This window comes from Stutzerimonas chloritidismutans (genome assembly GCF_038562055.1).
Lineage (GTDB): Bacteria > Pseudomonadota > Gammaproteobacteria > Pseudomonadales > Pseudomonadaceae > Stutzerimonas > Stutzerimonas chloritidismutans_A.
Genome location: NZ_JBCFXD010000001.1, coordinates 57,672 through 170,729, shown reverse-complemented (window position 1 = coordinate 170,729; position 113,058 = coordinate 57,672). Strand labels below are relative to the sequence as shown.

Sequence of the window (113,058 nt, the reverse complement as noted above, 5' to 3'; positions counted from 1 at the left end):
GTGACCCATCGAACGCAGAACAGCTGGCGTTGTACCGGCGGATGTGTGTTGCTGGTCGGGGGGGGGCGCGATTCAACGCCTCCCGAGATGGGCGATGACACCCAGCCGCGGCGCTTTTCAGGGCTCACCTTTCATAATGGAAAACTGTTTACGCTCGAACCGGTGACTCACCGGGTCTGTCGGCGGAACGTGGAGAATGGGCACCGAGAGGCATGCTGGTCCTATGCCGACACGGCAATGGCTGAGTCGCGCCGTTACGACACGCCATTCGGAAATGCCGAAGCCCTCTGGGTCGATGAGGACGGCGCCTGGGTCGGGCTCGACAACAATGAGCTTACGCGTGCCGACGGCGAGAAGCGTCCTGTCGTCTGGCGCTTTGCTGCGCCCAAGGGCGGCTGGGGTGCCAAGCAGTGAGTCAGCCTGCCGGGCGTCGTGCCGGGCGCGTCATGCTGGTCCTCGCCTGGGGGGCAGGGTTGCTGTTGGCCACGCGTTTTTTTTCGGGCTGGGAACAGAGCCGCTTCAATCCCAATCGTGAACCGGTGTCGGTCATCCAGGGCGAGCAGATAGAGGTGCACCTGGACAGCAACCCGCAGGGGCATTTCGTGGCCGATGGCCAAATCAATGGCGAGACAGTGACCTTTCTGCTGGACACCGGTGCTACCGATGTCGCGATTCCCGCCGACCTTGGTGATCGCCTCGGCCTGCCCCGCGGCGCTCCGGTGATGCTGCACACCGCCAACGGGCAGACCACCGGTTACCGAACCGTGCTGGACAGCCTAGCCCTTGGCGACATTTTGCTGCACGACGTACGTGCCATCGTGGCGCCTGGCTTTGGCGGTGAGCAGATCCTGCTTGGTATGAGCGCCCTGAAACAACTCGAATTCACCCAGCGCGCCGGCACTCTGGTGCTGCGCCAACACGCCACGGATCGACCATGAGCGAAACTATCGACCTGAGCCTGGACGGCGTGGAGCGTCGCTCCCTTGCCGACTTCACCGAGCAGGCCTACCTGAATTATTCGATGTACGTGATCATGGATCGCGCACTGCCGCATATCGGCGACGGGCTCAAGCCCGTGCAGCGGCGCATCATCTATGCGATGAGCGAACTGGGATTGAACGCCGACTCGAAGCACAAGAAGTCGGCGCGGACGGTGGGTGACGTGCTCGGCAAGTTTCATCCCCACGGGGACTCGGCTTGTTATGAAGCCATGGTGCTGATGGCTCAGCCGTTCAGCTACCGCTACACGCTGGTCGACGGCCAGGGTAACTGGGGCGCACCGGACGATCCAAAGTCTTTCGCGGCCATGCGTTACACCGAAGCACGGCTGTCGCGCTATTCCGAAGTGTTGCTGTCCGAGCTGGGGCAGGGGACCGTGGAGTGGGTGCCCAACTTCGACGGTACGCTGGACGAGCCAGCGACCCTGCCCGCGCGCCTGCCTAACCTGCTGCTCAACGGCACTACGGGGATTGCGGTCGGCATGGCGACCGACGTGCCGCCGCACAATCTGCGCGAAGTCGCCGCCGCGTGCGTGCGTTTGCTGGACGACCCGAAAACCACCGTCGAACAGCTCTGCGAGCATGTGCAGGGGCCGGACTACCCAACCGAGGCGGAAATCGTCACCCCGCGCGCCGATCTGCTGAAGATTTACGAAACCGGCCGAGGCTCGGTGCGTATGCGTGCGGTATATCGCGTCGAGGACGGCGATATCGTGGTCACCTCGCTGCCGCATCAGGTCTCCGGCTCCAAGGTGCTGGAGCAGATCGCCGCGCAAATGCAGGCGAAGAAGCTGCCGATGGTGGCCGATCTTCGTGATGAATCCGATCACGAGAACCCGTGCCGGATCGTCATCATCCCTCGATCCAACCGGGTAGACGCCGACGAGCTGATGCAGCACCTGTTCGCCACCACCGAGCTGGAGTCGAGCTACCGGGTCAACACCAACGTTATCGGCCTTGATGGTCGACCGCAGGTGAAGAACCTCCAGGTGCTGCTCAGCGAGTGGCTGACCTACCGCATCGGCACCGTCCGGCGACGCCTGCAGTTCCGCCTGGACAAGGTCGAGCGGCGCCTGCACCTGTTGGAAGGTTTGCTGGTCGCCTTTCTCAACCTCGACGAGGTGATCCATATCATCCGGACCGAGGATCAGCCCAAGCCTGTGTTGATGGCGCGCTTCGAACTGTCCGAGCTACAGGCCGATTACATCCTCGACACCCGCTTGCGTCAGTTGGCGCGGCTGGAGGAAATGAAGATTCGTGGCGAGCAGGACGAGCTTGCTAAGGAACGGGAAAAGTTGCTGGCGTTGCTCGGCAGCGAAGCCAAGCTGAAGAGGCTGGTACGCAAGGAGCTGATCGCCGACGCCGAGACCTACGGCGATGACCGCCGTTCGCCGATCGTTGCGCGCGCCGAAGCCCGCGCGCTATCGGAAAACGAATTGCTGCCGTCCGAGCCGGTCACCGTGGTGATTTCCGAGAAAGGCTGGGCGCGCTGCGCCAAGGGCCATGACATCGACGCCACCGGGCTGTCCTACAAGGCCGGCGACGGCTTCAGAGCGGCCGCCGCAGGTCGTTCCAATCAGTACGCCGTGTTTATCGATTCGACCGGGCGCAGCTATTCGCTGGCGGCCCACTCGCTGCCCTCGGCGCGCGGCCAGGGCGAGCCGCTCACTGGCCGTCTGACGCCACCTCCTGGCGCCGGTTTCGAGTGCGTCTTGCTGCCTGAAGACGAGTCGCTGTATGTAATCGCTTCGGATGCCGGTTATGGCTTTGTGGTTAAAGGCGAGGATCTGCAGGCCAAGAACAAGGCCGGCAAGGCATTGCTGTCGTTGCCGGCCGGTGCGCGAGTCGTCGCGCCGCGGCCGCTGAAAAGCCGTGATCAGGACTGGTTGGCGGCGGTGACGACCGAGGGGCGTCTGCTGGTATTCCCGGTTCGTGATCTACCGCAGCTGGGCAAGGGCAAAGGCAACAAGATTATCGGCATTCCAGGAGATCGGGTCGCCAGTCGTGAAGAGTATCTGACGGATCTCGCCGTGCTGCCGGAAGGATCGACGCTGGTCTTGCAGGCCGGCAAGCGTACCTTGTCGCTGAAGAGCGAGGATCTGGAGCATTACAAGGGCGAACGCGGGCGGCGCGGCAACAAGCTGCCGCGCGGCTTCCAGCGAGTGGATGCGCTCTTGGTCGAATAAGTTGTCGGGTCGAAGAAGTCCGGAAGGCTGGCTTCTGATAGGCGTTTCGCGGAAGATAGCCGCCTTCCGATTTAGCCGGTTTGCGATGCGGTGGCTGCACTTGCCGACTGCGTCGCTGGCCAAAGACAATCAGCGCGATGGCTGAGGGTAAACGATGCAGTGGCGCGGAAAGGTACGCGTTGCGATGTTGCCCAAGCCCGGTGCAAAGGTAGAGATGAACGTGCAACGCTTCACAACTGTTTTGCTACTTGCCTGTGCCAGTCTGGCCGGGTGTGTCACTCAACCCGTGCCGATGTATCGACTCGACAACGGCGCTGTGGAGATGCCTGGGCAAGCGGCGGATGGCACAGCGGTTCTGTTGGGGCCGGTAAAATTGGCAGACTATCTGCAGCACGACGCCTTACTGCAGCGGCTGCCGGATGGGAGCCTCGCCGCTGATGGCCAGCGGGCGCGCTGGGCAGGAAGCCTGCAGGGCGACATCAGTCAGTTGCTGTTGCGCCAGTTGGCCTCGCGCTTGAAGACCCAGAGCCTGGAGCTGAGTCCCGGCAGTAAGGGCTTCAGCCCGGAGGTACAGATCGAACTCGAGATTACCCGCCTGGATTCCGGTCCTCAGCATCCTGCTGTGCTGGAAGCCCAATGGCGCGTGCTCGACGGGCAGGGCGAGCGCCAGAGCAGTCGTCTGGTTCGATTGCAAGAGCAGCATAAAGGCAGCGCAACCGATCAGGTGCGCGCGCAAAGTCTGCTCCTGCAGCGGCTTGGCGAGATGATGGCGAGCGCGGTGGAGCCAGTGATGGTGGCCAAGGCACGGACCAAAAACAGCGTCAGCAAAGCGCCGAACAAGCCACAGGCTGCTCCGGCAATCCCTGCTGTGGAGCCCATCAGGACTGACCTGGAAGTGTTTCGCTTCTGAGCAAGTGGCCCTTGTTTGAAGCGCCTATGCGCACCGTTGCGCTCAGCGGGGGCAATCCCCTGTAGGAGGGGCGTAGTACGCGCTACGCCGTGGACAGTTCCGCTGGCGTATCAGGCATCAGCCCCTTAGTCGCTGCTTGCTAATCGCTCCGCAGCGATGCGGGCGCGCTGATCACGCTCCGCTCTTCCACCGATGCCACGGCCGCGAGGGCCGGCTCGCATGTTCCGACCGAATGCTGGTGTCAGCTGATGCGGTTGCGCAGCTCGTGCATGCGCGCGAGCTGACGCTCCAGTAGCGAGGGGTAGGGTTCGAGCAGCCGTTCGACGCAGCAGGCGCCCTCGGGGCTTGCAATGGGGCGGATGCGAGCTCGCTGGCGAATCAGGCTGTCTTCGCCAATTTCGCGTTCGACCAGCAGCAGGTTACGGCTGTGTTGCGACATGGCAAGTGCGGCTTGTGCAGGCTCACTGAGCAGAAGATCACCCTGGCTCAGGTCGTAAAGCCCTTCGCCTTGAGTAAGTCCCAATTGCAGCTGCAACGTGATGCCGCTATCGGCGACCTCGATCTGCAGGGCGTGGCCCAGCGCGCGCATCAGCTCGCCGCAGCAAAGCGCATGGGTCAGGTAGTTCTGCTCGTCGTCCTGGCTGTGGAAGAGCATCAGGCTGCTGCCGTCGTTGAGCGTATGCAGTTCGGCCTGATACAGAGTCGAGGCCTGTTGCAGGCAGTCGCTGTAGCGCTGCAGCAGTTCGGTCAGCCGTGTGCGGGGTAGGCGGCGCAGTTGCTCCTGGGCGCCGAGCTGAATCGCCAACACACCGCTTTTGCCAGCGCTGGCTGGAGCTGCGGGGCTGGCCACTGCCACTGTGGGGGCAGGCGTTGGCTGCGACTTGGGCTCATCGAAGGGCGGATCGTCATCGAAATCATCGTCGAATGAGTCATCGGTGGCAGCATCCTCCGTCGGCAGGCTCCCAGCCGCATCGTCGAGATGGCTCCGAAGATCCGTGTCAGAACGTTGGTAGTCGTTGACGGGAACTGCCACAGGCACCTCGAAATGCGCCGAATAGAGATCCTCCATGCTGTCGTCTAGCTCGATCTCCGGCTCCGGTTTCTCGGGTACCAGGCGTGCCTGCAGCTGCCGCGCCAGTTCGCCGATCTCATCTTGCCGACCTGCGCCCGGGGCCGGGTCATCGGGGTCGCGCAACCACAGGCGCAACTGCATCAGGGGAAGCGAGAGCTGTCGGCCCAGGCGCATGCTTAGCGTAAGAGTCAGCGCCAGCAGGATAAGGCTGAGCAATCCCATGCTTTGCAGGCTGATGGTCATTGGTTGCTGGAACTGTTGCATGTCGAGGCTGATGCGCAGGTGCCCGGCGATCACCTCCTGAAAACTGATCGGGGTGGAGTAGAGGCCTTCCTCGTCGCCTAGCAGACTTCGCTGCGGGCGGGCGCCCGACTCCGCTAGCACGCGGTTGTCGACACTGTAGATCGCCGCGTGCGCCACCAGCGGGTTTTTCACCAGATTGCTCAGCAGCACATTGAGGCTAAGAATGTCGTTGGCCACCAGCAGATCCGTCGCCGAGGCGGCCGTCTGGGTGGTCAGGCTTTGGCCGAGGGCATCGGCCTGCTGCTCCATCGCATGCTTGAACTGCATGCCCATGACCCAGGCGTAGATGATCAGGGCCAGCGCAACCAGCAGCAGCGTGTGGCTGGCTACGCGTAGAACCAGCGGAACACGACGCTGGCGCAGTGCGCGATAGATCAGCAGGAAGAAATTGTCGGACTTGACGGATGCGGGCCGGTTCACAGAGCGCGGCTCTACTCTTGAGGAAAGTGGCGCGCAGTATACGGAAAGCGCCGTGGGGGCTAAAGGTCACTCGGTCATAGCAGACGAATTGCAGACGCATCAGATGCAGATGCAGGTTGAAAACTGGTGGTGTGCTGAAGCGTTAGCGCAGTCCTGCTGTTATAGAATGCCCGTCTTCTTTGCATAGGAGCTGCGCCTTGCGCGAAATCGTCCTGATTAACATCACTGGGGAAGACCGTCCCGGGCTGACCGCGGCAATCACCGGCGTACTCGCTCAAGGTGGTGTGAATATCCTGGATATCGGCCAGGCCGTGATCCATGACACCCTGTCGTTTGGCATTCTGGTGGAGATACCCGATACCGAGCGTGCCTCTTCTGTCCTCAAGGACGTACTCTTCATGGGGTACAAACATGACCAGCAGGTGCGCTTCACGCCCGTTGCGGAGGCAGACTACCAGCAGTGGGTGGCCGGGCAGGGCAAGCCTCGGCACATCGTCACCCTGTTGACCCGCAAGGTGACCGCCGAGCAGTTGCAGCGCGTCAGTTCGATCACCGCCAAGTATGGTTTGAACATCGACCACATAGACCGGCTATCCGGGCGCCAACCGCTGGACATGCCGGAAGAGCTGGGCAAAGGTTGCGTCGAGTTTTCGGTTCGTGGCGAGCCTGCTGATACCGCCGCGTTGCGCGCCGAGTTTCTCAGCGTGGCGCAGGAGCTCAACGTCGATATCGCTTTTCAACGCGACTCGGTTTTCCGTCGCAATCGCCGACTGGCCGTGTTCGACATGGATTCGACACTGATCGAGGCGGAAGTCATTGACGAGTTGGCTAAGGTGGCCGGCGTTGGCGACCAGGTTTCGGAAATCACCGAACGTGCCATGCGCGGCGAGTTGGACTTTCGCGCGAGCTTCCGGGAGCGCTTGGCATTACTCGAAGGCCTTGAGGAGCGAGCGCTGGCGGAAGTAGGTGCCCGGCTCAGGCTCACCGAGGGCGCTGAGCTGCTTTTCGCCGAGCTGAAGCGCCTCGGCTACAAAACCGCCATTCTGTCGGGGGGCTTCACTTACTTTGCCAAACAGCTGCAAGCCAGACTGGGTATCGATTATGTCTATGCCAACGAGTTGCAGATAGTCGATGGCAAGCTCACCGGTTTAGCGCAGGAGCCCATAGTCGACGCACAGCGCAAGGCGGATCTGCTTCGCGAGCTGGCTGAGCGGGAAGGCTTGAGGCTGGAGCAGACCATTGCTGTTGGCGACGGTGCCAATGATCTGCCGATGCTTGGGTTAGCGGGGTTGGGTGTCGCCTTCCGAGCCAAACCTCTGGTCAAACAGTCGGCCAAGCAAGCTATCTCGACCTTGGGTTTGGACGGGATTCTTTACCTACTTGGCTTCCGGGATCGTGAAGGAACGGAATAGCTGAGCTGGAAGCTAAGCGGTTGAGGCTTTAGCTTCCAGCTGAGGCTCGCCTTATGGCTTTATTGCCACCTTGAGCACCCCGTCGCGCTGATTGGCGAAGAGCTCATAAGCGTTGGTGATGTCGTCGAGGGGGTAATGATGGGTCACCAAAGCGGCGAGGTCTACGCGCCCTGAAGCCACCACGTTCAGCAGCCGCCGCATCCGCTCCTTCCCTCCCGGGCACAGCGAGGTCACGATCTTGTGGTCGCCAAGCCCGGCATGGAAGGCGCCAAGCGGAATGGTGAGGTCGGCTGAATATACGCCCAGGCTAGAAAGCGTGCCGCCAGGCTTGAGCACGCGCAAGGCGCTCTCGAACGTCGACTGTTGGCCAAGTGCTTCGATGGAGGCGTCGACGCCGCGGCCACCGGTGAGCCGGAGGATTTCCTCGACTACATCCGTTTGTTTGAAATTCAGTGTCACGTCAGCGCCCATCTGTCGCGCAATGTTCAGGCGTGCATCGACACCGTCCACGACGATAATCATCCCGGCGCCCCGCAGGCGTGCCCCGGCGGTCGCGCAGAGACCGATCGGCCCTTGAGCGAAGATGGCCACTATGTCGCCGATCTTGATCTTGGCGGCTTCGGCGCCGGCGAAGCCGGTGGACATGATGTCGGGACACATCAGCACCTGTTCGTCGGCGAGGCCGTCGGGGACCGGCGCGAGATTGCCCTGAGCATCGGGGACCAATACGTACTCTGCCTGGGTGCCGTCGATGGTGTTACCGAATCGCCAGCCGCCCATCGGCTTGTAGCCGTGGCAGGCGCAGCCGCCGTCCTGCGAGGAAAGACCGTCCTGGCTGGCATAGGAGGAGAAGTTGGGACAAATCGCGCCGGCGATGACCCGCTGGCCCTCCCGGTAGCCCTGTACATTGCTGCCGAGCTTCTCGATTACCCCCACGGGTTCGTGACCGATGGTCAGGCCTGCGGTGACGGGGTACTCACCCTTGAGAATGTGTACATCGGTGCCGCAGATGGTCGTGGTTGTGATGCGGACCAGGGCATCGTTGGGACCGACGTCGGGGATGGGTTTGTCAACAAGCTCGATTCGACCGGGTTCGACGAACGCGGCGGCTCTCATCATGGTCATGATGTTGTCCTCGCAGGCTGGATCAGAACACTCTAGTCCAACCCTGGCAATGGAGCCTGACGGAGGTCAATTACTGCTGTATATCGGTGGGTCGACCGGTCCGTGGGTCGGGAGTGATATGAGTGGTCGCTGGGAGGCCGTTCCGCTGACGATCAATCTTCGTCAGAGGAAAAGTTGTAGTCCATCGACTGGCTCGGGCCCTGCAGGTATTGCCCCTGGATATAGCCGACGCCCGCCTGCCAGAGCGTGGCCAGTACGGTGGCGCTGTCTACGAAGGGAACAATGGTCTGCTTGGCCTGTTCATGCAGCTGTGCCAAGAGCTGTTTGAGTGCTTCCTGATTCTCCTGACGGCTCAGGTCCTGGGTATAGGAGCCATCGATCTTCACAAAATCGGCGTCAAGGTGCTTCAGTGTATTGAGTGGGTTCAGCACGCAGCCGAACTGGTTCAGCGCTACGCGGCAGCCGAGTCCTGCAAGCCCCTGGGTGAGCGCTTTGGCCTGTCTCAAGTAAGCGACGGCGTCGTTTTCGTCCAGTTGGAAAACCAGTGAATCGGGTGGCAGCCTTGAAGCTTTGAGTGCCGCTCCCAGCCAGCTAAGCAGCGAGGGATCTTGCAGGCTGGCGCCGGACAGGTGAACCATCAGTCGCGTGCTGTGGCCCTTATTGCGGTGTTCGGCGAGCAGTTTGATCGAGTTGAGCAGCACCCAGCGGTCGATCTTGCAGGCCAATCCTGCCTCTTTCGCCGCCTCGAGGAACTCGCCCGGTGGCACTTCAGCGCCTTCGGGATCAAGCAGGCGAAGTAGCACCTCATAGTGTTCGTGGCTATCACCGCGCAGACTGATGATCGGTTGAAACAGCAGGCGGAAGCTATTCTTCTCCAGCGCCTGCTGCAGCATCGCGAGGATATTGCCGCGGCTAGCGGCAGCCGCCAGCTCGCGAGCCGGGTCATAGATTCTCAGGGCATTGCCATCGGTCAGCTCTTCGGCGCAGCGGTGCGCGCGGTCAATCACGTCCCGAGCCTTCGCGGTCTGTTCGTCGAGGGCGGCGACACCAATGCTCAGACTGGTCTGAACGGTACGGCCGCCGACATCGAAAAGATGTCCTTCGACCTTTTGCAGCAATTCGGTCAGGGGAAGTTCGAGCTGCTTTGGCGTAGCCTCATCCATCAGGACTGCGAAGGCATCATCCCCGAAGCGCGACAGCTCTGCATTTTGCGGAAACTGCCCACGCAGCAGTTGCGCCAGTTCGGCCAGCAATCGATCCGAATCGCCAAGGCCGATCTCGGCCTGCAAGCTGGCGAAGCGATCAATGCGGATGTAGGCGAGGCTGGAGTTCTTTCCGGCGTTCACGGCGCGCTCAACTGCGCCATCCAGCGACTCAAGGAAATGGTTGCGGTTGTAAAGGCCCGTGACCAGATCCTGGCTGCTGATCTCGCGTAACTTTTCCAGTTCGGCATTATCGCTTTCTGCGCGAATGACGACCTGAATGCAGGGCTCGCCGTCGTAGCTGGCAGGCGAAAAATGCATGCTTGCCTTGAAGCTGCTGCCATCGGCGCGAACGCCTCCGCAAACCAGTTCGGCGCTACCCTGCAAGCTTTGATAATTCTTCAGAAAACCTTTGAACTCGACCTGATCGCAGGATGCAATCAGGTCAATCATCGGCATACCTTCGAGCTCTTCCACATCCTCGTAGCCAAACAGCTCGAGATAAGCGCGGTTGGCGTAGATATGCATGCCGTCATGGACATAGGCAATTGCATCCACCGAGCTCTCGAGCAGCAGCTGGCAACGCTTTTCGGCTTCGCGTAGCGCCAGTTCAGCAGAGCGTCGAGCGCGGCGCTCTTCGAGGTTCGCCAGTTCCCTGCTGGCAACCAGAATCAGCCATTCGTCCTCGCCTTGCGGCAGCGCACCCTGAGCGCCCAGCGCGAGGGCTTCGGTAATCGCGTCGCTGTCGTTGCCGTCGATCAGTTGGATGACCGGGATGTCCTTGGCTTGCTTGCGGATCGCACCTATAGCTTCGCCAGGATCGAGGTTGGTGCTGGTCGGGGCATTAATCAGCAAATCCCAGGTCTGCTGCAGCACATCGGCCAGGTCTTCGCTGGACGTCAGTCGATGAACGCGCGTCGCCTGGCCTGCGTTACGAAACAGGCTGACCAGTCGCTCAGCTTCATTCTGTGAATCCTCGAGGATCAGCAGGCGGATGGTTTTCTTTTGCGGGGCCATGGCTGCAGCTTTAGAACGCGCCGTAGAAGGGGCGTGGAGGCTAAAAAACGGTGATCGGCAATCTACAGCGTGTTCCAGAGTGAGTCAAAATCTTCGCCCCGTGAAGCCGCGTGGGTGCCCCGCGCTGTGATCGGCGTCTCCTGAGCGGAGGGGGTGAGGCCCACCAATTGATACTCGAACTGGCTATAGCTGCTGGTGCCCGCCTGCCGGCAACACAGCATTGCGCGGTGCTCATCACCGTTCTGGTTGAGCTGCACCTTCTGCCCCTCCTGAAAGGGCAGCCGCGGAACGATCAACGTAGCTGGGCGCGAGATCACGCTGATTTCCGGTAGCAGCAGAGCGCGCAGGTATTCGCTGCCCTGATCGGTCTTGCGTAGCAGGCGAAGCCCGCAGGGCTGTGCCTGAGGCGCGATGAGCTCAACCCCCATCTGCGGTCCGCTGCCGCGGACTTGGCGGACCCAACGCACCACTGCGACGCTCCAGGTCTTGCTGGCGGCGTCCTGCAGGCCGAGCAGCTCGCCTGCCTGAAGTTGCGCGGGGACCTCGCCCGGCCAGGACAGGCAGTAGCCACCGGGGCTCTGGTCGACCCTTTGCACTTCGAAAGTGGGAAACAGGTTTTCGGCTGCGGGTTCTGCGGTTTGTTTCTCTGTGGCGGCCTTGGTGGATGCGGTTACAGGGCGAACGAACTCAATGTGGTCCTCGTCTGGAAGCCTGTCTTGCTCTGGAGCAACCTGAGCATCGAACGCCACGGACCATACGTCAGGCGCGGCATTGTTCAGTTTGAATACTGCGGAGCGAGTCGCGTCAGGACGTTTCAGCAGTTCGCCGAAAGGGCGTTTGTCTGCCAGATAGTAGTGCAATGCGCTCATGCCAATGCACAGGGTCATCGAGCCTTGTGTCGGGGCGCGTTGAAAGCTGCGCTCGGAAATGTCACCCCAGGCGGCAGCCAGATGTTGCAACAGGTCCGGGTTCAGCCCTTCTGGGATAGCGAGTGCCTTGTGCTCAGTGTCCTCTACGGGCGACTGCAGGTGTGACTGGATAGCTTTGACCAGGCCATGCGGATCGATGCCGAGCAGATCTGGGCGGGCACTGGCGGGATACATTGATCTGTAGCGCGGTGGACCATCGATGCGCGGAGACACACCGAACAGGCTGGTCGGGCCCAGGCCGGCCTGCAGATGGACCAGCGCACTCCAGGGTTCGAGCAGTTGCGCGAGTTGGCCGATACCCTGCTGGCGCATCTGGTTGCAGCGCGCGCTGCCCAGCATCAGCGCAACGATATAGCTTTGTTCCGCGCTAAGGCCTGGGACCCTGTAACACAAGTCGTCGTTTACGGTGGTGCGGTGTACGCCGTGGGTAACGGCCATCGCGTACAGCTGATGCAGCTCTAGCCACAGGCCTTCGGGAGTCGGGCTGTAGAGCTGTGTAGAGCGCACGAGCATGGTGCTGAGACTGCGGATAGCTCGCTGCAGGGCAATGGTGAGTAGCTGCAGTCGGTCACGCCCAGTCTGTGGGGCCAGCTCGGCGGAGATCAGCTTGTAACCAATGGCGAGGTGGTTGTGCAGTGCCTGGCAGAGACTAGCCACCTTTCGCGGACGCTCGCCGAGCACGATGGGCTGATTGATGAAATAGCGTTCCAGTTCCCGGCAGACGAAATGGATTTCTGGCCGCAGCAACTCGAGCAGTTGCAGTCTGTTCGTCGCCGGCGTGCGAAGCTGATTGATTTCGCGCATGGCCTGATACAGCTGTCGCGCAGTCTCTCCAAGGTTCGCCTTGGGCAGACCCGAAAGCCAGCGTCTGACGCCGCGCGCGCTGGGCTCGCAGAAGGATAACTCCTGGCAATCCGGCGTCGGCACGCGCAACAATAATGGCTGGCTCTGATTATCCAAGCGATAAACTCCGTGGCATGCCTGCACGCGTACCACCAACGGCGACGGTGGGCCTCGCGGGCTTGCCACGCCGTAATGTCAATATGCAATCGTTATGGTCAATCATAGCGAACCAGCTGCAATTGGCCAGCGCTAGCCGACCATTGGCGGGTGTCAGGGCTGCGGAGAATCCGATGGCGTTAGCGCTATGTCGCTTGCCGGTTTGGCTTGGCCAAGCCCTTCTCCCATGCGGACCGGCGTCAGTGCCGACAGCTGCTCGGACCAGGCGACCCGATCCGCTCCAAACAGCAGAATCACGGTGGAGCCGAGCTTGAAACGGCCCATTTCGGCACCCTTCTCCAGGTGTATGGGGGCGCGCGCTGCTTCGTCGTAGTGAAAGGTCTTGAGCGTGCGTTTGGGCGGCGTAACCAGTCCGGCCCAGACGGTCTCAATGCTGGCGACGATCATTGCGCCCACCAGCACCATGGCCATCGGTCCGTGTTCGGTATCGAACAGGCAAACCACCCGTTCGTTGCGAGCGAACAACTCGGGGACCCCTTCAGCAGTGACGGTGTTCACCGAGAAGATGCGGCCCGGTACGTAAACCATTTCCCTCAGGGTGCCCGCCAGCGGCATATGCACCCGATGGTAGTCCTTTGGAGACAGGTAGACGGTCGCGAAATCTCCTCCCATGAAGGGCGCGGCACGTTGGTGGTCGCCGCCGAGCAGTTCCATCACGCTGTAGCTGTGACCCTTGGCCTGGAAAATACGCCCTTGCTCGATCTTTCCCAGCTGACTGATGGCGCCGTCGCAGGGGTTGAGTATCGCGCCGGGGGTCGGGTCGAGCGGGCGAGCGTTGTCCTTTAACGCGCGGGTAAAGAAGGCATTGAAATGTTCGAAAGCAGTCGGCTCTTCGATCTGTGCTTCATGCATCGGCACGCCGAAATGACGAATGAAGGCCTTGATGAACGTGTTTTTCACCCACGGCAGGCGACACTCGGCGAGGCAGCCGGCGAGGCGCGAAATCAGGTGATGCGGCAGCAGATACTGGATTAAGACAAACAAGCGATCTTTCATGGATGACCTTTTCATTGCTGGATCGGGGTATCGGGTAGGTTGCCCCATTCGCCCCAGGAGCCCGGGTATCCCTTGACCCGCGGATAGCCCAAGGCCTTGGCCAGCAGGTAGGTGAAGCCGGAGCGGTGATGCGTCTGGCAGTGGGTGACAATTTCCTTGTCGGCGGTAATGCCGAGCGCTTTCAGCCGTTCAGCGACGTCTTCGCGGATGCGCATGGCGCGTGCCGGATCCATGGCTGCAGTCCACTCGAAGTTGACGGCGCCGGGGATGTGCCCCGCGCGTGCTGCGAGTGCTTTCTCGCCGCGATATTCCTCAGGCGAGCGGGCATCCCAGATGACTAGGTCGGACGCACCGAGCCGGCTTTCGAGATATTCGCGGGTCGCGCTAGGGGCTTCGTCGAGCTGCAGCGGAACCGGTCCGCCTGCAGCCGCAGGGCTGTCCTGCGAGAGCGCGCGCTGCTCGGCCAGCCAAGCGTGCAGGCCGCCATTCAGATAGTGGTAGTGGGGATGGCCGATAACGTCGAGCAGCCAGATGAAGCGGCCGGCCCAGCCACCCCCTTCGTCGTCGTAGACCACGTAGACGGCGTCGGCATGATGCCCCAGTGCTCCAAACAGCGCTTCCAGCTGAGGTTTTCCGGGCAGTCTCCCCGGCGCCGGCGGTTGGCCGAGCTGAGTCTGCTTGGGGTCGACGAAGCGTGCGCCAGGCAGGTGTCCTTCGGCGTAGCGGGCCGCGCTGGTCAGGTCGACCAGAATCAGCTCGGGTGCATTCAGGCGCTCGGCCAGATCGGCCGGTTCGATTACCAGCGGCAGGGTGGAAAAGGCGGACACGGCAGGCCTCAAGCGAACGGAAAGGCGCAGTCTAGCGAAAAAATCAGCGGACGCGTTTGCTGAACGTCGCCAGGGCGCGTTCGATGCACTGGACCGTCTTGGCGAAGGCCTGCAAACCCATTTCGCTGAATGCCGTATTGTTCTGATCGACCACCAGCAGCATCACCACGCGATCGTCCAAGCCGACGGAACGCAACAGAACATGCTCGCTGGGAAACAGTGCTTTCAGTGCGCCGGGTAACAGCGCGGTAAATTGGGCGAGGTTATCCGGCTTGAGCCGCAGTAACGCTGGTTTTTCCAGCAGTCTGCGCAACAACTGACTTTGCTCAGGTTCGAGCGTCAGTCGGGTTGCCTCGTTCGGCAGTCCGCTGGCTTGCTGGCCGATCAGGCGCTGTTGCTTGCGATCTACCAGGAGCAATAGGACGCGCTCCATGCCCGCTGACGTCAGTGCTTTGCAGGCTGTCGCGGTGAGTTGCACCACATTGTCGAATGGGCAGGGCACGCTGAGCAGCTTGCGGCAATGCTCGCGCCATTGGGCCAAGGTTTCGGTGTCTGGTAGCTTCGCGGCTTTTTCCACCTGAAATACGCTTTCCCATGGCCAGAGCAGGCCTTGGGCGGGATGCCACAGGTCGGTTGGGCCGATCACGCGGGCGCTGGCCACCGCCTGCTGATGCGTCATCTGCTGCAATTCGGCGAGGGGGACCTGAAGGTAGAGGCCGGCAAGCCGCTGCCAGCGCAGGCTGTGAATGCCGCTCCAGCTGTGATGCGCCGACAGCGCCAGGCCGTTGGCGAGCACGATGGTGTTGCTCGGCAAGGTGAGCCAGCGGCGCAACGCGGGGTCGGCGTCGAGCATTTGTTGCTGGTGCAAGGGGTGCTCGTTATCGCGAGCGATGTGCAGTGCCTTGATCAGCATCCTCCGGTGTTCGTTGAGGAGCCGGTAACCTTGGGCAATCCAGCCGGGCAGCCCCCAATGCTCGGCGGTGGCGATGCACAGCTCTAGCAACGAGACGCCGAGCAATGATTGCTCGACCTGGCGAGCGGGCTCGCGCTTGACCAGGACGCGCTGTTCCCAGTTTTGAAGCAATTCCGGGTGCGCGGCGACCAATGCCCATGCTGGCGACAGGAACAGCAGACTGCTCCAGTGGATCTCCTGCCAGAGTCGTGCGAGGCGTGAAGCGAACAACCCGTTAGCCTGCTGGCTGGCGTGGCTGCTGATCAACATCAGCTGTCGCAATGGCGCTGGAATATCGGTTGGCTGCGCGGCGGGCACTTTCGCGAACAGGGCTTCGGCGCGCTTCAAGCCGATACGGCTCAACGCAACCTCAAGGCTCTCGGCCGGCTTACTGGTCGATGCCGCGCTGCGGTTGGCCTCGCGGATCACGGTAAGTGCGAGGACCGGGCTTTCCTGAATGAGGTCCGAAATCTCCCGCATGGAAAGGCTGTTGTCGCCCAAGGCCCGTTGCACGCGGGCATAGGGACCAGCCGCCGCCGGCAGGACAACGGCGTCCAACGTCTTGAGCCAGGCTTCAAGCGTGCGGGGGAGTGGTGTCGTAGTCATGGCGCCGCCGAACTAGCATTTCATCGGGATGGCCTTTAGTCTGGCGCAAAAGTTCCGATAACCAGAACAATTCTTTTCATCTGCCCTTCCGCCTGACTCCAATCGAGATCGTGCGACATCGCGCGGCTTGTTTCAGGTGCCCTGAGATCAGGTTTTAGACGTACCTACCTATGGCAAAAATAATCGGCATCATCGTGGTAATCGCCAGCGTCCTTGGCGGTTTCATTCTGTCCGGCGGCAAAGTCGCCGCACTCATTCACCCGTTCGAGGTAATGATCATCGGTGGTGCCGCACTTGGCGGCTTTCTGCAGGCCAACCCTGGCAGCACGACCAAAATCGTGTTCAAGAAATCGCTGCAGATGTTTGGCAATCGCTTTACGCACAAGTACTACCTTGAAGTGCTGGGGATGCTCTACGAGATCCTCAACAAGAGCCGCCGCGAGGGCATGATGGCGATCGAAGCCGACATCGAAGATCCAGCCGCCAGCCCGATTTTCAGCAAGTACCCCGCGATCCTAAAGGACGAACGGATGACAGCCTTCGTCTGTGACTACTTGCGCATCATGTCTTCCGGCAACATGGCCCCGCATGAGCTGGAAGGCCTGTTCGACATGGAGCTCAACGGCCTCAAGGAAGAACTTGAACATCCGTCTCACGCCGTGGCGAAGATTGCCGACGGCTTGCCCGCGATGGGGATCGTGGCTGCGGTACTGGGTATCGTGATCACCATGTCGGTGCTCGCTTCGGCAACTAACGCGGAGATCGGTGAGAAAGTAGGTACGGCCTTGGTAGGTACCTTCCTCGGTATTCTGGCGTCCTACGGCTTCTTCGGCCCGCTGGCGGCGGCGCTCGAGCACGACGCCAAGGAAGAACTGAATCTGTACGAGGGCATCAAGGCGACCCTGGTGGCCTCGGCGTCCGGGATGCCGCCGACGCTGGCGGTGGAGTTTGGCCGCAAGGTGCTGCTGCCGGCGCACCGTCCAAGTTTCTCTGAGCTTGAACAAGCGATGCGTGGTAGCTAAGCGCACTCATGGACAATACCCAACCAATCATCGTCAAGCGGGTCAAGAAGGTCGCCGCGGGTCACCACGGTGGCGCCTGGAAGATTGCCTTTGCCGACTTCGCGACCGCCATGATGGCCTTCTTCCTGGTGATGTGGCTGATGTCTTCGGCCACGCCCGAACAGAAGCGTGCGATTTCGGGCTATTTCCAGGACCCGATTGGCTTCACCGAAAGCGCCAGTCCGCATGTGATCGATCTGGGCGGTACGCCAACGCCGGCCCCAGACCGCACGCTCAACGACGTCGTTGATCCGGCCGTGCAGCAGACCGACGCGGCGATGGATGCGCAACAGGCAGAGACGTTTGCCGAGCAGTTGGAGCGTGAACGCCTCGACCTGCTGCTTCAGGAACTGCAGAACAAGGTTGACGAAAACCCGGAGCTGACCCGCTTCAAGGACCAGATCCTCTTTGAAATCACCCAGGACGGCCTGCGTATCCAGATCATGGATGCCGCCAACCGTCCCATGTTCGCTTTGGGCAGTGCCCAGCTGCAGCCTTACTTCGAGGATATTCTGTTGGCCATGGCCGACACCATCCGTGCGGTGCCGAACAAGATCAGCATCAGCGGCCACACCGATGCCAAGCCCTATTCCGGGCGCGGCGAGTTCGGTAATTGGGAGTTGTCGGCTGGGCGGGCCAACGCGGCTCGGCGCGCGCTGGTTGCCGGCGGCTATCCTGATGAGCAGATTGCCCGTGTGGTGGGCTATGCCTCTTCGGCCTTGTTTGATCGAGAGAACCCGCTGAACCCCGTCAACCGCCGCATCGATATTCTGGTGCTGACCAGGAAGGCGCAGCGCGACATCGAGGGCGAGCAGTCGGACGCGACGGGGAAAGGCGCGACGTCGGAGGCCGCATCCGAAGGTACTAGTTCGGCGCCCTCGGTTGCTCTCCCTGACCCGCTGCAAGCGCCGCAGTTGCGAGAGCGTTTGAACATCTTCGAGGACGGCGTGCTGCAGTTCGATCAGCCCGGCGGTAACTGAGCCGGGTATCTCAACCGCTTCTGGTTGGCGCTCGTCAGTAGTCGGCTTCGGTCAAGCCACTGATGATATGCCGGTAGCTGGCCATCCGCTGGGGTTGGATCTGCCCTTCCTCAAGCGCCTTGAGAAGGGCGCAGCCTGGCTCGCGGTCATGTTTGCAGTCGCGAAAGCGACAATGTCCCAGCAATTCCTGGAACTCGATGAAGCCGGCCTCGACATCAAAGCGGCTTACGTGGCCCAAGCCGAATTCGCGGATGCCCGGAGAGTCGATCAGCTCGCCCCCGCCGGGAAAATGAAATAGCCGTGCCGTCGTGGTGGTGTGCGTGCCCTTGCCGGTCATTTCTGACAGCGCGCCCACCCGGGTGTCGACACCCGGCAGCAGGCTGTTGACCAACGACGACTTGCCCACCCCGGACTGGCCGACAAATACGCTGACATGCCCGTCGAGGCGCTTCTGCAATGCCTCCATGCCTGCGCCGCCATGTGCTGATACCTCCATCAGCGGATAGCCCAGTTGGCGATAAACCCCTAGCAACGAGTTCAACGCGCCTTCGTTTTGTGCGTCGATCAGATCTGCCTTGTTCAGCAGCAGCAGCGGCGTGATGCCGGCATGCTCGGCGGCAATCAGGTAGCGGTCGATGAGATTGGCGTGGGGTTCGGGCAGTGGGGCGAAGACGATAACGATCAGGTCGACGTTGGCCGCCACCGGCTTGAGCTGGCCGCGTGTGTCAGGTCGGCAGAGTTCGGACTGGCGCGGCAGTTGCGCGACAATGACTCCGATGCCCTGGTTGCCTGGCCGCCAGACCACTCGATCGCCAGTTACCAGTGCTGGCAAGTTTGCACGCAGGTGGCAGCGGAAGACCTGACCACAGTGCTCGCCTTCCTGAGCCTCGACTTCGACCTGCACGCCGAAGTGGGCGATGACCAGGCCGGTCTGTTCTGGGCCGAGGTCGCCGCCCTCGAGCTCTTCCACTGCGCGCGATTCGCGGCGCGCCGCGCGAGTGGCACGTTCTTCCTGGATTTTCTCGATGCGCCAGCTTTGCCGGCGGTTGAGTTGGCGTTTGGCCATTTGCGTGCAGTGCCCAGGTCAGAAAAGAGGGCGAGTCTAACATGCCCGTGAGCACGCGCCGCGGGCCTGTTTTTGCTGGGCTTTTGGCCGGTAGACTAGTCAGTCTCTTCTGCTGGCGGCGAGCGCCCATGCCTGTCTCCTCACTTACCCGCTATCCTGCCTTGCTGGCGCTGCTCTGTCAGTTGCTGTCGCTGCTGCTCTGTTGGCTGTGGCTACTTGCACTGGCACGACTGCTGGGCTGGCATCTCAGCCTTTTAGGGGCAGCCTGTGTGCAAGGTGCGGTTGCTGCCTTGATTGGTCAGCGCCTCGGATTGTCACGCTGGTGGCTGCCAATCAACTTTGGCTTCGTGCCGGGATTGGTGCTTTTGCAAGGCCATGCGCTGCCGCCCTGGTTGCTGCTGGTTGGCTTTCTGATCTTGCTGCTGTTGAACTGGAACGCCCTGATCGAAAGGGTGCCGTTGTACCTCACCGGTTCGGCCGCCGAGCAGTGCCTGACGCGTCGGCTAGCCGCGTTGCCCAAAGGGTTCCGCTTCATCGATCTGGGCAGTGGGCTCGGAGGCACCCTGCTGCGGCTGGCGCGGCAGTACCCGTCGGCGCACTTCGTCGGTGTCGAGACGGCGCCGCTCACCTTTGCGTTGTGCTGGTTGCGCTGCCTGTTCCAGCGCAACTGCCAGGTGCGATTTCGCAGTTTCTGGCGCGAGCCGTTGGCTGGTTACGATGTGGTCTATTGCTTTCTTTCGCCGGCCCCCATGTCGCCGCTGTGGGACAAGGCCCGGGCGGAGATGAGCCCAGGCGCGCTGTTGATCAGCAACAGTTTCGAGGTGCCTGACGTTGAGCCACAGGAAATTCTTGCCATCGATGACTGGCGGCATTCACGCCTGCTGATCTGGCGGCCCGTGGCAGCCGCACAACCTGACGGGCACTCCGCGAGCGGCTAAACTGCGCGCCAAAGCCAAGGAGCTCACTATGCAGAACCCGCAGAATCTCATCTGGATCGACCTTGAAATGACCGGCCTTGATCCCGACAACGACGTCATCATCGAGATGGCAACTATCGTTACCGACAGTCAGCTCAACGTGCTGGCCGAGGGGCCGGTCATCGCCATCCATCAGAGCGATGAGGTCCTCGCCGGTATGGACGAGTGGAATACGCGCCAGCACGGTGGTTCCGGCCTGACTCAGCGGGTGCGCGACAGCCAGATCTCTACCGAGGAAGCCGAAGCCCAGACGCTGGCGTTTCTCGAGCAGTGGGTGCCTAAGGGTAAGTCGCCCATCTGTGGTAACAGCATCTGCCAGGATCGGCGTTTTCTCTACCGCCGTATGCCTCGCCTGGAAGCCTATTTCCACTACCGTAACCTGGACGTCTCGACGCTCAAGGAATTGGCGGCCCGCTGGGCACCTGAGGTACTGGCTGGCTTCAAGAAAGGTGGCACGCACCTGGCGCTGGACGATATCCGCGAGTCGATCGCTGAGCTGCGCCATTACCGTGAGCACTTCATCAAGTACTGATCACATTGCAGCCTGGGCGGGGCGGGAGCACTCTGGGCGCAGGCTGCGTGTGCATGGATGCAGCCTGTAGCCCTTACCGCCCCAGTTTGCGCAGCTCGTCCGACTCGATCACCCGCGTACCTTCGGCTTCTTCCAGCGCCAGGCGCCAGAGCGCGCGCGCCAGCGTACAGGCTGAGATGCCGCGGTATTTGCCTGGCAGTAGATAAGAGAGCGGGGCGGTAAGGCGTTCGACCGGGCGAACTTGCATGCGCGGTCCAAGCAGCTGCGAAGGTCGCACGATGGTCAGTTGTGGCCAGCCCTGAGCGCGTAGCGCTTGCTCCATTTCGCCTTTGACGCGGCAGTAGAAAATCGAACTGGCGGGGTCGGCGCCCAGTGAGCTGACGACCAGCAAATGCCGCGCGCCCAGTTCTCGGGCGCGTTTAGAGAAGGCGACAACCAGATCATGATCGATGGCGCGGAAGGCCTCCTGGCTTCCGGCGTCCTTGAGCGTGCTGCCCAGGCAGCAGAACGCAGTGTCGATACTGCCCGACAGCTGGGGCAGTAGCGCCTGCAGCGGACCGATCGGGTTTTCGAGCCGCGAGTGTCCGGCCAGCTGCTTGCGGCTGGGAGCGAGCACGCACTCCACGGTGGGTTCGTTGAGCAGGCGGTCGAGCAAGTGCTCGCCGGTTAGCCCGGTGGCGCCGGCAAGCAAAATACGCTGTGGCGTCAGATACATGGTTTGGCTTCCTGTAGCGATCAGTCAGATGGCACTGGTGGCTGATTGCTCAGCTTCCGCCAGTGTTCGACAACCTGCTCGGGCGCCCATATTTGCGGCTCCGAAGCTTGATAGTGGTCGGCTTGCTCCCGTTCGGCAACCTTCGCCTGTGCCAGCGTGAATGCCTGCACAATATCCGCAGTTTCCTGCAAGGCCTCGGCGAAGAGGGCGCGGCCGAAGTAGGTGAAGTCGCTTTCCTCGGAGCAGCCAAACGACACTCGGTCGGCGCGGGCGGCGGTAATCATGAGTGTATTGGGGCTCTTCAGCGGCTCGATAAAACCGCCGGAATAGCAGGCCGAGATGACTAGGATCTTGTTGCGGTCGGTGAGTGGCTGCATCAGCGCGGCCAGGTCCTCGGCGGGCAAATCTTCCAGGGCCAATCGGGGTTGGGCCAGTACCAGCTGGTGGTCGGCCGAGCCGTGACTGGTCAAGTAGATGAAGATCAGGTCTTCCGGGCCGCTGCGCTCGGCCAGGCGGACAATTGCGCGCTTGAGGTTTTCGCGCGTCGCCAGTGGCCGGTGTGCAAGGTGGTCGCGGTGGTTGACGAGGCTTATCTGGCCGCGTGCGGCGAAGCGTTCGGCCAGCAAATTGTCGACATAATCGACCTCGCGTAGAAACACGCTCTGCTGGCCATCGGCGGCAAGGGTCAGGCTGTAGAGTTCGGTAGCCGGAGTGGAGGCCGGCACCGCATCAAGTGCGTCCGCCAGCAGCTTTCCCTGGCGAAGCAGGCCAAGCTCCAGAGGGTCGGCGAGGCGCTCGCCTTGGGTATTCTGATTCAGGCGGCCGGCCCGCCAGGTGCCGCTCCTTTGAGTGCCGTCCGCGAGTAGCAGCGTGCCGGTTCCGTTGAACTGGCCATCGCGAAAACGGCCGCTGTAGCGGTCACCGCCAGGCTGCTGCAGGTCACCTTCACCATGGTACTGCCAGCGCTTGAAGTGTCCGCTGTAGTGCGTGCCGTCCATGCCGGCATATTCACCGCTGCCGCTGAGTTCGCCGTTTTTGAACTCGCCTTTCCAGACATTGCCGGCAGCGTCTTCGTAGCGGCCCTGACCATGGAAGAGGTCATCTTCGAACTGGCCCAGGTAATGCTCACCGTCGTTGCCGCGGTAAAGACCCTCGCCGCTGAGTCGGCCGTCGGTAAAGGTGCCGCTGAATACGCCGCTGGCGTCGCTGCGGGTGCCCTCGCCATTGGGCTGGCCACTGGCAAACGCACCCTCATAGTTGGAGCCCTCTGCCTCTTGCAGCTTGCCAGTGCCGTGGTAGAGGCCATCCTTGAACTCCCCCTCGTAGCTCAGTCCGGGCTCGTTGTAGCGGCCCTTGCCGTTGAGGCTTCCTCGTTCGAAATACCCTTCATAGACGCCTCCACTGGCGTAGCTGAAGCGACCCTGGCCATCGAATAATCCCTGTTTGAACGCGCCTTCGTAGCGATCGCCATTAGCGCCTCGCCAGACACCCTGGCCATGCCACTGCCCGTCCCTGAAAGATCCGATGTAATGGCTGCCGTTGGGGTAGTCGATACGCCCCTCGCCCTGCAACAGCCCATCGATCACCTCGCCCCGGTAGCGGCCGCCATCGGGCAGCACGGCGTCGGCGGGCAGCAACGGCTCGCCATCACCGCAAGCGGTCAGAAAGCAGGCGAGCAGGACTGGAGCAAGGTGGCGCATGCGGCTATCCAGAGGGGGTGACGCCGCAGTATGCCGCAAACTCAGCGGGGTGCGACAACTGCGCCCAGCTGGTCAGACAACGCAGAGTGCCAGGGTCTCGGCAATGTAAGCAGGCTTCTCCACACCCTCGATTTCCATCACAGCACGCGATTTCAGGAGCCACTGGCCCGGGTTCTTCTCGTAAGCGTCGAGCAGCGTCGCTGCCACGCGAACCCGCGAGCCCACTCTGACCGGCTGGATAAAGCGCAGGCTGTCGAGCCCGTAGTTGACGCCCATCTTGGTCCCTTCGGGACGGATCATCAGTTCGTCCATCAACATTGGCAGTAGCGACAGCGAGAGGAAACCGTGCGCGATGGTCCCGCCGAACGGGGTCTGCGCGGCCTTTTCCGGGTCTATGTGGATGAACTGGTGATCACCGGTGCAGTCGGCGAACTGATCGACCCGCTGCTGATCGACTGTGAACCATTCGGAGCGGCCTAGCTCTTTGCCAATGTAATCCTTGAGTTCTGCTACGGGTACTTGCGGCATATATCCTCCGGCGTTTGTTGTTTTGTTCGGATGTGGCGCAACGCTAGATCAGCACGCAGCCGAGGGCGAATCAACCAAGCATGGTTGGTGCGAATGGCGCGCCATAGGCTGATTGGAAGCTGCGCCGCGTGTCGCGGTGGCGAGATGCTTATAATTGCGCTCCTTTGCTCTGGAGGCTTCCATGCTGCTACGCGGACTAACCTGGCTGCTGCTGTTTCAATTGCTTGGCACTGCGCTCAACGTAATGGTGCTGCCGATGTTGCCGGGGCCCATCATCGGCTTGCTGTTGCTGTTCATGGCGTTGTTGGCTCGTGGCCAGGCGAGTGAATCTCTGCAGGTCGCTGCGAGTAGTCTGTTGCGTTATCTGCCCCTGTTGCTGGTGCCGCCCGCCGTGGGCGTGATGGCCTACACCGGGGCGATTCTCGAGGATTTCTGGGCCATCGTTGGCGTGCTGGTGCTCTCGCTGGTGGTGTCACTAGTGTTTACTGGCTGGCTGATGCAGACGCTGATTCGCCGTCAGCAACGCAAGGCAGGTCGCGCATGATCGCCATGCAGTGGCATGCGGCCTGGGAGGCGGTAATCCATCACCCCTTGTTTGGCGTGGCGATCACCTTGGCAGCATTCCAGGTGGCCTATGCGGCTTACGAAAAAACCCGCTGGGTATTTCTGCAGCCAGTGCTGGTGTCGATGGTGGTGGTGGTCGGTACGCTTGTGCTTTGCGGCCTGAGCTATGAGGAATATCGCGACAGCGCCCAGATGCTTACCGTGCTCCTCGGGCCAACCACGGTGGCGCTTGCCGTGCCGTTGTATCTGAATCTGCGCAGGATCCGCGAACTGTTCGGGCCAATCATGCTTACCCTGCTACTGGCTGGCATCGGCGCCACGGCGCTGGGGATGGTGCTGGCCTGGGCTTTTGGTGCCGACCAGATGATCCTGATGACCCTGGCCCCCAAGTCTGTTACCTCGCCTATCGCCATGCTGGTGGCCGAGCAGATCGGTGGCGTGGTGGCGCTGGCCGCCGTCTTCGTGATGATCACCGGCATCATCGGTGCGATCATTGGTCCGGAACTGTTGCGCCGCTTTGGCGTTCAGCATCCTGCCGCCCGCGGCATGGCGCTGGGTCTGACCGCGCATGCGGTGGGAACCGCCCAGGCCCTGCAGGAGGGCGACGAGTGCGGCGCCTTTGCGGCGCTGGCGATGAGCCTGATGGGTGTGATGACCGCGGTGCTGCTGCCCTTGGCCGTGCTGATGCTGTCGTAAGGAGGCTGAATGAAGCTACCGTTGTTTCCGCTCGATACCGTGTTGTTTCCGGGGTGCACCCTCGATTTGCAGCTTTTCGAGGCGCGCTATCTGGATATGGTCAGCAGTTGCCTAAAGGCTGGGCATGGCTTCGGTGTGGTGCGCCTCATCGAGGGTAGCGAGGTGGGGCTGGCGCCGGCCGAATATGCCCTGACTGGTTGTGAAGCGCTGATTCGAGACTGGCAGCAGCGGCCTAATGGGTTGCTGGGGATTCGCGTCGAAGGCGGCCGTCGCTTCGACGTGTTGTCGGCCGAAGTACAGCGCGATCAGCTGACCGTCGCTGAAATCACTTGGCGCGAGGAGAGGGGCGATCCTCCCTTGGACGATGAGCATCTCGAATTGGCGCTGTTGTTGGAGGCGCTCGGTCGGCACCCGATGGTCGAGGCGCTGGGGATGGGCACTGCCGCGCAGGGTCAGCGATCGCTGGCGCACCAGTTGGCCTACCTCTTGCCGTTTCGGCCTGATCAGAAGCTCGACCTGCTGCAGCTGGACGATCCTGAACTGCAGTTACAGTCCATCCAGCGCTGGCTGGAGCAGTTGCAAGGCGATTCGTCCGAATAGCGACGGCCCGGTCGCTGGGTATTACTGATAGCGATACAGCAGCATGGCGCCTGGCAACGCCCAGATCGTAAAGGCCCCGATCAGTCCCAGCGTGGCCGGCAGGATCAGCCACCATATTTTCGGCGACAAGGCCGTCATCGGGGTGCGCCATTGCACAAGGGTCAGGCTGGCGGCGCAAATACTCGCCGCCAGCACCGCGCCGGCGATAACGTCGGTTGGCCAGTGAACCCCTAAGTAGACCCGCGACAGCGCGATTGCGGTGGCCGGCAGTGCGCCCAGTAGCACCCAGGCCAGGCGCAGGCGCGGCGGCTGTCCGCGACCGGCGAGAACGCCCAGCGTGAGAAAGAAGGCGAAAGCTGCCGAGCTGTGACCACTGGGGAAGCTGTAGCTGTGCAGAGGTTCCAGTAGGATTTCCGGGCGGATTCGCCCGAAGGTGGCCTTCAATGCGCCGTTGGCCAGCGCCGTGCCCAGCATCGTGAGAATGGCGAATGCTGCCGCGCGTACCTGTTTAGTGATGATCAACAACAGGCTCAGCAGTACGGCGGCCCACAATTGGGTCTGAAAATCGCCGGCGCGTGTAACTACGACCATGAAGCGGTCGAAAATCGGGCTGCGCTCGCCCTGAACGACCGTCATCAGCCCTTCGTCGAATTCCACGAGGTAGGGCCAGCCGATAAACAGGCCGATCAGAACGGCTGCACTGAGGCCGGCAGCAAGCGGCGTAACCCAGCGCATCTGATGCAAACTGCCATGCACTACGCCGCCGACGAGCAGGAGCAAAGCGGCGGTGACGAAGCCGGCCTCGCTCCAGAAGCCCTCCGGTAAAGGCAGTCGCACGGCGGCGCCCGCTGCCCAGCCGGGCAGCAGATAAGCCATCGACCAGCCGGCCGCGGCGACCAGGCTGACCAAGAGAAAGCGCCCGAACGGCATATCGAGCATGCCAGCGGTTACCGGCAGCATGGGCCGCAGCGGGCCGATGAAGCGTCCAACAAGAAGGCTGGCGATGCCGTAACGCTCGAAGTACACCTCGGCGCGATTCAGCCATTCCGGATGGTCGCGCAGGCCGCGGATGCTGCGAATATTCTGGTGGTAGCGTCGTCCCAGCCCGTACGACAGCAGATCGCCGAGCAGTCCGCCGGCGTAACCCAAAAGCAATGTCTCGCCGAGACTGAGTACGCCGCTTCCGGCAACTACCGCGATGGCGAATACCAGCACCGTGCCGGGCATCAGCAAGCCCACAACGGCGAGGCATTCGAGACAGGCGACGACAAACAGGCTAAGGCCGAGCCACTGAGGGTTTTCAGCCAGCCAACTGGAGAGTGCGGTGAGCCATTCCGGCATGGGTCTTTTTTTCCTTGGTTCGAGACGCTTCGACCCGGCATCTGGCGCCCGGGTTTCAAACGACTAATCATGATAGCGCTGGCGATAGCCTCTTGCGGTTGCCGACCCTGGTGGTTACGCACAGCCCGCTGGGTTGTGTGTAACCTGCAGTCAGGGGCTTTTTAGCCATTCGCCCGGCGCCGCTGTGCGCGAGGCGTGTGGGTCGCTATAATCAGCCGCTTTCCCTTCGATCAGGCCAGCCAGACCATGACCGAGTCCGTACTCGACTACATGACCCGCCTCGGTCGCGCCGCGCGCGAGGCGTCGCGCGTACTAGCGCGTGCCACCACGGCGCAGAAGAACCGTGCCTTGCAGGCCGCCGCCACCGCGCTTGATGCGGCGCGCGAGGAGCTGGTCCGTGCTAATCGTGAAGACCTCGAGGCCGGGCGTGCCAATGGTCTGGACGAGACGATGCTTGATCGTCTGGCGCTAACGCCGGCGCGTATCGACGACATGATCGAGGGGCTGCGCCAGGTCGCGAGCCTGCCTGACCCCATCGGTGAGATCCGTGACATGCGCTACCTGCCATCCGGCATACAGGTTGGCAAGATGCGCGTGCCGCTAGGCGTGGTTGGCATCATCTATGAGTCGCGACCCAATGTGACCATCGATGCGGCCAGCCTGTGTCTCAAGTCAGGCAACGCCACGATTTTGCGAGGCGGCTCGGAAGCGATCCATTCGAACCAGGCGATCGCTCGCTGCATTCAGCTGGGCCTGGCCGAGGCCGAGCTGCCAGCTGCGGCGGTGCAGGTTGTCGAGACCACCGATCGCGCCGCCGTTGGGGCGTTGATCACCATGCCGGAGTACGTGGATGTGATCGTGCCACGCGGTGGCAAGGGGCTGATCGAGCGCATCAGCCGAGACGCCAAGGTGCCGGTGATCAAGCATCTGGACGGCATCTGCCACGTGTTCATCGATCAGGCGGCCGACGTCGACAAGGCCATCCGCATCGCCGACAACGCCAAGACCCAGCGCTATGCGCCATGCAACACCATGGAAACCCTTCTGGTCCACGCGTCCATCGCTACCCGAGTGCTGCCACCGCTGGCGGCAATCTATTGCGAAAAGGGCGTTGAACTGCGTGGCTGCCCGCGGACTCGCGAACTTCTGGGTAGTCACGTGTTGGCTGCCAGCGAAGAGGATTGGTCCACCGAATACAACGCGCCGATCCTGTCGATCCGCATCGTCGATTCTCTTGATGAAGCCATCCAGCACATCAACCGCTACGGCTCGCAGCATACCGACGCGATCGTCACGGAAAACTTCACCGATGCGCGGCGCTTCATCACTGAGATCGATTCGGCCTCGGTGATGGTCAACGCCTCCACTCGTTTTGCCGACGGCTTCGAGTACGGGCTGGGGGCTGAGATCGGCATTTCCACCGACAAACTGCACGCCCGCGGTCCGGTCGGTCTGGAAGGCCTGACCAGTGAGAAGTACGTGGTATTCGGCGACGGCCACGTGCGTAGTTGATGAGGGAGACCGGCACCCCTCGGCGCATCGGCCTTCTCGGTGGCACCTTTGACCCGGTGCATATCGGGCATTTGCGCGGCGCTCTGGAAGTGTCCGAGATGGTTGGGCTTGATGAGGTTCGCCTGGTCCCCAACTTTCGTCCGCCGCACCGTGAGGCGCCGAACAGCTCCGCGCAGGATCGCTTGACAATGGTTCGGCTGGCGGTGCAGGACTTGCCTCCGCTAACCGTCGATGCGCGCGAGTTGGAGCGTGACAAACCGTCCTACACCCTCGATACGCTGGAGTCTTTGCGTGCCGAGCTGAACGATGACGATCAGATTTTTCTCATTGTGGGTTGGGATGCGTTTTGCGGACTTCCAACGTGGCATCGCTGGGATGAGCTGCTCGATCACTGCCATATTCTGGTCATGCAACGGCCGGATGCCGACAGCGAACCGCCGGAAGCGCTGCGGGACTTGCTGGCGGCTCGCAGTGTGAATGACCCCCTGACCATTGCTGGCAGCAGTGGGCAAATTGCTTTCGTCTGGCAGGCCCCGCTAGGGGTGTCGGCAACACGTATTCGTCATTTTCTGGCCAGCGGCCGGTCTGTACGCTTTCTCGTACCGGACGCCGTACTGGCTTATATCAACGCGCACGGACTGTACCGGGCGTCGAACTGAGGTTGTTTCACATTATGCAAAATGATTCTTTGGCCCAGCTGGCCGTTAGCGCCCTGGAAGATCTGAAAGGCGCTGACATCACGACTATCGATGTCCGTGGCAAGACCAGCGTTACTGACTTCATGGTGATCGCCAGTGGCACCTCCAGCCGTCACGTGAAATCACTGGCCGAGAACGTGCTTGAGAAGGTCAAGGAGCAGGGCGTGCGCCCTCTGGGCAGCGAAGGCCTGGACGGCGGTGAGTGGGCGTTGCTCGATCTGGGCGATGTGGTTGTGCATGTGATGCAAGTGCCTACTCGTCAGTTCTATGACCTTGAGCGCCTCTGGCAGGGCGCCGAACAGAGCCGAGCGCAGCACGCGGGCGAGCAGGAATAGTCGATCCGTGCGGATCAAGCTGATTGCGGTGGGCTCGAAGATGCCGCGCTGGGTGGAGGACGGTTGGCACGAGTATGCCAAGCGTCTGCCCTCCGAGCTGCCTCTGGAGCTCCATGAAATATCGCTAAACACACGCGGCAAGAATGCCGACGTGGCGCGGTTGATTCGCCAGGAAGGCGAGGCCATGCTGGCGAAGGTGCAACCCGGCGAGCGTATCGTCACCCTTGAAGTGACGGGTCGGTCCTGGAGTACCGAGCAGCTGGCTGGCGAGCTGGAGCGTTGGCGGCTCGATGCGCGCAACGTCAATCTCATGGTGGGTGGGCCTGAGGGGCTGGCCCCTGAGGTGTGCGCCCGCAGCGAGCAGCGCTGGTCGTTGTCACCGCTGACGTTGCCCCACCCGCTGGTTCGTATTCTCGTCGGCGAACAAATCTATCGGGCCTGGACATTGCTGTCGGGTCACCCTTACCACAAGTAGTTCAGCCCAACCGAAGATGTCCCAGCCGATCCCCCTCAAGGACCATGAAAAAGACGCCCGTCTCGTGCGTCAGCGCGTGCTTGTGGGCGGGGCGTTAGTGGTGCTGCTGATCGGCGTGTTGATTGCGCGCCTGTATTATCTGCAAGTGGTGCAATACCAGCATCACTCCACGCTCTCGGAAAACAACCGCGTTCATGTGCAGCCCATTCCGCCCAATCGGGGCCTGATCTTCGATCGGGCCGGCAAGATCATTGCCGACAATCGCCCGAGCTTCAGCCTGACCGTGACGCGTGAGCGCGCCGAAGACTGGCGCAAGACGCTGGACACCGTGGTTGAGGTGCTGGAGCTGTCCAGTGAAGAGCGCGAGCTGTTCGAAAAGCGTGTACTGCAAGGGCGGCGGCCATTCGAGCCGGTGCCGATCATGTACGAGCTCTCCGAGGAGCAGATTGCTCGCATTGCCGTAGATCAGTTCCGTCTACCGGGCGTTGAGGTCGCTGCCCAGCTGGTGCGGCATTACCCAGAGGGTGAGCACTTCGCTCATTCGGTCGGATATGTCGGCCGGATCAATGAGGCGGAGCTCAAGCAGCTCGACCCGGTCAACTACAGCGGTACTCACCATATTGGCAAGACGGGCATCGAGCGCTTCTATGAAGACTCATTGCATGGCCAGGTGGGCTACGAGGAGGTCGAGACAAACGCGCGTGGGCGAGTGCTGCGGGTGCTCAAGCGCACCGATCCGATACCGGGCAAGGACATCACTCTGACCCTCGATCTGGAACTTCAGCAAGCGGCCGAGGCTGCGCTGGCCGGACGTCGCGGCGCCATCGTCGCGCTGCAACCGTCGACTGGCGAGGTGCTGGCGATGGTCAGCCAGCCGAGCTTCGACCCCAACTTGTTCGTTACCGGAATCAGTTTCAAGGCCTATGGCGAGCTTCGTGATTCCATAGATCGCCCGTTGTTCAACCGTGTCTTGCGCGGGCTCTACCCGCCGGGGTCGACGATCAAGCCGATGATGGCGGTGGCTGGCTTGGATGCCGGTGTGGTGACCGAGAACAGTCGCGTGTTTGACCCGGGCTTCTTTCAGTTGCCCAACGTCAAGCACAAGTACCGCAACTGGAATCGCGGCGGTGACGGCTGGGTGGATCTGGAAACCGCGATCATGCGGTCCAACGACACCTACTTTTATGACCTCGCCCACAAGATGGGCATCGACCGCATGCATGACTATATGAGTCGCTTCGGTCTTGGCCAGCGCGTGGCGCTGGACATGTTCGAGGAAACCGCTGGCCTGATGCCGTCGCGAGACTGGAAGCGTGGCCGTTACCGGCAGGCCTGGTATCCGGGCGAGACGGTCATTCTCGGGATCGGTCAGGGCTACATGCAGACCACGCCTTTGCAGCTGGCCCAGGCGACCGCGTTGATGGCGACTCACGGCAAGTGGATCAGACCGCACCTGGCGAAAAGTATCGAAGGAGAAATACCTGTCGATCCTGAACCCATGCCCGACATTCAGCTTCGCGACCCCGATTACTGGGACGCTTCCATCAACGGAATGGTGAAGGTGCTGCACGGAGCCCGCGGCACGGCAAAGAAGGTTGGCGACACCGCCGCCTACCTCATCGCCGGCAAGAGCGGTACGGCGCAAGTCGTGGCCATCAAGCAGGGCGAAAAGTATGACAGTGGCAAACTCGCCGAACGCCATCGAGATCACGCCTTGTTCGTCGCCTTCGCGCCTGTGCATGACCCGCAGATTGCGGTGGCGGTCATGGTCGAGAACGGCGAGTCCGGCTCCGGCGTGGCAGCGCCGGTGGCCAAGCAGGTCATGGATGCATGGCTGCTCAACGAGGCGGGCGAGTTGAAGGCCGAGTACGCCCCGCCCCTGACGGCAGAGAGGCCCAAACCGTGAGTGGAACCTTCGACCGCACGCTTTCTACCACCGATGTGATGCGTCGCAGGGCGTCATTGTTGCAGCGCATGCATATCGACGGGGTGCTGCTCCTGTTGCTGCTGATGCTGGCGGCCGGAAGCCTGTTCGTTCTTTATTCCGCCGGCGGCAAGAATGTTGATCTGCTGATCAAGCAGGCGACTTCCTATGGCTTCGGCCTGAGCGCCATGCTGGTTATTGCACAGTTGGAACCAAGGTTCATGGCGCGCTGGGTGCCAGCGGGCTATCTGGCGGTCGTCGCATTGCTGGTGGCGGTGGAGTTCGTCGGCTACACCGCAATGGGGGCGACCCGCTGGATCAGTATCCCTGGGGTGATTCGCTTCCAGCCGTCCGAGTTCATGAAGATCATCATGCCGATGACCATCGCCTGGTATCTGTCCGCGCGTGCCTTGCCGCCGGGTATCAAGCACACCATGGTCAGTCTGGGCCTGATCCTCACGCCCTTCGTGTTGATCCTCAAGCAGCCGGACCTGGGCACTTCGTTGCTGGTACTGGTCTCCGGCGCTTTCGTCCTGTTCATCGCCGGGCTGCGCTGGCGCTGGATAATGGGCGCGATTGCGGCGCTGGTGCCGATTGCCGTGGCCATGTGGTATTTCGTACTGCACAACTACCAGAAACAGCGCGTGCACACATTCCTCGATCCGGAAAGTGACCCGCTGGGAACCGGCTGGAACATCATTCAGTCGAAGGCCGCGATTGGTTCGGGCGGCGTGTTTGGCAAGGGATGGTTGCTGGGGACGCAGTCGCACCTGGATTTTTTGCCGGAAAGCCATACGGACTTTATCATTGCCGTTCTGGCTGAAGAGTTCGGACTGGTTGGCGTCTGCCTGCTGCTGCTGCTGTACCTGCTGCTGATTTCGCGCGGCCTGGTCATCACCGTTCAGGCGCAAACGCTGTTTGGCAAGTTGCTTGCCGGTGCGCTGACGATGACCTTCTTCGTCTACGTATTCATCAACATCGGCATGGTCAGTGGGCTGTTGCCGGTGGTAGGGGTGCCGTTGCCCTTCATCAGTTTTGGTGGCACTTCGTTGGTAACCCTGCTATCAGGGTTCGGGGTTTTGATGTCGATCCACACCCATCGCAAGTGGATCGCACAGGTTTGAATAGAGTGAATTTCTTGGATCGATTACGGCGTGGCTGGTTGACACGAGCGCTCTGCGGAGCGGGTCTTTTCGCGGCGTTCGGAAACTCTCCGGCGGTTTTTGCCGCCGATTATCAGGGCGAGAAGGTCGCCGATTTCGTGCGCGAGATGACTCAGGATTACGGGTTTGCCAGTGAGCAGGTAGCCGAAGTGCTGGCGCAGGCAGAGCGCAAGCAGGTGATCCTCGATGCCATCTCCCGACCGGCCGAGCGCGTCAAAGCGTGGAAAGAATATCGACCGATCTTCATGACCGATTCACGGATTGCCCAGGGTGTGGATTTCTGGCGCGAGAATGAGACGGCGCTGGCGCGTGCGGAGCAGGAATTCGGTGTGCCGGCACAGGTGATCGTCGCTATCATCGGCGTTGAAACCTTCTACGGTCGCAACACGGGCAGCTACCGGGTTATTGATGCTTTGTCGACTCTGGGCTTCGATTATCCGCCGCGCCAGCCATTCTTCCGCCAGCAGCTCAAAGAGTTCCTCTTGCTGGCCCGAGAAGAGCAAGTCGACCCTCTGACGCTGACCGGTTCCTACGCCGGTGCCATGGGGCTGCCACAATTCATGCCGAGCAGCTTTCGCGCCTATGCGGTGGACTTCGACGCAGACGGTCGTATCGATATCTGGAAGAACCCGGTCGATGCCATTGGCAGCGCCGCCAACTATTTCAAGCAGCACGGTTGGGCCGCCGGCGCGCCAGTGGTAGCGCGGGCTACGGTCAATGGTGAGCGACATGGCGAAGGTCTGACCGAAGGACTTGAGCCTGTGAAGAGTGCCGCGGAATTGCGCGAGCTGGGTTGGCAGTGGCCAGCCGAAACGAAGATGCCCGACGACACTGCGGTAACGGCCTTTCGCCTGGAGGGTGCCGATGGCGACGAGTACTGGGTCGGCTTGCCCAACTTCTATGTCATCACCCGTTATAACCGCAGCGTCATGTACGCCATGGCAGTCCATCAGCTCTCCGAGCAGCTGGTCCAGGCGCGGGGTGCGCAATGACCGGTCGTTTGCTGGCGGTAGCGGCCTTCGCTGTGCTGGTAGTCGGATGTTCGTCGGCGCCGACACCGTCGCCGGCCCCCGCGAAAAGCGCAGGCATCAGCGGGCCGGGTGACTACTCACGGCCGCACAAGGATGGCGCGCCCTGGTGGGATGTCGACGTTTCCAGCATTCCAGACGCAACGCCAACACCGCACAACGGCCCGTTCAAGGCCAATCCTTACACTGTGCTGGGCAAAACTTATTACCCGATTGGTGACGGACGCAATTATCGGGCGACCGGAACGGCATCCTGGTACGGCACCAAGTTTCATGGTCAGCCAACGGCCAACGGCGAAAAGTACGATCTGTATGGTATGAGTGCCGCGCATAAGACGCTGCCGCTACCCAGTTATGTTCGGGTCACCAACCTCGACAATGGCAAAGCCGTTGTGCTTCGAGTAAACGATCGCGGCCCGTTCTACTCGGATCGAATCATTGATCTGTCTTTTGCTGCAGCAAAAAAGCTGGGCTATGCCGAAACCGGGACCGCGCGGGTCAAGGTTGAAGGCATCGATCCGGAGCAGTGGTGGGCCGAGCGTGGCAGGCCGGCGCCGATGGTACTGGCCCAGCCTCAGAAGGCTGCAAAGCCCTCAGCTGCTGCACTGGCGCAACCTGTCGAACAATACACCCCGCCACCGGCGCAGCATGCTGGCGCAACCGTGCCAGTTGAGGTTGCCAATGACCGCGCGCGTAACGCATCTGGGGCGGGGGTCTACCTGCAGGTCGGCGCCTTCGCCAACCCCGACGCCGCACAGTTGCTGCGTGACAAGCTCAGCAGCATCACCGGCGCGCCGGTATTCGTGAGTTCGGTTGTCCATCAGCAGCAGATCTTGCACCGGGTACGCCTGGGGCCCATTGATTCCCCCGATGAAGCTGCGCAGCTCGAACAGAGCGTCCGCCTCGCCAATCTGGGAAGCCCACGGCGAGTAAGCGGCGATTGAAGCTGTTCCTCGTTGATTGATACACCACGCTGACCTGTATCGTTTTTGCCACACCACCTTTCTGAGAGCGCAATGACTATCACCACCTTCGTGCACCGGCTGTTCCTCCTAACCGTGCTGGCCGTAGCGCCCACCGCCTGGGCCGAGCCGATCATTCCGTCACCGCCACAGCTGGCGGCCAAATCCTACGTCCTGATGGACGCTGCCAGTGGCAAGGTTCTGGTCGAGAATGCCGGGGATGAGCGTCTGCCGCCCGCCAGCCTGACCAAGCTGATGACGGCTTACATTGCCACACTGGAAATCAAGAAGGGGCAGATCTCTGAAAGCGATATGGTAACCGTCAGCGAAAAAGCCTGGCGTACCGGCGGCTCGCGTATGTTTATCCAGGTCAACACACAGGTTTCGGTGGACGATCTGCTGCACGGCATCATTATCCAGTCCGGCAACGACGCCAGCGTGGCGATGGCTGAGCATATCGCCGGTAGCGAAGAGGCCTTCGCCGATCTCATGAACAGCACAGCGCAGCGGTTGGGCATGAGCAATACGCACTTCATGAATGCCACAGGGCTGCCTCACCCAGAGCATTATTCGTCGGCTGCCGACATGGCCAAGCTGGCTCGCGCGATCATCCATGAGGATCCCGCGCATTACGGCATCTATGCGCAAAAGGAGTTCTTCTGGAACAACATCAAGCAGCCCAACCGCAACCTTCTGCTGTGGCGTGACAAAACCGTCGACGGCCTGAAGACCGGCCACACTGAAGAGGCTGGCTACTGCCTGGTAGCTTCTGCAGTGCGTGATGACATGCGTCTGATCACCGCTGTCTTCGGCACCAACAGCGAGCAGGCGCGTGCCGCTGAAACGCAGAAGCTGCTGACCTATGGCTTCCGCTTCTTCGAGACCCGGACCTTTTACCAGAAGGGTGTCGAGTTGGCCACGTCCCGTGTCTGGAAGGGCCAGCAGGACCAGGTGAGCGCCGGGCTTGCAAGTGATCTGACCATGACCCTGCCGCGTGGGCAGATGGACAAGCTGCAGGCCGGCCTGAGCTTTAACCCCGAACTCACGGCGCCTATCCAGCAGGGTGATGTGGTTGGCAAGGTTGAGGTCAGTCTCGACGGCCAGGTGTTGCAAAGCACCGATCTGATTGCACTGCAGACCGTGGAAGAAGGTGGGCTCTTCAGTCGTCTGTGGGATAGCATTCAGCTGTTCTTCTTCAATCTCTTCAACTGACCTCTTGAGCGCGCCCTGGCTAACCGTCGGGGCGCGCCCTTTGCGGATCATGAGTCCGTTGCCATGACTGAAAGTAAAAGCGAAACACAGCCGCCAAAAATCGAATTTCCGTGCGAGCGTTATCCGATCAAGGTAATCGGCGATGCGGGCGAGGGCTTCAGCGACACGGTGGTCGAGGTGATCCGTCGACATGCGCCAGATTTCGACGAAACCACACTGGTGACCCGAGACAGTCGCAACGGGCGGTTTCTGTCCGTGCAGGTCTTGATCACCGCCACCAGCGTCGATCAGCTGCAGGCGATCCATGTCGATCTACGCGCTACCGGGCGCGTGCACATGGTGCTGTGATGAGCGGCGAGCCCGCCAATCCGGCCTTAGCTGTGAGCCCGGCTGTAGAGAATGCGCCAACGATGAGTGGCTCATCGCTGGTGGTGCGCGAGCTCGGCTTGGTGGACTATCGGATCGCCTGGCAAGCCATGCAGCTCTTTACCAACGAACGGCTTCCAGACACCGTTGATGAGATCTGGTCGCTCCAGCATCCGCGGGTGTTTACTCAGGGGCAGGCCGGCAAGCCGGAGCACTTGCTGCTACCAGGCGATATTCCTGTAGTTCAAGCCGATCGGGGCGGACAGGTGACCTATCATGGTCCTGGGCAGCTGGTGTGCTATTTGATGCTGGATGTCAGACGGCTGGGCTTCGGTGTGCGAGAGCTGGTCAGCCGGATCGAGCTTAGCTTGATCGATCTGCTGGCTAGCTACGGCGTAGACGCCTTGGCCAAGCCCGATGCGCCTGGCGTGTACGTTAATGGCGCCAAGATCGCCTCTCTCGGTCTGCGTATCCGTAACGGCCGCTCGTTCCACGGCCTGGCGCTCAATGTGGACATGGACCTCGAACCCTTCGGGCGCATCAACCCATGCGGTTATGCCGGGATGCGAATGACCCAGTTGGCGGATCTGGTCGCTGGGCCAATAGCCTTTGCCGAGGTCAGTGCTCGTATGCGCGAACAGCTGGTCAAGCACCTCGGCTACGCGCAGCAGCAAACCCTGACAGACGTAGCAATATGCTAGGTAGGGCGACTGCCAGCTTTTCCAGTGCCCAAGGGTTTGGCGGATAGGACGCCGCCTGCCCAGGCGCGTCGCCAGGAGCAGGCAGTGTCCGGTTCGATCAGTTCAGATTGAGGGTGGGTATCAGGGTGCTGTCGAATGGCTGACCGGGTACCGGCACCGGGGCGGCCAGGCCCAGGTTGTTCTTCTCGAAGACCCGGTCGGCTCGGTAGCTGGAGCGCACCAGTGGGCCGGCGGCGACTTCCATAAAGCCCTTCGCCAGACCGATATCGCGGAAGCGGTTGAATTCTTCCGGACTGACCCAGCGTTTGACCGGCAGGTGGTTTCGAGTTGGCTGCAGGTACTGGCCAAGGGTAAGGATGTCCACACCAATGGCTCGCAGGTCATCCATGGTCTGCAACACTTCCTCGTCGGTTTCGCCCAAGCCCAGCATCAGGCTGGTTTTGGTCAGCATCTCGGGGCGATGGCCCTTGGCGTGCTCCAGTACGCGCAGGGTCTTCTCGTAGCCGGCACGCGGGTCGCGAACTTCATGAGTCAGTCGTTCGACTGTCTCGACATTCTGTGCGAACACTTCAAGGCCCGAGTCTGCGACGCGTTCGATAGCTTGCAGGTCGCCGTCAAAGTCCGGCGTCAGGGCCTCCACGACCACCTGAGGTGTGCGCTCCTTGATCGCGCGGACGCAGGCGGCGTAATGTGCGGCGCCGCCGTCGTCCAGATCGTCGCGGTCCACCGACGTCAGCACGATATAGCGCAGCGCCATCAGCTCTACCGACTTAGCGGTGTTCTGAGGCTCTTCCTGATCCAGCCAGCCGTTAGGATTTCCGGTGTCTACCGCGCAGAAGCGGCATGCGCGGGTGCACACCGAGCCCATCAGCATGATGGTGGCAGTACCGTTAGACCAGCATTCGCCCATATTCGGGCAGTGGGATTCCTGGCATACGGTGCTCAGACGGTGTTCGCCGACATTGCGCTTGACCGCTTCAAAGCGACTACCGCTTGGTGCCTTAACCCGCAGCCATTTGGGTTTGGGTTCGAAGACTTGGGGCTCGCTTGAGGCGCGCCGCTTCTGGCCGTCCTTGATTGCGGTGATGCCCTGGGTGGTGCGGAATTTTTCGCCGCTGGCAATGGCCTTGGGTTGGGAGGTGTCGGACATCGGCTTTCTGGGCTCCGCTAGAGGCTCCGTGGACGAGGCGGCTTGTGGCCGGTGCGCAGTTTATCACAGGCACTGACCGTTCAGTCGCGTCAGACAAGCCGTGCGGTTGCTATGTGATTTGCCGCTGACTGGGGCAGATAGGGGAAAACGATGGCCGAATAATTCAGCCATGTTCGCTAAGGTTCCGCGCGCAGCCGTCCCAGCAATTCCTGCGTCGGATGGCCATCGGCGGGCCACCCCAGCAGTTGCTGAAAATCACGGATAGCACTGCGGGTATTGGCGCCAATGATGCCGTCCGGTCTGCCTGGGTCAAAGCCATGCTTCGTCAGGCGTTCCTGCAGTTCGACACGCTCGGAGCGGCTCAGTGGCTGCTCACCTTTTGGCCAGCTTGCACGCACCCGGCCGGCACCGTTGAAGCGCTCGGACAGCAACCCGATCGCCAGCGCATAGGACGAGGAGTTGTTGTAGCGCAGAATGGCTCGGAAATTATCTAGCACCAGGAACGCCGGTCCGCGATAGCCCGCGGGGAGCAACAGCGTAGCTGTTGCCTCATCCATATCAGTGCCGGGCGGTAGTCCGGTCAATCCGAGCTGGCGCCAGACGGCTACCGTTTTGCGGATGGCGTTGTCAGCCTGCGCATAGTCGAACCCGTCCGGCAGCTTGACCTCAAAGCCCCACGGTTGCCCGGCATTCCAGCCAGACGCCTGCAGGTAGTGTGCAGCCGATGCCAGCGCGTCGGCAGAGCTGCTCCAGATGTTCCGGCTGCCGTCGCCATCGAAATCTACGGCATGAGTATTGTAGGTGGTTGGAACGAACTGGGTTTGTCCCATCGCGCCGGCCCAGGAACCACGTAGCTGATCGGCGCTCACATCGCCATGCTCGAGGATTTCCAGCGCTGCCAGCAACTGGCTTTTGGCAAAACCTGGGCGTCTCCCCTCGTGTGCCAAAGTTGCGAGCGAGCGGATGACGCTCTTGTCACCCATGATCTGTCCGTAGCTGCTTTCCAGACCCCAGATGGCCACCAGCGTATTCCGGTCCACACCGTAGCGCGCCTCAATGTCGTCCAGCGTCGCTTGATGCTGAGCTAGAAGGCGCTGCCCGCGCTCGACGCGCTGCTTTGAGAGCGCCCCGTCCAGATATTGCCAGACCGGGCGACTGAATTCGGGCTGGCTGCGATCAGCGATGATGATGCTCGGATCAGGCGTGACACCTGCAAAGGCGCAGTCGAAAACCTGCGCTGAGACACCCGCTTGAAGGGCCTCGCTGCGAAAGGTGTCGCGCCATTCGGCGAAACTCAGTTGAGCGGGCTCGGCGTCGGGTGGCACCACTTTGGATTCGGCAGTGCTCTGGACCGGCTGGCTAGTCGCGGCCAGAGCGGTCGGTGCGGCCGGTTCTGCGGCGCAGGCGACCATTATGCTCAGGGCTGATCCGGCAACCAGAGTTCGCAGCAGCAGGACGGGGACGAAGGTGTAAAGCATGCACCACTCTCGGCAGGTCATCGGCAGGTGACATTATCACGCTTTGGCGGGCTTGGCTTTTCAAGCCGCCAGAAGGACCGAAGCCTCCCAGTTGTTGGACTGGGAGGCTTCGCGGCGGTAGCTGCCTTTGCCTTTCTTCGGCTGTTCCTGGCGACAGCGGAACAGGGGTTGCGCTGCCAGGCTTTTGGCCTTGTTCGGCCGCTTTCGTTGCTTGCTCATCACGTACCCTCTTGCTTGCTTGCTCATGATCAGGCGAGGGCATCATAGGGTTTGTATAAAAAATGTCCAGCACCTGCTGGAGACTGACAAGTCTGGAGCGCTGATTCAACTCGCGAGAATCAGGCGACCGATGCCAGCACTGCTTCGAATCGTCCTACAACCGGATCTGGCGTCCACACAGCTGTAGGCACAGATCAGTCAATCCGACCCAAGGATCGCCTGCGGCCTGGCCTTTGATCTGTTCGTCAATCTGTTGCGCGTTCATCAGCAGGCGTTGCCAGCCCGCTGCATCGTGTCGTTGAAGCGCTTTGCTGACCAGAGGTTTGCGCTTATCCCATACAGGCGGTCGAGCCTGGCTGAACGCACGGTCTAGCGGTACGCCCTGAGCGTACTGATGGGCAATGTTGGCCAGCTGGCGGACTTCGCGCGCGACGGCCCAGAGGATCACCGGCGCCTCCACGCCTTCTGCGCGCAAGCCAGCAAGCATCTGCAGAATGTGCTCCGGCTGACCAAGCAGCGCGGCATCGATCAGCCCAAAGACGTCGTAGCGGGCGCTGTCGGCCACGGCAGCCTGCACGGTTTCGGTGGTTACCTGGCCGCCCTCGGCGAGCAGTTTTAGCTTTTCGATTTCCTGCGCGGCGGCCAACAGATTGCCTTCGACGCGGGCTGCGATCAGTTCTACGGCTTCCTGGTCTGCGGCAAGACCGGCCTGTGCCAGGCGCTGGCGGATCCACTGTGGCAGCTGTTGCGTATCCACCGGCCAGATCTGCAGAAACTGCACCTGTTTGCCATCAATCAGCGCCTTGGCCCATTTGGTCTTTTGGGTGTTGCCGTCGAGCTTGGGCAGACTGATCAGCAGCACGGTGTCTTCTGCAGGGCGGGCAAGGTAGTCAATCAGGGCTGCGGCGCCTTTGTCGCCGGGTTTGCCATTGGGAATGCGCAGCTCCAGGAGGCGCCTTTCCGCAAACAGGGAGAGGCTGGCCCCGGCTTCGATGAGCTGGCCCCAGTCGAAACCGGCCTCGACGTTGAGTACCTGGCGCTCGCTGAAGTCCTGTTGGCGGCAGGCCGCACGGATGGCGTCGCTGGCTTCCTGGCAGAGCAGGTGCTCGTCGCCGCTGACCACATAGACCGGCGCTAGGGGGCCTTGCAGGTGCTTGGCAAGCTGGGCGGGAGGTAACTTCATCGAAAGGATCGGGAGCCTGCGTCAGCAGGCTCCCCGGTCTTCATTGCAGCGGCAGTTCGATGGGCGACTGCAAAGGTTGTGCAGACTGCTCGCGCATCTGTGCCTCGATCGCCTCGGCTTCGGCACGCTTCTTCGCTTCTGCGGTCTGCTGCAGCTGGTCGAGCTGTGCCGGTGTGATGTTGCGTAGGCGCATGCTCAGCTGCTGCAGGAGTTCGCGGCGCATTTCCCGGCGCAGCTGGCTGGCTTCCTGGTCCGAACTGATCAGGTTGCTGCTGTCGTGGACATACACCTTGGACACTTCGACCTGGTCTTCCAGCAGTACAGTGTTCTGCGGCCCACGGATTTCATAGTCGAGAATCTGAGTCAGTTCGTACTCGGCAGTGCGTGCTGCGGTCGTATAGCTGGCGGTGCGTTGACGGGTCTGCTCACGCACCAGATCAAGGGTGTAGCGAGCACCTGGATAAACCCTGACGCCGCTGTTCTTGAGCAACTCTTCAAGCTGCTGCACGGTTTCGCCGTAGCTGTTGCGGGCTTGCAGATTGACCTCATCGAGCGCGAAGTTGGTATCGCCCGTTCCCCGCAGCTGGAAGCCGCAGGCGCTCAACAGTAGCGCCAGACCAACCACCAACAGATTGCGTTTGATCATGTTGTTTCCCCTTGCCAGCCTTGGCGCGTGCGCCAAGGCGAATCAGTTAGCGACGATATTGACCAGCTTGCCCGGTACCACGATGACCTTTCGGATCGTCAGGCCTTCAGTGAAGCGCACAACGTTCTCGTTGGCGCGGGCAGTGGCTTCGACCTCTTCACGAGTGGCGCTCGCGGACACTTCGATTTGTCCGCGCAGCTTGCCGTTGACTTGCACCACCAGCGTCAGGCTGTCCTGAACCAGGGCAGTCTCGTCGACCGACGGCCATTGTGCATCGATGATCGAGCCACTCTGACCCAGCTGCTGCCAGAGCTCATGACAGATATGCGGCGTAATAGGCGCCAGCAGCAGAGCAACAGTTTCGAGACCTTCTTGAAGGAGCGCGCGGTCCTGCTCAGTACCAGTGGCTGCCTTTTCCAACACGTTCATCAGCGTCATCACCTGGGCAATGGCGGTGTTGAATTTGTGGTGCTGGCCGACGTCCTGACTGGCCTGCTTGATCGCCAGGTGAATCGCGCGGCGTACGGCCTTTTGCTCATCGCCGAGGTTGGAGATGTCCCATTGGGCAACAGCGCCAGCGCTGACGTGTGCATGGGCCAGGCGCCAGACGCGGCGCAGGAAGCGACTGGCACCCTCGACGCCGGAGTCGGACCACTCCAGGCTCATGTCAGGCGGCGAGGCGAACATCATGAACAGGCGGCAGGTGTCGGCGCCGTAGCTGTCGATCATGGCCTGCGGGTCGACACCATTGTTCTTCGACTTCGACATCTTCTCAGTGCCGCCGATTTCTACCGGCAGACCATCACTGGCGAGCTTGGCGCCGATGACCTTGGCCTTGGCGTCGCGCTCGACGATGACGTCGGCCGGGTTGAACCAGTCCTTGCCGCCATTTTCCAGGGTGCGGTAGTAGGTGTCCGCGATGACCATGCCCTGCGTGAGAAGATTCTTGAACGGCTCGTTGGAACTGACCAGCCCCTCGTCACGCATCAGCTTGTGGAAGAATCGCGCGTAGAGCAGGTGCAGGATCGCGTGCTCTATGCCGCCGATGTACTGGTCTACCGGCAGCCAATGGTTGGCTGCGGCAGGATCGACCATGCCCTGGTCATAATGCGGCGAGGCATAGCGAGCAAAGTACCAGGACGATTCGACAAAGGTGTCCATCGTGTCGGTTTCGCGTTTGGCTGCGGCACCGCATTTCGGGCAGCTGCAGTCGTAGAACTCTGGCATGCGCGCCAGCGGTGAACCGGCGCCATCGGGCACGACGTCTTCTGGCAGGACTACTGGAAGCTGGTCTTCCGGTACCGGTACGTCACCGCAGCTCTGGCAGTGAATGATCGGGATCGGGCAGCCCCAGTAACGCTGGCGGCTGATGCCCCAGTCGCGCAGGCGGAACTGAGTTCGGGCCTGGCCCAAGCCTTTGCGCTGCAGCGCGGCTTCCATGGCGTCGAACGCACCGTCGAAGTCCAGGCCACTGAATTCGCCGGAATTGATCAGCTCGCCATGCTCTCCGTAGGCGTCGTTCCAAGGTGCAGGCGTCTCGTCTCCTGCGCTGGTGCGCACTACAGGTTTAATCGGCAGGTCGTACTTGGTCGCAAAGGCAAAGTCGCGTTCGTCATGAGCCGGAACGGCCATCACTGCGCCTTCGCCGTAGTTCATCAGCACGTAGTTGGCGACCCACACCGGCAGCAGCTCGCCAGTGAGTGGGTGCTGTACCTTCAATGCTGTGGCAAGGCCTTTCTTTTCCTGGGTGGCGATGTCGGCTTCAGCGACGCCGCCGCGCTTGCATTCATCAATGAACGCCAGCAGTTCAGGATCGTTTTGAGCCGCCAGGGTGGCCAGCGGATGCTCGGCAGCCACCGCGACATAGGTGGCGCCCATCAGCGTGTCGGGGCGGGTGGTGAAGACCTTCATCACGCCTTCGCTACCGATGCTGGCGATGTCGTAAGGAAAGCTGATCTCCATCCCGCGCGACTTGCCGATCCAGTTGCGCTGCATGGTCTTGACCTGTTCGGGCCAGCCATCCAGCTCGTCCAGGCTCTCCAGGAGCTCATCCGCGTAGGCGGTGATCTTGAAGTAATACATGGGGATTTCGCGCTTTTCGATCAGCGCGCCAGAGCGCCAGCCGCGACCGTCAATGACCTGCTCGTTGGCCAGTACGGTCTGGTCAACCGGATCCCAGTTGACGGTGCCGTTCTTGCGGTAGATCACACCTTTTTCATACAGTCGGGTGAACAGCCACTGCTCCCAGCGGTAGTAGTCCGGCTTGCAAGTCGTGACTTCACGTGTCCAGTCGACTGCCAGTCCCAGGCTTTTTAGCTGGGTGCGCATGTAGTCGATGTTTTCATAGGTCCACTTGGCCGGCGCAACTTTATTCTTCATCGCCGCGTTTTCCGCCGGCATGCCGAACGCGTCCCAGCCCATGGGCTGCAGAACGTTCTTGCCCTGCATACGCTGGTAGCGGGCAATCACATCGCCAATGGTGTAGTTGCGCACATGCCCCATGTGCAGCTTGCCGCTGGGGTAGGGGAACATCGACAGGCAATAGAAAGTGTCCTTGCCTGGCTGTTCGCTTACTTCAAAGGATTTCTGCGTATCCCAGTGGGACTGCGCGGCGGCTTCGATTTCGCGGGGCTGATACTGTTCGTGCATGGCTACTGGCGTTGGAAAGGGGGCTGGCTGTTCGCATGGCCGCTCGGGCTGTCGCATGGCTGGCTCTAGGCCTGGCACAGCGGCGGCGCAACGGGATACGAACGCATGGAAGCGCCGTAGCATACATGACCCTTCGCAACCGAGGGAAACCCGATTTGCCAGCGCTGAGCGCCCCGTTTGTCGCGCGTGAGGTGGATGTTCGAGTCTGAACTACGCTTGTAAAGGGGGGCGGGACGAACACGAGGTGAATCATGGGTAAAGAACGTCAGGCGGATGAGGGCAATCTCTACGGACGCGTGCTGCAGCGGCTGACACTGGCCTTGGAAGAAGCCGAACGAAGAACGGGTGATGAAACTGGCGCTACGGCCGAATTGGAGGTCGGTGGGTTGACGCCTGCGGAGTTCGATCTGATCCGTGCGTACCTGCAGCAGGATTCGCAATGGTTGTCCGGTTGGCACGCCGCTGCCGAAGAGCAGGCGCAGCTGGATCGTCAGGCGACCCGCCCAGCGTTGCGCAATGTGTTGCGGCAGCACTCGAGCAAACACTGCAAGCAGAGCCCGCCTGCGCTGCGGCAATCGATGGTCTGCGCGCTCTGTGGCACCAGCGTGCATTGGCCAGAGGGCGCCGGCGCGGTCGCTTGCTCGGCTTGCGGTTCGCAGTTGCTTCGTGCTCGGCAACGGTTGCATACCTACCCAAAGCACTGACGGCGACCGTGCTGCCGACAAGCGGGCGCCTTGGCAGGTAAAGTGGCAGCGGCCGATGACCGGAGCTGCACATGCCAATACGCTATTTCTTTAAACAGTTACTGCTGCCGCCCGGTGGGCTGCTTTTGTTATTGCTCGCGGCCTGGTGGCTGCGGCGTCGCTCACCACGGCTGGCAGCGTTCTGTTTCATGCTGGGGTTCGGCGGGCTGTGGCTGATGAGCCTGCCGGTGACGGTTGAGTGGGCAGCACGAGCGATCGAAAGCGAAGTGGCGCTGAATCGTTCGGAATGGAGCAGCCTCGGGAAGCGTGCACAGGCGATTGTCGTGCTGGGCGCCGGCCGAGAACAGGCGGACCCGGCGTGGGGTTCCGATCAACCCAGCCATATTGCCCTAGAGCGACTGCGTTATGCCTCGCGGTTGGCGAAGGCGTCGGGTTTGCCGATCCTGGCGAGCGGTGGGCTGCACTATGGCGAGCCACCGAGCGAAGCGCAGTTGGCGGCCGAGGCGCTGGAGCGCGATTTCGATACACCAACTCAGTGGCTCGAGCAGCGCAGCCGAACCACCTGGGAGAATGCGCGCTATAGCGCGGAAATGCTCAAGGCGGCGGGAATCAAACGCATCGTGCTGGTGACGTCCGCGTCGCACATGCCGCGGTCGCGCTGGTGTTTCGAGGAGGTGGGGCTGGAGGTGATTGCCGCCCCGGTAGGCTTCCTGGGGGTTGCCAACGGACGACCCTTTGGCGGCTGGCTGCCCGAGGCGAAGCCCGTCTGGCAGAACGGCATGCTGCTCAACGAAGCAGTCGGCATGCTGATCTACCCGCTGCTTTATGACGGCGCCTCTGGGTAGAGGCGCGTACCGCGCCGGTGGGTCGCTGTGAGTCTCAGCCTCGCCGACGTCGCACCAGGCCCCAGCCGAGCAGCAGCGCACAGATGGCGATCAGGGGCCAGGAGCGCCATTGCAGATAAGGCGTCAATCCCTGCATGGGCGTGACCTCGCCGTATAGCACCGCTTCCTGAAAAGCCGGGATTTGCTCGACGATCCGACCGTGTGGGTCGATCAGCACCGTGACGCCATTGTTAGTGGCGCGAATCATCCAGCGACCGGCTTCAAGGGCTCGCATCTGTGCCATCTGCAGATGTTGCAGCGGGCCGATGGAGTGGCCGAACCAGGCGTCGTTGCTGACCGTGAGCAGGATGTCGCTCTGCGCCGCGAGGCCGGCGGCAAACTCGGGATAGACGACTTCGTAGCAAATGAACGGGGCGATCTGAAAGCCCTTCGCCTGGAGCAGTGGTTGCTCGGGTGAACCGCGGGCGAAGTCCGACATGGGTAGATCGAAAAAGGCGATGAGGCCACGCAACAGATCTTGCAGCGGCACGTATTCACCGAACGGCACCAGCTTCTGCTTCAAGTAGGTGCCTTGCGCGTCGCCTGTCGTGGTCAGGCCGTTGTAGTAGCGCAGATCCCCGTTGGCATTGGGCTGGCGTACCGGGACGCCGGTGATCAGGGCTGACTGCCGGTCCTGGGCGAAGCGGTTCATCATCGTCAGGTAGCCTTCAGCGTGCTCCTTGAGAATAGGCACCGCCGTTTCTGGCCAGACGATGAGGTCCGCGGGCTTGCTGCGGAAGGTCATGTCGCGGTAGAGCAGCAGCTGCATTTCGAGCTTTTTCGGGTCCCACTTGATGCTTTGCGCAACATTGCCCTGCAGTGCGGCGACGGTAATCGGTTCGGCTTTTGCGGAGGTCCAGGCGTGTTTGCCGAAGGCCAGTGCGCCGCCCCAGAAGGCGACCAGCAGTATCAGGGCGCCACTCAGCGATGCCTTGTGGCGAAGGAGTTGCTGCAGCTCGACAAGCAGCGTGGCAGTCAGCGCGAGCGCAAAGGTCAGCAGCCAGACGCCGCCGACAGGCGCGAGCCCGGCCAAGGGGCCGTCCAGTTGGCTGTAACCGGCGTAAAGCCAGGGGAAGCCTGTCAGTACCCAGCCGCGCAGGGCGTCCAGGGCGAGCCAAAGTGCGGCGAACAGCAGGGCGTTGAGCAGTGGCGCCGCCGTTTGCCGTAACCAGCGGGCCCAGGCCCAGCCCAGCAGCATGAAGAACAGCGCCAAACCGGCCACGAAGCCCAGTGTCAACGCGCCGGCCAGCACCGGCGGCGCCGAGCCGAAGTCGTGAATGCTGACGTAAACCCAGCTGACGCCCGAGGCGAACAGGCCGAAGCCGTAGCACCAGCCGCGGCCAGCCGCCTGTTTTGGCGTCAGCTCGCGCAGGCCAAGATAAATCACACCCATCGACACCAAGGCCAGCGGCCAGACATCGAATGGGGCGAGCGACAGGGTGGTCAGGGCGCCGGCGGCGAGCGCCAGCAGGTTGCCGAGCCAGCCGGGGCGGGTAATCCAGCGCATGGATGTTCCTTGGATAGCCGCCGCAAGCGCGAACGGCTTGCGGCGGGTGAATGCTAAAACGAGCTCATAAGTCAGCGCAGCAGCGCTAGCGATTTTCCACTTCGGTACGGGTCAGACGCAGCATGTGTACGCGGCGACTGTCGGCATTCAGCACGCGGAAACGGAAGCCATTTATCTCTGTCACCTCGTTACGCTTGGGCAGGTGACCAAAGGTGCTCATCACCAAGCCTGCGACGGTGTCGAATTCTTCGTCGGGGAACTCGCTCTGGAAGAACTCGTTGAAGCTGTCGATGGGCGTCAGCGCCTTGACTAGAAAATCGCCGCTCGGCAGCGGCCGGATGTAGCTGTCTTCTTCGATGTCATGCTCGTCTTCGATGTCGCCAACGATCTGTTCGAGCACGTCCTCGATGGTAACCAGCCCGGCTACGCCGCCGTATTCGTCGATGACGATCGCCATATGGCTGTGGTTGGCGCGGAACTCGCGCAGCAGCACGTTGAGGCGTTTGGACTCGGGCACGAAAGTGGCGGGGCGCAGCAGGTCCTTGATGTCGAAACTCTGCTGATCGCCCTGCAGGATCAGCGGCAGCAAGTCCTTGGCCAGCAACACGCCAATCACTTCGTCAAGGCTGTCACCGACCACCGGATAGCGCGAGTGCGCTGCGGAAATGATCGCTGGGAGAAACTCCTTTGGCGACTGGTCGGCCCGGATGCTCATCACCTGCGAGCGCGGCACCATGATGTCTCGCACTTGCAGGTCGGCGACCTGAATGGCGCCCTCGACAATCGCCAGGGCTTCGTTGTCGAGCAGTTTGTTCTGGTGGGCGCCGCGCAATACTTCCAGCAGCTCCTCACGGTTTTTCGGCTCATGGGCAAAAGCCTGGCTGATTTTCCCAAACCAGGACTTTTGCCTGTTGCTCGATCGGTCTTCGCTCATGTCTTTGACTCAATGGTCCTTGCAGTTGCCCGTCGCGGGCTATTCGTCGGCATAGGGGTCAGCATGACCCAATTCGGCCAGCAATTGACGCTCGAGGCTTTCCATCTCCTCTGCCTCTTCGTCGTCGATGTGATCGTAGCCCAGCAGATGCAGACAGCCATGTATCACCAGATGCGCCCAGTGCGCCTGCGGCGGTTTGCCCTGCTCGGAGGCCTCGCGCTCGACCACTGGTACGCAAATCACCAGATCGCCAAGCAGCGGGATATCCAAAAGCGGAATGCCGTCCGGTCCGTCAGGCACATCAGCCGGGAAGGACAGTACGTTGGTGGCGTAATCCTTCTGCCGCCAGGTGCGATTGAGTTCGCGCCCTTCGGCTTCATCAACCAGGCGGATGGTCAGCTCGGAGTCGCCCTTGCGTTGGCGTAGCGCCAGCTCGCACCAGCGGTGAAGGTCGGCTTCCTCCGGAACGGCGCCGTCAGTTGCAATCTGCAGGTCGAGCTCAATCACCTTGGCTATCCTGCGACATGCGCTTGCCGGCCTGAGCCTGATTGCCCTCGAAGGCCTCGTACGCCTCGACGATGCGCTGCACCAATGGGTGACGCACGACGTCCTTCGGTTTGAAGTGCGTGAAGCTGATGCCGTTGACGTCCTTCAGCACTTCGATCACGTGGGCCAGGCCGCTCTTGGTGCCGCGAGGCAGGTCGACCTGGGTGATATCGCCGGTGATCACCGCTGTGGAACCGAAGCCGATTCGGGTCAGAAACATTTTCATTTGTTCGAGCGTGGTGTTCTGGCTTTCGTCGAGGATGATGAAGCTGTTGTTCAGCGTGCGTCCGCGCATGTAGGCCAGAGGCGCAATTTCGATAACCTGTTTCTCGATGAGCCTGGCGACCTGCTCAAAGCCGAGCATCTCGTACAGCGCGTCGTACAAGGGGCGCAAGTAAGGGTCGATCTTCTGAGCCAGATCGCCTGGGAGGAAGCCCAGCTTTTCACCTGCTTCGACTGCCGGGCGTACCAGCAGGATGCGACGAATCTGCTCGCGCTCCAGCGCGTCGACAGCGCAGGCCACCGCCAGATAAGTCTTGCCCGTACCGGCTGGGCCGATGCCGAAGTTGATGTCGTTGTCGAGGATCGACTGCACGTAACGTTGCTGATTGACGCCGCGTGGGCGGATATTGCCCTTGCGGGTGCGCAACGAAATGTTCGGCGTCGTGGATGAGTTGTTCAGCTCTTCCATTGCCGACTCTTGCAGGAACAGGTGAACCGTGTCCGGCGAGAGTTCAATGCTCTTGGTCTCGCGGTACAGGCGTCGCAGGAGGTGCTCTGCCGCCTGGGCCACATCGGCTGGGCCGACCAGCTCGAACTGATTGCCGCGGTTGCGGATTTCTAGATCGAGACGCTGCTCAATGAGGCGCAGATGCTCGTCGAACTGGCCGCAGAGATTGGCGAAACGATTGGCGTCAAAGGGTTCGAGGGTGAAACGATGAGGTTCTATGGGGGCGTTCAAGGGCTTTTAAGTGACCTGCTTTGCAAATAGGTTGGGTGAGAATAGCGCCGCGCGAGAAAAAAAGCAGCGCGCACCGGTCGTGACGACCCGTGGCAAAAACGCAGCTGAAGCGATCCGCTATCAGCCGCGGTGATGCTATGCCGAGCGATCTACCGGCTCTAGCAGCGTGCCACGCAATGAGTGCGGCAGCGCGTCATCGATGAGCACATCGACAAACTGGCCAATCAACCGTGGATTGTCGCAACGGAAATTGACGATCCGATTATGCTCGGTACGGCCCTGTAGCATGCCCGGGTCTTTCTTGGAGTAGTCGGTGACGAGAATGCGCTGCTGCGTGCCGGCCATCTTTCGGCTGTTCTCGAAACCCTGCTGGTTGATCCGTTGCTGCAGGATCGCCAGACGCTGTTTCTTCACATCCTCCGGAGTCTCGTCGACCAGATCCGCCGCCGGCGTGCCGGGCCGCGAGCTGTAGACGAAGGAATAGGAGAAGTCGAAGCCAACGTCTTCAATCAGCTTCATGGTCTGTTCGAAGTCCTTCTCGGTTTCCCCTGGGAAGCCGACGATGAAGTCAGAACTGATCAGAATATCCGGCACAGCGGCCTTGAGCTTGCGGATCCGGGACTTGTATTCCAACGCTGTGTGGTTGCGCTTCATTCCAGCCAGCACGCGATCCGAACCCGATTGAACCGGCAGGTGCAGATACTTCACCAGTTCTGGCACTTCGGCGTGTGCCTGAATCAGCGCATCGGAGAACTCCAGAGGATGACTGGTGGTGTAGCGGATACGGTCGATGCCATCAACTGCCGCGACCACGCGAATCAGTTCGGCCAAGTCGGCGGTGCGGCCGTCATGGGTGGCGCCGCGGTAACCGTTGACGTTCTGCCCGAGCAGGGTGACTTCCCGGACACCGTTTTCAGCCAAATGGATGACTTCGGCGAGCACATCGTCGAACGGTCGGCTGACTTCCTCGCCGCGAGTGTATGGCACGACACAGAAGGTGCAGTACTTGCTGCAGCCTTCCATGACCGAAACAAACGCGGTCGGGCCGTCGACGCGGGGCTCTGGCAAGCGGTCAAATTTTTCGATTTCGGGAAATGAAATGTCGACCTGCGGTTTCTTCGTCGTGCGCGCGGCATCGATCATTTCCGGTAATCGGTGCAGGGTCTGCGGGCCGAACACCACGTCGACGTATGGGGCGCGGTCACGGATTGCCGCGCCTTCCTGGCTGGCGACGCAGCCACCGACACCAATCACCAGCTGCGGATTTTCAAGCTTGAGCTCCCGCCAGCGACCCAGCTGGGAGAACACTTTCTCCTGTGCCTTTTCGCGAATCGAGCAGGTGTTGAGCAGGATCACGTCGGCTTCCGCCGGGTTTGCGGTGATCTCCAAGGGCTGCTGCTCACCCAGCAGGTCCACCATGCGCGAGCTGTCGTACTCGTTCATCTGGCAGCCGTGGGTTTCGATATAGAGCTTGCGGGTCATGTCTCGGGCCGGCGTTGTGCAAAAAATGACCGGCGATTATACGGCGAGGGCGTGGGCGATAAAAGTGAAAGCACTACGGCAGGCGACGAGCTCAAGCGAAAGCAGCAGATACGGCGGCGCGAGGCGGCAGGTCGCAAGGGGTATTGCTCGCTACGTGTTACTCGCCTGCCGTCTGCAACTCCATCAGATAGTCACGAAATATCTGCCCAAGGACCTGGGTCGCGATTTCGTGCTCTTCGCGGCCCATCTGCGCCGAGACGCGGTCAGCGGTATCCAGCGCCTCTTCTTCGCCATTGACCGCCGACATCTTCAACACCACGTAAGCCTGGACGTTGTTGGCTGGCACACCTTCGCCGCGAAAGAACATTACGCCGAGTCGGTGCTGGGCCAGCGCGTGGCCCTTCAGCGACGCCTGCTCGAACCAGTGAAGTGCTTTGGCCAGATCACGTGGCGCGCGCCGACCGTTGTAGTAATAGTCACCGAGCTCATAGGCTGCCTGCAGGTCGCCCTGGCTGGCTGCGTGCTCGCAAGCACGCAGCGCTTCGTTCATCGCTTCCGGTACGGTGTTCAGCGCGCAGCGGGACGTGGCGGGGATCAGCAGCGAGTTGCCGCCCGCCATGCCCAGCAGGGGTGTGAGTAGCAGCAGGCAGCCAAGAGCGAGGCTGCGGCCGGTGCAAGTCATGAATCAAGGCGCCTCGAAGATCAGGGCGGTGACTGAAAAGTCCGGCGTGAAACGAGCCGACTGTCACATTATGGATAACCAGTGCCCTGCTTACAAAGGCTTTAACGGCAGGCACTCGGCTTTTTTATGTTGGGGCAGGGCTTTCTTCGCGCAATTTGCCGGGCAGATGAAGCAATAGCCAGGCGATGATCGGAATGGCCAGCGCCAACCACAGCTGCTGGTAGGCATGCAGCGAATACGAACTGACCAGCAGCCCACCCCAGGGCAGCAGTGCCATGAGCAAAGCACCTCCAGCCAACCCTGCTGCGGCCTGCAGGCGCGCTGGCCACTGCAGCAATCCCGCATAAACGACCAGCAGAGCACTTAGCAGACCCAGCGAAAGTGCATATGGCGCGCTCCAGCCCAGCTGTCTGGCTAGTTCGAAAAACGCACACAATCCGATCACCACCCGACCCCATGTGGGGCGGCTCCAGATCCATCTGCGCGACAGCGTGAGCGCGACTACGCCGACGAGCGGCACGCCGAGCAGCAGCGTTGCCTGCAGCAGCCAGCGCTCGGCCTCCAGCGTATCGGCACCGAGCGCCAAACGTGCCGTCGCGCATGCGCCCGTTGCGGCAGCCAGACTGAACGCCAGCAACGCGGAGAACAGCGCCGGTTGATCTGGCTCGCCGTAGCCTCGCCGTGCGCTGCCGATCCAGATGGCGCTCGCCAGCCCCGTCAGCAGCAAGAGCACGGCTTGTAGCAGATCAGGCATCAGGTTCATTTCAGCTGAGCGAAGGCGCGTTCGGCCGCATCGAAGGTGATCTGCAGTTCCTTGTCGCCATGGGCGATGGAGGTGAAGCCGGCTTCGAAGGCGCTTGGCGCCAAGTAGACGCCACCCTCGAGCATCAGGTGGAAGAAGCGCTTGAAGCGTTCGACGTCGCTGGCCATTACGTCGTCGAATGTGACGATGTTGCCTGCTTCGCTGAAGTACAGGCCAAACATCCCGCCAACCTGGGTCGTCACGAACGGGATGCCGGCAGCTTCAGCCCGCTCCTTCAGGCCCTGCAGCATGCGCGAGGTATAAGCGGTGAGTTCTTCATGAAAGCCAGGTCGGTTGATCAGCTTCAGCGTCGTCAAGCCTGCAGCCATCGCCAGCGGATTACCCGAAAGCGTGCCGGCTTGGTAGACAGGGCCGAGCGGAGCAATGCGTTCCATGATGGCGCGCTTACCGCCGAAGCAGCCGACCGGCATGCCGCCGCCGATGATCTTGCCGAAGGTGGTCAGGTCCGGGGTGACGCCATAGTGAGCCTGAGCGCCACCGAGGGCGACGCGGAAGCCAGTCATCACTTCATCGAAGATAAGCACTACGCCGTGCTTGTCGCACTCTTGGCGCAGCCCCTCCAGATAACCGGGCGCTGGCGGTACGCAATTCATGTTGCCAGCGACCGGCTCGACGATGATGCACGCCACGTCGCTGCCCCGTTCGGCCAGCATTTGTTCGACGGCCGCCAGGTCATTGAACGGCAGCGTCAGGGTGTGCTTGGCGAATGCGGCTGGTACGCCCGCAGAGCTGGGAACACCCTGGGTCAGGGCGCCGGAACCTGCCTTGACCAGCAGGCTGTCGGAATGGCCGTGGTAGCAGCCTTCAAACTTGATGATGCTGTCGCGTCCGGTATAGCCACGGGCCAGGCGGATCGCGCTCATGGTCGCCTCGGTGCCCGAGCTGACCATGCGCATCATTTGCATGGACGGCACCAGGCTGCAGACCAGCTCCGCCATTTCGGTTTCCATCGCCGTCGGTGCGCCGTAGGACAGCCCGTGTTGCAGCTGATTGCGGACGGCATCGAGTACCTCAGGGTGACCGTGGCCCAGGATCATCGGACCCCAGGAACCGACGTAATCGACGTAGCGCTTATCGTCTTCATCGGTCACGTAGGCGCCTTCAGCATGCTTGAAGAACAGCGGTGTGCCGCCCACGCTGCGAAAGGCGCGTACCGGCGAATTCACGCCACCCGGAATGCGGTTTTGGGCGCTTGCGAAGAGGGTTTCGGAACGGGACATGGGGCCTCTCTCAATACAGGAAATTTGTTGCGAAGCACGGCGATGGGAGCCGTGCGGTATTCACTTAGTGGCGAATAGCTCGCTGAAAGCCTGCGCGCGGCGCTCGACTTCGCTGGCCATATCGGCAGCGAACAGGGCGTGGACGACCGCGATCAGACTGGCCCCCTGGGCAATCAGCCCCGGCGCATTGTCCAGCGTCACGCCGCCGATCGCAGCGATCGGCACGTTGAAGCGCTGACGCGCCTCTGTCAGCAGATAAGGCGTTGCGGCGGGCGCGCCTGGTTTGGTATTGGAGTCGAAGAACCGGCCGAAAGCGATGTAGCTGGCCCCCTCACGGATCGCCTGTTCAGCCAGATCCAGACGGGCGTGACAGGTTCCGCCAATGATGGCTTTACGTCCGAGCAGGGCCCGGGCTACCGAGAGCGAGCCGTCTTCCTGGCCGAGGTGCAGCCCTACGCCCAACCGTGCAGCAAGCTCGGCGTCATCATTGATGATCAGCTCGGCTCCGTGGCGATCGCAGATTTCTCGCAGCGCTTCGGCTTCGCGCAGGCGGCGAGCATCGTCATGGGATTTGTCGCGGTATTGCAGTAGGCGAGCGCCGCCTTTCACTGCGGCTTCGGCGTAGGGTAGAAGACGTCCTTCGCCGAGAAGCTTGCTGTCGGTGATGGCGTACAGGCCGCGCAGTTTCGTGGTGTCCTTCATCGGATGGCCTCCTCAGGCCAGGTCCAGCGGCAGTCGCCGTGGAATGTATTGACCACGGCCTGGCGCTTCGGCGTCACGCAGGGTGCGCCAGGTGTAATCGAGGGCGGACTTCACGGCGCTGGCCAGGTCCTCGCCGAGGGCCAGCCTTCCGGATAGCGCACTGGCCAGGGTGCAGCCAGACCCGTGATAGTTTCCCGGCAGGCGCTGGCAGCTGAAATCGTAGCGGCTACCGTCGCGGCCATAGAGACGGTTGTGAACCTCTGTCTCGTCGCCATGGCCACCGGTGATCAGCAGGTGACGAATGAAGGGCAGCAACTTTTCCGCGCACTCATCGGCGTTGCCATTCGGGAGTTCGGCAAGAATCCGGGCTTCGGGCAGGTTCGGTGTGGCAATGGTGGACACCGGGAACAGCCGTTCACGCATGGCATAGCCGACTTCGTCCTTGCCCAGAGCGCCGCCGCCTCCGGCGCGTAGCACCGGATCACAGACCAGCGGGACGCCCGGCAGCTTCTGCATGATTTGCAGTACAGTTTCGACCATTTCCACCGACCCGAGCATGCCCAGCTTGACGGCGGCCACAGGAAGATCGGCGATCACGGCATGGGCCTGAGCCAGGACCCATTCCCGATCAAGCACACGAAAGTCGGTGACGTTGACGGTATCCTGGACGGTGAGTGCGGTTACTGCCGGGGCGGCGTGGCAGCCTTGGGCGATCAGCGCTTCGATGTCCGCCTGTAGCCCGGCACCGCCGCTCGGGTCGTGGCCGGATAGGCAGAGAACGACAGGGCGGGAGCAGTGGCCGGACATCGATGGATTCCCCGAGTCATGGTGTGGTGGATTCGGCCGGGGCTAGGCGCAGCCGGATTTCATGGCGTGCGAGCTTATCACCAATCCTGCTAGGCAGCTTGCGCCAGCACGGTTTACCACTGTCGATCTATACGTTCGTCCGCTGCCCGGATGTCGTCGATTCTGTGGCGTCAGAACCATGTTAAAGTGCCAGCACTTAGCTTCGGCTGTGTGTATTCGGGAGAACGGGGGTTCTTCTGGCGCAGCTCGACGGATTGTCTTCTTCATGCACCATATCCTCATCTTTCTGCTTGCCTTGCTTCCAGCCATCGCGGGTGCCGTCGAGTTCAGCAGCGACACTCAACGTCTTCCCTTAGGCCATATCATGGCAGTGCTAGAGGATCCAAGCGGTGACGCTACGATTGAGGAGGTGGCGGCACTTGATGAGGCTGGTCGCTTCGTCGATAACCGTGAGGATGTCCTCAATGCTGGCTATTCACGCTCGGCGTTCTGGTTGCGCGTCGATCTGGACTACCGTGCCGAGCCGACAGCCGCGCGCAACCGCTGGTGGTTGGAGCTCGCGTATCCGCCGCTCGACCATCTCGATCTTTATCTGCCAGATGACAGCGGTGGCTATCGCCTTGCCCAGCAGAGCGGCGACGCGCTGCCTTTTCACGAGCGTCAGATCAAGCAGCGCAACCATCTTTTCGAACTGCAACTGTCCCCTGGGCAACCACAGCGGATCTACCTGCGGCTCGAGAGTCAGGGTTCAATTCAAGCCCCGCTGACGCTCTGGGCGCCGGTCGCTTACCTGGAAGAGCAGTCCGGGCACGTCTATGTGCTCGCCATCATCTACGGTGTGCTGTTGGTGATGCTGTTCTACAACCTGTTCATCTACCTGAGCGTGCGTGATCGCAGTTACCTCTATTACATCCTCTACATCGCCTCGTTCGGCCTGTACCAAGTCTCGGTTAACGGCCTGGGGGTGCAGTACCTTTGGCCGAACTGGCCGTGGTGGGCCAATGCCTCGACGCCATTCCTGATCGGCGCGGCTGGACTGTTTGGCTGCCAGTTCGCGCGCAGCTTTCTGCATACCGCCGAGCACAGCCCCTGGATCGACCGCACCTTGATGCTGCTGATGGCGTTGGGCGCGGTGACGATGGTTTTATCGCTGACCTCCAGCTACGCCTTAGCGCTGCGCATGGCGACCTTCCTTGCGCTCTGGTTCATTCTGGTGATTTTTGTCGCCGCCATCGTGGCCTGGCATCGGGGGATGCGGGTGGCGCGCTATTTCCTCATCGCCTGGTCGGCATTCCTCATCGGCGGACAGATCAACACGCTGATGGTGCTGGGCTACCTGCCGCACATGTTCATTACCATGTACGCTGGCCAAATCGGTTCAGCGCTCGAGGTGGCGCTGCTGTCGCTGGCCCTGGCCGATCGGATCAATATGATGAAAGAAGAGCGGGCTCAGGTGCTGGAAGAGACTGGGCGCAAACTCGAAGCCATGAACCGCGAACTGGCCGAGAGCAACCGCCTCAAGGATCAGTTCCTCGCCAACGTCACCCATGAGCTGCGCACCCCTATGCACGGTGTGATTGGCAGTCTCGACCTGATGCGCACCCTGGAGCTGAGCGGCGAGCTCGAACAGTACCAGCGCATCGCCACCGGATCGGCGCGCGACATGATGCAGCTGGTCAATGACATTCTCGCCTTGACCGAACTGCAGGCGGGAAAATTGCGGGTGCGCAACGAGCCGTTCAGCGTACGGATGCTGGCCGATGAGCTTTATGCCGAATATGGCGCGCGTGCCGCTATGCGCGGGTTGAGCTTCGATCTCGAGCTGGATGGCCAGCTACCGGAAATGCTGATTGGCGACGCCGGCAAGCTAGAACAGAGTCTCGGTTACCTGCTCGACAACGCCATCAAATTCACCCTGCGGGGAGGGGTGACGCTTGCAGTCAAGGGCTATGAGACCACGCCCGGTTACATGCTTGATGTGACGGTGATCGATACAGGCGTTGGGTTCGACGCGCCTGTTGATGACTCGCTGTTCCAGTATTTTCGCCAACTCGATGGCAGCATGACCCGCCAGTACGGCGGGCTGGGTATCGGCCTGTCATTGTGCAAGCAGCTGGTTGAATTGCAGGGCGGCACGGTCTCCTGCCAATCCGAGCCGGGTCGCGGCAGTCGTTTTCAGGTGCTCCTGCCCGTTGAAGTGAGCTGAAAGCGCGAAACTAAGCGTCCGCTTTCCGGAGGCGGTCAGTTCTGGCCACTGCATCGCGCAGACTTTGGCCGAAACCTCACTTTTGCCCTGCATAGCAGCGTGCTTCACTTCTCTGGCGGGTGCCTTCAGACAAGACCCGCATCGGCCCGGTGATCTATTCGCGTGACAGCGGTGAATATCGCTAACCCATGGTTGCATGCCGTCGGGCCCCTTGCCGCTTCTGCCGAGGAGACCCGAGATGAGCTTGCAGCAATACGCCGAAACCCATGAGGTGCTGAATCAGGTGCCGCCGCTAAACGGTGCCAACCTGTACCGTCTCGACCTGCCGCTGCAGGATTGGGTGCGGCGATACCGCGGCGGCTGGGCCGAATCGCGCCTGGATGCTTACGGTGCATTGGCCGGTGGCCCGTTGATGGCCGCCGGATTTCTGGCCAACGAAAACAAGCCCGTTTTCAAGAGCCACGACCGCTACGGCCACCGCATCGACCTGGTGGAGTTTCATCCGGCTTACCATGAGTTGATGGGCACCGCGGTTGCTCATGGCATCCCGTCGTTGCCCTGGACCGATCCGCAGGCCGGCGCTCAGGTAGCGCGTGCCGGGTTGATGTATTTGCACAATCAGGCCGAAGCGGGCAGCAGCTGCCCGCTGACCATGACCTATGCCAGCGTGCCCGCGCTACGGCAGCAGCCTGGTCTTGCCGACGTCTGGCTACCCAAGATCCTCAGTCGCCAATATGACCCGCGTAACCTACCGATGGAGCAGAAAAGCGGCGTCACCATTGGCATGGCCATGACCGAAAAGCAGGGCGGTACCGATGTTCGCGCCAACACCACCCGTGCCCACACGGTCGGAGCCGGTGGCCCTGGCCAGCCGTACGAGCTGGTCGGGCACAAATGGTTCTGTTCGGCGCCGATGTGTGATGCTTTTCTGACACTCGCGCAGACCGACAAGGGCTTGTCGTGTTTTCTTCTGCCCCGACATCGCCCGGACGGTAGCCGTAACGGGTTCTACATCCAGCGGCTGAAGAACAAGCTGGGTAACTGGGCGAACGCCTCCAGCGAAGTGGAGTACCGCGGTGCCTTGGCCTGGATGATCGGTGAAGAAGGGCGCGGTGTACCCACCATCATCGAAATGGTGTCCTCGACACGCTTCGATTGCATGATCGGCTCCAGTTCCTTGATGCGCCAGGCGTTGACACAGGCCCTGCATCACTGTGCTCACCGTCAGGTGGGCGGTCGTGCCCTGATTGACCAGCCGCTAATGCAGAACGTGCTGGCGGACCTTGCGTTGGAAAGTGAGGCGGCGTTGGCACTGACCATGCGCATGGGCCGTGCGCTCGACCATCCTTTCGATGAACAAGAAGAAAAGTTTGCCCGGTTGGTGACGGCGATCGGCAAATACTGGATTTGCAAACGCGCTCCGGAAATGATCGCCGAGGCCAGCGAGTGCCTGGGCGGCGCCGGTTACGTCGAGGACACCATCATGCCGCGGCTCTACCGCGAGGCGCCGGTGAACTCCATTTGGGAGGGGTCTGGCAACGTGCAATGCCTTGACGTTCTGCGTGCCCTGTCCAGGGAAGCCGGTGTGCTCGATGTGTTATTCGCCGAGCTGGGTGATGGTCACGGTGATGCGAATTTGAAAGCGCACATAGACCGCCTGCAGCGGGCGTTTAGCGACAAAGACGATATCCAGTATCGCGCCCGCCAGCTTACCGAAGACGTCGCCGTCGCGCTGCAGGCCAAGCTGCTGCTCGAGGCTGGGAACGACGCAGTGTCGGATGCGTTCATCGCCAGCCGTCTACAGGGCTGTGGTCGGGTCTTCGGCACATTACCGCGTGGATTGGATATCCATGGGCTGCTGGCGCGGAGTATGCCGGTCGAGCGCTAGGCGCGTTCGGCGCTTACTCGGGCAGGATCGCGCCAGCCGGCGGCGTGTGAATATCCCTTTCGGGTATCTCCCAGATCACTAACTGCGGCGGTGTTTCGCTGAAGTCGCGGCTGTCGAAGTAGCGGGTCGCGGCGCCAGCGAACTCGCCGCCCTCCTTGGCGAAGTTACCCACTCCGGCGCCCAAGGCTTGTTCGAGGAAGGATTGGAAGTTGGAGTTCTGCGAGAACGAGGTGCCGATTAGTGCAATGTTAGGCAGTTGCGCGTCACCGAACAGGTCGTCTTCACTGAAGGCCTCGCTGGCCTCGGTCTTTGACTCGAAGTCGGTGGGGCTGACCTCTTCCTGTTCGGGCTGCAGCGCCGGCGGTAGCCAATCGAGGCCAGCCAGGCGCGGCAGGTCACCGGGGCGCGGCTGAGGTACACCGGGATCACCAACCAGGGTTTTGGCGGGACTGGGGGTCACCCCGGTTTGCTTCACCGCTGCGGCCAATGCAGCGGCGGCGGCCTGTGCACCGGCTTCGCTCCAGTGAGTATCGGTGCGAAGAAAGGCCTCGGGGCCCAGCACTGAGAGCACGGGGGTAAGGTCCAGGGTGCGGACGCCGTCCAATTGGGCCGTCCAGTCCCGGATGCGAGCCTCGAAGCGCTCCGGTCGGGGAATGCCGCACAGTGATTCTTGGGCGATACGCGATTTGTCCGGGACGATGGCGACGATCAACTGGATGCCGCGACGGGCCAAATAGTTGCGCACCGCGTGAACCTGTTCCGCCTTGCTGGCGGCGTTCGCGTCAGCCTTGGGGTGGACTTTCAACTCGTCGGCGATGAACAGCCAGCCTTCGCACCCTTTGCGCACTCGTGGGCCGAGGTCTTCGATCAGCAGCCAGCTGGCGGCACGTTCGAGGCGCGCGGCCTGCTCGGGAAAGGGCACGTTCGCGAGTTCGTCGGCGATGCGATGGGTCACTTCGCCATGGCGCAGCGCGTCCCAGGTCGGACGGCCGTCGATCAGTTCGACGCGGCCGGTATAGACCGCCCATAGGCAGGAGAGCAGGCCGCAGACGAAGAACAGCACAAGCACCACGCCGGCCAGCGGGCTCAGGCGGACGCTGAGCGCTGAGGGCGGAATGGGTGCCGGCGAGGAAGGGAGCGAAGGAGTGGTCATCAGGCCGCCCTCAGAACTGGAAATACAGGAAGGGCACGGTTTCGCGGCTGGCAATCAGCGCGAATGACAGCAGGAAGCCGAAGACCGGCCAAGTCGCGCCCAGCGTTAGGAACCAGCGATCGTTGCTCCAGCGCGCTTCGGCACGAGTCTGCCAGATCGGCAGGATAACGCAGACGACGCCGAGCATGGCGGCGACGCCGTGGGCGGGTCGCAAGGTCACTGCCAGGGCGTCGCCGAGACCGAAACTGTGCAGGCCGAACTGTCCGGCGTACATGGACAACGCACTGGCCAAATCCGGCGCGCGGAACAGCGTCCAGGCGAGGGCCACGAACAGCAGCGTCAGGGCATGGGCGGGGAGGCTGGGCATGGGGCGCAGTCCGGCCTGATCCCAGGCGCGCGCGGCACAGAGTGCCAGGCCATGCAATCCGCCCCAGAGCAGGAAATTCCAGCTGTCGCCGCCGTGCCACAGGCCGGCGATCGCCATGGTCAGGAACAGGTTGCGATAGGTGATCCACTCGCCGTTCCGGTTACCGCCCATGGGAATGTACAGGTAGTCGCGAATCCAACTGGACAGCGACAGGTGCCAGCGCCGCCAGAAATCCTGGATGCTGCGCGCCAGATAGGGTCGGTTGAAGTTCTCGGGGAAGTGGAAGCCGAGCATCAGGCCGATGCCGATGGCCATGGCGCTGTAGCCGGCGAAGTCAAAAAACAACTGCATCGAATAGGCCAGGCAGCCGATCCAGGCATCGACGAAGCTTGGCTGGTCCAGTGCGAAGGCGGTATCGGCCAGCGGTGCCAGGCTGTCGGCCACCAGCACTTTCATGCTCATGCCAATCATGAAGCGCCGGGCGCCGAGGGCGAAGTTGGTCCAGGTGACGCGACGCTGTGCCAGTTCCTCTCGTACCCAGTTGTAGCGAATGATCGGCCCCGCGATGGAGTGGCCGAACATCGATAGGTAAGTGGCGTAAGCAACGAAGCTGCGCTCGACCGGGACCACATGGCGATGCACGTCCACCATGTAGGAAATCGCCTGCAGCACGATGAAAGACAGCCCTGCTGGCAGCGCAATGTGTTGCCACTCTAGCGGCATCGCCCCCATGCCCATCAGAAGGTCACTGATCTGCCCGGCCACCATATTGGCGTACTTGTACCAGCACAGCACCAGCACGTTCAGCAAGATGAGCGCCGCGAGTACCCGCACCCTCGTCCTGCGCTGTTCGGGCAGGCGGTCTATCCACAGCCCGCCAAGCCAAGCGATGGCTGTCAGCACAATGTGCAGCAGCAGGAACATCGGGCTCAGCCAGCCATAGAAGAACCAGCTGCCGATCAGCAACACCGGGTTGCGCCAGCCTGCCGGGCTCAGGCTGTAGATCAGCACGAACGCCGGCAGGAAGAAGATCAAAAACTCAAGGGAGGCGAATACCATGTCAGTTCTTCAATTGGCCACAGTGTCCCTGGCCTGAAACAGGCGAGATCCATTTGCAGACGGCGCCAGCATGACGCTGTAGCGCTCGCCGGCTTCCAACTGGCCGAGCGCCAGCGGCTCACCCACCGGCTGACCGCCACACAGCAGTTGCACTGACAGGTTCAGCGGATTGATCAGCCGCCGCTGGAAACCGTCGAGTTCGACTGCCTTGAAGATCGCCACATCGCGTCCGGCGGCGTTCAAGGTGGCGTTCTCGCAGCTGCCGTCGAGGTTGTAGAACGCCAGTGAAGCCTTGAGCGCGCTGAAGTCGTCCGCCTGTTCACGGACCACGCGCACTTCCATTGCCTCGCCCGGGCCTGCGAGGCCGACTACTGTGACGAATTCGCCGGGCTCCACGGTGACGTCCAGTGCATGCTGCTGCTTACCGCGGGTCAACGTGCCCTGCACGGGCTTGCCGGCTGGCACCACCAGAAAATTCGAGGCGGCGCTGTCGCCGTCCAGCGCCAGGGTGGCCCCGGAACCGGCGGCCACTAGCTCCAGCGTGCCGGATGAGGCGTTGACGAATCGCAGAAAGGCCGAGTCTTCACTCGGACCGGTGGGGTACAGGGGGATCGAGGCTGCCAGCGCAGACAGCGGCGCTGCGGCCAGCAAAGCGGTCAACAGGCGCGAGTGGATCATTTCTTCGCCCCTTTGGCAGCAAGGGCTTCGGACGGCAGTTTGGCGATGGCATCGGCAATGCCCGCACCCCAGCTCTTGTAGCCGGCGACGGTGAAGTGCTGGCCATCCGTGGTCTGCCATTGCCCCGGCTTGGCCATCTTCAGCGAGTCTACGTAAGTGCAAGGCGCCACGTTGGCTTCGAGGAATTTCGACATCAGCTGAGTGCGCGAGTCGTTCTTCTTGTACATGCCACCCTCCTTGCCCCAGGCCGGCCCGACCCACACGCACTTGGTGCCGGTGGCGGCGATGGCCTTGGTCAGGTTGGTGACGCTCTGCCAGGCCCAGGCCTTGGGAAAGGCGGACTTGTCGTAGGAAGCCATGGTGTCGGCGATCACCAGCACCACCACGTCGGGCTTTTCCTTGGCGATGAGGTCCTTGATGGGAGTCGTAGTGGCTTCGCGTCCCTTGATCAGCAGCTTGCCACTGCCCTGTTGTTCGGCGCCGCAATCGACCTTCTTGGTGGTTAGCCAGTCCGCGGCGCTGGCACCACAGGCACCGATCGAATGGACCTGTGCGCCTTTGGCCACCAGGGCAGCGTTGAGTGGCTCAATCAGGTGATTTTGCAGGCTCATGTGGCTTTCGCCGAGAACGAGCAGGGTAAGGCCGGCAAGAACGGACATAGGTGGCTCCTGAGGAATCAGTGGGCGTAAGGAGAGGTGTAGGGGCTGACCGGCAATGCCATTGGCCCGGTCTGGTCTTCAAAGAGGTAACGCAGGTACAAACCGGTGCTCCACTGGCGATAATCCTGGGCGTTGTCGAGCCCAAGATGTCCGCCGAGGACAAAGTTCGAAGCCATGCGGTACTCGCCGGCGCCGTACAGGCTGTAGCCGAGACTGGTCTCGCTGCTGCCGGCATGCACGGCTGGTCGCCCGAGGACGGCAGAGGCTGAGGCCTGCATAGTCGGGTCGTTTGGGAAGTAGTCGGCATCATCCTGATCGATGAACTGCACGCCGACCGACCCTTTGAGGTGGTAGCTGAATCGGGCATAACGCTGCGACCAGGACACTGGCAGGCTCAGCGCGAAAAACGTCTGCGGGCTGAAATAGCCTCCATGGCCGTAGGTGTAATAGCCCTGGTTTTCGGAGTAGCCGAACGCGGTGCTGCTGACGCCGAGCGTGAGTTTCTCGTCTTCTGTATTATTCAGGTACCAGTACACACCGCCGCCGAGTTCGGCACGGTTGTTGTCGCTGACGTTATTGCCCTTGAGCACGTGGGCGGCGGCGTAGCCATAGGCGCCCACTGTGCCATCGTCGTAGCCAAGCTCGCCGCGTATGCCATTGGCGGTCACTCCGCCCCATTGCTGGCCGGTGCGCTTGTCTTCGGTGCCGGCGAAGGACAGCACGCTGTCGGTCACGGCACGGCGCGATGCGCCCGCCTTCCAGTGTGCGTTGCCAGCCGAGCCGATCGGCCGTTCGAGGCTGACGCCTCCCACCGTGGTGTCGTAGAGGAAGCCGAGCGGGGTGGTGCCGAGGTCGGCCTTCAGGCCAGTGCCCTCATCGGTGTAGGCGACGCCGATCCCGACGCCGCTGGCCTTCTGCGAGCCGGGCGAGTCAGTGGAGGCGAGTGGGCCTGCGCCAAAGCGACTGCGGGCGTCTTCGTCGACGCCCGATGCATTGAGTGCCACGGGCGTTACACGCACCGCAACGCGGCCGTTGCCGACGGGCAGGTTGGCTTCTGCGGGTGCCTCGATGCGGGTCAGGCGACCAAGGCCCGATTCACTGTCGTTGCCCGAAACCTGCAGCCCCTGCACCAGGTAGGGACTGCGTGCCTCGGTTATCTCCGCCAGTGCCCGGGCAGCGGGGCTCAGGTTGGCACGCGGATCGACCGGCGTTGGCGGTACGGCAAAGGGATTGCCCGCCACAAAGGCCTGGCTGTCCAGCTGGCCCGTCGCGCCTGCCAATACGTCCGGCGCGGAGGTCACCGGAGCCAGCGGGTCGGTCGATTGCAGGCGCTGTCCCGTCTGGCCTGGCAGCCCAACGAAGGGGTTGGTGCTGCCCCGCTGGGCCGTGGTGGCGGCGTAGGCGGCCTGCTCCTGGCGTTGCTCCTGCGCGACCACGCGTTTGAGCAGCTCCGCGGCCTGCTTTGTCTTGCCTTGGCGGCGGTAGAGGTTCGCCGCCGAAGTGAGCACTTCTGCGTCGGCAGGGGCAAGGCGAAGCGCCTGCTGGATCGCTTGGTCGGCGAACCCGTGGTCACCCGTCTGGGTGGCCGCTTCGGCGGCACCTAGCTGTAGCCGTGCGTCGTCAGGGGTGCGCTGCAGCAGAGGGCGGTAAAGGTCGAGGGCTTTGGCCGGCGTACCGCCATCGGTATACATGCGCGCCAAGGCCGAGTTGGCCAGCGCATCCTGCGGGCGCGCGGTCAGGGCCGGTGCAAGCATGTCGTAAGCGGCTACCAGATCGCCCTTTTCGCGAAGCCGGTCAGCCTGGCGCACACGGTAGATGTGCAGCAGGTCGTCGTATTGGCGGCGTTGTGCAGCGTCAAGCGGTTCGGCCTGCAGTGAACGCATCAGCGAAGCCGCTTCGGCATCCTGATCGGCGCTGAGCAGCACGCCGATGTACTGCAATGTCAGGCCATTGTTGCGGCCGGGACTGCGGGCCAGCAGATCACGCATCATCGTCATCGCCCGCACCGGGTCACCGGCGTCGGCGTAGGCCTGCGCCAGTGCCGTCTGGCGTTCGGGCCGCCCCTGCGCCAGCGGTTCGGTGCGCGCGAGGAAGACCCTGGCATCCTGCTTGCGGCCGGCAGCGGACAGTTGACTGATTTGTTGCAGCTGCAGCTGAAAGGTCGTGTCGCTGGTCAGCTGCTGAATATCGGCGGTGCGCGCGGATACGGGGATTCGCCGCAGCGCTTCGTCTGCCTTCTGCCATTCTCCGAGTTCTGCAGAGAGCAGGGCACTGACATACAGTGCCTGAGGATCGTCGGGGTTGGATGTCAGTAGGCCGTCGATCAGCGACCGCGCTTCGGGAACGGCGCCTAATTGCAGGTAGATACGCGCGAGCGCAAAGCGTGCCCAGGCATTGTTCGGATCGTGCTGAAGGGCTTGCTCAAGCTCCCGCCGCGCGGTGGCCTGATCGCCTTTGGCCTCGGCGATGCGGGCGCGCTGCAGTGACTGGTTTGCCCTTAGCTCGCCGAGATTGCCCAAGGCCTCACGGCTTTCGGTGGGGAGCTGGTCGATCAAGGTCAGCGCTTCTTCGGTGCGCCCGGACTGCATCATGGTATCGATCAGACCGCGCTGGGCTTCAGCGTCGGCGGGCTTGCGTCGCAGCACCTGCCGGTAGTCCGCTTCGGCCTGGACGAAATTGCCGCCGACTAGATGGACGTTGGCTCGCTGGCGCAGACCTTCCGGGTTGTTGGGTTGCAGCGCGATGGCCTGCTGCACCAAAGCCAGGGCGGTGTCATCCGAGGCCTGACGACTACTGTCGAGCAGCCGCCAATAACGCACTTCGTTCAGCGCTTTCCTCCAGTTGCCGCCACGCGGTTGGCGCACCGCTTTCATCAGCAGGAATTCGGCGTCTTCGAGCTTGTCCTGCTGCTGGCGGACCACGCCCAGGCCTCCGAGTGCATCGGGGTCGTTGGGCTTGGCCTTGAGGCGTTTGGCGAAGGCTTGCTCGGCGCCCGCCAGGTCCTTTCGGTCGAGTGCGGCCAGGCCTCGTGCAACGTCCGGGTCGGGCTTCCACGCGGCTGGCTTGGCCGGGGCTTGGCGGGCCTTGACCAGTAGCGTGCGGATTTCGGCGTCGTCCGGATGGGCCTTCAGGTACTGTTGAAACAGGGGGGCATCGGCCGGCTTCGGCTCGCCGATCCAGGTCAGCGCCAAGCGCCAGCCTTCTTCGGCATAGCCCTGGATATCTTCGCGCGCCGTCAGTTTGGCCAATGCTCGGATGCCTTCTGAGCGTGTCGCTTCACGGCGGGCTAGGTGCTGGGCGAGGAACAGCGCCGCAATCGAGTCGTCCGGCCGTTCGCGTACCAGTCGCTCCAGGCCGGATCGTGCCTCGGTCCAGTGCTTATCCAGGAAGCCGAGGTTGTTGTAGAACTCGCGGGCGATCAGCCCTTGCGGCTCACGGTCGCCCAGCAACTGACGATAGTGCTGGGCGGCTTGTGCCCGCTCACCATTGTCGACCAGCAGGCGGGCCTCTTCGAGCGCCTCGCGATTGACCGAGCTGGAGAGGTGAATATCCTGCTCCAGCTGCAACGCTTGGCGGGGCAGCGGTTCGACCGCCTGAAGCCGCTCGAGATAGTGGCTCGCCTGCGTTGTATTGCCCTTGTCCAACGCAATGGCACCCAGGCCGTAGAGCGCGTCGACCTGAGCTGCATCCAGTTCCAGCAGACGGTTCCAGGCCTCAGCGGCCCGCTCGGGCTTCTCCTTGGCCTGCCAGAAATGGCCTTGCTGGATCAGCAACTGCTGCGGGTCGTTCTGCGCGAGCGCTGCCGGTTGGCCGAGCGCCGCGAGCAGGCCAAGGGTCAGCGCGTGGTATCTGAACATGCGGTGTTCCAGAGAGGTTGCAGGTTGCCGTCTGCGGCAAACCGGTAGTGGCCGTCAGCCCAGCCGAGGCCGAACAAACTGAGCATGTAGTTGTAATACACCGGCGGGCCCTGATCGGCGGGGGCGGCGAGCGCCTTCTCGAGCCCTTGGCGGGCACGCTTCGCCTGGTGTTCGGCCAACCGAGTCTTGCCCTTGGCGGACAGGTAGGGTACGAGGGCAGCGGAGAAGCCGAAGGGGGCATCGCCTTCGGCTTCTCCGCTGGCGACCTCGACGTGCTCGGGCGGAACGCCTCGGGTCCGGGTGGCTGGCTCCATGCCGTGCAGGGCTTGCAACGAGGGTGAGGCCAGTGGGTCGGCTGCCGAGGTCATTCCGGCCCAAAGGTACACGCGGATGGCATCGTAGCTGCCGACGCCCCCTTTGAATGGATCGATCTCGAAGCGTCCCTCCCCAGTCTCGTCGACGCGATAGCTCAGCCAATCTGCGGCGAAGCCGTGGGGGGTCGTGCGTTGCAGGACGACGGTGCTGGCCTCTGCGATGTTTGACCAGGGGCCGGCCGGTTGCTCGGCGGCCAGTCGGCGCAGCAGCGGCAGGGGCTGGTAGCTCGGGTTCAAGCGCCAGAGCCGCTCCTCGGAATGCTCGAACCCCACCGGGCCGGGCAGCAGCATGGTGCCAAGACCTGGCAGATCGGCGGTTTCCTGGGCGATAACGTTTGCCAGGAGCTGATGGGCTTCGGCGCGGTAATCGGGGCGGCCCCAAAGACGTGATGCCTCGAGCAACGCATAGGCGAACCACAGGTCGGCATCCGAGGCGGCGTTAGTGTCCTGGCGTTGCCAAACGCCATCCTTGCCCTTGCCCCATAGCCACGCCGGCAACTGGTGGTCGAGGTCGTTGCCAGCGAGGTTCTCAACGCTCCAGCGCCAGATGCGCTCGAACCGGTCACGATCGTTTGCGACCAGCGAAAAGAACAACGCGTACGACTGGCCTTCAGAGCTGCTGTGGTGCGGCTCGAGGGAGGATTCGAGCACTCTGCCGTCGGCCTGCACCCAGCGCTCGGCAAACTGCTCCCACATCGGCCACTGGGGCTGGCACTGATCCGCCCCTGCCGGTATTGCTACCGGCAGGGTGATGACCAACATGGTCAGGGCCAGGGCCACAGACTGGTGGACGGATCCAGGCATGCTTCAGCCTTCCAGCCGACGTCGCGCCTTGGCGCGAAGAACTACGTAGAACACCAGGCTCAGCAGTGCCACGGCCAGTCCGGTGGCCAGCAACATCATGATCACACTGCCCGAGAGCAACCACTGCAGGTACTTGAACCAGCCCAGCTTGCCGACATAGTAGGTTTCCTCGGCGACCAGCGAGTCGACGCGGCTGCCGTTGACCACTGCCAGGCTGCCCTCGATGCTGCCTTCGTACTGCTCGCCACCGATCAGCGCATCGGTCAGTTCACTCAGCGCAGCGGGGGCCGCACTCGCCAGTACCACAACGCTGCGGCCTGGATTAACGGGCGACTCGAAGCCGGCGAAGAAACTGCGTGTACGGTCGCCAGCCAGCGAAATGCTGGTCCGAGCGCCGCGGTGGTTGACGTCCGGATCGGGACTGAGCCAGTCGCGCATGCGCCAAGTCAGGTCCGACAGCTCAAACCGCTGCGTGGTGCCGCTCACCGCTGCCGGCAAATACTCGCCCCAAGCATCCAGCACTGGCAGCGAGTCATTGCCTGAGATGATCAGGACGTCTTTGTCGCGCAGTTGTTCAGGGTCTGCACCATCGGTTACCCGCACCGCTGAAGCGGGGTAGCCGGTGGATTCGCCAAAGCGACCGAGCACGGTCAGGTAGGCGGCGATTTCTTCCTGCGAGGGGGTAGATGCAAGCACTACAGCGGTTTCCGACAGGTCGGCCAGGCGGGTGAAGGGGAATCCGCTGCCTTGGAACACGCCGAGGTTTGGCATCGCAATGAAATGCTTATAGGGGCTCAGATCCAGGTAGGAGTCAGGCTCGATGCTGCCGCGCATGTTGTCGATGATGATGTCGCGGCACTCACCCTGCTTGATGAAGTCGTACATGAAGCGGAATTCGAGGGTCGAATTCAGTGGGAGGTTGGTCAGCGGCAGGTCGATATCCGTCTCGCGCAGCAGGCTGTCGTCGCTCTTAAGCAAGTCCAGCAAGCCCTGGTCATCGCCAAGCCTTTCCACTGAAGGCAGTGGCAGTGACTTGAGGTATTTTCCGTTTGCGCTGACCAGGAGCGAAGAGTTGGTCGACACCGGCTGGGGCGTATAGCGGTAGCGCAGCTTGAGCGTCGGGCTTTCCTCATCCCAGCCGAACAGGTCGGGGGGCAGGCGCACTGGAATGGAAATGGTGCCTGGGTCGTAGCCCGAGACACTGAGCGCCTTGTTGGCGACCAGTTCGCCGATACTCACCGGGCGGCCGCTGGGCAGCCAGTTGGGGGCATCGTAGGGCTGGCGCGGCGCGAGGCTGACGACGTTCTCCACGGTCAATCGCTCGCCGGCCAACGTCTGGCTGCCAAGCGCCAGCACCGATGCCGCTTCCTTAAGCTGTGAGCTATCCGCACCGGCCACGACCAACAGCTTGCCGTATGGGTCATTGGGGTTGTCGGTCATTGCCAGGGTTGGCTTGGTGACTTCCGCTACACCGAGTAACTGGGCCGCAGCGGCGCCAGTGGCCAGCACAACGGCGTGGCCTGCGTCAGGCAGTTCGGCGATGCTCACCGGGAACCGGGCGGTGCGATAGCTAGCCAGGGCGCCGAACCAGGAAGACAGCGTGCCTGCAGCCTCAAGTTGGGTCGCGTTCGGCTCGCTCATGAACACAAACGGCAGACTCAGGGCGCGGGCATCGCGGCGATCAAAGAATGGCTGTGGGAGCCGACCGAGGTCGTTGGGGACCGCCAGGGGTGTGGTCTCGATGGTGAGGGTGCTGCGGTTGCTGACCTTGGCCCACAGGCTGGTGTGCTTGGGGTCTTCGCAGGCCATGGTGTAATGACCGATGAGCTGGAGGCTGAGGCGATTGAACTCGGTGATCAGGTGCGGTGGGATTTCCACCAGCTGCTGCTGACGCGTGCCTGCGCTTTCGGTTGGCAGCATCAGGGTCGCGGCAACCTCATCGTTGACCAACACATTGAGCTGCGAAAGATCTGGCAGCAGGGCAGGCGAGTAGCTGTAGTCGAGCTGCAGACGAGCGCCGGTCACGACTTGGTCAGCGCGTACGTCAAAATTGACGCTGTCGATGCCTTCGATACCGCGCAGGTTCATCGGGTAATTGGCGCCGAGCTGGCGCAGGGTCAGCTGCTGACTGTTGGCGGCATTGCTCGCTGCGCTCAGCTCTACCGACTCGGATGCGGCGGTTTCAGGATCGGCGCTCTGTGCATGCGTCGACAGTGCCAGCGTACTGGTCATGACGGCCAAGAGAACGGTGATGGAGCGGCGCAACGGGAAGTCGACCTGCTTGCGGAGATTCATGTGTTCCTCGGGGCAATTACCGGACCGGAAACCTTTTCGGCGCGGCGAAGCTGAATTTCTTCGAGAGTGGCTTTGTTGAGTTGGCGTATCCCGCGAATGCCGACGCGCGAGACATCGCGCAGAGCGCTCAATGGCGTGTCCGCCCGGCTGTTGCCCCAGGCGTCCGCCCAGATGTCGGCGCGACTGAACGTCAGTTGGGCCAGCTCGTATTGCTGTGCGGTGGTCAGCTGGTTGAAGTGCAGGCCGATGGTCTGGTCACGGCTGAACACCACGGTCGCAGGAAACGAGGTTTCGTAATCATCGAGATAGAGAGAGGCGTCGACCGTCGCTCCGCGCGGCACGGTTACCCCTGCCGGCAACTGAATGCCAATACCGCGCTGTGAGAAATCAACCGTATGGCAGGCGATGGTATAGCCGTCGCCCAGTGCCAAGGTTGCGTTGATCTTGGCATTGACCCTTGGCTCGGCGCGCATCTGGCGGCTTTCGCTGGCCACGGCTACTGCCGCGCTGGTGATGATGACGTTGTACAGCGTCCAGGCCAGGTTGATGACTAGCGTGGAGGCACTGGCATCGGCGTCGAATGCCAGCTTGCCCAGCCCGACCGCAAGACCAAGCAGGTTCAGGCCCAGCACCACAATGTATGGACGCGCCATCTTCCAGTCGAAGTAGCCTCGGTCGATGACCCCGCCCTTCGCTGTGACGTTGAATTTGCCGAGCTTGGGGTTGACCAGCGCCAGCAGCACCGGCGGCATGATGTACCAGGCCAGCACGGTCTCGTATACCTCATTCCAGAACGAGTGACGGAAGCGGCCCTGAATCGCGGAGTTGGTAATGCTGGCATGCAGGATGTGCGGTAGCGCATAGGCTGTAATCATCAACGCCGAGGCTTGAAACACCTCCGCTTCAAAGAACAGATAGGACAGCGGGGCCGTGAGGAACACGAGACGCGGCAGGCCATAGAAGAAATGCAGCATGGCATTGACGTAGCACAGGCGTTGGCCAATCTTTAGTCCGCGCCCGAGTAATGGGTTGTCGGTGCGGAATATTTGCGCCATGCCACGCGCCCAGCGGATGCGCTGACCGATATGCCCCGACAGGCTCTCGGTGGCGAGGCCCGCTGCCTGGGGGATGGCCAGATAAGCGGTGTTGTAGCCCAGACGGCTCAGCTTCAATGCGGTATGGGCGTCCTCTGTGACTGTTTCCACTGCGACGCCGCCGACTTCCTCCAGTGGGGCGCGCCGCAGGATGGCGCAGGAGCCGCAGAAGAAAGTAGCGTTCCACAGGTCATTGCCGTCCTGTACCAGACCGTAGAACAGCTCGCCTTCGTTAGGTACCGCGCGGAAAGTGTCGAGGTTTTTTTCGAACGGGTCGGGCGAGAAGAAATGGTGTGGGGTCTGCAGCAGCGCAAGCTTCGGGTCCTTGAGGAACCAGCCGATGCCGATCTGCAGAAAGGAGCGGGTCGGGACATGGTCGGCGTCGAAGATGGCGACGTACTCGCCGTCGGTCTGCTTGAGCGCCCAGTTCAGGTTGCCGGCCTTGGCGTGGAAATTGTTCGGCCGAACGATATAGCCGATGCCGACTTCCTCGCAGAACTGCCGAAAGGAGTCGCGGCGGCCATCATCGAGCACGTGCACGCGGAGCTTGTCTTTCGGCCAGTCGATCATGTGGGCGGCGATGGCGGTGAGACGCACGATCTCCAGCGGCTCGTTATAGGTCGGGATAAAGACATCGACCGTCGGCCACTGGCTGCGGTCTGCCGGTAAGGGCAATGGCTTACGCTGCAACGGCCAGGCGGTCTGCAGGTAGCCGAACAGCAGCACTGTCAGGGCATAGAGTTCGGCTAGCAGCAGGCCATAGCCGAACACCGCATCGAGCGGGTTCTCGAAGCCCAGCGAGGACGTCAGCCGCCAGTACATGTAGCGCAGCGAGGCAATCACCGACAGGGTGATCATGCCAATCTTCACCCATTGGTGGTTACGCTTGCGCAGCAGCAGCACGGCAGCCAGGCAAAAGGCGGAGAACAACAGCTGTGCGTGCAGGTCGAGCGGTGCGGCCACGACTGGTATGAGCAGCGCCAAGCCTATGGTTGCCAGCAGCATGCTGCCCAGGCGACCGGTCAGCCAGCGCTGATCGCCGAGGGCTTGCAGCCTTGTCACTAATGAGAGTGGGGTGTGGCTCACAGGGTGGCACTGCCTTCTGAAGCGCAGGGCAGTTGGCCCATGAGCGTCTCGGCGAACCGAACCAGATCCTGAAAACCTTGACCGTGGGCTTCCTGTTCAACGGCGGTGCGGTTGTAGGCCAGCGCATCGGATACGGATTGGTCGCGGTGGATCATGCCGACCAGCCGTTCGCCCAGGGTTTGCTGCATGATCAGACTGACATCGCGATTGAGCTGACGGGAACGATCGACTTGATTGATGACATAGCGACAGCCCTTAAAGTCGTCGCGCTCACCGACATAGCTGCGAATCAGCTTCTCGGCCAGGGGCAATGCAGTATAGGAGGCTGCATCGGGAAGGCTTACGACGATGGCCTGATGAGTGATCGCCAACGCCTGTCGCAGATAAGGTGAGGGGCCAGGCGGGGTGTCAAGAATGACGACCGCGCCATCGGCAAGCCCCATTGCTTCAAGGTGACGCCCCAGCCAATACCGGTCGCTGTCCAGGTGCTGCTCAAACGCTTGACGTTCGTTTTCTTCTATCAGGCCGTGCGGCAGCAGAGCCGGGCCGGCTGCAGTGGCAACACATAGTGACCGCCAGTCCGAAGCGCTCTCGCTCGCATTGGCGATGCCACTAGCAGCGTCTTCTACGGGGCGTGGACTTTGAGGCTGAAGGTGATGAATCAGCGCGTTTTGTGGGTCAAGGTCTACGACCAGCACTGATCGGCCCAGCTGGGTCAAGCCTGCTGCGAGATTAGCGGCGATTGTGCTTTTTCCGACGCCGCCTTTGCTCGACATGACGGTGATCACATTAACCTTGCCCAAATCCGGCGCGGCCGGCTCCACAAGCCGTTTTGGCGATGTGTTCGCCGTTGCGTTGGCGACCGCTTCGCTCTCTGCCTGTTTCAGTTGGGCCAGCAGATCCTGCAGGCTCTCGGCAGGCCAGTCGGTTTGCCCGGTTTTGCTTTGAGCAGGACGCGCGGCGGCTGTCTCAGATGGGGCGGGATTAGGGGGCATGGTGGGCGCGAGCGGTGTCATCATGGCCGGTCGAACGAGGGATTCTGTGCTTGGTGAGTACGATTGCGGGCCGGATGCAGCGCTTGCCGCCAAGGCTGGCCAGTGACCCACTGAGCCTTGGTCTCGCCCTACGCGCGAAACTTCTTGGTATTGGTCAGGGTTGGCATCGATCTTTCTAAAAAGGCCGAGAATGTCGCTCGAAATGCCCATTCCGAAGCTCCAGATGTAAATGCATGTTCAATTGGGTTTGCGGCCAAGCCTGTGTTGCGGTCATTACGCCCATGCGCATGCTGTGGCTGCCGGCCTTTTCTAGCTCATCACGCGGTCAAATAGATGATGGCACACTGCCATTCCAGATGACAGAGCCGCTTGTCAACCATTTTTTGGCGTAGATAATTTGACGCTTAATTTGCACAGAACTTTTCTGCGACGGTAAACCGCCGCTTATTAGGCTCAAGCAATTAAAGGGCCTGCATGTTGGCCGTTCGTCGGTTTTTTAGTGCGGACATAGACGGCTTGGAACCGCCAGTTTGGTGTGGACCATTAGCTGGAGGGGCCAAAGCCGTGAGGGCAGGGTAGGTAGCTCAGGCTACCGCTGCGGCAGGGGGGTGAGAAGCTTCTTCCGTCGCCCGAGCGGACTCTTGCTGCTATTCGGCAGGCGGCTGGTCAGTCGGAAGTTTGACTCGCTGAGCGGGCCGCTAGAGCGTCAATGATTCGGCCAACTCCTGCCGATCAATATTGGCGCCGCTGAGTACCACAGCGATCCGTTCGCCATGATTGTTTTCACGCTCCTGCATCGCCGCAGCCAGCGCGGCGGCGCCCGCGCCCTCAGCGAGATTGTGGGTATCCTCGTGCAATGCGCGAATGGCGTGTCGTATTTCGACGTCATCGACGCGTGCGATGCGCGCCGCACCTCCCCGGATAACCTCGAGCGCTTCAGGCGCGGGCATTCGGCAGGCCATGCCGTCAGCGAATGTGTTCGCCGTGTCGGTGGTGACGAGGCGACCCTGCTCGAAGCTCTGCGCGTAGGCATCGGCCGCGCTTGACACCACCCCGATGATCTCCGTGTCCAGGCCCAGCAGGTCGCGGGTCCGGATCATCCCGCAGATGCCTGAGCCAAGCCCGATGGGTACGTAAACGCGGCGCAGCTTCGGCACTGCTTCGAGCAGTTCCAACGCATAGGTGGCGACGCCCCTGATCAGGCCCGGATGCAGGGACGGAACAAAATGCCAGCCATTGGCTTCGGCCAGTTCCGCTGCCCGCAAACGAGCGGTATCGAAGTCGCGGCCGTATTCGATGACCTCGGCACCAGAGGCGCGCATGGCGGCGTTCTTTTCTGATGAGTTGCCTTCGGGCACCAGAATCTGCAGTGGCAAGCCGGCCTTGCCTGCCGCCATGGCCAGGCTGATACCGTGATTGCCACGAGTCGCGGTGATGAGGCCCGGTAGGCGCGGCTCCCGCTTGATCAACTCGTCCACGTAGAGCAGACCGCCACGCACCTTGAAGGCGCCGGCTGGTGTGTGGTTCTCGTGTTTGACCCAAACCTCGCAGCCAAGCCGCTTGGCCAACAGCGGCCATGCGTATTGCGGAGTCGGCGGTACGCTCTGGTGGATCAATTTGGCTGCCTGGCGCAGTTGGTATAGGTCGAACATCGAAAGCTCCTCAGCGGGTTTGACGTCGATCCTAGGCGGCGGGCATTGTATGGGTAAATCGTTATATTGCATGGCAAGCAATGTGGTTACCCAAACTCGAATTTGATAGTCAGCCACGCTACTTGGCACTGGTCGACGCCATCGCAGCCGCCATTGCAACGGGTGAGCTCAAGCCTGGCGATCGCCTGCCACCGCAGCGGCGCCTCGCCTGGGCGCTCGGCCTCAATCCCAGTACCGCGATGCAGGCGTATCGCGAGGCGGCGCGCCGGCACTTGGTTGGTGGCGAGGTCGGGCGCGGTACCTATGTGCTGGCCAGCAGTCGCGAGGCCAGTCTGTTCCGGCTGAAAACACCTGAGGCCCATCCTGAACTGGTCGATCTGTCGACCAATCTGCCGGTACTCGACCCGGACGATGTCGACATACAGCGCAGTTTGGCGGCGCTGTGTGCGACCGGAGATTTGGCGAGCCTGCAGGGATACCCGTCAGCGCGCAGCCTGCAACGTGGCCAGTTGGCGGTGAGTGGCTGGTTGCGTGCCCGAGCGCTTGAGATCCCGCCGCAGCAGGTGTTGCTCTGTGCCGGAGCGCAGCAAGGCGTTTTCGCCGCGCTGATAGGCTTGTGCGAGCCGGGCGAGCCGGTGTTGGTCGAAGCGCTGACCTCGCCAGGCATAAAGGCCGCTGGCCGCCAATTGCGTTTGCTGCTGCACGGGGTGGCGATGGATGAATTCGGCATCCTGCCGGACGATCTCGATCGCTTGGCACGCGCTACCTCGGCACGCGTGGCCGTCCTGACACCCTGCATGCAGAACCCGACCGCCGTCAGCATGGATGCGCAGCGCCGCGAAGCCATCGCCGCCGTGGCGCGACGACGGGGCTTGTTGATCATCGAGGACGACATTTACGGCGCACTCGGCGACGAGCCGCCGCTCGCTGCGACACTGCCCGATAGCACACTGCTGATCAGCAGCTTGTCGAAGACGGTCGCACCTGGCTTGCGCCTGGGGTTCATCGCCGGACCGGACGCGTGGCGTTCGCGTATCGACCCGGAACGACAGGCAACCAGCTGGGCCTTGTCGACTCTCTGCTTGCGGATTGGTTGCGAGTGGCTGGAGGACGGCACTGCGGCGCGCCGCCTGGCCTGGCAGCGTGAACAGGTGACACGGCGCTGGCGACTGGCGCAGAAACTGCTTGGGTCTGCTTCGTCAAATGCCTCGCCGCATCTGTGGTTTGAACTGGCGAAGGATAAAGATCTGCCAGCGCTGTGCCGCGAAGCGGGGATCGAGGCGGCTCCCGCAGATGTATTCGCGGTGGGCCATGGTCCACCCAACGCGCTGCGTCTGAGCCTGACCGCGGCGCCCAGCCTGGCGGTTTTGAAAGCGCGGCTGGAGGCGCTGGCGGGCACATTGCATCGATGACCGCCGCAATCCGGTGCTACCGCTGTCATCGAACAGCAGGCAAGATGTTTTTAATGACTACACAAGGAAATTCACCATGAATCCAGCAGGCGAGACTTTTCGCATTGCCACCAGCGCTGAAGCGGCCGTGGACCAGCTTGCCGAGCTGCATCAGCAGGCTACCCGCGCTCTGAATCAGGCGCTCAAACGCTATGTCACCACGCGCGAAGAGCCCAGTGCGGCCGAGCGTGCGCTGTTCCGCTATCCCGAACTACGGCTGACGTACGAATGCCACGGCGAAGTGCCGGCGTCTACCCGAGCTTATGCCAAGGTGCAGGCGCCTGGTGTCTACAGCGTGACCGTGACCCATCCGGCGGCCTTTCGCAGCTACCTGCTCGACCAGTTGCGACCGCTGATCAAGGATTTTGGTGTAACGGTCGAGGTGGGCATCAGCGAGCGCTACATTCCTTACCCATATGTGATTGAACAGGGCGACGAACTGGCTGGAACCGGAGTGACCGCAGCAGAGCTGGCTCGCGTGTTCCCCAGCACCGACCTGTCCGCCGCCACCGATGACATCGCCGACGGCCTCTATGATTGGGAGCATGCGGACCCTTATCCGCTGGCGCTGTTCGACGGTGCGCGGGTGGATTTCTCGCTGCGCCGGCTGGTGCACTACACCGGCAGCGACTGGCGCCATGTACAGCCGTGGATCCTGCTGACCAACTACCACCGCTATGTCGACCAGTTCATCCGCCACGGTCTCGACATGCTGCGTGATGACACCCGCTTCGTGCGCATGGTGCTGCCGGGCAACATCATCATCGAGCGCGGCATGGATGAGGGCGAGGCCCAGTCGATCATCGGCGGCGTGCTCTGGCACCGTTACCAGATGCCGGCCTATCACCTGCAGGCCAAAGATGGCGACGGCGTCACCCTGGTCAATATCGGCGTCGGTCCGTCGAACGCCAAGAACATCACCGATCACCTCGCCGTGCTGCGCCCGCATTGCTGGCTGATGATCGGCCACTGCGGCGGGCTGCGGCAGTCGCAGTCCATCGGTGACTACGTGCTGGCCCATGCCTACATGCGCCGCGACGGCATTCTGGACCGCGTGCTGCCGCCGCACATTCCGCTGCCGGCGCTGGCCGAAGTGCAGCAGGCGCTGCAGGAAGCGGCGGCGCAGGTCACCGGGGAAAAAGGCGAAGCGCTCAAGCGGCGGCTGCGCACCGGTACCGTGCTGACCTACGACGACCGCAACTGGGAATTGCGCTGGGCTCAGGAGAGGCCGCTGATCAACCTCTCGCGTGCCGTGGCAGTGGACATGGAAAGCGGCACCATTGCGGCCCAGGGCTATCGGTTGCGGGTGCCCTACGGGACGTTGCTTTGTGTGTCGGACAAGCCGCTTCACAGCGAGATCAAACTGCCCGGATCGGCCAATGCCTTCTATGAGCGCGCTGTGACCCAGCACCTGAAGATCGGCATTGCCGCTCTGGACCTGCTACGTAACCAGCTCAACTCGCTGCACTCACGCAAGCTCCGCAGCTTCGACGAGCCACCGTTCCGCTGATTCTGCACGCATCACCGGCGCTTTTTCGGGAATGGGCGATACTCAAGGCGTCCATTCCCGTTTCAGCACCGGAGGTTCACATGGAACAGTCGATCCACGCCTTCCACAACCTGTTCGAGCAATTGGGCCTGCCCAACGACGATGCCTCGATCAGGCACTTCATCGAAACCCATTCACCCCTGGCCGAAGACGTCTATCTGGCGGATGCGACCTTCTGGACGCCGGCCCAAGCGGCGTTCCTGCGTGAGGAGATCCTAGAGGACGCCGACTGGGCCGAGGTGGTGGATCGGCTCAACGTCGCGCTGCGGCATCGCTACCACTGAGGCGCTCAGCTGGCCAGCAACCAGGCACCGGTCAGCGCCGAGGCGGCACCGGCGATACGCACCAGCGGCGCTGCCGCCTGCGGCAGAACGCGCACCAACGCGTAACCGGCGGCATGCAGAGCTGCGGTGGCAGCAACGAAACCGGCGGCATAACCCCATGGGCTGGATAGCTCCGGCAGTTCCAGGCCATGGGCGACGCCGTGGCTGGCGGCAAACAGGGCGGTCAGCGCAGCAGCGACGATCAGAGGCGGACGCACCGCCAAGGCAACCAGCAAGCCAAGGGCCAGCACTGATCCGGCGATCCCGGTTTCCATCAGCGGCACCTGGAGCCCGCCGAAACCGGCCAGTCCACCGAGCAGCATCGTTGCAACGAAGGTCATCGGCAGCGCCCAGCGAGCAGTGCCTTGCTGCTGTGCGGCCCAAAGGCCGACGGCAAGCATGGCCAGTAGGTGGTCGAGTCCGAACACGGGATGGGTCAGGCCTGCCAGTACGCCGGCATGGTCGTGTCCCGGATGGGCGAAGGCCAGCGCCGGGCTGAGCAGCAGGCCAACGGCGAGCAGTGGTTTGCGCAGATTCATAAGAACTCCTTGAATTGATCCGGCGGGTGTCAGGCGGCGCTGAGCATTCCCTGTTTTTCGATAAAGGCGATGATTTCGTCGAGTCCCTGGCCGACCTTCTGGTTGCTGAAAACGAACGGCTTGTCGCCGCGCATCTTGCGCGTGTCGCGGTCCATGACCTCCAGCGAGGCCCCGACCATGAGCGCCAGGTCGACCTTGTTGATCACCAGCAAGTCCGACTTGCAGATACCCGGCCCGCCCTTGCGTGGCAGCTTGTCGCCAGCCGACACGTCGATCACGTAAATGGTTAGGTCCGACAGTTCCGGGCTGAAGGTGGCTGACAGGTTGTCGCCGCCGGATTCGACGATGATCAGGTCCAGCCCCGGGAAGCGGCGGTTGAGCTGCTCGACCGCCTCGAGGTTGATCGAGGCGTCCTCGCGGATGGCCGTGTGCGGGCAGCCGCCGGTCTCGACACCAATGATGCGCTCGGGCGCCAGGGCCTCGTTGCGCACCAGAAATTGCGCATCTTCCTGGGTGTAGATGTCGTTCGTGACCACGGCCAGGTTGTAGCGCTCGCGTAGAGCCAGGCAGAGCGCGAGGGTCAATGCGGTCTTGCCGGAACCGACCGGGCCGCCGATGCCGACGCGAAGGGGTTGAGTGTTCATGGTCTGTTTCCTCTTGTGAAAGCGGTGCTCATGAGCGGAACAGGCGGCTGTACTGACGCTCGTGCGCCATGCTCGCCAGAGCCAGGCCGAAGGCGGCGCTGCCCCAGTGTTCCGGCTCGATAACGGTTGCGTCGCGCTGGGCCTGTTGCAGTGTCGGCAGCAGTTGCGAAGTGAGTCTTTGAGCCGCCTGCTGGCCAAGCGGCAGGGTTTTCATCAGGACGGCCAATTGGTTTTCCAGCCAACCCCAGAGCCAGGCGGTCAATGCATCTTCTGAGCTGATGCCCCAGGCGCGTGCAGCCAGGGCCCAACCGAGAGCAAGGCCTGGTTCATCGACGCGTTGAAACAGGGCGCGGGCCGGGGCGTCGAGTTCGGGCAGGTTGTCCAGCAGCTGCTTCAGTGAATAGCCCATCTGCCGGCTCTCCAGGCGCAGCTCGCGGGTTTCGCGGCTGGCACGATGGCGATCGGCAAGTCGCTCGAGGTATGCCCATTCCTCAGCAGCGGCGGCCTGACAATGCGCCAGCAGCAAGGGCGCTTCGAAGCGCGCGAGATTCAGCAACAGCTGGTCGCCCAGCCAACGGCGAGCGCTGGCCTCGTCATGCACGCGCTCGCATTCGACCGCCATTTCCAGGCCCTGCGAATAGCTGTATCCGCCGATCGGCAACTGTGGGCTGGCAAGCCGCAGCAGCGCGAACGCGGCTGGATTCACGTGCGCACACCAAACTGATGCAGACGTGGCGCGTAGCTGAACTCGGCTTCGCCTGCGTGGGAGTGGTGATGGCCGCCACCGTAGGCGCCGTGCTCGGGCTGGAAGGGCGCCTCGACGGCTTCGACGCTGGCGCCCAGCTGCAGCAGCATGTCTTTCAAGACGTAATCATCCAGCAGCCGCAGCCAGCCGTCGCCCACTTGCAATGCCACATGGCGATTGCCCAGGTGATAGGCGGCGCGCGTCAGCTCGTATGCACTGCTGCAGGTTACATGCAGGAGCTGTTCGGCGCGGGCCCGCACGCGGACGATGCGGCCGTCCTCGGCACGCAGGCATTCGCCGTCATGCAGTGGGGGCTGGCCTCGCTCGAGAAACAGGCCGACCTCTTCGCCGAGGGTGGTGAAACAACGCAGACGCGATTTGCTGCGCGCCTCGAAGGTCAGCGCCAGCTCGGCGTCAGCGTCGACCTGCGGGGCGGTGCGATGGTGGATGACCAGCATGACGAACAGTTCCGATTGTGCAATGACGCACATCAGAGCAAGGCCCTTGCCAACGCGGCGCAACATACGCGGTCCGCTGGCTGTGGCTGGTTCGTGCTTGAAAATGGGGCTTGAGGTTGTTCCGTTTTGGTGCGTGCGTATCGGAATGGCACCAAATTCGCGCGCTAATGCAGTGCGCGGACCATGTAGACGGCCGGTATTTGGTAGCTGGCCAGGTTGCTGGCTTGCGGCGGTTCCAGCTCGGTATGCGCGGCATAGCCAAGACGAGACCAGAAGGCTTCGGATTCCTGTACCGACACCAGCGCTGAATAGCGCAACTGGTGGGTCCGCGCCTGTTCCAGGTTCTTGCGCACCAGTGCTGGGCCTATGCCGCGACCGCTGGCGCGTCGGGACACGGCGAGGTCGTGCAGATACAGGCAATCCGCTTCGGCGTGCGGCTGGAACTCGCCGTCCAGCGGAGTCACCTTGCCGACACGGGAGCGGTAGGCAAATAGATAGGCACAGACGCCCTCGTCATCCTCGGCCACCCAAGCAAGCTGAGGGCTGGCGGCGAGACGGTTGCAGATCACCGCCTGACTCTCGAGTAGTTCAGCAGAATAGGATTCTTCCTGAATCGACATCACTGCAGGTATATCGCGCACCTGCATCGCTCGTAACTGGAACATCAAAACAACACTCGGACGGAGGCGGCCAGTCATAAGGCTCGCCTGGGGGCGGCGATCATACGCGATTGCCGCGCGAGCGGATCGGGTGCCGACAGACGTAGCGCAATACAGACTCAAGAGTGATTGCGAGTTTATGAGGTGAGCCGGCGTGGTGAGCGTTCATCGGCTTCGTCTGGTCGGATCGGCCAATGCCATCGCTGACGAACTGCCGATTTGCAGGCATAATTCTTAGGTTGCTACCTATTGTCGCGGTTTCCCCCATTGAATAACTCCCACCGGCCCCTGCTTGGCGTGTCGCTGATTCTGGTTTCTTGCCTGACGCTCGCCAGCCATGACGGGCTGTCCAAGTACCTGACGCAGCTCTACCCCGTCTTTCTGGTTATCTGGGCGCGCTATATGGCGCAGACGACGCTGATGCTCGTGCTCTTCACGCCACGTATGGGGCGGCGCGTCTTTCGCACGCTGAGGCCGAAGTTGCAGATCTGCCGTGGCCTCAGTCTGGTCAGCGTCAGCATGCTCTTCATCAGTGGCATCAGTTATATCCCGTTGGCCGAAGCGACCGCAGTCATCTTTCTGACCCCCTTGCTCGTTACCATCGCGTCCGCCTTGCTCGGTGAGCAGGTCAGCCGGGCTCAGTGGCTGGCGGTCGGCTGCGGGCTGATCGGGGTGATGATCATCGTGCGGCCGGGTGGTGCCTTGTTCACTCCGGCGATCCTGCTGCCGCTCGGCGCGGCGCTGAGCTTCACGGTCTATCAGTTGATCACCCGTCGACTCAGCGCGACGGATCATCCCGTGACCAGCAACTTCATCACCAGCCTGGTCGGCAGCCTGGTGATGAGCGTGCTGGTCTTTTTCAATTGGCAGACCCCGACACTGCATGACGCACTGATGATGGCGGGGCTCGGCGCCATGGCCATGAGCGGTCATCTGCTGCTGACCAATGCGTTTCGATTCGCCAGTGCCGCGGCGCTGGCGCCGTTCACCTATTCGCAGATCATCTTTGCCGGCGTGGTGGGCCTGTTTGCCTTTGGACACACGCCGGATATCGGCGCCATCTTCGGCATGAGCATCATCATCGCCAGCGGGCTGGTCATGGCGTATGTGCAAGGGCGGCGACCGCGCCCAACACTCTGAAACACCCCGACGTGCCGTTGGCCGTCCGTACCGTTACCAACACTGAACAGACAAGGGCGACTCGACCCTTGCGTGCGATTCATCAGGAACCCACATGCAACGTATCTCTCATCACACCCTGCGCAGCGAATTCCGTCGGCTGCTGGCCTCCGATCGCTGCTACCACACCGCCTCGGTGTTCGATCCGATGTCGGCGCGTATCGCCGCCGATCTTGAATTCGAAGTCGGCATCCTTGGCGGCTCGGTCGCCTCGCTACAGGTCTTGGCCGCGCCCGACTTTGCGCTGATCACCCTCAGCGAGTTCGTCGAGCAGGCGACTCGCATCGGGCGAGTATCGCGCCTGCCGATCATCGCGGATGCTGACCATGGCTACGGCAACGCCCTCAACGTGATGCGCACGGTGGTGGAGCTGGAGCGCGCCGGAATCGCCGCGCTGACCATCGAAGACACGCTGTTGCCTGCCAAATTCGGGCGCAAGTCCACCGACCTGATCGGCATGTTCGAAGCGGTCGGCAAGATTCGTGCGGCGCTTGAGGCGCGTATCGATCCCGAACTCGCCATCATTGCGCGGACCAACGCCGGTGTGATCGGCCTGGAAGAGGTCATCGCGCGCGTGCAGGCCTATGAGGCAGCAGGCGCCGATGCGATCTGCCTGGTCGGCATCGAGGATTTCGAGCAGCTGGAGCAGGTCGCGGAAAAACTCAGCGTACCGTTGATGTTGGTGACCTATGGCAATCCCAAGTTGCGCGACAACAGCCGTCTGGCTGCGCTTGGCGTGCGCATCGTGGTCAATGGCCACGCGGCCTATTTCGCGGCGATCAAGGCGACCTATGACTGCCTGCGCGAGCAGCGTCAGATCGATGCGTCCGATCTCAACGCCTCGCAGCTATCGGTCAAATACTCGACCGCCGAGGAATACATGGTCTGGGCCGAGGAATACATGCAGGTCAAGGAGTGACCGGTTGCGCCCGGCGGCAGGCGCCGCCGGGCATCTGTCTATGAGCTAGCGGAGAACCGATGAGCCCGCGCCTGCTGACCTTCATGGTGGCGTTCGCTGCCTTTCTGGGGCCCTTCACGCAGACGGTCTACGCACCGATTTTGCCGGAGCTGGGCGAGGCGCTGCAGACGACGCCGCTGCTGATCAACCTCAGCATCTCGATCTTCACCTTCGTGCTGGCGTTCATGCAGATCGTCTACGGCCCGCTGGTGGATCGAAGCGGCCGCAGGCGCACCCTGTTGCTGGGACTTGCGTGCTACTTCGGCGCGTCCATCGGTTGTTTTCTGTCGCCCAACATCGAGACGCTGCTGCTGTTTCGGGCGCTGCAGGCGGTAGGTATCGCAGCCGGTGCGGTGGTGGCGGTGACCGTGATCGGGGATCGGTTCGAGGGTGTCGAGCGTGGGCGGGCGATGGGCTCGTTCCAGATGATGGTGGCGCTGGGGCCGGTGGTCGGCCCGGTGGTGGGAGGCTTCATCGGCGAGCACCTCGATTTCCACTACGTGTTTCTGTTGCTCGCCGTGGTCGGTGGCGTTGCGTTGCTGAGCAATGCGATCTGGCTGCAGGAAACCCGTCCGACCGGGGGTGCGCCTCGCGCCTTTCACCCGAGGGAGTACCTGGATGTGGTGCGCAACCGCCAGGGGCTGGCGATCATGCTGCTGAGCTTTGTGCAGTACTACGCGTTCTACAACTACTTGGTTTTCATGCCACGCGTGCTAGATGCCAGCTATGGGCTGACTGCCAGCGAAAAGGGCTTGGTGTTTCTGCCACTGTCCATCGCTGTTGTGATTGGCAGCTTCGCCGGTGGGCGACTGTTGGCGCGCTGGCGGCCCCGCCCGGTGCTGGTGACGACGGCAGCGCTCAATGCCCTCAGTCTGCTGCTGTTTCTCGTGGTTGCGCGGTGGTCACTGGCCGCGCTGGTGGTGGCCGTCAGCGCGTTCGGGCTTTTTCTTGGCCTGTCATTGCCGGTACAGACCAGCCTGCTGATGGACCTGTACCCGCACAACCGTGCCACCGCCGTGGGCAGCTACAACTTCTTTCGCTTCATGGGCATGGCCACGGGACCGGTGCTCGGCTCTTGGCTGTATCAGGACGGCAATCTAGGCCTGCTCTATGGTTTTGCGGCCGCGGCCTTTCTTGTCGCAGTCTGGCACGCGCGGATGCGCTTCAAGCAAGGTGCGTGATCATCGCCTAGAACAGCGAGCGCTCGGCCTTGAACATGAAGTAGCTCTCGCAATAGGTGTTCTGACCTGAGTAGACGCTGCACTCGCGGCCGCGAAGGCTCGAGTCGGTGTACGACAGGTCCAGGCGGACGCCCAGCCAGGGCCTAGACAGGTTCAGCGACCAGTCGTTGAAGACTTCAACACTGCCGCCGGGGTGGTACATCGGGCTGTCCATCGAGTGGCTGGCATATTTCAGGCGCAGGTCCAGATCGAGCGGGCTGAGGGCGCCAAGCTCCAGTAACAGTGTGCTGTCGGTGCGCCCCGGCCGACTGCTCAGTGCGCCACCCAGCCGACTGCCAGCCAAATTGAAGCCTGCGTAGACTTCGTGACGATCTGCTCCGTCCTGCTCGGGGAAGCTGTAGCGGATCACGCCCAGTTCGTAGCCTGGCGCCTGGTCGAAGCGGGGTTGGACATAACCGATGTAGCTGTCCAGCTCCAGCTGGTTGCCTTCGAGGATGCCCATGCTGGGCGCCCATTGGCCGACATACAGGCCACTGTCGTGAGTCAGGTCCAGGCCACCGCGGAAGGTGCTGGCGGCCGTCGGGTTCACCAGCCCTTGGGCCATGCTACGGGTGGCGGCCGTGCCGAGTCGCAGGTCGAATTGGCCGACTTCGCGCTCAAGCACTTCCGGCTGGCTGGCGCATCCGCTCAGGCCAATCAACAGCGCCGGCAGAATCTTCGTATGCATCACCGCTTCCCTGGGAGTGTTGACAGACGATGTCGAGACGCCCTTTCAGGCAACGCCTCGACGCAGAGCGTCTGGATTGGGCTTGTGCCGCTCAATCGGCTGGAAGGATAGACAATGCAATGCGCGGCCGAGGTCCGTTCGTCGATCTGGCGCCAGCGGATCGACGGGCGGCGCTGTGGCGTCGACGGATGTCATCGGACTACCGCACCCTTGCGCGACTGAACGGTATTCGCGGCAGCTGTTCCAAACGAATATACGGTTGAGCCCTGATGCTGGGAGGTCACGATGGCGACGGGTTGGGCAAATGAAGGTGCGGTTCAGGAACAGATCGACAGCACCATTGAAGATGCGGTGCAGCGGGCTCGCAGCCGTCTCGGTCGAGGTGAAAGCCTGGAGCGGTGCGAGGAGTGTGACGCCAAGATTCCCGAGGCCAGGCGCCAGGCCGTGCCGGGCGTGCGTTTATGTGTGAAGTGCCAGACCGAGTTGGACAAGCAGGAAGCTAAGTTCAGCGGCTACAACCGCCGCGGCAGCAAGGACAGCCAACTTCGTTAAGGCGATAAATCATGCGGTTGATCGCACTCACCGCGCGTGCGCAGGTCATAGATCGGGCCACCCACACCCGTTCAGGGAAGAGGAATGCCCCATGACAATTTTTGAAGCGCTGCGGCTGAGTCACGATATCCAGCGAAACCTGTCCGAGCGTCTGACTCAGACAAGCGGCGACTCCGCCGAGCGCCAGGAGCTGTTCGCCCAACTCAAGCATGAGCTCTGGGTGCACTCGGTCGCCGAAGAGCGGCACTTCTATATTCCGCTGATGCGTGACGACGATGGCGTCGACCTGTCCCGCCATGCCATTGCTGAACACCACGAGATGGACGAGATGGTCGAGGCCCTTGAAGAAACCGACCCCAGCAGCCCGAGCTGGCTCGCACAGGCCCGCAAGCTGTCGGACAAGGTCCACCATCACCTGCAGGAAGAAGAGCACAAGTTCTTCCAGATGGCCGGCAAGCTTCTCAGCGATCAGCAGAAAAGCCAGCTGGCCGGTGCCTACCTTGGCGCTTACGACGTGATGAAAGCCGAACACGCTTAAACGATTCAGGCATCCATTGGCATGCTGAAGGTAAAGGTGGTGCCTGCCTCGGCGGTGGACGTCACCTGCATGCTGCCCCCATGCGATGCGGCTATCTCGTTGGCGATGTAGAGGCCCAGCCCCAGTCCGGACCGTGTGTTCGACGCCTCTCTCCAATAAGGCTTGAACAGCTGCGCCAGGCGATCCGGGGATATCGGCTCACCCTGATTGTTCACCGACAGCAACAGCCGCCCATTCTCACAGACTGCGCGGACGAGCACGCGGCCTGCCGCGCCATGGACCAGCGCATTGGCAAGCAGGTTGGAAAGCAGCTGCGCGAGGCGGTCAGCATCGCAATGGATCACGCCAAGTGGGGCGATGTCAGCTTCGATTGCTCGTTGCGGATAGGCGCTCTGCATCTCCGAAACGATATGTGTCAGGGCGTGGTGCAGGTCGTGGCATTGAGTACGTTGCAACGGGATGCCATTGCCCAGGCGACCGCGGGCGAAGTCCAGTACGGCATCTACCAGGCGTGACGCGCGGCGGGTTGCCGTGAGCATATGTTCGGCAATGCCGGTGATCGACGCATCCTTCGAACGCCTCAGTAATAGTTGGGCGCCTGACAGGATCGACGAAAGCGGGTTGCGCAAGTCGTGCCCAAGCAGGGCGATGAATTGCTCGCGCAGTTCAGCGGTCTGCTGCGCATCGAGCAGAGCCGCCTCCGTTGCTTCGAACTGCTCTTCGGCCTCCAGCTGGATGGCCAGCAGCTTGGCGAAAGACTCCATCATCGTCTGGATCGGCAGTTTCGATAGGTTGGCCGGCAACGGATCGAGCGCACAGACAGTGCCGAAAAAACTGCCATCGGTGCGAAACACCGGGGTCGAAATGTAGCTCTCGAAGCCATACATCTTGGGCGTGTGATGGTTGCAATAACGCCCGTCCTCACTCACCTTGCTGATGATGATGGTTTCGTGAGAAGCACGGATTTCGTGACACAGCGTCGTCGCCACGTCCAGCTCGCTGCCGACCTGTAGACCGAAGTTGATCCGGTCGAGCACGGCGCAGGCTGTCCAGGAATTTTCAGTCACGCGCGCAACGGCGGCGAATCGTAGCCCGGTGGTCTCGGAGATCACCTGGAGGATCGCTGGCACGGCGTTGATGCGGCTGATTGCCGAGATATCGGCCGTTATCGATCGGTCCATGCGTGTGGTAACTGCAGGTGATGATGGCCGGCCACCTTATCACGCGTCACGGGTCGTTCGGCGTGCTGAGTTGAGCCGACAGCTAGCCGGCTCGGCTCGGCTCGGCTCGGTGAGGGTCAGGCGCGATTCGTCAGGGGACGCGTCGCGCCCACCGGTACGATGTGTTTGCGCATCAGCAGGTAATGCACCACCGCGCCAAACAGCGCACCCAGCAACCAGGCGAAGCCGGACAGGCTTTCCAATCCGGGCATCCAGACCGACGCTACCGAGAACACCGAGCTGATGCCAAAGGCGATGATCGCCTTGCGATTCCACCCGGCGTTGAAGTAGTAGGTCGAGTTGGGCGCTGCGCTGAACAGTTGTTGCACGTCGAGTTGCTGACGGCGCACCAGGTAGTAATCGGCGACGATGATCCCGTACAGCGGCGCGAGCACAGCGCCCAGGGTGTCGACGAATGCGGCAATCCCCACTGCACTGATGAACGATACCCAGAGCGCGCCGATGAAGAAGGCGATCGCCGCGGTGATGTAGCCGCCGGTGCGGGCGCTGATTCGCGAAGGTGCCAGGTTGGCGATGTCATAGGCTGGCGGGATGAAGTTGGCGACCAGGTTGATGCCCACTGTGGCGGCGAAGAAAGTGACTGCCGCGATCAGCGTCAGGCCGACATTGTCGATGCGTGCCACGATGTCGGTGGGGTTGGTCAATGTTTCGCCAAACACCACCACGGTTCCGGCGGTGATGACCAGTGCGATCAGCGAGAAGATCGCCAGGCTCACCGGCAGGCCGAGAAAGTTGCCGATACGCATCTGCCGCTCATTCTTCACGAATCGCGCAAAGTCGCCGTAGTTGATCACGACCGCCGCGAAGTAGGCGACCATGGTGCCGACCACCGCAGCGAAGGCAGCAATCGGCCCGCCAGCATAGCTGCCAGTGCCGCTGAAGATCGTTCCCAGCGCGCCAGCGAGGCTGGGGCCAGCCTCGTAGCAGATGGCGATCATCATCGCGATCATCACCAGGTAGACCAGCGGGCCGGCCCAGTTGAGAAAGCGTGTTACCCAGTCCACGCCTCTCACGAACAATGCAACCTGGAATACACAGACGATCACGTAGGCGATCCAGTCGATGGTGGTCAGCCCCAGCAGGGTAGTCTCAGAACCAGGCCCTGCGAGCGTGCGGATCAGCAGCGCCACCGCAGTCGAAGCGAAGTAGGTTTGCACGCCGTACCAGAAAATCGCGACGATGCCGCGCACCACCGCCGGGAAGTTCGCGCCGCGCACGCCCATGCTGGCCCGTGCCATGACCGGGAAGGGGATGCCGTACTTGACGCTGGGCTTGCCGGTCAGCTGCACCAGGCCCATGACGATGAACCCCGCCAGCACGATCCCGGCCAGAACCGCCCAGCCATTCAGGCCATAGCTGATGAAGAGCGTCGCGGCCAGGGTGTAGCCGAACAGACTCTGAATATCGTTGGACCAGACGTTGAAGATCTCGAACCAGCCCCACTTTCGCTTGGCAGGCGCAAGGGGGGCGAGGTCTTCGTTATACAGGGTCGGGTCGATCTGTTTGATCTGGAAGTCGTCGTGATTCATGAGAGGCTGCTCTGTGCATGACTGTTGTCGGTTTTTGTATGCAGTTCTTGTTCCGAGTACCGCAGAGTCCGCTAGTTGAGGCCTTCACACCATCCTGAAAAGGTCTAGGGCCTGAAGTACAGCCTAGAATCAAAATTAAAACTGGTTTGGTTTTGTATACATAAATCCGGATTTGGTCGTGCGGGTTTCCGTGAGGGGGACGCCCGGCCGTGCGCCCGCAGGCTTTGTCCGATGAACAGGCCAACTCGCAACCCGGCTAGGTCAGGTCGTGGTCGTTCGATGTGTTTTTCGTCAGTGGGGCGGCTTCAATCAGCTCACCTGTGTGCACGCTTCGTGCGCATGCCAAGACTTAGCTGCACAAAAAAGGGCGGTCAATAGCCACCCTTTTCATCAATCGAAACGATCAGAACAGGAAGTACCGCTGCGCCATCGGCAGCACCTCGGCCGGCTCGCACCAGAGCAGCTGGCCATCGGCGCGCACCTGATAGTTCTGCGGGTCGACCTGGATGTCCGGTGTGTAGTCGTTGTGGATCAGGTCTTTCTTCTGCACCGAGCGGCAGCCTTTCACCACGCCTATCTTCTTCTTCAGCCCCAACTGCTCGGGCACGCCGGCCTCGAAGGCGGCCTGGCTGATGAAGGTAAAGCTCGACGCATGCAGCGAACCGCCGTAGCTGGCGAACATGGGACGGTAGTGCACCGGCTGCGGGGTCGGAATCGAGGCGTTGGCGTCGCCCATCAGGCTTGCGGCAATCGCACCGCCCTTGAGGATCAGGGTTGGCTTGACGCCGAAGAACGCCGGGCGCCAGAGCACCAGGTCGGCCCACTTGCCCACTTCGATGGAACCCACTTCGTGACTGACGCCGTGGGTGATCGCCGGGTTGATGGTGTACTTGGCGATGTAGCGTTTGGCGCGAAAGTTGTCGTTGCCCGCGCCGTCGCCGGGCAGGGCGCCGCGCTGCTTCTTCATCTTGTCGGCGGTCTGCCAGGTGCGGGTGATCACCTCACCGACACGGCCCATGGCCTGGCTGTCGGAGCTGATCATCGAGAACGCGCCGAGGTCGTGAAGGATGTCTTCGGCGGCAATGGTTTCGCGTCGTATGCGGCTCTCGGCAAAGGCCACATCCTCGGCGATGCTCGGGTCGAGGTGGTGGCAGACCATGAGCATGTCCAGGTGCTCGTCGATGGTGTTCTTGGTGAACGGCCGGGTCGGGTTGGTCGAGCTGGGCAGCACGTTGGGAAAACCGCAGGCCTTGATGATGTCCGGCGCGTGGCCGCCGCCGGCGCCTTCGGTGTGATAGGTGTGGATGGTGCGGCCCTTGAAGGCGCCGAGCGTGGTCTCGACGAAGCCGGATTCGTTCAGTGTGTCGGTGTGGATTGCCACCTGCACGTCGTATTGGTCGGCGACGCTCAGGCAGTTGTCGATGGCCGCCGGGGTGGTGCCCCAGTCCTCGTGCAGCTTGAGGCCGATGGCGCCGGCCTTGACCTGCTCGATCAGCGGTTCGGGCAGCGAGGCGTTGCCCTTGCCGGTGAAGCCGATGTTCATCGGGAAGGCGTCGGCGGCGTTGAGCATCATCGCCATGTGCCAGGGGCCGGGCGTCACCGTGGTGGCATTGGTGCCGGTAGCGGGGCCCGTACCGCCGCCGATCATGGTGGTGACGCCGCTCATCAGCGCCTCTTCGATCTGCTGCGGGCAGATGAAGTGGATGTGCGAGTCGATGCCGCCGGCGGTGAGGATCATGCCTTCACCGGCGATCACCTCCGTCGCGGCGCCGATGGCGATGGTCACGTCCGGCTGAATGTCCGGGTTGCCGGCCTTGCCGATGGCAGCGATGCGGCCGTCCTTCAGGCCCACGTCGGCCTTGACGATGCCCCAGTGGTCGAGGATCAGCGCATTGGTGATCAGGGTGTCGACCACGTCGGCGGCACAGAGCTGACCCTGGCCCATGCCGTCACGGATCACCTTGCCGCCGCCGAATTTCACTTCCTCGCCATAGGTGGTGAAGTCCTTTTCGACCTCGATCCACAGCTCGGTGTCGGCCAGGCGCACCTTGTCGCCGACGGTGGGGCCGAACATGTCGGCGTAGGCTTGGCGGGAAATCTTCATTGAATCTCATCCTGTCCGTAGGGTGGACAACGCGAAGCTTGTCCACCAGCAATCTGGGTGGTGGAAAAGCCTTCGGCGTTTTCCACGGGGTGGCCATCCACCCTGCGAATCTGTAATCAGAGCGCGCCCATCACCCGCCCGGCGAAGCCGAACACCCGCCGCTCACCGGCCAGCTCGACCAGTTCCACCTCGCGGCTCTGTCCCGGCTCGAAGCGCACCGCGGTGCCGGCGGGGATGTTCAGGCGCATGCCGCGGGCGGCGTCGCGGTCGAAAGCCAGCGCATCGTTGGTTTCGAAGAAGTGGTAGTGCGAGCCGACCTGTATTGGCCGGTCGCCGCTGTTGGCCACCGTTAGCGTCAGGGTACGGCGACCGGCGTTGAGCTCGATCTCGCCGTCCTGAATCTGGAATTCGCCGGGGATCATGGGTGGGGCGTCCTGTTCAGGGTCAGTTGCATCATGGTCAGGTCCAGCCAGCGGCCAAACTTGCAACCCACCTGGCGCATCTGCGCCGCATGGATGAAGCCAAGCTGCTGGTGCATGTGGATGGACGCGCGGTTCTCGCTCTCGATGGCCGCGATCATCACGTGCTTGTGCATCTCGCGGGCGCGCTTGATCAGCGCCTGCATCAGGCTGCGGCCGACGCCGCCACCGCGTTGGCCGGGGCGTACGTAGACGGAATTTTCCACGGTGTGGCGGAAGCCGTCGTGGGGGCGCCAAGGGCCGAAGGAGGCATAGCCGGCCACTTGTCCTTGATCGTCAAGCGCGACCAGCACCGGGTAGCCCTGTTCGTGGCGCTCGGCCAGCCAGGCGCGGCGGTTGTCGAGGTCGACGACCTTGTCGTTCCAGATCGCCGTGCTGTTCTGCACCGCGTCGTTGTAGATCTCTAGGATGCCTGCGAGGTCGGCGTCCAGGGCGTCACGTATCTGCACGTTGAGTTCCTTCAGTAACGGTTCAATTCGGCTGCAGTAGACATTGACCCGCGTTTCAGGGAATAGGTTGGTGCACCGTGACCAGCTTGGTGCCGTCCGGAAAGGTCGCTTCGACCTGGATCTCCGGAATCATCTCCGGCACGCCTTCCATTACCTGCTCGCGAGTGAGCAGCGTGGTGCCGAAGTGCATCAGCTCGGCGACCGTTTGACCGTCGCGTGCCCCTTCGAGCAGGGCGGCGGAGATGTAGGCCATGGCTTCCGGGTAGTTGAGCTTCAACCCGCGGGCGAGACGGCGCTCAGCTACCAGCCCGGCGGTGAAGATCAACATCTTGTCTTTTTCTCTTGGCGACAAATCCATAACAGCTCCAGTCGTGGGGGGGATGTCACTGTTCACATCCACCGGCTCGTGGCGGCAAACCACGCAGCGTTATTCAGAGCAGCGCGCACGCAGGCGCGCCGGGGTAGGGTGGGCAACGGCGAAGCCTTGCCCACCGATCATTCACGTACTCCAGATTCGTGGCGCTACCGCCTCGCGGCCCAGCCGTTCGGGGCGCAGTAATCGCCACAAATCAATCAACCAGGCGCGCGCATGCAGCGCTTCGTCGCAGAGGCAGCGCGCTACCACCAGGCCGGGCAGTTGCGTCAGATCGCCACGCACGCGGCTGGGCAATTCACGGCAGCGCTCGAGCAACTCGGGATCGATCACTCCGCTGACGATAAAGGTGGCGAACACGGGTTGGCCGTCGAGACCGATCGGCGAGTCCAGCAAGCCGTCGTTGCCCACCACTCGCTGGCGTTCGTGCCAGAGCAGTTCACCGTCGCGGCGGATGTTCAGCTGTGCCTGGAAGTGGCCCGCATCGAAGCGCTCGCCACTGGCCGGTCGGCCCAGTGCAATGATGTCCCAGTAGAACAGGCTGGCGTCACCCTCCAGTTCGATGGTGGTGCTGAGCTCGGCCTGCGCCGCTGAATAGACGATGGTTTCCTGCGGAAGCCATTCCAGCGTGGCGCCAGCCTCGACGCGCAAGTGCAGGTTCTGGAAGGCCGGGCCGCCAGCGCGATACCACTTCGCCGCGCCAGGGCTGGTCAGCTGTGCCCAGGCGCCGCTGCCTACAGCGGCGCTGATGTCCAAGCGATCGCCGCCGGCAATGCCGCCTGGCGGGTGCACGATGATGTGCTGACAGACCTCCGGCCCTTCGGGGTAGAGATGCTTCTGCACCCGCAGCGGCCCGCTGTGGCGGCGCAACACCGGACGTGTAGAGCCATCGAAGCGGGCGTAGGCCAGCTCGAGCTCGGCATTCCAATGAGGCGTGAACAGCGGAGTAAGGGCAGTCATGAGTCACAAGCCAGCATGTTGATGACTGACGTCGAGCAATTGTCATGCCTCCCGCGCCATGGCGGTGCGCTGGACGGGCCCGCGGGGTGGTAAGGCGATAAATGAACCGGTCCATGCGGCTCGGCTATCGGCCGCTGACGCCCCCGATTGGTGCATCGTAAAGCCACAACATTCATAGCGAACCAATTTGGTGCGAATGCCCCAGCGTTTTAATGGCGCGCTCCGCTTGATTTGACCCGTTATGCATTAAGGCTCGCTCTGCACAGGCTGGAGAGTCGCTGAAACAGATTGTTGCCAGCATCACGCTGCTTTATGGGCCTTTATCTCTTCCAAGCGGCTCGTTTGACGAGGGTGCAAGCGAGTGCCAATGTCAGTCAGGCGCAGTTCCGATGCTCCGCGGCGGTCGAGCGTTCGACCCGCTTGTCTGGCGCACACGGTAATCGCTCGGTGGCACCCATAAAAACAAGATCCACGGAGACGCCGTATTGAATCTATTGTTCCAGCAAGTGCTCAATGGCTTGACCTTGGGCAGCATCTACGGGCTGGTCGCCCTTGGCCTGACGCTCGTCTACGGCATCCTGCACATTCCCAACTTCGCTCATGGCGCCCTCTACATGGTCGGGGCCTTCGCGTCGTTCTTCTTCATGACCGATCTGGGCCTGCACTACTGGATCGCCATGCTGCTGTCCGGTCTGGTGGTGGCCGCGCTGGCGGTACTGTGCGAGCGGTTGGTGTTTCACCCGCTGCGCAACGCGCCGCCGATCCACGACAAGATCGCCGCCATCGGCATCCTGCTGTTTCTCGAAGCGGTGGTACAGATGTTCTGGGGCTCGGACTTCCGCCGCATGGCCTCGCCCTATGCCGGCATTCTCAACTTCGATGGGCTGATCATTCCCGAGCAGCGCCTGTTGATCATCGTCGGCGCCTTTACCCTGATGCTGGCGCTGCATCTGTTCCTGCGCAAGACGATGCTGGGCTCGACCATCATCGCCATGGCGCAGAGCCGTGAAGGTGCCTTCCTGGTTGGCATCGACTCGAACCGCGTGGCGATGTTGACCTTCGCCATCTCCGGCATGCTCGCCGCCTTCGCCGCCACCCTCTATGCACCGATCAACCTGGTGTATCCGGCGATGGGGCATCTGGTGATCATGAAGGCCTTCGTCATCATCGTGCTCGGCGGCATGGGCAGCATTCCCGGCGCCATCATCGGGGCGATGATCCTCGGCTTTGCCGAGAGCTTCGGCGGCTTCTACCTTTCTTCGGATTACAAGGACATCATCGCCTTCTCGTTGCTGGTGGTGATCCTGTCCTTCCGCCCGACCGGGCTGTTCGCCAAGGGGGCTCACTGATGCATCGGTTCGCCTCGTTACTGACTGGTCGCGGCTGCAAGCTGGTCCTGCTGGCCTTGGCCCTTGCGTTCCCACTGTTCGCCAAGAGCGAATACCAGGTGTACGTGATGGCCAGCGCCTTTATCTGGGCCATTGCGGTCTATGGCCTTAACATCATTACCGGCTACTGCGGCCAGCTGAACCTGGCCCACGGCGGTTTCTTCGCCATCGGCGCTTATGCGCTGGCCATCCTCACCGCTGACCATGGCTGGAACTTCTGGCCGGCGTTCGTGGCGGCGGCGCTGGTCTCGGCCGCCGTGGGCGCGCTGGTCGGCATCGTTTCGCTGCGCTTGAAGGAGCACTTCTTCGCCATCTTCACGCTCTGTGTCGGCTTCATCATCTACCTGCTGATCGACAAGTGGGAGGAGCTTACCCACGGCGCCATCGGCATCCGTAGCATCGCGGCGCCGGACGGCTTCGGGCTGGTGGACTTCAGCCAGACGGTGCCGTTCTACTACCTGGCACTGATGTTTCTGCTGTTGGCGATCTGGTTCGCCGGGCGCGTGGCCTCGTCCTTGCTGGGGCGCACTTTCATGGCGATCCGCAACGGTGATGCGCTGGCCCAATCGCTGGGCATCGATCTGATGCGCAACAAGCTGCTGGCCTTCGTCCTGTCGACCACCTATGCCGGTGTTGCCGGAGCGCTCTACGCCTCGATGATTCGCTTCATCGGTCCGGAGGAGGCCAACCCCAACCATACCTTCGACATGATCACCTACCTGCTGGTCGGCGGCTTCGGCACGCTGTTCGGGCCGCTGGTCGGCACTGTCGGGGTGGTCTGGATCACCCAGTCGCTGCAGTTCCTCGAGGACTACCGGATGATCATCTTCGGCCCGCTGATCGTGGTGCTGGTGATCTTCATGCCGCGCGGGGTCACCGGTACTTTCCTCGGCTGGAAACTGCGCAAGGACACCGAGGCGGCCCGCACCAATGATCCGCGAGCCGACAGCAAAGTTACTCCACGCCGCGAGGTGAACAACAATGCTTAAGGTCGAAAATCTGACCAAGATGTTCGGCGGCCTGGCGGCGGTGCACGATGTCAGCATCGAGTTCGAAGCGCGCAAGATCAACGCCATCATCGGCCCCAACGGCGCCGGCAAGAGCACCTTCTTCAACCTGATTTCCGGCGTACACAAGCCCAGCTCGGGACGCATCCTCATTGACGGGCATGACGTGTCACGGATGCGCTGCGACCATGTCGCCCGGCTCGGTGTCGGCCGGACCTTCCAGACCACGCACCTGTTCGAGCAGGCTACGGTGCTCGACAACCTCATCGTCGGCCACCGTTTGCGTACCCATTCGGGCCTGTGGGACGTGCTGATCAACTCCAAGCGCCTGCAACGTGAAGAGCGTGAATGCCGCGAGAAGGCCCGCGCCGCGCTGGATTTCGTTGGGCTGGCGCATCTGGAGAACCGTGTTGTGCTGGATATCTCCCAGGAAGAACGCAAGCGCGTGGCCTTCGCCCTGGCGCTGGCCACCGAGCCGAAGCTGGTGCTGCTCGATGAGCCGGCGGCGGGCGTCAACCCGGAGGAAACCGAAGGCCTTACGCTGCTGATCCGCAAGATGGCCGAGCACGGCCTGACCGTGTGCCTGATCGAACACAAGATGGACATGATCATGGGGCTGGCGGACAAGATCATGGTGCTCAACTACGGCGAGAAAATCGCCGAGGGCACGCCCGCCGAGATCAAGGCGAACCCGGCTGTGATCGAAGCCTACCTGGGGAGCGACTACGATGCTGCAGCTTGATCGGGTCGATGTCTGCTACGGCAGCTTCAAGGCACTCACCGAGGTCTCAATGACGGTGGGCGTCGGCGAGCTGGTGGTCCTGCTCGGCGCCAATGGCGCGGGCAAGACCACCCTGTTCAACACCATCAGCGGGTTGCTCAAACCGACCGCCGGCAGCATTACGCTGGAAGGCAAGCGCATCGACGGTCTCAAGCCTTCAGCATTGGTCGCCGCCGGCGTGGTGCATTGCCCAGAGGGACGCAAGCTGTTCCCGCAGATGTCGGTGGCGCAAAACCTCGCGCTCGGCGCCTACCTGCACCGCCGTGACAGCGCGGGCAACAAGCGCAACTTGCAGGAGGTGCTCGAGCTGTTCCCGATTCTCCATGACAAGCGCAACCAGCCGGCCGGCTCATTGAGCGGTGGCCAGCAGCAGATGGTAGCGATCGGCCGCGCGCTGATGAGCCGGCCACGGCTGCTGATGCTCGACGAGCCCTCGCTCGGGCTGGCGCCGCTGGTGGTCAACCAGATGTTCGAGGTGATTTCCCGCATCAACAAGTCCGGCACCAGCGTGCTGCTGGCCGAACAGAATGCCTTCGCAGCCTTGAAGATCGCCCACCGCGCCTACGTTATCGAGGGCGGCAGCCTGGTGATGGAAGGTGACCAGCAGGCCATGCTGGGTAACGAAGCCGTGCGCAAAGCCTACATCGGCGCCTGATCAGTCATGACCAAGGAGACAACAATGAAAACGCTCAAAGCGCTTGGACTGGCGATTGCCACCCTGACCGCGGCCCAGGCCAGCGGCGTATATGCCGAGCAGACGCTCAACATTGGTTTTACCGGCCCGCTCAGTGGCGGCGCTGCACTCTATGGCGAGAACACCCTGTCCGGCCTGCGCATGGCCGTGGAAGACACCAACCAGGCGGGTGGCATCAAGGTTGGTGACGAAACCTACAAGGTCAATCTCATCAGCCTCGATGACAAGTATTCGCCAAGCCAGGCGGCCACCAACGCCAAGCGCTTGGTGAAGGAATCGAATGCAGCGGCGGTGTTCGTTCCCCACACCGGCGGTGTGTTCGCCTTGCAGGATTTCAACGTCGCCGATGACTTCCTGATCATGGCCTACACCAGCGTGCCGTCCGTGACCGAACAGGGCAACCCGCTCACCGTGCGCATCCCGCCGGAATTTACCGGCTACGTCGATGCCTTTTCCGATTACGCGCTCGAACATTACGGCAAGAAACTCGGCATTGCCGGTGCGACGCACGAGTACGCCAAGATCTGGACCGACATGATCACCCAGGCGTGGAAGCAGAAGGGCGGCGAGATCGTCGAAAGCAACCCCATGGATTACAACAAGTCGGCCGATTTCTATACCGGTGTGAGCCGAGTGATTGCGTCGAACCCCGACGTGATGTTCGTCGGCGGCGCCTCGGAGCCTACCGGGCTGGTGATGCAGCAGGCACGTCAGATGGGTTTCCAGGGCGGCTTTATCGTCATGGATCAAGCCAAGCTGGATGAAATCGCGGCAGTGACCGGTGGGCTTGATCTGCTGGAGGGCGCGATCGGTGTGGTGCCGCTGTCCGAATACGACGGTGAGGAGGCGAGGGCCTTCGTCGAGCGGTACAAAAAGGCGCACGGCAAAGTGCCCGGCTCAGAGGCTGCCTATAACTACCTGGCCTTCCATGCACTGGCCAAAGCCATGGAGTTGGCTGGCAGCACAGAACCGCAGCAGGTCAGGGCAAAGATGGGCGAGGCGCTCAAGGCCATGGATCCCCAGTTCAATCTCTATTCGGTGCAGGGCATGACCGACAATGGCGGCTTCATCACGCCAACCACCATGGCGGTAGTGGAGGGCGGCAAGATCGTGCGCAAGGAGATCGAGTAAACCTCCTCAGCCAAACAGCTCCGGGGGCCGTTTCGGTGAAAGGCTTCGTCAGTCGGTCTCGACCCTCTTCATGCCTGCTCATCCGCTCCTCCCCTGACATCAGCCTCGCTTTCAAGCGAAGCGGGCTCAGAGCTCCGTCCGGCACAGCTTTTCTGTCGTCGCGATGCCTGATGCAGCCATCGGTGACGGAGGCATCACCGAAAGTGGGACGCATACGTTCGCCGTGATGAGGCACTTAGCCCGGAGGCGATACTCATGCATCCCTCTGCGCCGTCTTTACTGGTCCCGATCGATGTTGAACGGCGACCAGGCCTGTCGGGTCGGCATCACCTCGAGGCGGTTGATGTTGATGTGGTCTGGCAGGGTCGCGACGTAGAAGATCTGCTCGGCGATGTCCTCGGCGGTCAGCGGCGTGGTGCCGCGGTAAAGCTTGTCGGACGCTTCCTGGTTACCCTTGGTGCGGACCAGCGTGAACTCGGTCTCGGCCATGCCGGGCGCGATGTCGGTGACGCGCACGCCGGTTCCCAGCAGGTCACAACGTAGGTTGTAGCTGAACTGCTCGACGAATGCCTTGGTGGCGCCGTAAACGTGGCCGCCTGGGTAGGGCCAGTGGCCGGCGACCGAGCCGATGCTGATGATGCTAGAGCCCTTGCCCGTCTCGATCAGGCGCGGCAGTAGCGCATGAGTGACGTTCACCAGGCCGGTCACGTTGGTGTCGATCATGGTGTGCCAGTCGCTCAGGTCGACCTTTTGCGCAGGTTCCGGAGCGAGCGCCAGGCCTGCGTTGTTGATCAATGCCTTGACCTCACGAAAACCGTCGGGCAGCTCGGCAACCACCTGCTTCACTGCCTCGGCGTCACGTACGTCGAGCGTGGCGATGTGCACCGGGACCTTGGCCGACAGTTCTTGCTGCAGCGCTTCGAGCCGCTCCTGGCGGCGGCCAGTGAGCACCAGCGACCAGCCGGCCTCGGCGAAACGGCGGGCAGTGGCACGGCCGAAGCCGGATGTCGCACCCGTGATGAAAACCACGTTGTTCATGCAGGGACCTCTTGTCTGTTAGGCAGGCCGTATGCGGCCGACTCAGGGAGCTTACTGCGTCAGGTCGCCAAGATCAGCAGCCTGTCGCCCTGGACGAGTGAGGCCGGTCGGCTAAGGGGGTGATAAACGAAAAGGGGCGGGTAGGCTCGACGCTGTTTGAGTGCGGTTAGAACAGAGAATTCGGCGGTGGGTGGCTGCCGGATCAAACGTCTTGAACACTATATCGCTACCAGCCCCCGCACCCCCTCGGCCTCCATGGTCTCGCCGCGGCCTTGCTGGATGATCTCGCCGCGGCTCATCACCAGGTACTGGTCGGCCAGCTCGGCGGCGAAGTCGTAGAACTGCTCCACCAGCAAAATCGCCATGTCGCCCCGGGCGGCGAGCTTCTTGATCACCGCGCCGATTTCCTTGATCACCGAGGGCTGGATGCCTTCTGTGGGCTCGTCGAGGATCAGCAAGCGCGGCTGACTCGCCAGCGCGCGGCCGATGGCCAGTTGTTGTTGCTGGCCACCGGACAGGTCGCCGCCGCGGCGATGCTTCATTTCCTTGAGCACCGGAAACAGCTCATAGATGAACGAGGGCACTTCCTTGGCGTCCTTGGCGCTGAAGCGGGACAGGCCCATCAGCAGGTTTTCCTCAACCGTCAGCCGCCCGAAGATCTCGCGGCCCTGCGGCACGTAGGCGATGCCGGACTGGACGCGCTGGTGCGGTTTGAAGCCGGTGATCGGCTTGCCTTCCCAGTTCACCACGCCTTCCTTGGCCGGAATCAGGCCCATCAGGCATTTGAGTAACGTGGTCTTGCCGACGCCGTTGCGGCCGAGCAGGCAGGTGACTTCGCCGACCTGTGCCTCGAACGAGAGGCCTCGCAGGATGTGGCTGCCGCCGTAGTACTGATGCAGTTGCTGGACTTGCAGCATGTGCGACTCCTTCACTTTGGTGGTTAAGCCTCTGGCGTTATCCACCCTACGATTAGGTTTGCGTTGATGCGGCGTGGACGTTCGGCGGGCGTAGGGTGGATGACGCTCTATCCATCCCCCGTGGCGCCTCATCGGAGGATGAGCGGCGTTGAATCACTCAGCGCCCCAGATATACCTCGATCACGCGTTCATCGTTTTGTACGGTCTGCAGCGAACCCTCGGCGAGTACCTGACCCTGGTGCAGCACGGTGACGTGGTCGGCAATGGTGTCGACGAAGCCCATGTCGTGCTCGACGACCATCAGCGAGTGCTTGCGCGCCAGGCTCTTGAACAGCTCGGCAGTGAATTCGGTCTCGGCGTCGGTCATGCCGGCGACGGGTTCGTCGAGTAGCAGCAGTTGCGGGTCCTGCATCAGCAGCATGCCGATTTCGAGGAACTGCTTCTGGCCGTGAGACAGCAGCCCCGCCGGGCGATTGCGTGACGTTTCCAGGCGAATGGTGGCGAGCACTTCGTCGATGCGGTCCTTCTGCTCGCCGTTGAGTTTGGCCTTCAGGCTGGCCCATACCGATTTGTCGGTCTTCTGCGCCAGTTCGAGGTTCTCGAACACGCTGAGTGCCTCGAACACCGTCGGTTTCTGGAACTTGCGACCGATACCGGACTGCGCGATTTCCACCTCGCTCATGCGCGTCAGGTCGAGGGTGTCGCCGAAGAAGGCCGTGCCGCTGTCCGGGCGGGTCTTGCCGGTGATGACGTCCATCATGGTGGTCTTGCCGGCGCCGTTGGGGCCGATGATGCAGCGCAGCTCGCCAACACCGATGTACAGGCTCAGGTCTGTCAGCGCCTTGAAGCCGTCGAAGCTGACGTTGATGTCTTCCAGGCTGAGGATGGTGCCGTGGCGGGCATCCAGGCCTTTGGTCTTTACCCGGCCAAGGCCGATGGCATCGCGGCCGCTGCCGAGTGCATCTACGGGTTCGATCAGTTCGGGTACGGGTGCGGTTTTCATTCTTCGCCCCTCCGGCGCAGCAATCCGATGACGCCTTTCGGCAGGTACAGGGTGACGATGATGAACAACGCGCCGAGGGCGAACAGCCAGTACTCGGGGAAGGCGACGGTGAACCAGCTCTTCATGCCGTTGACGATGCCTGCACCGAGCAGCGGGCCGATCAGCGTGCCGCGTCCGCCGAGGGCGACCCAGACGGCGGCTTCGATGGATTGCGTCGGCGCCATCTCGCTGGGGTTGATGATCCCGACCTGTGGCACGTAGAGCGCACCCGCCAGACCACAGAGCACGGCCGAGAGCGTCCAGATGAACAGCTTGTAGCCGCGCGGATCGTAGCCGCAGAACATCAGCCGGTTTTCCGCGTCGCGCAGCGCTGTCAGCACGCGACCGAACTTGCTGCGCGCCAGTTGCCAGCCCAGCAGCAGGCTGCCGGTCAGCAGCAGTACGGTCGCCAGGAACAGCGCCGCACGGGTGGCCGGTGCAGTGATGTCGAAGCCGAGGATGCGGGTGAACCCGGTGAAGCCGTTGTTGCCGCCAAAACCGGTTTCGTTACGGAAGAAGAGCAGCATGCCGGCGAAGGTCAGCGCCTGGGTCATGATCGAGAAGTACACGCCTTTGATCCGCGAGCGAAAGGCGAAGAAGCCGAACACGAAAGCCAGCAGGCCTGGGGCCAACACCACCAGGCACATGGCCCAGAGAAAGCTCGAGGTGCCGTACCAGTACCAGGGCAGTTCGGTCCAGGCGAGAAAGCTCATGAAGGCAGGTAGCCCGTCACCGGCGCTTTCACGCATCAGGTACATGCCCATGGCATAACCGCCGAGGGCGAAGAACAGGCCGTGGCCGAGCGACAGCAGGCCGGCGTAGCCCCAGACCAGATCCAGCGCCAGCGCGACAATGGCGTAGCAGAGGATCTTGCCGACCAAGGTCAGCGTGTAGGCCGAGACATGGAAGGCACTGTCTGCCGGCAGCAGGTGCAGCAGCGGCATTGCCAGCAGAATGGCGAGGATCACGCCGAGGGCGATGACGGTCAGTGTCGGGCCGGCTTTCTGTGCGGCCGTGATTGCGAGTGGCTGGTTCAATCGATGACCCTCCCCTTGAGGGCGAAGAGTCCCTGCGGACGCTTCTGGATGAAGAGGATGATCAGCGCGAGGATCAGGATCTTGCCCAGCACGGCGCCGATCTGTGGTTCGAGGATCTTGTTGGCGATGCCGAGGCCGAAGGCCGCGAAGATGCTACCTGCCAGCTGTCCAACGCCGCCCAGTACCACCACGAGGAAGGAGTCGATGATGTAGCCCTGGCCCAGGTCCGGGCCGACGTTGCCGATCTGCGACAGCGCCACGCCGCCAAGGCCGGCAATGCCTGAGCCCAAGCCGAAGGCCATCATGTCGATGCGCCCGGTGGGCACGCCGCAACAAGCAGCCATGTTGCGATTCTGCGTCACCGCCCGCACGTTCAGGCCCAGGCGCGTCTTGTTCAGCAAGAGCCAGGTCAGCAGCACCACGAACAGCGCGAAGCCGATGATCACCATGCGGTTGTAGGGCAGCACCAGGTTCGGCAGCACCTGCAAACCGCCGGAGAGCCAGCCGGGGTTGGCAACCTCGACGTTCTGCGCACCGAATAGCACGCGCACCAGCTGAATCAGGATCAGGCTGATGCCCCAGGTCGCGAGCAGCGTTTCCAACGGGCGACCGTAGAGGTGGCGGATCACGGTGCGTTCGAGTGCCATGCCGACGGCGGCGGTGACAAAGAAGGCCACCGGCAGTGCCACCAGCGGGTAGAAGGCCAGCGAATCCGGCGCGAGCCGCGCCATCAGCACCTGCACCATGTAGGTGGTGTAGGCGCCGAGCATCAGCATCTCGCCGTGAGCCATGTTGATCACCCCGAGCAGGCCGAAGGTGATGGCCAGGCCCAGCGCGGCGAGCAACAGGATCGAGCCCAGCGACAGACCACTGAAAGCCTGGCCGAGCAGCTCACCGATCAGCAACTTGCGCTTGACCTGGGCGAGGCTGGTTTCAGCGGCCTTACGCACGCTGGCGTCCGTCTCGGTCTCATCGGCGAGCAAGTTTTCCAGCCGCACACGGGCCAGCGGCGCGCCGGTTTCACCGAGCAGGCGCACGGCGGCCAGACGCACGGCGGGGTCGTTGGCTCCCAGTTGCAGGTTGGCCAGCGTCAAGGTGAGGGCTTCGCGCACGGCCGGGTCGTCTTCGGCTTCGAGACGCTGTTGAAGTAGGGGCAGTTGTTCGGGTTGACCGCTGCGCTGCAGGCGCTTGGCGGCGCTGAGGCGGTCTGCCGGGTCGTCTGAGAACAAACGATGGCTGGCCAGCGCCGTGTTCAGCAGGCCGCGCAACCGGTTGTTCAGGCGCAGCTTCTTCGGCGTGCCGACGGGTTCGGCGTCGCCTTCGAGCGCGCGGTAGGTGTCGCCGTCTTGAAGAAAGGGGGTCTTGTTCTTGTCGATCACGATGCGGTTGGCGCGCAGCGCTTCGATCAGTGCCAGGCGCTCGGGCACCGGCGCAATGGCCCATGTTTCCAGCAGCTTGGCCTGTTTGGCCGGGCTGGCCTTGGCGTAATCGGCCGCTTCTCCGGCGTGCACTGCCCAAGGCAGGGCGAGCAGAAGCAGCAGCAATAATCGGTGCAGGGCAGTGTTCATCTGTGCATTCCCCAGGGGGCGCCGCGTGCTCTCTTGCCGGAGCTGGCAGCGGTGGGCAGGCGGATCAGAACGTCTCGACCAGGCGTCCCGATCCACCAACGAAAGCCGAGTGATCGTGGGTGGATGGGGACGCCTGGTCGGCGCGTCACCCATCCACCTCGACGATCACAGCGGTTAGTTCGACTTCACTGGGTGATCCGGCTTCTTGTCGTTGCCCGGAATGTAAGGGCTCCACGGCTGAGCGCGGACCGGGCTTTCGGTTTCCCAGACCACCGAGAACTGACCGTCGTCCTGGACTTCCCCGATCATCACCGGCTTGTGCAGGTGGTGGTTCTTCTCGTCCATGGTCAGGGTGTAGCCGCTCGGTGCTTCGAACGTCTGGCCAGCCAGCGCGTTGACCACAGGCTTGACGTCGGTGGTTCCCGCTTTCTCGACCGCCTGCGCCCACATGTGGATGCCGACGTAGGTGGCTTCCATCGGGTCGTTGGTCACGGCCTTGTCGGCGCCGGGCAGGCCCTTTTCCTTGGCGTAGGCCTTCCAGTGGCTCACGAACTTGTCGTTGACCGGGTTTTCGACCGACTGGAAGTAGTTCCACGCGGCCAGGTGCCCCACCAGCGGCTTGGTGTCGATACCGCGCAGCTCTTCCTCGCCGACCGAGAAGGCCACGACCGGTACGTCGGTGGCTTCCAGGCCCTGGTTAGCCAGTTCCTTGTAGAACGGCACGTTGGAGTCGCCGTTGATGGTTGAAACGACGGCCGTCTTGCCGCCCGCGGAGAACTTCTTGATGTCGGCGACGATGGTCTGGTAATCGCTGTGACCGAAGGGGGTATAGACCTCTTCGATGTTCGATTCCGGTACGCCCTTGCTGATCAGGAAGGCGCGCAGGATCTTGTTGGTGGTGCGCGGGTAGACGTAGTCGGTGCCGAGGAGGAAGAAGCGCTCGGCGCCGCCGCCGTCTTCGCTCATCAGGTACTCGACGGCCGGGATGGCCTGCTGGTTTGGCGCCGCGCCGGTGTAGAAGACGTTCGGCGACATTTCCTCGCCTTCGTACTGCACCGGGTAGAAGAGCAGGCCATCGAGCTCTTCATACACTGGCAGCACGGATTTGCGCGACACCGAGGTCCAGCACCCGAAAGTCACTGCGACCTTGTCCTGGGTCAGCAGCTGGCGGGCTTTTTCGGCGAACAGCGGCCAGTTGGATGCGGGATCGACCACCACGGGCTCGAGCTGCTTGCCCAATACGCCGCCGTTGGCGTTGATTTCGTCGATGGTCATCAGCGCCATGTCTTTGAGCGACGTTTCCGAGATGGCCATGGTGCCGGACAAGGAGTGCAGGATGCCGACCTTGATGGTTTCGGCAGCCTGCAGGGTGAACGGGAACAGACCGCTGAGCATCAGGGCACTGGCGGCGAGGGTGGACTTCAGTAGGGGACGGCGTTTCATTGTGGGCGGCTCCTTGGCTGTCCATGCGCAACTGTGGGTGGGTCCTTTGGTACAGGGAGCCCTATCGCAGCATCCGTGCCAATTCGCTGGAAGCCTTCTAGGTCGGTGCTTCAAGCAGATTTGGAAAATGCACTCTAACGGAGCGCCAGCGCCTGACCGTCCACTTTCGGGGCGTGTCACTAGGCGGTGGGGCATGTCGTGCACCGCGCTGGTGCGCTTCGTCTGTTGCGTCGTTTGACGTATTGATGGGTATCGTTTCGCGCCACGCCATCCTGCGGGGCGGTCGTGTGGCGCGATGAATCTGTGGGGGGCAGGGTGGATGTCGCTTTTCAGATCCACCGTTGGCCGCTGGGTGTTTCGTAGATGAATTGAACCCGCGATATCGGCCGCCGTGCGTTTGGCATTTATTGAGTTCAACCTGAATGGCACTGTCGCTTGCCGGCTAGCGGGGCTCGCCCTAGCATGACCGGCCTGTTCTTGAAGGCCTGGTCATGTCGCGTACTTCACCCCCACGTTCACCGCGCTCTGTTCAAGGGCGCACTCAGCTCCGCCGGGTCGCCAAGGCGCCGCCTGCCGCGCCGCGCCTTTTGCTGCTGAACAAACCGTTCGATGTGCTCACCCAGTTCAACGACGCCGATGGCCGCGCCACCCTGAAGGACTTCGTGTCGGTGCCCGGTGTGTACCCGGCCGGGCGGCTGGATCGCGACAGCGAAGGTCTGCTGCTGCTGACCAATGATGGGCAATTGCAGGCGCGCATTGCCGATCCCAAACACAAGTTGGCGAAGACCTACTGGGTGCAGGTGGAAGGAGACGTCAGCGCCGAGCAGCTGCAGCGGCTGCGCGAAGGGGTCGAACTCAACGACGGCATGACGCTGCCCGCTGAAGCCAGGGCGCTCGACGAGCCGCAGCTGTGGCCACGCACTCCGCCGGTGCGCTTTCGCAAGAGCGTGCCGACCAGCTGGCTGGAACTGGTGATTCGTGAAGGGCGTAACCGTCAGGTGCGCAGAATGACCGCAGCGGTTGGTCTGCCAACGCTGCGGCTGGTGCGGGTCAGGATCGGGTCCTGGTCGCTGGACGGTTTGCAGCCAGGCGAGTGGCGGGAAGTGGCTGCGCAGTTGTGAGGCGTCGGCAGAGCTAATCCGATCAGTGCGGAATGCCCTGGGTCACTTCGATGACATAGCCGATGATCGGCTTGGCCAGAAAGGCAAACAGGCACAGACCCAAACCCAGAAACAGGATGGCGGTGCCAAGGCGCCCGGCTTTCGACTTCTTCGCCAGGTCCCAGATGATGAAGGCCATGAAGGCCATCAGACCGCCGACCAGGACGATCATCATCCACTTCTCAAATACTTCAGGCTCCACGCGTTACTCCTGACTGACATCGACAAATACGCCCGAGGCTGGCCGGGCGCGGCAGCGGTGCAGTATACGCCCGCTGTGAGCGCTCAGCTGCCCTGGCAAATTGGACGACGCAGTGCTTGATGGGTTCGAGTGCGAGGGGCTGTTTCGAGCCTGGCTGTGTGATCAGTAGTGGGACTTGATCACGTCGATGCCCTTGTTGAGCACGGTGCGCCAGGCCTGAAGGTCTTCTTTCTCCAGTTGCCGATCATGCTGGCTGATGGTTTTCAGCAGGGCGGCGATCCAGAGGTCGTAGAGCTCGGGGCGGATATCCAGATGGCTGCGCGAATGGCTTTTGCCCAAGGCCTGGAGTTTGGTGTCGGGCATGCCGCGAGCGAACAGGACCAGGTTGAGGATGCCGGCCCGCAGCAGCTGTTTCTGCGCCGTCATGTCGGTTTTGACGAACTTTTCCCGCACCGCCGGCGAGCTGGCCAGAAAGGAGGCATAGAAGTCGTCGAAGAAATCGGCGCTCGCGCAGCAGCGGCCGTAGCTCTGCATGACGCGGTTGGTGTCTTTCATGAGGCATTTCCCTTGCACGAAGGCTGATCGCTGCGCCTGCCAGATACCATCGGAGGTGAGCGGAACAGAAAGGCGCGGATTATAGGCAATAGCCCTTCGAGCTGTGTGGGTTGCAAGTGTGAGCGGTGTCTCAGCCTCGCAAATGCTCCAGGGGCAGCTCGGTACTCGATGACACCTGCCGCAGGACAAAGCTCGACCGCACGCTGGTGACACCTTCGATGCGGGTCAGTGTGCCCAGCAGAAAGGCCTGATAGTGGTCCATGTCCGGTACCACGACCTTGAGTTGATAGTCGGCGTCCATTCCGGTGACCAGGCTGCATTCGAGTACTTCCGGACATTTACCGATCATCCCCTCGAAATGCTCGAAGCGCTCCGGCGTGTGCCGGTCCATGCCGATCAGCACGTAGGCGGTCAACGTCAGGCCGAGTTTCTTGCGGTCGAGAAGGGCCACCTGTCGGGCAATGTAGCCGTCGTCCTCGAGTTGCTTGACCCGCCGCGAACAGGGCGACGGTGAAAGGCCGATGCGCTCGGCCAGATCCTGATTGGAAATGCGCGCGTCGTGCTGCAATTCGGCAAGAATACGCAGGTCGTAGCGGTCAAGTTTGCTCATGAATGGCTGCTCGCGGGGTTTGATTGCGCTTAACTATGCATCCGGGCGCAATGATTGCGCAACAGGCCTCGATATGAGCAATATTCGCAAACATCTGCCGGGGCGTGGGGCGTAAGCTTTATCCAACTTCAGCCCCCGGCAGAACTGACGCGGTAGTTACCCCGCCGCGTCAACCGTATACCTTACCGAGGTCATCGGTCCGGGCCAGCACCGCCCACAAGGCGCTGTCGAAGAATCCGCCACAAGCGGCCAGCGAATTCAGAGCAGTATTGAAAAAAGACCACGTCTCGCCACGTGGTCTTTTTTTATGGGCTGGCGGTCGGTTCCAGGCTGGGTTGTGGCTTGACCACTTCCAGCGGATCGGCATGCACCAGCACCTCAGCGCGCGGGTACTTGGCGTGGATGGCGCCTTCGACCTGGTCACAAAGCGCATGAGCCTCGATCAGCGGCAGATGTCCTGGCAATTCGAGGTGCATCTGCACAAACCAGCGGGTGCCTGAAACACGGGTGCGCAGGTCATGGCAGCCGACCACGCCGGGTACCTCGCAGGCCAAGCGATGCATGTCCTCGCTGATGTCGGGCGGCAGTTCGGTATCCATCAGTACCGCACCGGCCTCGCGCACGATGCTCAGCGCACTCCAGAAGATGTAGATCGCGATGGCGATGCCGAATACGGCGTCAAGCCGTTCCCAACCGTACCCGCCGAGTACCAGCGCGACGAGGATGCTGCTGTTGAGTAGCAGGTCGGAACGGTAATGCAGCGAGTCGGCACGGATCGCCGTGGAGCCAGTTTCGCGCACCACGCGGCGCTGATACATCAGCAGCGCCACCGTTAGCGCCAGCGACAGCAGCATCACCGCGATGCCCAGGGTCGGCGCGCCTAGCGGCTGCGGATGCAACATGCGATCAACGCCCTGAACGCAGACCAGAATCGCACTCACCGAAATGAATGCGCCCTGACCAAGCCCGGCCAGTGCCTCGGCCTTGCCGTGGCCATAGCGATGGTCCTCGTCCGCAGGGCGCAGCGAGTAGTGCACCGCCAACAGGTTGAGCAGCGAGGCGGCGCCGTCCAGCAATGAGTCGGTGAGCCCCGCCAGCAAGCTGACTGAGCCACTCAACCACCAGGCCAGCGCCTTGCTGGCGGCCAGCGTCAGCGCGACCGCCAGCGCCAGTCGCGTGGCACGTCGCATCAACCTCGCGTGTTCAGTACTGACGCCTTTGCGCTCGCGGGTGTGCTGCATCAGGCGGCCGGACGCAGTCCGAAGGCGGCGAGTTGCTCGACGCTGCCGTTGTGCTGGATCAGGCGAGGATCATCCAAGGGCAGGCTGCGGCCGGTTTCAGTTTCGATGATGGCCTTGAGCTTGGCGTGGTCGATCACGCCGTCGGCACCGATGGCTTCTTGCAGTTTTTCCGGGGCCATGGAGTAGCTGTCGTCGGGCAGGTAGATCGCGCCGGTGGCGAAGTCGATGCCAAAGGCGATCAGACCGGGGATAAGGTAGAAAAGCAGGCCGACGGCATTGGCTACTGCGATGGCAGGATCGATCCTGCCATCGATCTGCCCGCGACGGTCAGGGTAGAACAGCGTGCCGCAGGCGGTCAGTTGGGTAAACAGGGAGACGGCCAGCACGCCGCCGATGACACGGGAACGAGTACGCATAAGGACCTCCGGGGAAAGTGGCGCAACTATACAAGGGCTGCGTGATGTTTTCCCGATATCAGACACTCCCGCTGCACCCTCTGTTCGGCATTGTTGCAATGCCCAGGACCATAACGCCGTACGCCGCTGCGCCAGGGCTTCGCCCCGTTATAATCGCGGCCCTCAAAGCGGAGGTCCCATGACTGCCCTGCCCATCGATGAAGCCCTGCCCGCACTGCGCCAGTCCTTGCTAGAGCGTGACGAAGCAGTGCTCGAAGCACCGCCCGGTGCCGGCAAGACCACCCGAGTGCCGCTGGCCTTGTTGAACGAGGCGTGGCTCGGGGGGCAGTCGATCGTCATGCTCGAGCCGCGCCGTCTGGCAGCCCGTGCGGCGGCTGAGCGCCTGGCCAGCGAGCTGGGCGAGAAGGTTGGCGAAACCGTCGGCTACCGCATCCGGCTGGACAGCAAGGTCGGGCCGAACACCCGCATCGAGGTTGTCACCGAAGGCATCCTTGCGCGTCGCTTGCAGGACGATCCAGCCCTTGAAGGCGTGGGGCTGGTGATCTTCGATGAGTTTCACGTTTTGCTAAATGCGCAGGAAGTCGCATTGTCTTGTCAGAAAAGCCAGCCACGTCTCGCCTCAGGCTTTGGTAGCTGCCAGTAGGTGGAGTCGGGTAGGTGCTATTGCGCACTACTCAATCTCCTTGGCAGCAAAGCGCAATGCCGACCGCATCCACTCCGGCATCTTGCAGGCCCGGAGCTTCATCAGCTCTTCGCCGCTCAGCGCACTAACAATCTTGGAAACCACATTAGCGGACAGCCCTTCTTTCCCGATGTAGTAGAGAGCAGTAAGCGCCACACCTACCGTCGTGCCGGCGTGCTGCAAGCGGTCCTTGGATACGTGGCGGAGGCGAACCACCGCATTGCCAACCTTGATCTCGCGAGTAGATCCGCTGGTGTAAAAGGTCGGCAACACCTGCATCTGTGTGCTGAGGCCCAACCTCCGAACAGCCTCCGCGCCGTGTATCTGGATCGTCTCGCCGTTCGCCTTCGTGATGACCTCCACGACAGCCAGCGGACTCGGGCGCACCACCCTGCCGGTGTACTTGCTCATTTTGGGGCGCATGTAGACACCGCGAGCGACTCGCTCCAGCGTGCCTGATTGCACCAGCCTAGAAAGCGCTTTATTAATCGACGCACGGGAACCGACCTGCGCGAACACCGCGCCGGCAAATGGCCTCCCCTTTGGCATGTGCTTGACTCGATTTAAAATAGCTTGCGCGACGGACATATGAGCCCCAAAAAGTCAGAATCCACATATTTTCTGACGCCCACAAAAACTATAAGCCCTGCCAAAAACAGGACCTCCAGGCCAGCCACTGGGGACAGAGGGACAGCAAGATCAACACTCACTGTGCGGCCACGGAACCGGCCCCTCACACAGCCTCGCTGAGTAATCAGTCAGGTTCGACTAGAGCTCTCAACTCCTCACCAACCTTCTCCAGGAGCTGCTCAAAACTTTCAGGAGCTTCGGATCCAAGCAAGTAGGTCAGGGCCAAGAGGGTGACAGGGTGAGTGTCGAGCACCGTGCAGAGGCTATCGAGCTTTTCGAGAGTCGGGCTCGTTGCCCCGCGCTCCAGCATGCTGACGAAGGTACGACTGCTAACGAGCGAGAAATCTTCCTGTGCCAGCCCCCTACGCTGCCGCACGAGCCTCAACGCTTTCCCGAACGAATCCCGGACTTCCATTTTGCTGCTCCGCAAAATGGAACGATGAAGCGCGATTGAACAATATATGACTACAAAATATATTGTTCATCAATCAAGTACAATTATCATTAGGAGATTGGCGCGTGTTCAAAACCAGTCGGAATGCGGAACTGCTTCCTGGGCTCTCAACAGCGCCAGATGGCGTGCAGTTCTGGTCATATGTCGAGCTAGAGATGACCTGGCCCTGGTTCTACCTGCAGATCGTTGAGGACGATGGAAACGCGGCCTTTCGAAGCATGCTAATGGTTCCGTCGGTTCCATTGCTGGAACAGGTCATAGCTGCGCAGACCGAGCACGCCTGGCTGGAGCAGGCGTATCTTGTGAGTCCCGGGCATATGAACGAGGTGGGTCGCTGGTTGATGGAGCCGTTACTGGAGATCCTTTCAATTCGTGATGCACAAGGTAGCGAGCTTGGGCACCAGTACCGAGTGGAGGGAGATCGCACGTACTCAACCTCAGCGTGTCAGTCTCTCGGCAGTCGAATTAGTAAACACGTGATCTTCTCTGCTGCATTACATCTGCGAGGCTAACGCCCCACTTCCTACCCGTATCCATAGTCCCATCTGAACCGAGCTCAGTTGTCTTTC

Annotated in this window: 106 protein-coding genes and 2 pseudogenes (1 of these 108 cut by a window edge); 43 read left to right on the top strand and 65 right to left on the bottom strand. The window is 62.0% G+C overall.

Annotation, left to right across the window (positions count from 1 at the left end):
• The 4 genes from AAGW23_RS00810 to AAGW23_RS00795 form a co-directional block, all read left to right on the top strand.
• Positions 1-414 carry the 3' portion of an esterase-like activity of phytase family protein gene (locus tag AAGW23_RS00810; RefSeq protein ID WP_342404935.1) on the top strand. It extends 552 nt beyond the left edge of the window, so the window shows 414 of its 966 coding nt (coding positions 553-966); the start codon falls outside the window, past its left edge; it ends in the stop codon at positions 412-414.
• The gene (locus AAGW23_RS00805; RefSeq protein WP_342404428.1) at positions 411-938 is read left to right on the top strand and encodes a retropepsin-like aspartic protease family protein; all 528 of its coding nucleotides are present in this window, start codon (positions 411-413) and stop codon (positions 936-938) included. Before AAGW23_RS00810 ends, AAGW23_RS00805 begins: the two co-directional genes overlap by 4 nt.
• Positions 935-3,184, top strand: coding sequence for a DNA topoisomerase IV subunit A (gene parC / locus AAGW23_RS00800; protein ID WP_342404427.1), 2,250 nt, complete (start codon positions 935-937; stop codon positions 3,182-3,184). Before AAGW23_RS00805 ends, parC begins: the two co-directional genes overlap by 4 nt.
• 214 nt (positions 3,185-3,398) lie before the next feature.
• Entirely contained in the window at positions 3,399-4,094 is a 696-nt protein-coding gene (locus tag AAGW23_RS00795) for a PqiC family protein (protein ID WP_342404934.1), read from the top strand.
• A gap of 241 nt (positions 4,095-4,335) precedes the next feature.
• On the opposite strand, the gene AAGW23_RS00790 is transcribed toward AAGW23_RS00795, so the two are convergent.
• A complete protein-coding gene (locus AAGW23_RS00790) occupies positions 4,336-5,889 on the bottom strand; it encodes an AhpA/YtjB family protein (RefSeq protein WP_342404426.1) in 1,554 nt (517 codons plus the stop codon).
• A 197-nt stretch (positions 5,890-6,086) separates the two neighbouring features.
• On the opposite strand from AAGW23_RS00790, the gene serB reads away from it, so the two are divergent.
• Positions 6,087-7,301 carry a phosphoserine phosphatase SerB gene (gene serB, locus AAGW23_RS00785; RefSeq protein WP_342404425.1) on the top strand — a complete coding sequence of 405 codons (1,215 nt, stop codon included), beginning with the start codon at positions 6,087-6,089 and terminating at the stop codon, positions 7,299-7,301.
• A gap of 51 nt (positions 7,302-7,352) precedes the next feature.
• On the opposite strand, the gene AAGW23_RS00780 is transcribed toward serB, so the two are convergent.
• The 6 genes from AAGW23_RS00780 to AAGW23_RS00755 form a co-directional block, all read right to left on the bottom strand.
• Entirely contained in the window at positions 7,353-8,429 is a 1,077-nt protein-coding gene (locus tag AAGW23_RS00780) for an NAD(P)-dependent alcohol dehydrogenase (protein ID WP_342404933.1), read from the bottom strand.
• Between the two features lie 149 nt (positions 8,430-8,578).
• On the bottom strand, positions 8,579-10,645 hold the full coding sequence (locus AAGW23_RS00775; RefSeq protein ID WP_342404424.1) for an EAL domain-containing response regulator: 2,067 nt from the start codon (positions 10,643-10,645) through the stop codon (positions 8,579-8,581).
• 62 nt (positions 10,646-10,707) lie between these two features.
• The gene (locus AAGW23_RS00770) at positions 10,708-12,534 is read right to left on the bottom strand and encodes a molecular chaperone (protein ID WP_342404423.1); all 1,827 of its coding nucleotides are present in this window, start codon (positions 12,532-12,534) and stop codon (positions 10,708-10,710) included.
• Between the two features lie 153 nt (positions 12,535-12,687).
• On the bottom strand, positions 12,688-13,590 hold the full coding sequence (gene asd / locus AAGW23_RS00765) for an archaetidylserine decarboxylase (protein WP_342404422.1): 903 nt from the start codon (positions 13,588-13,590) through the stop codon (positions 12,688-12,690).
• Between the two features lie 11 nt (positions 13,591-13,601).
• Positions 13,602-14,417 carry a rhodanese-like domain-containing protein gene (locus AAGW23_RS00760; RefSeq protein WP_342404421.1) on the bottom strand — a complete coding sequence of 272 codons (816 nt, stop codon included), beginning with the start codon at positions 14,415-14,417 and terminating at the stop codon, positions 13,602-13,604.
• Between the two features lie 43 nt (positions 14,418-14,460).
• Positions 14,461-15,975, bottom strand: a complete 1,515-nt coding sequence (locus AAGW23_RS00755) for an HDOD domain-containing protein (RefSeq protein ID WP_342404420.1) — start codon at positions 15,973-15,975, stop codon at positions 14,461-14,463.
• Between the two features lie 170 nt (positions 15,976-16,145).
• Between AAGW23_RS00755 and motA the strand changes: the two genes are divergently transcribed.
• Positions 16,146-16,997, top strand: coding sequence for a flagellar motor stator protein MotA (motA, locus tag AAGW23_RS00750; RefSeq protein ID WP_342404419.1), 852 nt, complete (start codon positions 16,146-16,148; stop codon positions 16,995-16,997).
• 8 nt (positions 16,998-17,005) lie between these two features.
• Complete coding sequence (gene motB, locus AAGW23_RS00745) at positions 17,006-18,016, top strand: flagellar motor protein MotB (RefSeq protein WP_342404418.1); 1,011 nt, start codon at positions 17,006-17,008, stop codon at positions 18,014-18,016.
• A gap of 34 nt (positions 18,017-18,050) precedes the next feature.
• Here motB and rsgA read toward each other — a convergent pair whose 3' ends face one another.
• On the bottom strand, positions 18,051-19,082 hold the full coding sequence (gene rsgA, locus AAGW23_RS00740; RefSeq protein WP_342404417.1) for a small ribosomal subunit biogenesis GTPase RsgA: 1,032 nt from the start codon (positions 19,080-19,082) through the stop codon (positions 18,051-18,053).
• Between the two features lie 128 nt (positions 19,083-19,210).
• Between rsgA and AAGW23_RS00735 the strand changes: the two genes are divergently transcribed.
• Positions 19,211-20,020: a class I SAM-dependent methyltransferase gene (locus AAGW23_RS00735; protein WP_342404416.1), complete on the top strand. Its 810-nt coding sequence runs from the start codon at positions 19,211-19,213 to the stop codon at positions 20,018-20,020.
• A 28-nt stretch (positions 20,021-20,048) separates the two neighbouring features.
• Complete coding sequence (gene orn, locus AAGW23_RS00730) at positions 20,049-20,591, top strand: oligoribonuclease (RefSeq protein WP_342404415.1); 543 nt, start codon at positions 20,049-20,051, stop codon at positions 20,589-20,591.
• Between the two features lie 73 nt (positions 20,592-20,664).
• Here orn and AAGW23_RS00725 read toward each other — a convergent pair whose 3' ends face one another.
• The 3 genes from AAGW23_RS00725 to AAGW23_RS00715 form a co-directional block, all read right to left on the bottom strand.
• A complete protein-coding gene (locus AAGW23_RS00725) occupies positions 20,665-21,306 on the bottom strand; it encodes an oxidoreductase (RefSeq protein WP_342404414.1) in 642 nt (213 codons plus the stop codon).
• Between the two features lie 20 nt (positions 21,307-21,326).
• Positions 21,327-23,006, bottom strand: coding sequence for a C13 family peptidase (locus tag AAGW23_RS00720; protein WP_342404413.1), 1,680 nt, complete (start codon positions 23,004-23,006; stop codon positions 21,327-21,329).
• A 72-nt stretch (positions 23,007-23,078) separates the two neighbouring features.
• A complete protein-coding gene (locus AAGW23_RS00715; protein ID WP_342404412.1) occupies positions 23,079-23,534 on the bottom strand; it encodes a MaoC family dehydratase in 456 nt (151 codons plus the stop codon).
• 181 nt (positions 23,535-23,715) lie between these two features.
• Here AAGW23_RS00715 and AAGW23_RS00710 point away from each other — a divergent pair, with 181 nt between their 5' ends.
• The 3 genes from AAGW23_RS00710 to AAGW23_RS00700 are packed head-to-tail and all read left to right on the top strand — an operon-like array spanning position 23,716 to position 25,394.
• Positions 23,716-24,078: a CidA/LrgA family protein gene (locus tag AAGW23_RS00710; RefSeq protein ID WP_102837482.1), complete on the top strand. Its 363-nt coding sequence runs from the start codon at positions 23,716-23,718 to the stop codon at positions 24,076-24,078.
• 5 nt (positions 24,079-24,083) lie between these two features.
• Complete coding sequence (locus AAGW23_RS00705) at positions 24,084-24,794, top strand: LrgB family protein (RefSeq protein WP_342404931.1); 711 nt, start codon at positions 24,084-24,086, stop codon at positions 24,792-24,794.
• Positions 24,795-24,803: 9 nt separating this feature from the next.
• The gene (locus AAGW23_RS00700) at positions 24,804-25,394 is read left to right on the top strand and encodes an LON peptidase substrate-binding domain-containing protein (RefSeq protein ID WP_342404411.1); all 591 of its coding nucleotides are present in this window, start codon (positions 24,804-24,806) and stop codon (positions 25,392-25,394) included.
• Positions 25,395-25,415: 21 nt separating this feature from the next.
• Here the strand turns inward: AAGW23_RS00700 and AAGW23_RS00695 are convergent, their stop codons facing one another.
• Positions 25,416-26,735, bottom strand: a complete 1,320-nt coding sequence (locus AAGW23_RS00695; protein ID WP_342404410.1) for a bifunctional DedA family/phosphatase PAP2 family protein — start codon at positions 26,733-26,735, stop codon at positions 25,416-25,418.
• Positions 26,736-26,981: 246 nt separating this feature from the next.
• Between AAGW23_RS00695 and AAGW23_RS00690 the strand changes: the two genes are divergently transcribed.
• The 11 genes from AAGW23_RS00690 to lipB all read left to right on the top strand — a co-directional run bounded on the left by AAGW23_RS00690 (position 26,982) and on the right by lipB (position 37,111).
• Complete coding sequence (locus AAGW23_RS00690; RefSeq protein WP_342404409.1) at positions 26,982-28,247, top strand: glutamate-5-semialdehyde dehydrogenase; 1,266 nt, start codon at positions 26,982-26,984, stop codon at positions 28,245-28,247.
• On the top strand, positions 28,247-28,906 hold the full coding sequence (gene nadD, locus AAGW23_RS00685; protein WP_342404408.1) for a nicotinate-nucleotide adenylyltransferase: 660 nt from the start codon (positions 28,247-28,249) through the stop codon (positions 28,904-28,906). Before AAGW23_RS00690 ends, nadD begins: the two co-directional genes overlap by 1 nt.
• Positions 28,907-28,920: 14 nt before the next feature.
• The gene (rsfS, locus tag AAGW23_RS00680) at positions 28,921-29,280 is read left to right on the top strand and encodes a ribosome silencing factor (protein ID WP_102837477.1); all 360 of its coding nucleotides are present in this window, start codon (positions 28,921-28,923) and stop codon (positions 29,278-29,280) included.
• Between the two features lie 7 nt (positions 29,281-29,287).
• Positions 29,288-29,755, top strand: coding sequence for a 23S rRNA (pseudouridine(1915)-N(3))-methyltransferase RlmH (gene rlmH, locus AAGW23_RS00675; RefSeq protein WP_342404407.1), 468 nt, complete (start codon positions 29,288-29,290; stop codon positions 29,753-29,755).
• Between the two features lie 16 nt (positions 29,756-29,771).
• A complete protein-coding gene (mrdA, locus tag AAGW23_RS00670; protein WP_342404406.1) occupies positions 29,772-31,661 on the top strand; it encodes a penicillin-binding protein 2 in 1,890 nt (629 codons plus the stop codon).
• Positions 31,658-32,803 (top strand): rod shape-determining protein RodA, encoded by a 1,146-nt coding sequence (rodA, locus tag AAGW23_RS00665; RefSeq protein WP_342404405.1) that lies wholly within the window; start codon positions 31,658-31,660, stop codon positions 32,801-32,803. The genes mrdA and rodA overlap by 4 nt, the downstream gene beginning before the upstream one ends.
• A gap of 146 nt (positions 32,804-32,949) precedes the next feature.
• A complete protein-coding gene (mltB, locus tag AAGW23_RS00660; protein WP_425540804.1) occupies positions 32,950-33,834 on the top strand; it encodes a lytic murein transglycosylase B in 885 nt (294 codons plus the stop codon).
• Entirely contained in the window at positions 33,831-34,814 is a 984-nt protein-coding gene (locus AAGW23_RS00655) for a septal ring lytic transglycosylase RlpA family protein (RefSeq protein ID WP_342404404.1), read from the top strand. The genes mltB and AAGW23_RS00655 overlap by 4 nt, the downstream gene beginning before the upstream one ends.
• Before the next feature lie 72 nt (positions 34,815-34,886).
• Positions 34,887-36,044: a D-alanyl-D-alanine carboxypeptidase family protein gene (locus AAGW23_RS00650; RefSeq protein ID WP_342404403.1), complete on the top strand. Its 1,158-nt coding sequence runs from the start codon at positions 34,887-34,889 to the stop codon at positions 36,042-36,044.
• 63 nt (positions 36,045-36,107) lie between these two features.
• The gene (locus AAGW23_RS00645; RefSeq protein ID WP_102837471.1) at positions 36,108-36,392 is read left to right on the top strand and encodes a DUF493 domain-containing protein; all 285 of its coding nucleotides are present in this window, start codon (positions 36,108-36,110) and stop codon (positions 36,390-36,392) included.
• 62 nt (positions 36,393-36,454) lie between these two features.
• Positions 36,455-37,111: a lipoyl(octanoyl) transferase LipB gene (gene lipB / locus AAGW23_RS00640; RefSeq protein WP_342404402.1), complete on the top strand. Its 657-nt coding sequence runs from the start codon at positions 36,455-36,457 to the stop codon at positions 37,109-37,111.
• A gap of 97 nt (positions 37,112-37,208) precedes the next feature.
• Here the strand turns inward: lipB and lipA are convergent, their stop codons facing one another.
• The 6 genes from lipA to leuS form a co-directional block, all read right to left on the bottom strand.
• A complete protein-coding gene (gene lipA, locus AAGW23_RS00635; RefSeq protein ID WP_342404401.1) occupies positions 37,209-38,261 on the bottom strand; it encodes a lipoyl synthase in 1,053 nt (350 codons plus the stop codon).
• Between the two features lie 176 nt (positions 38,262-38,437).
• A complete protein-coding gene (locus AAGW23_RS00630) occupies positions 38,438-39,739 on the bottom strand; it encodes a lytic murein transglycosylase (RefSeq protein WP_342404400.1) in 1,302 nt (433 codons plus the stop codon).
• 60 nt (positions 39,740-39,799) lie between these two features.
• Positions 39,800-39,958, bottom strand: a complete 159-nt coding sequence (gene arfA / locus AAGW23_RS00625) for an alternative ribosome rescue factor ArfA (protein ID WP_342404399.1) — start codon at positions 39,956-39,958, stop codon at positions 39,800-39,802.
• Positions 39,959-40,112: 154 nt separating this feature from the next.
• Positions 40,113-41,141, bottom strand: coding sequence for a DNA polymerase III subunit delta (gene holA / locus AAGW23_RS00620; RefSeq protein WP_342404398.1), 1,029 nt, complete (start codon positions 41,139-41,141; stop codon positions 40,113-40,115).
• A 40-nt stretch (positions 41,142-41,181) separates the two neighbouring features.
• Positions 41,182-41,787 carry an LPS assembly lipoprotein LptE gene (gene lptE, locus AAGW23_RS00615; protein WP_342404397.1) on the bottom strand — a complete coding sequence of 202 codons (606 nt, stop codon included), beginning with the start codon at positions 41,785-41,787 and terminating at the stop codon, positions 41,182-41,184.
• A gap of 42 nt (positions 41,788-41,829) precedes the next feature.
• The gene (leuS, locus tag AAGW23_RS00610) at positions 41,830-44,436 is read right to left on the bottom strand and encodes a leucine--tRNA ligase (protein WP_342404396.1); all 2,607 of its coding nucleotides are present in this window, start codon (positions 44,434-44,436) and stop codon (positions 41,830-41,832) included.
• Between the two features lie 251 nt (positions 44,437-44,687).
• On the opposite strand from leuS, the gene AAGW23_RS00605 reads away from it, so the two are divergent.
• Positions 44,688-45,140: a hypothetical protein gene (locus AAGW23_RS00605; RefSeq protein WP_178114563.1), complete on the top strand. Its 453-nt coding sequence runs from the start codon at positions 44,688-44,690 to the stop codon at positions 45,138-45,140.
• Between the two features lie 71 nt (positions 45,141-45,211).
• Positions 45,212-45,985, top strand: a complete 774-nt coding sequence (locus AAGW23_RS00600; RefSeq protein ID WP_342404395.1) for a YdcF family protein — start codon at positions 45,212-45,214, stop codon at positions 45,983-45,985.
• Between the two features lie 34 nt (positions 45,986-46,019).
• On the opposite strand, the gene lnt is transcribed toward AAGW23_RS00600, so the two are convergent.
• The 10 genes from lnt to AAGW23_RS00550 all read right to left on the bottom strand — a co-directional run bounded on the left by lnt (position 46,020) and on the right by AAGW23_RS00550 (position 55,688).
• Positions 46,020-47,531: an apolipoprotein N-acyltransferase gene (gene lnt / locus AAGW23_RS00595; protein WP_342404394.1), complete on the bottom strand. Its 1,512-nt coding sequence runs from the start codon at positions 47,529-47,531 to the stop codon at positions 46,020-46,022.
• An 85-nt stretch (positions 47,532-47,616) separates the two neighbouring features.
• The gene (locus AAGW23_RS00590; RefSeq protein ID WP_342404392.1) at positions 47,617-48,465 is read right to left on the bottom strand and encodes an HlyC/CorC family transporter; all 849 of its coding nucleotides are present in this window, start codon (positions 48,463-48,465) and stop codon (positions 47,617-47,619) included.
• 39 nt (positions 48,466-48,504) lie between these two features.
• The gene (ybeY, locus tag AAGW23_RS00585) at positions 48,505-48,972 is read right to left on the bottom strand and encodes an rRNA maturation RNase YbeY (RefSeq protein ID WP_102837462.1); all 468 of its coding nucleotides are present in this window, start codon (positions 48,970-48,972) and stop codon (positions 48,505-48,507) included.
• A complete protein-coding gene (locus AAGW23_RS00580) occupies positions 48,965-49,972 on the bottom strand; it encodes a PhoH family protein (protein WP_342404389.1) in 1,008 nt (335 codons plus the stop codon). Before AAGW23_RS00580 ends, ybeY begins: the two co-directional genes overlap by 8 nt.
• Before the next feature lie 135 nt (positions 49,973-50,107).
• Complete coding sequence (miaB, locus tag AAGW23_RS00575; RefSeq protein WP_342404388.1) at positions 50,108-51,454, bottom strand: tRNA (N6-isopentenyl adenosine(37)-C2)-methylthiotransferase MiaB; 1,347 nt, start codon at positions 51,452-51,454, stop codon at positions 50,108-50,110.
• 157 nt (positions 51,455-51,611) lie between these two features.
• Complete coding sequence (locus AAGW23_RS00570) at positions 51,612-52,136, bottom strand: tetratricopeptide repeat protein (RefSeq protein ID WP_102837459.1); 525 nt, start codon at positions 52,134-52,136, stop codon at positions 51,612-51,614.
• 124 nt (positions 52,137-52,260) lie between these two features.
• Positions 52,261-52,899 carry a hypothetical protein gene (locus AAGW23_RS00565; protein ID WP_342404386.1) on the bottom strand — a complete coding sequence of 213 codons (639 nt, stop codon included), beginning with the start codon at positions 52,897-52,899 and terminating at the stop codon, positions 52,261-52,263.
• The gene (gene hemL / locus AAGW23_RS00560) at positions 52,896-54,179 is read right to left on the bottom strand and encodes a glutamate-1-semialdehyde 2,1-aminomutase (protein WP_342404385.1); all 1,284 of its coding nucleotides are present in this window, start codon (positions 54,177-54,179) and stop codon (positions 52,896-52,898) included. Before hemL ends, AAGW23_RS00565 begins: the two co-directional genes overlap by 4 nt.
• Before the next feature lie 60 nt (positions 54,180-54,239).
• The gene (gene thiE / locus AAGW23_RS00555) at positions 54,240-54,881 is read right to left on the bottom strand and encodes a thiamine phosphate synthase (protein WP_342404384.1); all 642 of its coding nucleotides are present in this window, start codon (positions 54,879-54,881) and stop codon (positions 54,240-54,242) included.
• 12 nt (positions 54,882-54,893) lie between these two features.
• Positions 54,894-55,688, bottom strand: coding sequence for a hydroxymethylpyrimidine/phosphomethylpyrimidine kinase (locus AAGW23_RS00550; RefSeq protein WP_342404383.1), 795 nt, complete (start codon positions 55,686-55,688; stop codon positions 54,894-54,896).
• A 265-nt stretch (positions 55,689-55,953) separates the two neighbouring features.
• On the opposite strand from AAGW23_RS00550, the pseudogene AAGW23_RS00545 reads away from it, so the two are divergent.
• Together AAGW23_RS00545 and AAGW23_RS00540 are read left to right on the top strand one after the other, a co-directional pair.
• Positions 55,954-57,876, top strand: a pseudogene (locus AAGW23_RS00545) (sensor histidine kinase); the annotation flags it as partial.
• Between the two features lie 256 nt (positions 57,877-58,132).
• Positions 58,133-59,782, top strand: coding sequence for an acyl-CoA dehydrogenase family protein (locus tag AAGW23_RS00540; protein ID WP_342404380.1), 1,650 nt, complete (start codon positions 58,133-58,135; stop codon positions 59,780-59,782).
• Between the two features lie 13 nt (positions 59,783-59,795).
• On the opposite strand, the gene AAGW23_RS00535 is transcribed toward AAGW23_RS00540, so the two are convergent.
• From AAGW23_RS00535 to AAGW23_RS00490, 11 genes and pseudogenes are all read right to left on the bottom strand, one after another.
• The gene (locus tag AAGW23_RS00535) at positions 59,796-60,935 is read right to left on the bottom strand and encodes an alginate O-acetyltransferase AlgX-related protein (RefSeq protein WP_342404379.1); all 1,140 of its coding nucleotides are present in this window, start codon (positions 60,933-60,935) and stop codon (positions 59,796-59,798) included.
• Positions 60,936-60,945: 10 nt separating this feature from the next.
• Positions 60,946-62,361 carry an MBOAT family O-acyltransferase gene (locus tag AAGW23_RS00530; RefSeq protein ID WP_342404377.1) on the bottom strand — a complete coding sequence of 472 codons (1,416 nt, stop codon included), beginning with the start codon at positions 62,359-62,361 and terminating at the stop codon, positions 60,946-60,948.
• Positions 62,362-62,370: 9 nt separating this feature from the next.
• Positions 62,371-63,039, bottom strand: coding sequence for an alginate O-acetyltransferase AlgF (locus AAGW23_RS00525; RefSeq protein ID WP_342404376.1), 669 nt, complete (start codon positions 63,037-63,039; stop codon positions 62,371-62,373).
• The gene (locus AAGW23_RS00520) at positions 63,036-63,698 is read right to left on the bottom strand and encodes an SGNH/GDSL hydrolase family protein (RefSeq protein ID WP_342404375.1); all 663 of its coding nucleotides are present in this window, start codon (positions 63,696-63,698) and stop codon (positions 63,036-63,038) included. The genes AAGW23_RS00525 and AAGW23_RS00520 overlap by 4 nt, the downstream gene beginning before the upstream one ends.
• A 17-nt stretch (positions 63,699-63,715) precedes the next feature.
• On the bottom strand, positions 63,716-67,555 hold the full coding sequence (locus AAGW23_RS00515) for a cellulose biosynthesis protein BcsC (protein ID WP_342404374.1): 3,840 nt from the start codon (positions 67,553-67,555) through the stop codon (positions 63,716-63,718).
• Positions 67,534-68,733: a cellulose synthase complex periplasmic endoglucanase BcsZ gene (gene bcsZ / locus AAGW23_RS00510; protein ID WP_342404373.1), complete on the bottom strand. Its 1,200-nt coding sequence runs from the start codon at positions 68,731-68,733 to the stop codon at positions 67,534-67,536. The genes AAGW23_RS00515 and bcsZ overlap by 22 nt, the downstream gene beginning before the upstream one ends.
• Before the next feature lie 3 nt (positions 68,734-68,736).
• Positions 68,737-71,028 (bottom strand): cellulose biosynthesis cyclic di-GMP-binding regulatory protein BcsB, encoded by a 2,292-nt coding sequence (bcsB, locus tag AAGW23_RS00505; RefSeq protein ID WP_342404372.1) that lies wholly within the window; start codon positions 71,026-71,028, stop codon positions 68,737-68,739.
• Positions 71,025-73,127 carry a UDP-forming cellulose synthase catalytic subunit gene (gene bcsA, locus AAGW23_RS00500; RefSeq protein WP_342404929.1) on the bottom strand — a complete coding sequence of 701 codons (2,103 nt, stop codon included), beginning with the start codon at positions 73,125-73,127 and terminating at the stop codon, positions 71,025-71,027. The genes bcsB and bcsA overlap by 4 nt, the downstream gene beginning before the upstream one ends.
• Positions 73,128-73,204: 77 nt before the next feature.
• Positions 73,205-74,227, bottom strand: a complete 1,023-nt coding sequence (bcsQ, locus tag AAGW23_RS00495) for a cellulose biosynthesis protein BcsQ (protein ID WP_342404371.1) — start codon at positions 74,225-74,227, stop codon at positions 73,205-73,207.
• Between the two features lie 75 nt (positions 74,228-74,302).
• Positions 74,303-74,413: pseudogene (gene bcsR, locus AAGW23_RS22025) on the bottom strand (BcsR/BcsP family cellulose biosynthesis protein); the annotation flags it as partial.
• A gap of 488 nt (positions 74,414-74,901) precedes the next feature.
• Positions 74,902-75,855, bottom strand: a complete 954-nt coding sequence (locus AAGW23_RS00490; protein ID WP_342404370.1) for a threonine dehydratase — start codon at positions 75,853-75,855, stop codon at positions 74,902-74,904.
• Positions 75,856-75,935: 80 nt separating this feature from the next.
• Between AAGW23_RS00490 and AAGW23_RS00485 the strand changes: the two genes are divergently transcribed.
• The 3 genes from AAGW23_RS00485 to AAGW23_RS00475 all read left to right on the top strand — a co-directional run bounded on the left by AAGW23_RS00485 (position 75,936) and on the right by AAGW23_RS00475 (position 79,139).
• Positions 75,936-77,267, top strand: a complete 1,332-nt coding sequence (locus AAGW23_RS00485) for a PLP-dependent aminotransferase family protein (RefSeq protein WP_342404369.1) — start codon at positions 75,936-75,938, stop codon at positions 77,265-77,267.
• 76 nt (positions 77,268-77,343) lie between these two features.
• On the top strand, positions 77,344-78,816 hold the full coding sequence (gene amn, locus AAGW23_RS00480; RefSeq protein ID WP_200639827.1) for an AMP nucleosidase: 1,473 nt from the start codon (positions 77,344-77,346) through the stop codon (positions 78,814-78,816).
• 80 nt (positions 78,817-78,896) lie between these two features.
• On the top strand, positions 78,897-79,139 hold the full coding sequence (locus tag AAGW23_RS00475; protein ID WP_342404368.1) for a DUF2789 domain-containing protein: 243 nt from the start codon (positions 78,897-78,899) through the stop codon (positions 79,137-79,139).
• 5 nt (positions 79,140-79,144) lie between these two features.
• Here AAGW23_RS00475 and AAGW23_RS00470 read toward each other — a convergent pair whose 3' ends face one another.
• The 5 genes from AAGW23_RS00470 to AAGW23_RS00450 all read right to left on the bottom strand — a co-directional run bounded on the left by AAGW23_RS00470 (position 79,145) and on the right by AAGW23_RS00450 (position 82,211).
• Entirely contained in the window at positions 79,145-79,717 is a 573-nt protein-coding gene (locus tag AAGW23_RS00470) for a HupE/UreJ family protein (RefSeq protein ID WP_342404367.1), read from the bottom strand.
• Positions 79,718-79,746: 29 nt separating this feature from the next.
• On the bottom strand, positions 79,747-80,361 hold the full coding sequence (ureG, locus tag AAGW23_RS00465; protein WP_342404365.1) for an urease accessory protein UreG: 615 nt from the start codon (positions 80,359-80,361) through the stop codon (positions 79,747-79,749).
• A gap of 28 nt (positions 80,362-80,389) precedes the next feature.
• Positions 80,390-81,067, bottom strand: a complete 678-nt coding sequence (locus AAGW23_RS00460; protein ID WP_342404364.1) for an urease accessory protein UreF — start codon at positions 81,065-81,067, stop codon at positions 80,390-80,392.
• Positions 81,064-81,564 carry an urease accessory protein UreE gene (ureE, locus tag AAGW23_RS00455; protein WP_342404928.1) on the bottom strand — a complete coding sequence of 167 codons (501 nt, stop codon included), beginning with the start codon at positions 81,562-81,564 and terminating at the stop codon, positions 81,064-81,066. The genes AAGW23_RS00460 and ureE overlap by 4 nt, the downstream gene beginning before the upstream one ends.
• A gap of 164 nt (positions 81,565-81,728) precedes the next feature.
• Positions 81,729-82,211, bottom strand: coding sequence for a GNAT family N-acetyltransferase (locus tag AAGW23_RS00450; RefSeq protein ID WP_342404927.1), 483 nt, complete (start codon positions 82,209-82,211; stop codon positions 81,729-81,731).
• A gap of 279 nt (positions 82,212-82,490) precedes the next feature.
• On the opposite strand from AAGW23_RS00450, the gene AAGW23_RS00445 reads away from it, so the two are divergent.
• The 3 genes from AAGW23_RS00445 to AAGW23_RS00435 all read left to right on the top strand — a co-directional run bounded on the left by AAGW23_RS00445 (position 82,491) and on the right by AAGW23_RS00435 (position 85,541).
• A complete protein-coding gene (locus AAGW23_RS00445) occupies positions 82,491-83,363 on the top strand; it encodes a DMT family transporter (RefSeq protein WP_342404363.1) in 873 nt (290 codons plus the stop codon).
• A 94-nt stretch (positions 83,364-83,457) separates the two neighbouring features.
• Positions 83,458-84,321: an isocitrate lyase/PEP mutase family protein gene (locus tag AAGW23_RS00440; RefSeq protein ID WP_102837442.1), complete on the top strand. Its 864-nt coding sequence runs from the start codon at positions 83,458-83,460 to the stop codon at positions 84,319-84,321.
• A 59-nt stretch (positions 84,322-84,380) separates the two neighbouring features.
• The gene (locus AAGW23_RS00435; RefSeq protein WP_342404362.1) at positions 84,381-85,541 is read left to right on the top strand and encodes an MFS transporter; all 1,161 of its coding nucleotides are present in this window, start codon (positions 84,381-84,383) and stop codon (positions 85,539-85,541) included.
• 7 nt (positions 85,542-85,548) lie between these two features.
• On the opposite strand, the gene AAGW23_RS00430 is transcribed toward AAGW23_RS00435, so the two are convergent.
• Positions 85,549-86,268, bottom strand: coding sequence for a TorF family putative porin (locus tag AAGW23_RS00430; protein WP_342404361.1), 720 nt, complete (start codon positions 86,266-86,268; stop codon positions 85,549-85,551).
• A 285-nt stretch (positions 86,269-86,553) separates the two neighbouring features.
• Between AAGW23_RS00430 and AAGW23_RS00425 the strand changes: the two genes are divergently transcribed.
• Complete coding sequence (locus AAGW23_RS00425; protein ID WP_102837439.1) at positions 86,554-86,820, top strand: DksA/TraR family C4-type zinc finger protein; 267 nt, start codon at positions 86,554-86,556, stop codon at positions 86,818-86,820.
• A gap of 91 nt (positions 86,821-86,911) precedes the next feature.
• Positions 86,912-87,358 carry a hemerythrin domain-containing protein gene (locus AAGW23_RS00420; protein ID WP_342404360.1) on the top strand — a complete coding sequence of 149 codons (447 nt, stop codon included), beginning with the start codon at positions 86,912-86,914 and terminating at the stop codon, positions 87,356-87,358.
• A 5-nt stretch (positions 87,359-87,363) separates the two neighbouring features.
• On the opposite strand, the gene AAGW23_RS00415 is transcribed toward AAGW23_RS00420, so the two are convergent.
• From AAGW23_RS00415 to AAGW23_RS00385, 7 genes are all read right to left on the bottom strand, one after another.
• On the bottom strand, positions 87,364-88,539 hold the full coding sequence (locus AAGW23_RS00415) for a GAF domain-containing sensor histidine kinase (RefSeq protein WP_342404358.1): 1,176 nt from the start codon (positions 88,537-88,539) through the stop codon (positions 87,364-87,366).
• 116 nt (positions 88,540-88,655) lie between these two features.
• Entirely contained in the window at positions 88,656-90,128 is a 1,473-nt protein-coding gene (locus AAGW23_RS00410) for an NCS1 family nucleobase:cation symporter-1 (protein WP_342404357.1), read from the bottom strand.
• A gap of 403 nt (positions 90,129-90,531) precedes the next feature.
• The gene (ureC, locus tag AAGW23_RS00405; protein WP_342404356.1) at positions 90,532-92,232 is read right to left on the bottom strand and encodes an urease subunit alpha; all 1,701 of its coding nucleotides are present in this window, start codon (positions 92,230-92,232) and stop codon (positions 90,532-90,534) included.
• Positions 92,233-92,348: 116 nt separating this feature from the next.
• Complete coding sequence (locus AAGW23_RS00400) at positions 92,349-92,654, bottom strand: urease subunit beta (protein ID WP_342404355.1); 306 nt, start codon at positions 92,652-92,654, stop codon at positions 92,349-92,351.
• The gene (locus tag AAGW23_RS00395) at positions 92,651-93,160 is read right to left on the bottom strand and encodes an N-acetyltransferase family protein (protein ID WP_342404354.1); all 510 of its coding nucleotides are present in this window, start codon (positions 93,158-93,160) and stop codon (positions 92,651-92,653) included. Before AAGW23_RS00395 ends, AAGW23_RS00400 begins: the two co-directional genes overlap by 4 nt.
• 55 nt (positions 93,161-93,215) lie before the next feature.
• Positions 93,216-93,518, bottom strand: coding sequence for an urease subunit gamma (locus AAGW23_RS00390; protein WP_342404353.1), 303 nt, complete (start codon positions 93,516-93,518; stop codon positions 93,216-93,218).
• A gap of 141 nt (positions 93,519-93,659) precedes the next feature.
• The gene (locus AAGW23_RS00385) at positions 93,660-94,493 is read right to left on the bottom strand and encodes an urease accessory protein UreD (RefSeq protein WP_342404352.1); all 834 of its coding nucleotides are present in this window, start codon (positions 94,491-94,493) and stop codon (positions 93,660-93,662) included.
• 485 nt (positions 94,494-94,978) lie between these two features.
• On the opposite strand from AAGW23_RS00385, the gene AAGW23_RS00380 reads away from it, so the two are divergent.
• From AAGW23_RS00380 to AAGW23_RS00360, 5 genes are read left to right on the top strand one after another with little or no spacing between them, the layout of a single operon-like run.
• On the top strand, positions 94,979-95,842 hold the full coding sequence (locus AAGW23_RS00380; RefSeq protein WP_073298949.1) for a branched-chain amino acid ABC transporter permease: 864 nt from the start codon (positions 94,979-94,981) through the stop codon (positions 95,840-95,842).
• Positions 95,842-96,870, top strand: a complete 1,029-nt coding sequence (locus tag AAGW23_RS00375; RefSeq protein WP_342404351.1) for a branched-chain amino acid ABC transporter permease — start codon at positions 95,842-95,844, stop codon at positions 96,868-96,870. Before AAGW23_RS00380 ends, AAGW23_RS00375 begins: the two co-directional genes overlap by 1 nt.
• A complete protein-coding gene (locus AAGW23_RS00370) occupies positions 96,863-97,630 on the top strand; it encodes an ABC transporter ATP-binding protein (protein ID WP_102837429.1) in 768 nt (255 codons plus the stop codon). The genes AAGW23_RS00375 and AAGW23_RS00370 overlap by 8 nt, the downstream gene beginning before the upstream one ends.
• A complete protein-coding gene (locus tag AAGW23_RS00365; protein WP_342404350.1) occupies positions 97,617-98,324 on the top strand; it encodes an ABC transporter ATP-binding protein in 708 nt (235 codons plus the stop codon). The genes AAGW23_RS00370 and AAGW23_RS00365 overlap by 14 nt, the downstream gene beginning before the upstream one ends.
• A 24-nt stretch (positions 98,325-98,348) precedes the next feature.
• Positions 98,349-99,494: an ABC transporter substrate-binding protein gene (locus tag AAGW23_RS00360; protein WP_342404349.1), complete on the top strand. Its 1,146-nt coding sequence runs from the start codon at positions 98,349-98,351 to the stop codon at positions 99,492-99,494.
• 276 nt (positions 99,495-99,770) lie between these two features.
• Here the strand turns inward: AAGW23_RS00360 and AAGW23_RS00355 are convergent, their stop codons facing one another.
• The 6 genes from AAGW23_RS00355 to urtA all read right to left on the bottom strand — a co-directional run bounded on the left by AAGW23_RS00355 (position 99,771) and on the right by urtA (position 106,539).
• On the bottom strand, positions 99,771-100,532 hold the full coding sequence (locus AAGW23_RS00355) for an SDR family oxidoreductase (RefSeq protein WP_342404348.1): 762 nt from the start codon (positions 100,530-100,532) through the stop codon (positions 99,771-99,773).
• A 218-nt stretch (positions 100,533-100,750) separates the two neighbouring features.
• Positions 100,751-101,449 carry an urea ABC transporter ATP-binding subunit UrtE gene (gene urtE / locus AAGW23_RS00350; RefSeq protein ID WP_342404347.1) on the bottom strand — a complete coding sequence of 233 codons (699 nt, stop codon included), beginning with the start codon at positions 101,447-101,449 and terminating at the stop codon, positions 100,751-100,753.
• A 157-nt stretch (positions 101,450-101,606) separates the two neighbouring features.
• Positions 101,607-102,452, bottom strand: a complete 846-nt coding sequence (gene urtD / locus AAGW23_RS00345) for an urea ABC transporter ATP-binding protein UrtD (protein ID WP_342404345.1) — start codon at positions 102,450-102,452, stop codon at positions 101,607-101,609.
• Positions 102,449-103,528 (bottom strand): urea ABC transporter permease subunit UrtC, encoded by a 1,080-nt coding sequence (urtC, locus tag AAGW23_RS00340; protein ID WP_342404344.1) that lies wholly within the window; start codon positions 103,526-103,528, stop codon positions 102,449-102,451. The genes urtD and urtC overlap by 4 nt, the downstream gene beginning before the upstream one ends.
• Positions 103,525-105,096 (bottom strand): urea ABC transporter permease subunit UrtB, encoded by a 1,572-nt coding sequence (urtB, locus tag AAGW23_RS00335; RefSeq protein WP_342404343.1) that lies wholly within the window; start codon positions 105,094-105,096, stop codon positions 103,525-103,527. The genes urtC and urtB overlap by 4 nt, the downstream gene beginning before the upstream one ends.
• Positions 105,097-105,270: 174 nt before the next feature.
• Positions 105,271-106,539, bottom strand: a complete 1,269-nt coding sequence (gene urtA, locus AAGW23_RS00330) for an urea ABC transporter substrate-binding protein (protein WP_342404342.1) — start codon at positions 106,537-106,539, stop codon at positions 105,271-105,273.
• Positions 106,540-107,030: 491 nt separating this feature from the next.
• On the opposite strand from urtA, the gene AAGW23_RS00325 reads away from it, so the two are divergent.
• Entirely contained in the window at positions 107,031-107,660 is a 630-nt protein-coding gene (locus AAGW23_RS00325; protein WP_342404341.1) for a pseudouridine synthase, read from the top strand.
• Between the two features lie 22 nt (positions 107,661-107,682).
• Here AAGW23_RS00325 and AAGW23_RS00320 read toward each other — a convergent pair whose 3' ends face one another.
• The 5 genes from AAGW23_RS00320 to AAGW23_RS00300 all read right to left on the bottom strand — a co-directional run bounded on the left by AAGW23_RS00320 (position 107,683) and on the right by AAGW23_RS00300 (position 110,723).
• Positions 107,683-107,901: a DUF2788 domain-containing protein gene (locus tag AAGW23_RS00320; protein ID WP_046161811.1), complete on the bottom strand. Its 219-nt coding sequence runs from the start codon at positions 107,899-107,901 to the stop codon at positions 107,683-107,685.
• Between the two features lie 162 nt (positions 107,902-108,063).
• Entirely contained in the window at positions 108,064-108,456 is a 393-nt protein-coding gene (locus tag AAGW23_RS00315; RefSeq protein ID WP_342404340.1) for a globin, read from the bottom strand.
• Positions 108,457-108,586: 130 nt separating this feature from the next.
• On the bottom strand, positions 108,587-109,066 hold the full coding sequence (locus tag AAGW23_RS00310) for an Lrp/AsnC family transcriptional regulator (protein ID WP_019340274.1): 480 nt from the start codon (positions 109,064-109,066) through the stop codon (positions 108,587-108,589).
• 305 nt (positions 109,067-109,371) lie between these two features.
• Positions 109,372-110,307, bottom strand: coding sequence for a cation diffusion facilitator family transporter (locus tag AAGW23_RS00305; protein ID WP_342404339.1), 936 nt, complete (start codon positions 110,305-110,307; stop codon positions 109,372-109,374).
• Positions 110,307-110,723: a polyribonucleotide nucleotidyltransferase gene (locus tag AAGW23_RS00300; RefSeq protein WP_342404338.1), complete on the bottom strand. Its 417-nt coding sequence runs from the start codon at positions 110,721-110,723 to the stop codon at positions 110,307-110,309. The genes AAGW23_RS00305 and AAGW23_RS00300 overlap by 1 nt, the downstream gene beginning before the upstream one ends.
• 178 nt (positions 110,724-110,901) lie before the next feature.
• Between AAGW23_RS00300 and AAGW23_RS00295 the strand changes: the two genes are divergently transcribed.
• Entirely contained in the window at positions 110,902-111,366 is a 465-nt protein-coding gene (locus AAGW23_RS00295) for a DEAD/DEAH box helicase (RefSeq protein ID WP_342404337.1), read from the top strand.
• 27 nt (positions 111,367-111,393) lie between these two features.
• Here AAGW23_RS00295 and AAGW23_RS00290 read toward each other — a convergent pair whose 3' ends face one another.
• Together AAGW23_RS00290 and AAGW23_RS00285 are read right to left on the bottom strand one after the other, a co-directional pair.
• Positions 111,394-111,993, bottom strand: a complete 600-nt coding sequence (locus tag AAGW23_RS00290; protein ID WP_015275564.1) for a DUF6088 family protein — start codon at positions 111,991-111,993, stop codon at positions 111,394-111,396.
• A gap of 166 nt (positions 111,994-112,159) precedes the next feature.
• Positions 112,160-112,450 (bottom strand): helix-turn-helix domain-containing protein, encoded by a 291-nt coding sequence (locus tag AAGW23_RS00285; protein ID WP_003292631.1) that lies wholly within the window; start codon positions 112,448-112,450, stop codon positions 112,160-112,162.
• A 104-nt stretch (positions 112,451-112,554) separates the two neighbouring features.
• On the opposite strand from AAGW23_RS00285, the gene AAGW23_RS00280 reads away from it, so the two are divergent.
• Positions 112,555-113,001, top strand: coding sequence for a hypothetical protein (locus tag AAGW23_RS00280; protein WP_003292632.1), 447 nt, complete (start codon positions 112,555-112,557; stop codon positions 112,999-113,001).
• Positions 113,002-113,058 lie beyond the last annotated feature (57 nt).

Excerpts from the sequence above, each read along its gene's own strand:
- parC (WP_342404427.1), top strand. The coding sequence starts at position 935 with ATGAGCGAAACTATCGACCTGAGCCTGGACGGCGTGGAGCGTCGCTCC.
- AAGW23_RS00795 (WP_342404934.1), top strand. The coding sequence starts at position 3,399 with ATGAACGTGCAACGCTTCACAACTGTTTTGCTACTTGCCTGTGCCAGT.
- AAGW23_RS00775 (WP_342404424.1), bottom strand. The coding sequence starts at position 10,645 with ATGGCCCCGCAAAAGAAAACCATCCGCCTGCTGATCCTCGAGGATTCA.
- asd (WP_342404422.1), bottom strand. The coding sequence starts at position 13,590 with ATGAAAGATCGCTTGTTTGTCTTAATCCAGTATCTGCTGCCGCATCAC.
- AAGW23_RS00755 (WP_342404420.1), bottom strand. The coding sequence starts at position 15,975 with ATGACTACGACACCACTCCCCCGCACGCTTGAAGCCTGGCTCAAGACG.
- motA (WP_342404419.1), top strand. The coding sequence starts at position 16,146 with ATGGCAAAAATAATCGGCATCATCGTGGTAATCGCCAGCGTCCTTGGC.
- motB (WP_342404418.1), top strand. The coding sequence starts at position 17,006 with ATGGACAATACCCAACCAATCATCGTCAAGCGGGTCAAGAAGGTCGCC.
- rsgA (WP_342404417.1), bottom strand. The coding sequence starts at position 19,082 with ATGGCCAAACGCCAACTCAACCGCCGGCAAAGCTGGCGCATCGAGAAA.
- AAGW23_RS00735 (WP_342404416.1), top strand. The coding sequence starts at position 19,211 with ATGCCTGTCTCCTCACTTACCCGCTATCCTGCCTTGCTGGCGCTGCTC.
- orn (WP_342404415.1), top strand. The coding sequence starts at position 20,049 with ATGCAGAACCCGCAGAATCTCATCTGGATCGACCTTGAAATGACCGGC.
- AAGW23_RS00725 (WP_342404414.1), bottom strand. The coding sequence starts at position 21,306 with ATGTATCTGACGCCACAGCGTATTTTGCTTGCCGGCGCCACCGGGCTA.
- AAGW23_RS00720 (WP_342404413.1), bottom strand. The coding sequence starts at position 23,006 with ATGCGCCACCTTGCTCCAGTCCTGCTCGCCTGCTTTCTGACCGCTTGC.
- AAGW23_RS00715 (WP_342404412.1), bottom strand. The coding sequence starts at position 23,534 with ATGCCGCAAGTACCCGTAGCAGAACTCAAGGATTACATTGGCAAAGAG.
- AAGW23_RS00710 (WP_102837482.1), top strand. The coding sequence starts at position 23,716 with ATGCTGCTACGCGGACTAACCTGGCTGCTGCTGTTTCAATTGCTTGGC.
- AAGW23_RS00705 (WP_342404931.1), top strand. The coding sequence starts at position 24,084 with ATGCAGTGGCATGCGGCCTGGGAGGCGGTAATCCATCACCCCTTGTTT.
- AAGW23_RS00700 (WP_342404411.1), top strand. The coding sequence starts at position 24,804 with ATGAAGCTACCGTTGTTTCCGCTCGATACCGTGTTGTTTCCGGGGTGC.
- AAGW23_RS00695 (WP_342404410.1), bottom strand. The coding sequence starts at position 26,735 with ATGCCGGAATGGCTCACCGCACTCTCCAGTTGGCTGGCTGAAAACCCT.
- AAGW23_RS00690 (WP_342404409.1), top strand. The coding sequence starts at position 26,982 with ATGACCGAGTCCGTACTCGACTACATGACCCGCCTCGGTCGCGCCGCG.
- nadD (WP_342404408.1), top strand. The coding sequence starts at position 28,247 with ATGAGGGAGACCGGCACCCCTCGGCGCATCGGCCTTCTCGGTGGCACC.
- rsfS (WP_102837477.1), top strand. The coding sequence starts at position 28,921 with ATGCAAAATGATTCTTTGGCCCAGCTGGCCGTTAGCGCCCTGGAAGAT.
- mrdA (WP_342404406.1), top strand. The coding sequence starts at position 29,772 with ATGTCCCAGCCGATCCCCCTCAAGGACCATGAAAAAGACGCCCGTCTC.
- mltB (WP_425540804.1), top strand. The coding sequence starts at position 32,950 with ATGACTCAGGATTACGGGTTTGCCAGTGAGCAGGTAGCCGAAGTGCTG.
- AAGW23_RS00655 (WP_342404404.1), top strand. The coding sequence starts at position 33,831 with ATGACCGGTCGTTTGCTGGCGGTAGCGGCCTTCGCTGTGCTGGTAGTC.
- AAGW23_RS00650 (WP_342404403.1), top strand. The coding sequence starts at position 34,887 with ATGACTATCACCACCTTCGTGCACCGGCTGTTCCTCCTAACCGTGCTG.
- AAGW23_RS00645 (WP_102837471.1), top strand. The coding sequence starts at position 36,108 with ATGACTGAAAGTAAAAGCGAAACACAGCCGCCAAAAATCGAATTTCCG.
- lipB (WP_342404402.1), top strand. The coding sequence starts at position 36,455 with ATGAGTGGCTCATCGCTGGTGGTGCGCGAGCTCGGCTTGGTGGACTAT.
- lipA (WP_342404401.1), bottom strand. The coding sequence starts at position 38,261 with ATGTCCGACACCTCCCAACCCAAGGCCATTGCCAGCGGCGAAAAATTC.
- AAGW23_RS00630 (WP_342404400.1), bottom strand. The coding sequence starts at position 39,739 with ATGCTTTACACCTTCGTCCCCGTCCTGCTGCTGCGAACTCTGGTTGCC.
- arfA (WP_342404399.1), bottom strand. The coding sequence starts at position 39,958 with ATGAGCAAGCAACGAAAGCGGCCGAACAAGGCCAAAAGCCTGGCAGCG.
- holA (WP_342404398.1), bottom strand. The coding sequence starts at position 41,141 with ATGAAGTTACCTCCCGCCCAGCTTGCCAAGCACCTGCAAGGCCCCCTA.
- lptE (WP_342404397.1), bottom strand. The coding sequence starts at position 41,787 with ATGATCAAACGCAATCTGTTGGTGGTTGGTCTGGCGCTACTGTTGAGC.
- leuS (WP_342404396.1), bottom strand. The coding sequence starts at position 44,436 with ATGCACGAACAGTATCAGCCCCGCGAAATCGAAGCCGCCGCGCAGTCC.
- AAGW23_RS00605 (WP_178114563.1), top strand. The coding sequence starts at position 44,688 with ATGGGTAAAGAACGTCAGGCGGATGAGGGCAATCTCTACGGACGCGTG.
- AAGW23_RS00600 (WP_342404395.1), top strand. The coding sequence starts at position 45,212 with ATGCCAATACGCTATTTCTTTAAACAGTTACTGCTGCCGCCCGGTGGG.
- lnt (WP_342404394.1), bottom strand. The coding sequence starts at position 47,531 with ATGCGCTGGATTACCCGCCCCGGCTGGCTCGGCAACCTGCTGGCGCTC.
- AAGW23_RS00590 (WP_342404392.1), bottom strand. The coding sequence starts at position 48,465 with ATGAGCGAAGACCGATCGAGCAACAGGCAAAAGTCCTGGTTTGGGAAA.
- miaB (WP_342404388.1), bottom strand. The coding sequence starts at position 51,454 with ATGACCCGCAAGCTCTATATCGAAACCCACGGCTGCCAGATGAACGAG.
- AAGW23_RS00570 (WP_102837459.1), bottom strand. The coding sequence starts at position 52,136 with ATGACTTGCACCGGCCGCAGCCTCGCTCTTGGCTGCCTGCTGCTACTC.
- AAGW23_RS00565 (WP_342404386.1), bottom strand. The coding sequence starts at position 52,899 with ATGAACCTGATGCCTGATCTGCTACAAGCCGTGCTCTTGCTGCTGACG.
- hemL (WP_342404385.1), bottom strand. The coding sequence starts at position 54,179 with ATGTCCCGTTCCGAAACCCTCTTCGCAAGCGCCCAAAACCGCATTCCG.
- thiE (WP_342404384.1), bottom strand. The coding sequence starts at position 54,881 with ATGAAGGACACCACGAAACTGCGCGGCCTGTACGCCATCACCGACAGC.
- AAGW23_RS00550 (WP_342404383.1), bottom strand. The coding sequence starts at position 55,688 with ATGTCCGGCCACTGCTCCCGCCCTGTCGTTCTCTGCCTATCCGGCCAC.
- AAGW23_RS00540 (WP_342404380.1), top strand. The coding sequence starts at position 58,133 with ATGAGCTTGCAGCAATACGCCGAAACCCATGAGGTGCTGAATCAGGTG.
- AAGW23_RS00535 (WP_342404379.1), bottom strand. The coding sequence starts at position 60,935 with ATGACCACTCCTTCGCTCCCTTCCTCGCCGGCACCCATTCCGCCCTCA.
- AAGW23_RS00530 (WP_342404377.1), bottom strand. The coding sequence starts at position 62,361 with ATGGTATTCGCCTCCCTTGAGTTTTTGATCTTCTTCCTGCCGGCGTTC.
- AAGW23_RS00525 (WP_342404376.1), bottom strand. The coding sequence starts at position 63,039 with ATGATCCACTCGCGCCTGTTGACCGCTTTGCTGGCCGCAGCGCCGCTG.
- AAGW23_RS00520 (WP_342404375.1), bottom strand. The coding sequence starts at position 63,698 with ATGTCCGTTCTTGCCGGCCTTACCCTGCTCGTTCTCGGCGAAAGCCAC.
- AAGW23_RS00515 (WP_342404374.1), bottom strand. The coding sequence starts at position 67,555 with ATGTTCAGATACCACGCGCTGACCCTTGGCCTGCTCGCGGCGCTCGGC.
- bcsZ (WP_342404373.1), bottom strand. The coding sequence starts at position 68,733 with ATGCCTGGATCCGTCCACCAGTCTGTGGCCCTGGCCCTGACCATGTTG.
- bcsB (WP_342404372.1), bottom strand. The coding sequence starts at position 71,028 with ATGAATCTCCGCAAGCAGGTCGACTTCCCGTTGCGCCGCTCCATCACC.
- bcsA (WP_342404929.1), bottom strand. The coding sequence starts at position 73,127 with ATGCTGCTGGCAACCATAGGCTTGGCGCTGCTCATACCAGTCGTGGCC.
- bcsQ (WP_342404371.1), bottom strand. The coding sequence starts at position 74,227 with ATGATGACACCGCTCGCGCCCACCATGCCCCCTAATCCCGCCCCATCT.
- AAGW23_RS00490 (WP_342404370.1), bottom strand. The coding sequence starts at position 75,855 with ATGTTCGACCTATACCAACTGCGCCAGGCAGCCAAATTGATCCACCAG.
- AAGW23_RS00485 (WP_342404369.1), top strand. The coding sequence starts at position 75,936 with ATGTGGTTACCCAAACTCGAATTTGATAGTCAGCCACGCTACTTGGCA.
- amn (WP_200639827.1), top strand. The coding sequence starts at position 77,344 with ATGAATCCAGCAGGCGAGACTTTTCGCATTGCCACCAGCGCTGAAGCG.
- AAGW23_RS00475 (WP_342404368.1), top strand. The coding sequence starts at position 78,897 with ATGGAACAGTCGATCCACGCCTTCCACAACCTGTTCGAGCAATTGGGC.
- AAGW23_RS00470 (WP_342404367.1), bottom strand. The coding sequence starts at position 79,717 with ATGAATCTGCGCAAACCACTGCTCGCCGTTGGCCTGCTGCTCAGCCCG.
- ureG (WP_342404365.1), bottom strand. The coding sequence starts at position 80,361 with ATGAACACTCAACCCCTTCGCGTCGGCATCGGCGGCCCGGTCGGTTCC.
- ureE (WP_342404928.1), bottom strand. The coding sequence starts at position 81,564 with ATGCTGGTCATCCACCATCGCACCGCCCCGCAGGTCGACGCTGACGCC.
- AAGW23_RS00450 (WP_342404927.1), bottom strand. The coding sequence starts at position 82,211 with ATGCAGGTGCGCGATATACCTGCAGTGATGTCGATTCAGGAAGAATCC.
- AAGW23_RS00440 (WP_102837442.1), top strand. The coding sequence starts at position 83,458 with ATGCAACGTATCTCTCATCACACCCTGCGCAGCGAATTCCGTCGGCTG.
- AAGW23_RS00435 (WP_342404362.1), top strand. The coding sequence starts at position 84,381 with ATGAGCCCGCGCCTGCTGACCTTCATGGTGGCGTTCGCTGCCTTTCTG.
- AAGW23_RS00430 (WP_342404361.1), bottom strand. The coding sequence starts at position 86,268 with ATGCATACGAAGATTCTGCCGGCGCTGTTGATTGGCCTGAGCGGATGC.
- AAGW23_RS00425 (WP_102837439.1), top strand. The coding sequence starts at position 86,554 with ATGGCGACGGGTTGGGCAAATGAAGGTGCGGTTCAGGAACAGATCGAC.
- AAGW23_RS00420 (WP_342404360.1), top strand. The coding sequence starts at position 86,912 with ATGACAATTTTTGAAGCGCTGCGGCTGAGTCACGATATCCAGCGAAAC.
- AAGW23_RS00415 (WP_342404358.1), bottom strand. The coding sequence starts at position 88,539 with ATGGACCGATCGATAACGGCCGATATCTCGGCAATCAGCCGCATCAAC.
- AAGW23_RS00410 (WP_342404357.1), bottom strand. The coding sequence starts at position 90,128 with ATGAATCACGACGACTTCCAGATCAAACAGATCGACCCGACCCTGTAT.
- ureC (WP_342404356.1), bottom strand. The coding sequence starts at position 92,232 with ATGAAGATTTCCCGCCAAGCCTACGCCGACATGTTCGGCCCCACCGTC.
- AAGW23_RS00400 (WP_342404355.1), bottom strand. The coding sequence starts at position 92,654 with ATGATCCCCGGCGAATTCCAGATTCAGGACGGCGAGATCGAGCTCAAC.
- AAGW23_RS00390 (WP_342404353.1), bottom strand. The coding sequence starts at position 93,518 with ATGGATTTGTCGCCAAGAGAAAAAGACAAGATGTTGATCTTCACCGCC.
- AAGW23_RS00385 (WP_342404352.1), bottom strand. The coding sequence starts at position 94,493 with ATGACTGCCCTTACTCCGCTGTTCACGCCTCATTGGAATGCCGAGCTC.
- AAGW23_RS00375 (WP_342404351.1), top strand. The coding sequence starts at position 95,842 with ATGCATCGGTTCGCCTCGTTACTGACTGGTCGCGGCTGCAAGCTGGTC.
- AAGW23_RS00370 (WP_102837429.1), top strand. The coding sequence starts at position 96,863 with ATGCTTAAGGTCGAAAATCTGACCAAGATGTTCGGCGGCCTGGCGGCG.
- AAGW23_RS00365 (WP_342404350.1), top strand. The coding sequence starts at position 97,617 with ATGCTGCAGCTTGATCGGGTCGATGTCTGCTACGGCAGCTTCAAGGCA.
- AAGW23_RS00360 (WP_342404349.1), top strand. The coding sequence starts at position 98,349 with ATGAAAACGCTCAAAGCGCTTGGACTGGCGATTGCCACCCTGACCGCG.
- AAGW23_RS00355 (WP_342404348.1), bottom strand. The coding sequence starts at position 100,532 with ATGAACAACGTGGTTTTCATCACGGGTGCGACATCCGGCTTCGGCCGT.
- urtE (WP_342404347.1), bottom strand. The coding sequence starts at position 101,449 with ATGCTGCAAGTCCAGCAACTGCATCAGTACTACGGCGGCAGCCACATC.
- urtD (WP_342404345.1), bottom strand. The coding sequence starts at position 102,452 with ATGAAAACCGCACCCGTACCCGAACTGATCGAACCCGTAGATGCACTC.
- urtB (WP_342404343.1), bottom strand. The coding sequence starts at position 105,096 with ATGAACACTGCCCTGCACCGATTATTGCTGCTGCTTCTGCTCGCCCTG.
- urtA (WP_342404342.1), bottom strand. The coding sequence starts at position 106,539 with ATGAAACGCCGTCCCCTACTGAAGTCCACCCTCGCCGCCAGTGCCCTG.
- AAGW23_RS00325 (WP_342404341.1), top strand. The coding sequence starts at position 107,031 with ATGTCGCGTACTTCACCCCCACGTTCACCGCGCTCTGTTCAAGGGCGC.
- AAGW23_RS00315 (WP_342404340.1), bottom strand. The coding sequence starts at position 108,456 with ATGAAAGACACCAACCGCGTCATGCAGAGCTACGGCCGCTGCTGCGCG.
- AAGW23_RS00310 (WP_019340274.1), bottom strand. The coding sequence starts at position 109,066 with ATGAGCAAACTTGACCGCTACGACCTGCGTATTCTTGCCGAATTGCAG.
- AAGW23_RS00305 (WP_342404339.1), bottom strand. The coding sequence starts at position 110,307 with ATGCAGCACACCCGCGAGCGCAAAGGCGTCAGTACTGAACACGCGAGG.
- AAGW23_RS00300 (WP_342404338.1), bottom strand. The coding sequence starts at position 110,723 with ATGCGTACTCGTTCCCGTGTCATCGGCGGCGTGCTGGCCGTCTCCCTG.
- AAGW23_RS00295 (WP_342404337.1), top strand. The coding sequence starts at position 110,902 with ATGACTGCCCTGCCCATCGATGAAGCCCTGCCCGCACTGCGCCAGTCC.
- AAGW23_RS00290 (WP_015275564.1), bottom strand. The coding sequence starts at position 111,993 with ATGTCCGTCGCGCAAGCTATTTTAAATCGAGTCAAGCACATGCCAAAG.
- AAGW23_RS00285 (WP_003292631.1), bottom strand. The coding sequence starts at position 112,450 with ATGGAAGTCCGGGATTCGTTCGGGAAAGCGTTGAGGCTCGTGCGGCAG.